This window comes from Nitrobacter vulgaris (assembly GCF_002028545.1).
Taxonomy (GTDB): domain Bacteria; phylum Pseudomonadota; class Alphaproteobacteria; order Rhizobiales; family Xanthobacteraceae; genus Nitrobacter; species Nitrobacter vulgaris.
This window is the reverse complement of the sequence record NZ_MWPQ01000051.1, coordinates 1-115343: the sequence shown is the minus strand read 5'-3', so window position 1 is coordinate 115343 and position 115343 is coordinate 1. Positions and strand designations below refer to the sequence as shown.

The following is a 115343-nucleotide window of genomic DNA, read 5'->3' as shown; positions in this document are numbered from 1 at the left end:
TATAAAATCGATCCGTTATTGTTGTAGCCGGTAGGGGGTCTGTAAAACCGCTGGTTTGGCTCCCGCTTCCGCGTAACAACGCAATGTTCACGAGGAAAATATTCTTCCCTCCCGCAAGCTGCTTGCGGAGACGACGGATGAAGAAAAGCGAAAGATCATTTTAAGATTGCTGGAGGAGGAGGAAGCAAAAGAGACTGCAGCCTCTCTCTGCCGAAAAAATAGGTTGTTCTTGATCGGCTTGCAGACCAGGCGGCGTTTTCGGCGGCACGTCGTTCACCCAATTGTCGACCTTGCCGTCCAGAATGACCTAGTGCGGGTCCACAGGATCGCGCAGCTCTTTCACCACACTCGATCCATTTACATTTCGAGAAGGATCTCGGTCAGGATGTCGAAGCATATATCGTGAGATGGTGCGCAGCGGTTCGCTTTGTCTCGCCACCTTACGTTAGCACAAGTCGAGTTGCGGCCCTATACATTGAGATTGATGCAAGAGCCGATTTCATTCAGTTCGTCCTCTTGATTGCATCGGAGCGCGGTCCGGCAGCGGTCGTGAGCGAATAATCAGTCCGATTCACAACCGAGAGCGATAGTGTAGCTACCCTTTTGTAATTTTTAGGAAGCAATCAACCCGTGGCCGCTAATTGTTTATCTTCCGGAGAAATCAAGCAGAGCCCAGACATGGTATCCACCCAACAAAGATGATCGTCCACTTCCTTCACGCCGGCGACATTCTCTGCCGCGACCACGGCAGCTTGCCGAGCACGTTCGTCGGTAATGATTCCGCTGAGATGAACGATTCCGCCGTGTACAATGACGCTAAGTCCAAATGGACACCAGTCGTTCTTCTCGATGGACGTAATGATGCGGTCGCGAATATGGTCATCATCCGCGGTCGGATCGGGAACCTCGCGGGCAAGCCCTGCGACAGCCTGCAGTAGATTGGATCGTGTGATGATTCCGACAATCTGGTCGCCTCGCATCACCGGTAAGCGCTTAACGCTGTTCTTTTCCATCGTTGTCACGATGTCTTCCAGCAACGTATCCTCTGAAACGGTGCATGGATCCGGTGTCATGATTTCACCGACCTTGCGGCCTTGCTCGCGAACGAAGTCCGATGCATCCCTGCCCGCACCGAGCAGGAATTTCAGCCATCGTGCCCTCCTTCGTTGCGTGCCGATTTCGGCGCGGCGAATGAAATCGCCTTCCGAAATGATGCCGACCAGCTTTCCTTCTGCGTCAACCACAGGAAGGCCGCTGACGTGTTGTCTGAGCATGGAGTTGGCGGCATCAACAATGGTGGTGTCAGGGTGGACCGTGATGATCCGCCTGGTCATGATCTGATGAGCGCGCATGCTGAAGCTCCTCGTGTTTGGATGAGCGTATTAAATGCTATCGCCAATGCGTTGAGACGGATTGACCTAGGTCAAACGGGCGCCATCATTGTTCGCAGCACGTCAGAATCATTTGTAAGTTCTTTGATCTGGATCATTTTCGCTTCAGGATCTTAGACCATGCATATTAGCGCGTGACACCATTTGAGATTGTTGATTTAGCCGCATCGGGAGTGACGAATGACTTACGTAACGATCATGGTTTGCCTTGCGTTCGAGCAGTCGAACGAGCGTTGTCTCGCTATTGCCGGCGAAATGGTCGAGCGATTTGATGCGCGGGTTGCTGGAGTTGCGGCCGCGGAGTTCAGTCCGCCGCTTTATTTCACCTCGGGTGAGCAAGCCGACAAAATGATTGAGCGAGGTCGGAACGCAATCAAAACGAGGTTGTCAGAACTAGAGTCCGAATTCCGAACAGCCATGAATAGGAGCACGAAAGACGTCGAATGGCGTTCCGACATGGAGATCCCCCTTCGGTTTGTTGCGCGGGAAGCGCGTGCCGCCGATATTATCGTGATCAGGCAAAGTGGAGGCGGGGTACTTACAGACCCATTTTCCGTGGTCAATCCGAGTGATCTGGTTATGCAGGCGGGCAGGCCATTGCTCGTTGTTCCGGACGAGGCTGGTTCGTTCGATTTGCGAAGTGTGCTGGTCGCTTGGAAAGATACCGCTGAGGCACGACGGGCGATCGTTGATTCGCTTCCATTGCTTCGCAAAGCCAAAGACGTCACGATCGCCGAGATCGCCGAAGATGGCAGCCGCGAGGCCGCATTGAACCGCACCGATGATGTTGTCGCATGGCTGTCGCGTCACAACATTGCAGCAAACGCACTTGTTCCAGAAGAGAATGCCCATGCCGGGGTTGCATTGGATAGAATTGCATCCAGTATCGGAGCAGACTTGGTTGTTGCGGGAGCCTATGGCCATTCGCGATTGAGCGAGTGGATACTCGGTGGCGTGACGCAACATCTTATGTTTGAATCGACGCGTTGCGTGCTGCTATCACGCTGATCCACATCGGATATTCTAGCTGTTACGGTCAATGTGAGATGACAGCCCTCATCGTGACGGCATCAAGTAAGTTCGCGGAGCCGACGTAAGATTGTCGAACTTCCGTCACGGTGGCTCCAGTGATGTTGGTAAAAGGTGGGGTTCAGCCATGCCAAGCGTCTCCTTGCAGCGTTGCAGGGTGTGCTCGGGTGTTCCGGAGGCGTCGATCACGTGCCAATCAAGCAGGCCAATGTTGTAGTCCTCCTGTTGTTTGACGAGATCGAGCGTGGCATCGGATGCGTCGCCCACGCGCTGTCTGACTCGTTTCATCCTGGTTGTTAGATCGCTCACGAGAAAGAATCCGAAAAATGGCAGGTTGAGATTGCGAGCGATCGCGGCAACCGCGTTTCGTTCGGTGGATTTGGCAAAGACCGCATCGACAATGACTGAGTGGCCTTGCGAGAGAATTTTTGCTGCTCGTTCAGTCAGGATTCGATAAATGGTCGCGGTAACCTGGGGCTGATACGATGTTGTAGGCAGCCGTTGGGTCTCATGGACCCGAAAATGTTCTTTGCGTGTGATGTCTGAACGCAAAATCACGGCTCCCGGTGGAGGTTCAATGGCGTCGGCGAGGGCGCGAGCTAATACGGTTTTCCCGGTGCCGGACAGGCCGCCGATCGCGACAAGTGTTGGCGGCGAGGGAAGAATCAACTGGTGAGCCAGATCGAAATAAGATCGAGCGGACAGTCGTATGGTCGCTTCATCGGTATTGGGTCTGTCGGCGCTGGGTCCGCCGAGGCGCGCCAATAGAACATTGGCGCGGATGGCGGCGCGTATCGACATGAATAGCGGGAGTGCCGCGATCCCGTCGAGGTTGTCTTCTAATGTTGTCGTCAGGTATCTGTTGAAAAGGATATTGGCCTCGAGACGGCGTCCGTAGCGCAGAATATCCATCACGGTGAATGACAGATCGTAAAGAATGTCGATTGAGGCGATCACGGGATCAAACTCGATCGCGTCGAACAGAACTGGCTTGTGCCCGATCAGCACGATGTTGGCGAGATGGAGGTCGCCGTGGCAGCGTCGAACGAGCCCGAGCCGGCCGCGCTCTCTCAAACACGCTCGGACTCGCGAGAGCTCGGTCCGGCTTCTCGCATCAAGCTTATCGATGGTGTTCGCAGGCAAGCAGCCTGAAGCGTGGAATGCGGAAGTATTGTCGGCGATAATTGAAGGAAGGGAACAGATCCATCTGTCGGCTGTGACAACGGATGCTGTTCGATGCGATGTTGCGATGGCGTCGGCAAGATCCACAATCAGAGCAAGATCCAATGCGCCGGCTTGCGCGAGATGATCTAGCGTCAGCCGCTCATCGAAGCGCTTCATCTCGACGGCATATTCGACCGGCTGCCCGTCACCGTCGATGCTGAGCGAACCGTCATGGCCTTGGGTGATTGCAACAACGCGGCGGTAAATTTGTGGCGCGGATTGGCGGTTGATCCTGATCTCTTCATCGCAGGACGCTTTCCGTTTTGCCAGTGTTGAATAGTCGAGAACTGGAAGCCGGATTGCACGTTTGACTTTCAGTGCCCGGTCGCCTGCGAGAAAGACCACAGCGGCATGGGTGTCAATGCGGCGAACGTCGGCACCGCCATGTGTCGCGGAGGCGGCCAGGAAGGCGAAAACTTCTCGTTGAATGGCTGTGTCCTGTGTAGCCGGGCTTGTCATATCTGGATTGGGTCAAGGTTGAAGAACGGCGGCTCCCAGCAGCTCTCCCGCTCTCAGCATGGCAATCGCGTCGTTGGCCTTGTCGAGGGGAAAGGTGGTCGTGCGGATGTGAATTCCGGCTTGAGGAGCGATCTTGAAGAAATCACTGCCGTCCTGCCTCGTCAGATTGGCAACGGACAGCAACTGTCTCTCCCCCCAAAGGAGACTGTATGGAAACGAGGGAATATCGCTCATATGAATTCCCGCACACACAACCCGGCCACCTCTGCGGACGGCGCGCAGGGCGAGCGGAACCAATTCACCAACCGGGGCATAAATGATGGCGGCATCCAGTTCCTCTGGCGGACGCCGGTCGGATGCACCGGCCCAGACGGCGCCAAGTTGCCTGGCGAAGTCTTGGGCCGCGATATCGCCGGTGCGAGTGAAGGCAAACACTGAGCGTCCCTGCCAGAGGGCGATTTGAGCGACGATATGACCCGCCGCACCAAATCCGTAGATGCCGAGCCGTTCGGCGTTGCCCGCCATGACCAGCGACCGCCAGCCTATCAGGCCGGCGCATAATAGGGGCGCGATTGATACGTCGTCGCCGGTTCTGCCGATCCCGAAAGTATAGCGCGCGTCGGCGATGGTGTGGGTTGCGAAGCCGCCATCGCGAGTGTAGCCGGTGAAAGATGGGCGGTCGCACAAATTTTCCATGCCGAGGCGGCAATAGCGGCACAGGCCGCAGGTGGACCCAAGCCAGGGAACCCCGACGCGGTCACCAATCTGATAGCCGGTTACGCCGGTACCCATCAGGTCGATGCGGCCAACGATTTCATGGCCAGGGATGACCGGATAGCGGATATCGGGGAGTTCCGAATCCACGATATGGAGGTCGGTGCGGCAAACCCCGCATGCACTGATTCTGATGCGGATCTCTCCGTCGCCAGGAATTGGATCGTCGCGCTCCTGCATCCGGAGCGGTGTGGCTGGAGCCGAGAGCACCATCGCGCGCATGGAATGCCTCCTTTTAACCGGCCCGTACGCCCGATCAGCTTGGAACGTAACGCGGATATTTATTGGTGCAATAGCCACCCCTGTTTGACCTTGATCAAAACAGTCCCGCTGGCGCGTGGTCAGATCACGCCGCTCAGAGATCGTTGTTTTGGAGGATCGATCATGATGAAGGCGCCAATCCCTGTAGGAAGGGATAGTTCCCTGACACGCTCCGAAGCAAATCCGTTGACGGTGTTGCAGCGAGAGATGGACCGGCTGTTCGATGGCTTCAGCAGGAGCTTTACCGGTCTGTCGTCACGGACGCTGATACCTAGCATGGATCTTGCCGAGACGGATAAGGAGATTGAATTAACCGCGGAACTGCCCGGCATGGAAGAGAAAGACGTGCAGCTGAATGTCGTTGGCAACCATTTGACGATTCGCGGCGAGAAAAAGAACCAACGAGAGGAAAAAGAAAAGGACTACCATCTTGTCGAGCGAAGCTACGGTTCTTTTGTGCGAACTGTCGACCTGCCGCCGGGCGTGAACATCGACAGCATCCAGGCAGTGATGTCAAAGGGTGTCCTGAAGGTCACGGTACCGAAGCCGACACCCGCGCAGGCCAAAACAATCGAAGTCAAAACGGCAGCCTGATTTGAAGGGCCGGACGCGCGTAGCATGGACCTGCGCGCGTCCGAGGTCGCTATAGCCAGACGCAACGAAATTGGGTGATATCTTGTATCAATTTCTCGAACAGACCGTCGACCATTACATGACACGAAAAGTCAAGACTGTATCGTGCGACGTCACGATGAACGAACTCAATGATCGGTTCGCTAGTGATGATTTCAATGCCTATCCGGTCGTCGACGACGAGGGGGAAGCCGTAGGCTTGGTGACAAAGTTCGACTTCCTCAAATGCTTTGCTCTTACGCTGAGCTCAATGGTTCCGCGCTATGACGAGCTTATGAAGCGAACCGTTTCCGATGTGATGATTCACGAATTTATCTATGTGAGCGCAACGACGAAGTTGGTGCGTGTGTTGCAGTTGATGGTCGAGCATCGACTTCGCAGCATTCCCGTTATGGGTACGGGACAGCATTTGGTCGGCATCATTTCGCGCGAGGATGTCATGCGAGCTTTGCGAGACTGCACGCGTGGCGAGCCGCGTGCCTTGTAACGTCTGTCTGAAAGTTTCGCATCAGCGCTCATACGCGCTAGACTTCCGGTGTGTGCATCCCAGAATAGTCAACTCGACCTGGGATTTCGATGATATCTTATCAAGCGCCGCATGAAACCCTCGAGATTGCAGCGCAGACATTTTTCCATATCCGGACATCTTCCGGTATGAAGGCTCCATGTCGACCTATCGATTGAATAGTCTGCTGGGTCCGAATTCGGTGGCGTTGATCGGTGCAAGCACGCGCAGCGGCTCGGTCGGGCGGGCGATTATAAGGAACGTTTGCGCAGCCCGTTTTGAAAATCCGTTCGGCGTCGTCAATTCACATTATCGGGAAATTGAAGGCATATCGACGGTCAAGCGTTTAGCTGAGCTGCCGTTTGTCCCAGAACTGGTCATTGTCACCACGCCGGCGGCAACGGTTCCTGAGATCGTCGCCGAAGCAGGAAGGATCGGCGCCGCTGGTGCGATTATCATCAGCTCTGGCCTCGGTCACGGAGCGGGCTCATTGGCAGAAGCCGCCGAGCGTGCGGCGCGCGCGTATCATATGAGGCTGATCGGTCCTAATTGCCTCGGCATCTTGATGCCAACGATAAATCTGAACGCGAGCTTCGCGGCTCATATGCCGTGCGCAGGTCATCTGGCCTTGATCTCCCAATCCGGTGCAATCGCAACCGGAATGGTGGATTGGGCGGCGCGTCGTAACGTCGGATTTTCTGGAATCGTATCGATCGGTGACCAGCTCGATGTCGACATCGCTGATCTGTTGGATTTTTTTGCGCTCGATACCGAGACCAAGGCGATCCTGATGTACATCGAGGCGGTCAAGGATGCCCGTAAATTCATGTCGGCGGCGCGGGCGGCGGCGCGGGTCAAACCGGTCGTCGTCGTCAAATCAGGACGGATGGCGCAAGGATCCAAGGCGGCGGCAACCCACACCGGTGCGCTGGCTGGTTCGGATGACGTTTATGATGCTGCGTTTCGCCGCGCAGGCATACTACGGGTTTTCGATCTCCGGGAGTTGTTCGATTGTGCGGAGACTTTGAGTCGAGTCAAATTCGCGTTTGGAAAGCGGTTGGCCATTCTCACCAACGGGGGCGGGGTTGGCATCCTCGCCGTGGACCGGCTTGTCGAATTGGGAGGTATTCTGGCGGCACTCAATCCTGTCGTCAAACAACAGCTCGACGTCGTTTTGCCGGCGACATGGTCGGGCTCCAATCCGGTCGATATCATTGGTGACGCAGATCCGGCGCGTTATGTCGCCGCGCTCGAGATTCTGCTGGCGGATGGCGATAGCGATGCCATCCTCGTCATGAATGTGCAAACGGCGATTGCCGATTCGGATGCCATCGCCACGGCAGTGACGCGCGTCGTTGACGCCCATCGGCGCAAGCACACTGTTTCCGCCAAACCCGTGCTGGCGGTATGGGTCGGCGCCGACGAAAAGATCTCGAAAACGTTTATCGATGCAGGCATTCCCGACTATGCAACGGAAGACGATGCTGTGCGTGGATTCATGCATCTCGTTCATCACCGCGAGGTGGTTGAATCGCTTGCGGCGGTGCCGCCGAGCCTGACACATGAATTCGTGCCGGATATCCCGGCGGCGCGGCGAATTGTCGAGTCGGCGGTCGCGCAGGGCAGGCGGTGGCTTGATCCGATTGAGGTCGTGGGCGTCTTGGATGCCTACGGGATTACCAGCGTTCCGACGCAGGCGGCTGCCAGTGCTGATGAGGCCGCTGCTCATGCGCAAGCCCTGCTCGCGCGCGGCGCGACCGTCGTTCTCAAGGTGCTTTCGCGCGACATCTCGCACAAATCTGATGTCGGAGGCGTGGTGCTCAATCTTGCCAACGCGGATTCGGTTCGAGCCGCGGCGCTCAGCATTCTTGCGAATGCAAAGGCGAAGCTGCCGGATGCAAGGATTGACGGTTTCATGGTGCAGCCGATGGTCCTGCGGCCGAAGGCTCGTGAACTCATCCTGGGAATCGCCAGCGATCCGACTTTCGGCTCCGTTATCGTCTTTGGCCACGGCGGAACCGCCGTGGAGGTGATCAACGACAAGGCGCTTGCTCTGCCGCCGCTCGATCTCAAGCTCGCCCGCGATCTTGTCGAACGCACCCGCGTTTCCCGGCTGTTGCGCGCCTATCGCGACGTGCCTGCTGTCAAACAGGACGAGATACCTTTGACGTTGGTGAAACTGGCGCAACTCGCGGCAGATATTCCCGAGATCAGAGAACTGGATCTCAATCCGCTGCTCGCCGATGAGACCGGGGTTCTTACGGTCGATGCTCGCGTCGCGGTGGGGTCTCCGGTACGAAAGTTTGTCGGCCCCGGCAACGCCAACTTTGCTGTTCGGCCTTATCCGTCGCAATGGCTGCGACATCTTGTGTTGAAGGATAATTGGCGGATTATGGTCCGGCCGATCCGGCCTGATGACGAACCTTTGATTTATGACTTTCTGCGCCACATCACCAAGCAGGATCTGAGATTCCGGTTCTTTGCTGCTGTGAATCCATTAAACCATGAATTCATTGCGCGGTTGACGCAACTCGATTACGCGCGTGCAATGGCTTTGGTGGCTTTCGACGAGGCAACCAACGAGATGGTGGGCGTCGTCCGAATTCACTCGGATTCGATTTATGAGACCGGCGAGTATGCAATACTAATTCGCTCGGACCTAAAAGGCAGGGGACTGGGTTGGATGCTGATGAAATTGATCATGGAGTATGCCAGATCTGAGGGGTTAAAGTACATTGCTGGAGATGTTCTAGCGGAGAACACCGTGATGCTGGCGATGTGCCGGGATCTCGGCTTCGAGATCGCCAACGATCCCGTCGAGCATGACGTTTACCATGTCAGGCTTATGCTTTAGCCCACGCGCATCCACCGATCGTTCATTGTGTCAAAGACGGGCAACCGACCTGACGCGATAGGTATGCATGGTGTCTCCTTCCTTGATTGAAACGTATTCACCAGCCACAAAACGCTCGTCCGCAAAGTGATAGCCGGCTTCGTCGGGCAGGTTGGTCGCGTCGTCGTAATGGAACGCCCAGGTGCCGCCGGGACGATGAATAAGATGGCCGATATCGCTATTCTCGTCCGGCCGTAGACGTGTCACGCGACATGCCTCGCGATGCTTCTTCCATGACTCATGGTCGATGCGGCCATCGGGGGCGAGCGGGGCTATAATGATGTAACCGAAATCACTGTCTCCTTCTGGGTGAGCCGGTTCGCGCGCCAGTTCGAGGCGGATTTGCCGGAATTGCTGCGGTAGAGACGTATTCAGGATCGGTTTGAGATGCATGATCATAGTCCTCGTGCCTGAGGGACTCGAATGATGAGCCAGCTCTCAGCTCTGCCTTTCTGAATCGAATGAAAATCTATACGGGTGGCGCTGCGTGCCGTTGACTTGGGTCAATGTCCATTTCCCGGTGCAATATATGGATGGCGTAAAGAGCTGGAGATTTGTATTTGGCGACAGCACCTCAATTGGCGGTTTCATCAAGAGGTGATGCGCTCGAACTGCGCCCGGATGGCTCCTGGATTGCGGCGAATGTGACCACGCTGGAATCGCTCACAGACGCCGTCACGCCGCAGCTTGAGCGGGCGAAATCCCTCAGATTGGATATGAGCGGCCTGAGCGAGCTCGATACGTTGGGAGCCTGGCTGCTCGAGAAGTTGTCGCGGCGAATAGCCGATCGTCCGGTCGAAGTCGTCGGGGTTTCTGAAAACTACGTTGGCCTGATCGAGGAGGTCAGGTATGTCAACCGGCACAATCCTCCGCCACCCAAAGCGCGCAATCCCGTGATCGCCACGGTGGAGAAGATTGGTCGCGCTGCCTGGGGCTCCCGCGAAGACGTGGTCGTGTTCTTGCAAATGCTCGGTTCGCTTTGCGTTGCAGTGCTCGGTATCATTCGCAGGCCGCGGTCGCTTCGGCTCACGTCGCTGATCTATCAATTGTATCGGGTCGGCTGGCAGGCAATTCCCATCATCCTGCTCATCACGCTTCTGATCGGCGCGATCATCGCTCAGCAGGGCTTTTTTCATTTTCGCAAGTTCGGCGCCGATTCCTACGTCGTCGATATGGTTGGAATTCTCGTGCTGCGCGAGCTTGGCGTGCTGATCGTTGCGATCATGGTCGCCGGCCGATCCGGCAGCGCTTATACCGCCGAGCTTGGCTCCATGAAGATGCGCGAGGAGATCGACGCACTCTCCACTATGGGTCTCGATCCCGTCGTCGTTTTGATCCTGCCGCGCGTCCTGGCACTGGTTTCTGCGCTGCCGATCCTGACGTTCATCGGATCGATGGCTGCGCTTTACGGTGGCGGTCTGGTCGCATGGTTTTACGGCGGCATGGGTCCGGCGATATTCATCGCGCGGCTGCACGACGCTGTGTCCGTGACGCATTTCGAGGTCGGCATGATCAAAGCGCCCTTCATGGCCTTGGTGATCGGCATCGTGGCTTGCAGCGAGGGTCTGCGCGTCAAGGGCAGTGCCGAATCGCTCGGCAAGCAGACGACGACCTCGGTGGTGAAGTCGATCTTCCTGGTGATCGTTCTGGATGGGTTGTTCGCGGTGTTCTTCGCGTCGATCGGAATGTAGCGATGGATACATCGGTTGCAGAGTTCGCAATTCGGGTCAACGATCTCGTCGTTGGTTTCGGGCGCCGCGTCGTCATCGATCATCTCTCGCTCGATGTACGCCGTGGCGAGATCCTCGGCCTCGTCGGTGCCTCGGGCGGAGGCAAGTCGGTGCTGATGCGCACCATCATCGGCCTGATCCCGCGACGGAGTGGTGAGATCAAGGTCATGGGCGCCAGGATCGGCTCGACCCATGACCTCGGAACGCAGAGGGTCGCTGGTAAATGGGGCATCCTGTTCCAGCAGGGAGCGCTGTTCTCCTCGCTGACCGTGCGGCAGAATATCCAGTTTCCGTTGCGCGAGAATCTTGTGTTGTCCAGCGCGTTGATGGACGAGATCGCCACCGCCAAGCTGGAAATGGTCGGCCTGACTCCGGAGGACGGCGATAAGTTTCCCGCCGAGCTGTCGGGCGGTATGACTAAGCGCGTGGCGCTGGCGCGGGCGCTGGCGCTCGACCCGGCGATCGTTTTTCTCGATGAGCCGACCTCCGGCCTCGATCCCATCGCGGCAGGCGACTTCGATACCCTGATCAAGACATTGCAGAAAACCCTGGGCCTGACGGTGTTCATGGTGACCCATGATCTCGCCAGCCTGAATACGGTCTGCGACCGCGTCGCGGCGCTGGCGGACGGCAAAATTGTCGCCATCGGGCCGATGCGTGAGTTGCTCCAATCCGACCATCCGTGGGTGAGAGCCTATTTCCATGGCAAGCGCTCGTTGATGCTGCAACCGAAAGCGAGTTGAGAGATGGAAACCCGTGCCCCATTTGTCGTCATCGGCGCTTTCGTGCTGGCGGCCCTCGCCGCGGTTTTCGGCTTCGTCTATTGGCTGCACAACACCGGGGGTCTGGGCCCGCGAACAACCTACCACGTGCAATTCGAGGGCTCTGTGCCCGGCCTGCTGGTTGGTGCGGCCGTTCTCTTCAATGGCATTCGCGTCGGCGAAGTGACGGAGCTCAGCCTCGCGCCGGACAATCCGCGCCGCGTTGACGCGGCGATTGCCGTGACATCGACGACGCCGGTGCGACCCGACACCAAAGTCGGCCTCGAATTCCAGGGTCTGACCGGCGTTCCAGTCATTGCGCTGGAAGGTGGTCAGCTACTCGGCGCCTCGGGTCCGGTCCCGACATTGATCGCCGAAGCCGGCGCGGGTCAGAGCATGACCCAGGCTGCACGCGATGCGTTGCGGCATGTCGATGCCGTGCTGGCGGAAAATTCGGAGCCGTTGAAAACCACGATCGCCAACCTGCAGGTGTTTTCCGAAGGCCTGGCCCGCAATACCGGCAAGCTCGACGGCATCGTGGCCGGCCTTGAACGCATGACAGCAGGAAGCGCTTCACCGGCGCGGAAAATCACTTACGACCTCCGTGCGGCGAGCGGCTTTCCCAGCCCGCCCGACCGGACTCTCAAGAACGGGCTCTTCATTCCGGAGCCGACTGCAGTGATTAAGCTCGATACGCAGCGTTTTCTGTTTTCGTCGGACAAAGAGTATCCGGATTTCGCCGAAGCGATGTGGGCAGACAGCATTCCGAAGCTGCTGCAGTCAAAACTGCTCGAAAGCTTCGAAAATTACGACATCGCCCATGCGCCCCTGCGCTCAATGGATGGAGTGCAGACAGATTATCAACTTCTGATCGACGTCCGGCGCTTTCAGATCACTGTCGATCCAGAACCAGTCGCAGATATCGGATTGTCGGCGCGTATCCTGAACAAGAATGGCAAGGTAGTCGCGGCGCGATTATTCCAGGACACGCAGAAGCTGGACAAAATCGAACCGGCGGCGGCCAGCACGGCATTCAACAATGCATTCGAACGAATCGCCAAGGACATGATCGCGTGGACCGTTAAGACGTTGTAGAGCGTGGTTCAAACGTTCCTGGATCAATAATGGTGGTACGCGCACGATTGGCGAAAGGTTCTGTTAGGAGGAGATCGAATGATTGTCCGTACCCTCTTGTTGTCGTGTTCTCTTCTCCTTGCGAGCAAGCTGCTGGCGGTCAGTTCCCCTTTTACGGATCATCCCTATAATCCCCGCCACATAGATCAACTGCCGCCCCAGATCCGTAACTATATAGCGACAATCTGCAAGGGACCGGCCAAGGCGCAGCATCATTTCGGAACCTATTCTCCAGCCGAGAGACGTTGGCGGATACACCTCGAATATCTTCGGTGCGATGGCCTCAGCGATTTCCGACGAGAACACCAATGCCTCGACGTTGATTTTATCCAGGTAGGCTCACGGTTCCGGCTTGCCTCAAAGCAATTCCGTGATTGCGACTTCTGAGGCAGATAGTGGCGAAGAGCTCGCGTTCATTATGATGACAGCGCGCTTCGCGAGCCCGGGTACGATTCGCTGGGCGCGTGAGCAGCGACGATATCATCTTCACGGATCTCTCGATCGAATAGGCGTTTTGCCGGCGACAAAATCATTGGCAGATGGAGGGGCGGGATGACATCTCGTACGTTGATTATTGTTTCATGCGCCGGCGCGATATTCGCATCTTTCGCTGCTGCGCAATCGACGGGCGGATTGCCAAATGGGAACTATATTCCTCACCTTGGCGACATCATGGGAACAATGCAGCTTCGCCACTTCAAGCTATCATTTGCGGGCAAGTTGCGGAACTGGGAGCTCGCCGCCTATGAGATGGACCGGATTAAGGAGAGTTTTCAGGATGCGGCGACGCTTTATCCGGGAATCCCGGTTTCCGATATGACAGTTATGGCGGAGCCAGTTCGACGGCTTGGCGAGGCTATTCAGAAGAAAGAACCCAACAAGTTCGCGTCCGCTTTCAGTGAGATGACAGCGGCATGTAACGGTTGTCACCAATCGATCGGTCGCGGATTTATCGTGATTAAGGTGCCAACGTCGTCCCCATTCAGCAATCAAGTCTTCGATCCGGCTGCCAGACCATGAGACGGTAGTCCTTCTTCGGAGGTTTTGCGGTTGACTCTATCGATCAATACTCTGCCATCCAGAGTCGTAGCCGATAAGTATGCGCTATCAACGTACGAACCGCCCCCCAACCGTTACGCAAACCGCGTTTTCGATGTCATTTGTGCTCAACGGTCTTCGAACTTGCCCGGTCTATGGGCAGACGCAAACATGCGTCATGCTAACTCGCAATGAGCGTTACAGATTACTCCAGGGATTTAAGAAACGCGATGAAATCATTGATCTGGTCGGCTTCGAATTGGAACTGTGGCATACTGGGGTGCCCGGTTATGATCCCTTCAGCCAAGGCTTCCTCAAGCGTCTCGACGGGATAGCGTTGGTGCAAGTTCCGAAATGGCGGTGCAATCCGAAGTGGGCTGGGACTCACCTTGTCAATCGCGTGACATCCTGCGCAATAAAGCAACGCCAAGCGTCGACCTTGCTCGACATTGGCGGCTTCTATGCGTTGTGATGATCCTAAGGTGAAGATCAGTGACAACGCAAAAAACAACAATGAGCTAGCAATCCGCATTGTTTTTCCTAAGCAAAGAGCTGAATTTAGTAGATACCATAACGCTGGTCCATCTTATTGATTTGTGTCAAGGCGTCGAGCCTAGAAACTTGCGGCTTTTCTCTTGAGCGGTTCTTTCAGTCTGACTGATCTCAATACAGCGATCGACGGTTGCTCGAGGAGCTGAATGCGCCATACCGAAAAATCATGCCGGTAGCTGTTCGACGAAATCGAATGCACCACGCTGGCCCCGCTGCCGAGCGAACCGTTCGAACACGCCGAGTGAAAACGACAAGGGTTCATCCCGATTATTCCGTCGAGGTCCGAGAAGAAGATCTTTTACTCGGTGCCGCACTGGTTGACCGTCAACCAGATCTACGTACAAGCCATCGACAACCGGGGCGCTCGAGTCCGTTCGGGCTAATTGTCGAGAACCTTCTGCCAGGAATGGCTCGATCTAGGGGCAGTATTGAGCGACGGCACAGAGCGAATGCGAACGGAATAGCATTGACCTATTGATCGTCCCAGTTGCATGGAATATCTATGACAGCTTCGGTAGGGATTGTATTTCTCGCGGCGTTGGTGACGGCAATCGCCACTGGACTAGGCGCATTACCGTTTCTGTTCATCAAGCAGATGAGTCGGCGGTGGCTGGGGGTATCCAATGGGATTGCCGCAGGCCTTATGCTCGGTGCGAGCCATGCACTAATTGCAGAGGGAAGCGCGATCCATGCATCCTGGACTGTTGCGGGCCTCGTGATCGGTGCTTTGCTCGTTGCCGTCAGCTCTTGTCTGCTACAGGTTCGCAGCGATCTCCACGTCGGTGAACTCAGAGGAGCTGGCGCCAGCAAAGCTGCATTGATCGTTGCAGTCATGACGCTGCACTCGATGGCCGAGGGAATCGGCGTTGGGGTGTCATTCGGCGGAGACGAAAAGCTTGCGACTTTTGTCACGGGAGCAATTGCTATCCACAACATAGCGGAAGGTCTTGCGATTAGCTTGGTGCTTATTCCACAGGGCGTGCGCGTGTGGAAGTCAGCAGCTTGGAGCATCTTCTCCAGCATGCCTCAACCCCTATTTGCTGTTCCTGCCTTTATGTTCGTTGCCGCTTTTGAGCCCGTCCTTCCTTTTGGCCTTGGCTTCGCTGCGGGCGCGATGATTTGGGTCGCCGTCGGAGAGCTTCTATCAGACGCCTTCAAGGACGCGCCGCACTCAAATGTTGCCACATCGGTCGTACTTGGTCTTGTAGCCATGATGACCTTTCAGATTCTCGTCAAAAGCTGATCGTACTCGGCTCCTGATCCCTGAGGCGGGACGCTTCAAGCTCTTCTCCCTAAGAGAAATTGTCCTGGCTGCAAGCGTGGGCAATAAACATTGTCAAACGGTGCGGTCGACAGAAAGCTAACGTCACTTTGGCGCGCCGCCTTGTCCGACGGCACTTGACCTCAACACGCCGAATACCAGAGAGTTTTCCTTCGCGAAAAGCCGAAACGTCTGGCGACGATTTGGCGTGTCCACGACGCAGAAGACAGCTCACCGAGAACTACAGCGCCCGTCATCATCAAAATCGTAAACTTCGAACTTGAAAACATACACGCGACAAGGGCAGGCGATTGCGATTCCAACGCTCGAATGAGCCGGTGACTTCATGTCATCGTATATCATTCTTCATTATATCGATTGGGAGCGATTCTATGATAAAAGACATTATCCTGCATTTGGAGAGCAACCCGTCCCGGGATATCGGTCGCGATTTTGCTGTTTCGACAGCTGAGATGTTTTCCGCCCATCTGACGGGTGTCTCCTTTGCTTTTGCAGCAAGCATTCCCAACTATATTGCTCCGACTTTGCCCGCAGATGCTCTCGCCAACCTACTTGCGGAAAGTGAAACAGCAGCGCGCGGCGCAATTGATCGTTTTAAGTCCGCCATGAAGCGCGGCGACCTTCTGGCTGAACCGCGGCTGTTGCTGCAAACTGAATTTGGACCGTCCAGAACTTTTTCGGAGATGGCGCGGTGTTTCGATCTGAGCGTCATCATGCAATCGGACGATGATAACGGCATCGATAACGACACTTTGATCGAGGCGACGCTGTTTGATTCTGGTCGGCCGCTCATTATTGTCCCTTACATCCAGCACGAGGGGTTGAAGCTGGACCGGGTTGTGTGCTGTTGGGATGGAGGCCGCGCCGCAGTGCGTGCGATCAATGATGCGTTACCTTTATTGAGGAAAGCCAACGCCGTCGAATTGTTTATTGTCGAGAATGAAAAGACCGCCAGCGAAAGTGGTGTTGGCGTTATTGACATCGGCAGGCACCTGGCCCGGCACGATATCAACATCGAAGTGAGAAGAACACCCGCCGCTGACATCGATGTGCCGAGCCTGATTCTGTCGCATGTTGTTGACTGTTCGGCGAGTCTACTTGTGATGGGTGGCTATGGACATTCTCGTCTGCGCGAATTTATCCTTGGCGGCGTCACACGCGGAATACTGGCGGCGATGACGGTTCCTGTTTTTATGTCGCATTAGGATCTTGTTGGCTGCGCTCGCCGGCGTGAGTAGTGTTTATCCCGTAGCGGCAGGGTCTTTGAAGCAGATCTGCATGCAGCCGTATCGAACGATACGTTCCACAAAATTCCTACATCTTAAAGAGGCCGTTTGCCTCGTTCCTTTCCCGAGCAGATAAGATTATCTATTGCGTTCATCGGGAATGATTGGCACGAAACAAGCCACTGCCAAAGGAGTCAGGCCGCGATGATCACTTTCAGCGCACCCGTGTCCGCAGCGCGGCTGAATGTGTCATACGCCCTAAGGATTTGGTCGAGGGAGAATCGATGCGTAATCAATTGGGCAGGATTGAGCTTGTTAGATTGCACCGTCTTGAGAAGCATAGGCGTCGTGACCGTATCGACCAGTCGGGTCGTAATTGAAATATTATGCGACCATAATCTCTCTAGGTGCAGATCCACTTTACTGCCGTGCACTCCAATGTTGGCGATGATGCCTCCGGGGGCGATGATGTCCTGGCAAAGCACAAAGGTAGCCGGAATGCCGACCGCCTCGATCGCCGTATCGACACCTTTACCATCGGTTAATGCTTTCACCTCGTTGGCAACCTTTCCGCTCGCGCTATTGATCGTCTGCGAAGCGCCGAATATCTTGGCGATTTTGAGACGCTTGTCATCAAGATCGATCATGATGAGTTTGGCGGGGGAATAGAACTTCGCTGTCAGCAATGCGGCAAGACCGATCGGCCCGGCTCCCACGATCGCGACGGTTGACCCCGGCACCACCTTGCCGTTCAGAACGCCGCATTCGAATCCGGTCGGCAAAATATCGCTCAACATGACGAGCGCTTCTTCATCGGCGTCAGTCGGAATGTGATAAAGACTTGTATCGGCGTGCGGGATCCGAACATATTCGGCTTGCGTCCCATCGATTTCGTTGCCGAGGATCCAGCCGCCGGTGGTGCAGTGGGAATAGAGACCTCGACGGCAGTATTCGCATTTGCCACAAGAGGAAATGCAGGAAATGAGGACATGGTCGCCTGGTTTGAAGGTCGTGACACCGGCGCCAATTGAATCGATGATACCCACACCCTCGTGTCCGAGAATACGACCCGGCGTACAGGTCGGCACGTCGCCTTTCAGAATATGGAGGTCCGTGCCGCAGATGGTCGTTTTCACGATCTTGACGATAGCATCTCCCGCAGACTGTATTTCCGGCTTGGGACGATCTTCGAGCGTCTTATGCCCGGGTCCATGGTAGACGAGCGCCTTCATGGAATGCTCCGATCCAATGCGTTGCTTGATGTTAATAAGATCTGGTTCGCAGCGTCGCATGTTGACTTTGATCAAGGTCGACCTTTCGGGGTGCCGAGAATCATCAGTTAGCCATGCTATTGTGGAACATCATTCGATATCGTGTTGAGATGGCGAGCGACCATCGACGCAAAGCACCAAAGCGCGCTCCGGTGGATCAAGGTAGAGGCCAACGATGTCGCGTACCTTCTCAACGAACTGTGATCGGTTGAGAGTTTGAAGGTCTCGCTTCGATGAGGTTACAGAGAGAATGCGCTCCAGATGCGATGCACCGTCGAAACTGACAGGCCGGACGCTTCATTGAAGTGACGAGTTGCACGCATAATCCAAGTCGACAGAAAGCTTCTCAACCGGCATGCGCAGGTCGAGAAAGAGCAGGTTGGCGTCGAACGTGAGATTTCAACGGAGGATAATGAGTTGGTCGAGCGGGGCGTGTCCCGCGATTGGTTGCGCTCGTCGCTGTTCAAAGACTGATCCGACTGTCGTCAACAACACCGCGCGTAATGCGAACGACCGTCATCGTTGGTCCGTGCCAACAGCAGCAAGCCGCTGCCGACAACCCAGGGACGATCGACGATGACGGATCTCCACGGCTACGAACCTGGCTTGATCGATCGCTTACGTCGCTTCGATGGGTGCGAACCCTCACGATTGCTTAAGCCGCATCGTCGCAAGTCCTACTGGCGACAAACATTTGCCTGCTGGTGCGAGGCGAATAGCCATTCGCTAGGTGCACCACCTTGACGGAGTCGATGTTCAGGCGCTCGCTGCCGATTTCCTGTTTTGCCAAGATCAGCGCCTGAGAGGGATCATCTGACACAACATCGATCTGACGCTGAAGGCACCTGAAATTATGGCCGTTTGAATTCAGCAGATCCTTGTAGAACGAGACGCGATAGTTTTTCATTGGAAGCTCCTCATTCATCATGATGCGCCGGGTGAACCGTGGGCCGGTAACCTCAAGCCTCCATGGCGGTCAGCCTCTGTCGGTTGCGCAGCGCGATTTGGCGAGCGCTCGAAAACATCAGGATGCCCTGATCGTTGAGTTGCGAAAGCGCCCGCGAGACAGTCTCAAGAGTCAAACCGAGGTAGTCGCCAATGTCGCGACGACACATCGGAAGCGCCATCATGCCGGTCTTGGCGAGCCGGCGATCCATTTCCAGGAGGAAAGTGGCAACGCGCTCAATCGCGGTCTTGCGGCCAAGAAGCAGCATATGATCTTCGGCATGGCGGAGGTCGCTTGCCGTCAACGTCCAGAGATTGCGGGCAACTTGGGCGTTCGATGCTGCGGCCTTCTCAAGGCTGCGACGAGGCACCAGGCGGACAGTGGTATCGACGATTGCTTCGGCGGTGAGCCGGTGCTCCAAGCCGGGGTCGAGGCCAAAAACATCGCCCGGCAGGTGGAATGCGCCGATCTGCCGTCGTCCGTCGCTCAGCAGTTTATAGGTACGGACTGCGCCGCCGATAGTCTGGTAGAGGTATTCGGAAGGCTCGCCTTCGCCGTAGATTTCTTCATCCTTTCTGTAGGAAAATTCGCTTGGAACCACTCCCGAGCCGCGGACGATCTCGCCGAATTGGTCGGCCGCCAGGACGTGCGGGATGTCGAGAACCTTAGCAGTGAGGCCGGTGATCGTCTCGGTATGCATGTCGCCATCTCCTCGATGCGGGATGGCTTGGTTTACCGGAGATGTCCGCGCCAGAATATTTCGGTCGATATCCTAAGGGGAGCCTCCTAAGGGGTGTTACGGAGGTGGATGTTCCAGGACGTGGCGCCGACGTACCGATGGTGCTCAAAGCGCATTTCTACGTGACAGCCTGGAAAGGTGGCGATGTTCCCCGTCGTATCGGGCGAACCAAAGGCGAGCTGAACTTGAAACTCCATATTGTCTGCCATGGCAGCTCAAAGACTGGCGGCGCATCGCAACACGATACGACCGATGCGCCCACACCTTCTCCGCAAACTGCATCGTCGCAACAGTCATCTTCTAGACATTATCGATGAATGCTGAACCTAGGTAGAGGTGGTCGTGAACCACCTTGACACCTGGGACGTTTTCAGCCGCCACGATCGCAGCTTGCCGGAAACGCGCGTCCGTAATGACGCCTGTAAGATGTACAATTCCATCATGAACCGTGACGCTCAATTGCGCCGGTCGCCAGTCATTCTTATCGATGGAGGCGATCACACGGTCACGAATATGATCATCATCTGCCGTCGGGTCCGGAACATCCTTTGCGAGGCTTGCGACGGCACGAAGAAGGTCGGTGCGGGTCACAATCCCAATTACCGTGCGTCCACGCACCACGGGCAGACGCTTGACACTACGGCGCTCCATCAAACGCACAAGCTCCGCAAGCGGCATATCTTCGGTTGCGGTGCAGAGGTCGTCTTGTGTCATAATCTCGCTGACCTTACGACCATGCTCTCGCACAAAGTCCTGGGCCACTTTTCCCGAAACCCCCATCAGAAATTCGAGCCATCTGATGCGCGGACGCTGCGTCCCGATCTCACTGCGTCGCACAAAATCTCCCTCCGAGACCACTCCAATCAGCCCGCTCCTCTTGTCAACAACGGGAAGGCCGCTGATGTGCTGTTGCAACATAAGGTTTGCAGCATCCAGAATGGACGTGTCGGCTGACACTGTGATCACCTTGCGGGTCATTATCTGATGTGCACGCATTCAACCCTCCATTTTTGAGAATATTCGTCCAGAAATGAAACCGGATGATTGACGCACCTCAAACAAGACCTTCATCCAAGCCTGACTTTCGATCGACCTGAGACGAATGTTCGAGCATCAACTACGAGGGATATGACCTGACTCGTGCAAGGAGCGCCCAACACCGATTTGGCGTCTGGAAGACAAGGATATAAGTCGATCCGTCCAGTGCGCGTCGAAGCTCATGGCTCCCAAGGCACTACAATTTCGCAGCTGGATGGTTGACTGACTGGTTTCTTCCGTAAGGCGTTGTCGCAAGAAATGCCTCGGGATTCATTCGACTACACGGAGTAGCCGCAGGTATCCAGGCGCGATCCATTGCGATGGATCAAAACACGGAGTTCCCTAGAGGCTAGGTTAAAAACCTCCAGAAGGGAGGGATTCATGGCCTTCAAGGATGTTCTTCTGACGCTGACGAGCTATCCGGAACCAACGCCCGTCTCGATAGTGAACGATGCAGTTTCGATAGCCGCCGCTCTCCGTGCTCATTTGGCGGCGATTTCTTGCGAAGTACACGTGGAAGTGCCGGGCAACTTCCTTGCCAAGGCGATCATCGACATACCCGGGATCGCGGCCCATGAAACGGCAAAGAGCCGAAAGAACGCCAAAGATCTGCTTGCCGCGTTTGAAGCGGCGGCTGCAAAATCCGGCGTTACGCATGAGACCATTTTCGAGAAATGCGCAACGCATCGGACGCCGACGCTGCTGGTCTACTATGCGCGGCTTCGCGATCTCACGATCATGCCGGTACCGGAATCATATGATCTGTGGTGCGCGGAGGAGATTATCTTCGAATCGGGCAGGCCGACGCTGATCCTGCCCACTGTCCCGCGATCACGCCCGTTCCAGCTCGATACCGTCGGCGTGGCTTGGGATTTCAGCCGCACCGCGACGCGTGCGGTTTCGGATGCGCTTCCCCTTTTTGACAAGGCGAAGAAGGTCCGCGTTGTTATCGTCACGAACGAAAAATCTTTTGATTCCAAACATTCCCCCGAAGAACTGGCAAAAAATCTTGCCCATCACGGTATCGATGTCGTTTTGGATGAGGTCGACGCCGAAGGCAGGCCGATCGGCGAGGTCCTTGAAGCATACGTACTTTCCCGTGGGATCGACCTGCTTGTCATGGGGGCTTATGGGCAGTCCAGATGGCGCGAGGTCGTACTTGGAGGTGCAACCAGGAGTCTGCTGTTAAAACCGCCTGTTCCGGTTTTCTTCTCGCGTTGACGAGGTGTCACGCAAGCGCACCTTGACGCCACGTCACCATATCAGGCGAAAATAGCGTGCGGCCTCGTTGAGGGACATCGATCTTTGCTGCAGGGTTCTGATAGGAAGATTTCGAACAAATTCTGAGCGGGGTTTTCTTGCAGCAGCAGTGGCAGCAACCAAGAGATCCGCATCGCCTCTCAGCGGATGAGGTATTCAAAACGCTCGGCACGACGGTGCAGTTCGGGTTGAGCGACGACGAGATAAGGCGACGCCTCGCGCGCTATGGCCGCAATGAACTGCAAGCGGAAGCGCCAAGGGCGGCCTGGCTGAAGTTCCTCGACCAGTTTGCCAACATCCTCGTGGCCCTTCTGATTGTCGCGGCGGTGATCTCCTCCGGCCTTTGGTTCTATGAATCTCGTTCCGCACTGCCTTATGAAGCCATTGCGATCTTCGCCATCGTTTTTATCAATGCGGTGCTGGGTTATGCCCAGGAAGCTCGAGCCCAGAAGGCCATGGCCGCGCTGCGCCAGATGGCGGCGACACGAGCCAATGTCATCCGAGAAGGCGTGCCGCAGAAGATCGCGGCAGCAGAGTTGGTTCCCGGCGACATCATTCTCATCGAGGAAGGCAACACGATCCCCGCTGATGCGCGGCTTGTTCAATCAACCGCGCTGCAGCTCCAGGAGGGGGCGCTGACGGGAGAAAGCCTGCCAGTCTCGAAGGATACGCTGCCCGTCACCACCGAGGCGGAATTAGGTGACTGGCACAACATGGTCTTCAGCGGAACGACCGTCGTTTATGGGCACGGTCGCGCCGTGATCACAGCCACCGGCATACAGACCCAGATAGGCCGCATCGCAGGTCTGCTCGAAAGAGCCCCGGAAGAGACGACCCCCCTTCAGAAGGAGCTTGATCGCGTCGGCAAGCTGCTGGCGATGATCGTCATAGTCATTGCGGTGGCGATGATCGGGATCATCCTGCTCATCAGCGAGATTCGCGATCTGTCAGACGTGTTCGATGCCTTGATCTTCGGCGTTGCGCTTGCCGTGGCAGCGATCCCGGAAGGCTTGCCAGCCATCGTGACGGCCGTGCTGGCACTCGGTGTGCAGCGGATGGCCAAGCGAAACGCCATCGTTCGTAAGCTCGCCGCGGTCGAGGCTCTGGGTTCGGCGAATGTCATTGCTTCCGATAAAACCGGAACGCTGACGAAGAACGAGATGACCGTCCGCCGAATCGTTACGGCCAGTGGATGCACCAATTTGAACGGCACCGGCTACGTCCCCGAGGGGGACCTGCAGTATCAGCCGTCGAATGACGATGCCCTTCAGTACGAGTTGAACCGCGCGCTGCGTGCGGCCGACAGGGCCAACAACGCAGTTCTCCAGGAGAACGATGGCCGATGGACCGTTCATGGCGATCCGACCGAGGGCGCGCTGATTGTCGCGGCGCGCAAGGCGGGGCTGACGGCAGAGGCGCTGGATAAGCGTTTTCCCCGCATAGCCGAGGTCCCGTTCTCGTCGGAGCGTAAGCTCATGAGCACGATTCACGCCGATGCCAAGAAGCGCGAGCGGCTTATCGCCCTGACGAAGGGCGCGCCCGACGTTTTGCTTACCCGCTGTTCGCACGAGCTTGTGGGCAAGGAGGCGAGGCCGCTGACCGATGCGCGCCGGGCTGAAATCCTGATGAGCAATGGAGCGCTGGCTGCGGACGCACTTCGGACGCTAGGAGTGGCATTCCGCTCACTGCCACCCGACCCGGAGGGCCGAGATGGCTTTGACGAAAGCGTGGAGCAGGATCTCGTCTTCCTGGGGTTGATCGGAATGATGGACCCGCCGCGCGAGGAAGCGAGAAAAGCCATCGCCAAGGCGAAAAAGGCGGGTATTCGCCTGATCATGATCACCGGCGATCATCCGAAGACCGCCGCCGTGATCGCTGCCGAACTTGGCATCGCGTCCGATGGCCGCATCCTTGCTGGCACCGAGTTGAAGGCAATGAGTGACGACGCGCTCGACCGGGCGGTCGCGGAGACTTCAGTCTACGCCCGGGTCAATCCGGAGCACAAGCTACGCATCGTCGAGGCGCTTCAGCGGAGCGGAATGATGGTGGCAATGACAGGCGACGGCGTCAACGACGCACCGGCCCTGAAGAGGGCGGATATCGGTATCGCCATGGGGATCACCGGCACCGATGTCTCCAAGGAAGCAGCCGACATGGTGCTCGCCGACGACAATTTCGCGACGATTGTGGCCGCAGTGGAGGAGGGACGGGCAATCTTCGCCAATATCCGAAGATTTTTGCGCTATCTGCTGTCGTCGAACATCGGCGAAGTCATGACGATGTTCCTTGGCGTGCTGCTCGCTGGCGTGATCGGTCTTTCAGCGCCCGGAAGGGAAGATGGCACGCTCATCCTTCCCCTGATGGCCACGCAGATCCTGTGGATCAATCTGGTGACGGATGGCGGTCCTGCGCTTGCCCTTGGGGTCGAACCGATCGACACTCGAACCATGACTCGTCTGCCGCGTCCTCGAGGCGAAGGCGTGATCACCCGCCGGATGTGGAGAGGCATCTTTTTTATCGGCACCGTGATGGCAGCCGGAACGCTCTTCGTGCTCGACGCTTCGCTTCCCGGCGGCCTGATCGAAGGCAAGGGATCGGTCGTCTATGCGCAGACCATGGCGTTCACCACGTTGACGATGTTTCAGCTATTCAATGTGTTCAATGCCCGCTCCGATGAGCAGAGCGCATTTGTTGGACTGTTCAGGAATAATTGGCTATCGGCGGCCGTCGTGTTTTCCCTGATCCTCCACATCGCTGTCGTCTATGTGCCGTTTCTTCAGGAGGCGTTCTCGACGACAGCTCTGGGTCTGGCCGACTGGTTGATCTGTACGGTGGTCGCGAGCTCGGTATTGTGGTTGCGTGAGCTTAGCAAGTTCGCGGCTTGGAGGAAGTGATCGGCACGGCGCGGAGCGTCATCATGGCGGTGCTGCCGCTCATGAACACTTTGCGGTCATGTGCATTATCGAGCCGAAGCACTGTCGAAGTTTAGGTTACGTTATTAGCACGGTAAGTTGTGTGGGCCTGAGACGGCGATTTAAAAGCGGAGCAAAGAACTTTTGCTTTTGGGTCGGAAATTATCACGGCCTTAACGACCTCCCTTGAGATCTCCTCCGCGTCGTCCCCTTACCAATCGGCATGGCAGCCGTGCCCACAACATTCCGGAAAGTGAAGTGGACGGCACCGTGGACAGGTACGATCTAATGCGGCGCCAAGTAGAACGCCTCTCAAGGCGAGGTCTTATTTTATGCGCTGGTTCATGTAAAACTTATTTATCGGATTTGACGCATAATTTGAATCTATGAACTAATTACGATATTGAAGAATTATCGGAATTAGGCCATAGTTGAGCTATGGCAGACTTGGCGCGCAGTCCAAAGCAGGTCGGTAACTTCATCCGCCGCGCACGCAAGCAGCGGAGATGGAGCCAGACGCAGCTCGGCGAGAGGGCGGGTCTCCGTCAGGAGACAGTCTCGTTAATCGAAAGCGGCAATCCCGCCACCAGGCTGGATACGATCCTTGCCGTGCTCGCCGCGCTCGACCTCGAAGTCCAGATAGGACCACGATCGAAGGGCAGGGCCGCCGCCATCGAGGATATTTTCTGATGGCGCGCCGTCGGCAGCACGCACCGCTGCACGTCTATCTCAACAACCGCCTGGTCGGTCATCTTCTCAAAGATCCGGGCGGCGCGGTCAGCTTTCAATATGATGAAAGCTGGCTCGGTTGGGAGAATGCCATCCCGGTCTCGCTTTCACTGCCGTTACGGGAGGACTCCTGGCGCGGTGCTCCGGTCATTGCGGTCTTCGAGAACCTGCTCCCCGACTCCGAACTGCTGCGCCGACGTGTCGCAGAAAGAGTCGGCGCCGAAGGGGCCGACGCCTATAGCCTGCTCGTAGCCATCGGACGGGATTGCATCGGTGCTCTCCAGTTTGTTGCCGATGGAGTCGATGAGCGCAGCAGTGGAATCGAAGGAGAGCCCATCGATGACGCGGCAATCGAAAAGCTGCTGCGGAACCTTGAGCAGGCTCCCCTTGGCCTCAGCAAAGACGACGATTTCCGGATTTCCGTTGCCGGCGCGCAGGAAAAGACCGCGCTGTTGTGGGACGGCAAGCGTTGGCGCAGGCCTCTCGGGACGACACCCACGACCCATATCCTGAAGCCCCAGATCAACGGCATCGATCTGTCGAACAGCGTCGAGAACGAGTTTTTTTGCCTGAGGCTGCTCGCAGTCTTTGGGCTTCCGGTCAACAACGCCACCATCGAGACGTTCGGGAGGACGAGAGCGCTGGTCATTGAACGCTTCGACCGGCGTTGGACTCGGGACGGGCGCCTACTGCGTTTGCCGCAGGAAGATTGCTGTCAGGCGCTGTCGGTGCCCCCGAGCAGGAAGTATCAGAGCGACGGCGGGCCCGGCCTCGTGCAGGTTCTCGACCTCCTCAAGGGCAGCGACACGCCCGACGAGGATCGCAAGACCGTCCTCAAGGCCCAGATCCTGTTCTGGCTTATCGGGGCCACCGACGGACACGCCAAGAACTTCAGCATCTTCCTCGGACCAGGCGGCACTTTCCGCCTGACGCCGCTTTACGACGCTCTGTCCGCCCAGCCGAGTCTCGACGCCCGCCAGATCGAACGCAAGCAGATGAAGCTCGCCATGGCCGTGGGAGCGAAGAACCACTACAGGATTGATGGAATTCAAGGCCGACACTTCTTCGAGACCGGACGGAAGGCGCGATTTTCGAAGACGACCGTTCAAACCGTGATCAACGAAATCGCTGCCACCGCAGGCGAGACGCTGGAGCGGTTAGCGGATGAATTGCCGCCCCGGTTTCCCAAAGCGATCCATGCTTCTGTCAGCAAAGCCTTCGCCGCACGTCTCGGGGTTCTTTCGGCTGGAACATGAGGTGCGCGTGAAGTCGACAGTCTCCGCGTGGACCAAACATCATCGCAACAAACGATATGAGACAGTGTCGAACTGTCAGCGATAGTTGCAGTGCTAATACAGGTGCCTTGTGATACTGGTGCTAACGGTCTTTTTCTTGTCTGTCTGCGGAGTGCCGTTCAAACTATCGTACGTCGATTTTCTGTGCTTGATCTGTCGATGATTCACTCGATCGTTGTCGATAGTGTCCGAAACGATGTTCAAAAGAAGATCGTGATTTTCTGCTGGGAAATCAGTAGCGAAAATTTTTTGACGGATCGCTTTTCGGATTCGGGAGATCACCGTCAATCTCCTGTCGAATCTTGACCACTTCGGTGCGAAAGTTTCAATCGAAGCGTTGCGTTCGACATGCGGCCGCTTGATGTGGCGGGCCGGGTCCATCAGTTCATGCTAGAGCCCGTCAAGAACGGCTGCCTCCAGTTCATCCTGGCGGAGGGCGGTGAGGTTTGCACGATTGCCCTCGCTTCGGCGGTCGCGCCGAAATGCTCCGCCGAGAAGTTTGACGAAGCTGGCTTCAACTCCTCACAGCCGCTGCAACATAGAACGTATTGGGCAGGGCGACTTCGAGAAGATTCAGATACCGCATCGATCTGATCTGGCGCATCCGATCTCGCGCATCGGGTGGACGCCGGCAGCATCTCTTCAACTATCGGTTCGTCCGCTCGATGACGGCCATCAACTCGGAGATCTTGCGCCGCTGATCGGCCTTGTTGCCGCTTGTGATCGCGTGCTCAACGCAATGCGCCACATGATCCTTCAGCACTTCCTCCTCGACGCGCCGGAGCGCGGCGCGCACGGCGGATATCTGCGTCACGATGTCGATACAATAGCGGTCTTCGTCCACCATTCGGGATAGGCCGCGTACCTGGCCCTCGATCCGGCTGAGGCGCTTTCGGCAGGATATCTTGATATTGTCGCGCATGACGGATATATACCCCTATGGGGTATAGACTGCAAGGGGACTTCGGAGATCCGGATGAACACAGCAGGGCAAGCAAAGTCCCAGGATGGAAATGACTGCGGCTGCGGTGCGGAGAAGCCGACCGCATCATCCCCCGCCGCATCGAGTGAGGCGAGTTGCTGCGGTGGGGAAGCTGCGACGGCACATGCCCATGATGCGCACGCACATCATCACGAGCAACACCATGGTCAGGCCGCCCATGCGGCCGACGTAAAAGTTCTGGATCCGGTCTGTGGCATGACGGTCGATCCGCAGACCAGCAAACATCGCTTCGACCATCATGGCTCGACCTATCATTTCTGCTCTGCCGGCTGCCGAACCAAATTCGCCGCGGCGCCGCAGTCGTATCTCGACAAGTCCAAGGCGCCGCCGGCGGATGTGCCGGAAGGCACCATCTACACCTGCCCAATGCACCCGGAAGTCCGCCAGGTTGGTCCCGGCGCCTGTCCTATCTGCGGCATGGCGCTGGAGCCTGAACTTGTGTCCCTGGACGACGCGCCTAATCCTGAACTCGCGGATATGTTGCGCCGGTTCTGGATCGGGTTGATCCTCGCGTTGCCTGTGATCGCGTTGGACATGGGTGCGCATATTGCCGGAGCGCATGGCTGGATCGGGCAAACATTATCGAACTGGATTCAGCTCGCGTTCGCGACGCCGGTGGTGATCTGGGCCGGCTGGCCGTTCTTCTTGCGTGGCTGGCAATCGCTGACGACGCGCAATCTCAACATGTTCACGCTGATCGCGATGGGCACTGGCGTCGCCTATGTCTATAGCCTTGCCGCCACCTTCGCGCCCGCGATATTCCCGCAGGCCTTTCGCGGGCATGACGGCGCGGTCGCGGTCTATTTCGAGGCGGCGGCGGTCATCACGGTTCTGGTGCTACTCGGGCAGGTGCTTGAGTTGCGCGCGCGCGAGGCAACGTCGGGAGCCATCAAGGCGCTGCTCGATCTTGCACCGAAGACCGCGCGCCGCATTGATGAGCTAGGCGCGGATCACGACGTGGCGCTTGACGACGTAGCCGTCGGTGACCGGCTTCGGGTTCGCCCCGGAGAAAAGGTGCCGGTGGACGGTGTTATCGTCGAGGGTCGCTCGTCGCTCGATGAATCTATGGTGACCGGTGAATCCATGCCGGTTGCCAGGGAAGCGGGCGCACGGGTGATCGCTGGCACCATCAACCGGTCTGGCAGCTTCGTCATGCGGACCGAGAAGGTCGGGCGCGACACGCTGTTGTCGCGGATCGTACAGATGGTAGCGCAGGCGCAGCGGTCCCGCGCTCCGATCCAGCGTTTGGCCGATCGGGTGGCCGGCTGGTTCGTGCCCGCCGTCATCGCTGCGGCCGCGGTCGCGTTCGCGGTCTGGGCCGTCGTTGGCCCCGAGCCGCGTCTGGCGTTCGGTCTGGTTGCTGCGGTGAGCGTGCTGATCATCGCCTGTCCATGTGCACTCGGGCTCGCCACGCCAATGTCGATCATGGTGGGCGTGGGACGCGGCGCGCAGGCCGGCGTCCTGATCAAGAACGCCGAAGCGCTCGAGCGCATGGAGAAGGTCGACACGCTGGTGGTCGACAAGACCGGCACCTTAACCGAGGGCAAGCCCAAGGTCGTCGCCATCGAGGTAGCGGAAGGTGTCGAGAAAGACGATCTGCTGCGTCTTGCTGCAAGCGTCGAGCGATCCAGCGAGCATCCGCTGGCGGACGCCATCGTAGCTGCGGCGAAGCACCGCAATCTGGTGCTGAACGACGTGCAGGAGTTTGACGCGCCGGCCGGAAAGGGCGTGACTGGAAAGATCGCGGGAAAAACTGTGCTGATCGGCTCAGCCGCGTTTCTCGAATCCCGGAATGTTGCCGTTCACGGCATGGCAGCATTGGCCGAAGATCTGCGCGCCGACGGCGCCACCGTCATCAATATCGCATGTGAGGGCAAGCTGGCGGGTCTGCTCGCGATTGCCGATCCTGTGAAAGCGTCAGCGCGCGCGGCTCTGAAAGCGCTGGCAGAAGACGGCATTAAGGTCATCATGCTGACCGGCGATAATCGCACCACCGCCCATGCGATCGCCAGGCAGCTTGGCATCGCCGATGTCGAGGCGGATGTTCTTCCCGAACAGAAGAGCGCGGTCGTCGCAAGACTTCGGGATGAGGGGCGTGTCGTGGCGATGGCCGGCGACGGCATCAACGATGCGCCGGCGCTTGCTACCGCCGATGTCGGCATCGCCATGGGCACCGGGACGGACATTGCAATGGAAAGCGCCGGCGTGACGCTGCTCGGGGGCGATCTCATGGGTATCGCTCGCGCCCGCCGTCTCTCTGAGACGACAATGCGCAATATTCGGCAGAACCTGTTCTTCGCCTTCATCTACAATGCGGCAGGCATTCCGATCGCAGCCGGGGTTCTCTATCCGCTTTTTGGCTTGCTGTTGTCCCCGATCGTGGCCGCCGCTGCCATGGCGCTGTCGTCAGTGAGCGTCGTCGGCAACGCGCTGCGGCTGCGCGCTGCGAGGCTTTGAAGGCGAGGGTAGGTCGGTCGTTTGTTCTTCAGCGGTGAGAGCGCGTCCAGACCTCTCCGCTGCACAACGCGCCGACGCAGCCTTCCACGCGCAGCGCGCCGGGACCCGCGACAGAGACGTTGCTGGCATAGGAGTTGCCGTCATCGGCATTGTAGATCGTGCCTGACCATTTGTTAGATTCGGTTTGCGACATGCCATGGAACAGCGGCAGTCCGATCATCGGTCGCTTGGACAGCGCGGGGTTGCGATTTTTGTCGTCGACGGCAGGTCTTCCGGTCGCGGGATCGATCGGGTTGCGTAGCCAGACAATGACGCCGCAAATTCCGCTGCGGCATTTGCTGACACGAACCTTGGCATCACCCGCCTGTGTTAACCAGATGCCGGTGGGGTCGGCCGGTGTCTGTGCGCCGGCGACAGATAACATAGCGGCAAGAATCGCAATGGCAAAGCCGGATCGCACGAGCATGACAACCACCTCCAGAGTCCCTTGGGGTGCATAACAAAAAAAACGAGTGATGCAACGTTATATGTGCAGCGAGCTATGGCCGGTCCTGGAGAAGGCAAAGGACGTAGTGACAGCGAGCTGCGCGTCTCGTGAATATGCGGCCTGCAAGACCGGCATACCCAGCGTTGACCACTCTCAAGTTATGGTATGTAACGGCTATTGTCGTACTGGCGAAGGAAACTCCTGATCAGGGGTTTTCTCTGGTCTCAATTTCAATCTCCCACCAATTCGGACAAATAACCCATGACCTTTACGCTTCCGAACCTGCCGTATTCCTATGACGCGCTTGCGCCTCATATGTCCAAAGAAACCTTGGAATATCATCATGATAAGCACCATCAGGCATATGTGACCAACGGAAATAACGCCATCAAGGGGACCGAATTCGAGGGCAAATCGCTCGAGGAGATCGTGAAAAGCTCATACGGCAAGAGTGCAGCCGTGGGCGTCTTCAACAACGCCGGTCAGCACTATAACCACCTGCATTTCTGGAACTGGATGAAGCCCAATGGCGGTGGCAATAAACTGCCCGGTCGTCTAGAGAAGAAAATCGTCGAGGATTTTGGCAGTCTGGACAAATTCAAGGCTGACTTCGCCGCGGCTGGCGCCGGACAGTTCGGTTCGGGATGGGCTTGGCTGCAAGTCAAGAATGGCAAGCTCGGAGTGTCCAAGACGCCGAACGCCGAGAATCCGCTGATTCACAACGCGACTCCCATTCTTGGCTGCGACGTTTGGGAGCACTCTTATTACATCGACTACCGCAATCGCCGTCCGGATTATCTCAAGGCGTTCCTCGATCATCTCGTGAATTGGGATTACGTCGACGAACTGTTCTCCAAGGCCGTCTGATCTATAGGCGGAGAATCTCATGAAAGGCGGCATGGCAGTGCCGCCTTTTTTTGTTGGTATGCCCGTTCGTTACATTTCTCATCAATGTTTCAGGTGGGATCGCAGCGGGTCTGCTGCGTCACCTTCTTGCATCATCGCTCGATACCGCTGTTGTACGAACACGGCGAGATCGGCTGGCCAGCCATCTACGTGCTCGGGATTGGTCGCTCGGCCTGTTTGCCGGCCTCGCGCTGCTCCGTCCACCTGACATAGGGCGACGACTGCTGGACGCCCCGTTCGCGAAGCCGCCGGCTTGCCTGCTGGCCAACCGTGATGTTATAATATAACGGTTATGGACCTCTCAATTTGGCTCCCTGGTCTCGTCCGGGGCCGGAAAGCGTATCAGGTGCTTCCTCCTCACACTCACGTCCATGGTCAAGCTCACGAGCATGGACACCCAAAGGGGCACGCCCATGGACCATCCTCGCCGCATCCGGCCCAGGCAGTGCCATGGTCGATCCTGCGGATGGCGCTGGTTGCTCGGCTGGGAACGGCGCTTGCGGTCAGCGTCGGACTTTGGGCGGCCGTACTGCTGACAACCGTGAGATGGTAGCGCAACTGCAATTTCGTGACGTCACGCTGGGGTATGAGCGGCATCCGGCCGTGCATCATCTGAGCGGTGAGATCGCGGCCGGCGCGCTGCTGGCGGTGGTCGGTCCAAACGGCGCGGGTAAATCCACGCTGTTTCGCGGCATCGTCGGCATCCTGAAGCCGCTGGCGGGATCGATCGCCTTCGGCGACCTCGACGTCCGCGACATTGCCTATTTGCCACAAAGCGCTGAGATCGATCGCAGCTTTCCGATTTCGGTGTTCGATTTCACCGGTTCTGGGTTGTGGCGAACCACCGGCGCGTTCGGCGGACTCGGCAGGCGCGAACGTCGGCGGATCGTTGAAGCTCTTGCGGTTGTCGGCCTGAACGGATTTGAAAATCGCCCCATCGGCACGCTGTCGGGTGGGCAGATGCAGCGCATGCTGTTCGCTCGGGTGCTGTTGCAAGATGCCGGCGTGATCGTCTTGGACGAGCCCTTCAATGCCATTGACGCCAAGACTTCGGCCGATTTGCTCGCTCTGGTGCGGCGTTGGCATGAGGAGAAGCGCACGGTGGTCGCGGCGCTGCACGACATGGATCTGGTGCACGCGAATTTTCCGGAGACCCTGCTGCTTGCGCGCGGCGCGGTGGCATGGGGACCGACGGCGCAGGCGTTGACGGCCGACAACCTGTCGCTGGCCCGGCAGATGTGTGAAGCTTTCGATGATGGCGCTGCTGCCTGCGCAGCGCACGTTCCGCCGCGCGCAGCTTGAGGCATCATGATCTACGACGCGCTGGTCGCTCCCTTCGCTGATTTCGAATTCATGCGCCGTGCGCTGGCGGCGGCGATCGCGCTTGCGCTAGGAGCGGCGCCAATCGGCGTGTTCCTGATGTTGAGGGGGATGAGTCTTGTCGGCGATGCGATGGCGCACGCGATCCTGCCGGGAGCGGCCATCGGTTTCCTGCTGTCGGGCCTCAATTTGTTCGCGATGACCGTCGGCGGATTAATTGCTGGGTTCGCAGTGGCGATTCTGGCGGGGGTGGTATCGCGCGTCACCGAATTGAAAGAGGATTCGTCGCTGGCAACCTTCTATCTCGCGTCGCTGGCGTTGGGTGTCACCATCGTGTCGGTCAAAGGCACCAACATCGATCTGCTTCATGTGCTCTTTGGCAATATCCTTGCGATGGACAACCAGACGCTCATGGTGATCGCGATTAATGCCACCGTGACACTTGTGGTGCTCGCGGTGATCTACCGCCCGCTGGTGATCGAATGCGTCGATCCCGTGTTTCTGCGTACGGTGAGCCGCGCCGGTGCGCCGGCGCACCTGGCGTTTCTCGGATTGGTCGTCGTTAACCTCGTCAACGGCTTCCATGCCATGGGCACCCTGCTGGCAGTCGGGTTGATGATTTTGCCGGCGGGCATCGCCCGGTTCTGGTCGCGCGACATCACCGGCATGATGATGATCGCTGTCGTTAGCGCACTGCTGTCCGGTTATGCCGGACTGGTGCTGTCGTTTCACAGCAAGGTGCCTTCGGGACCGGCAATCATCCTGGTGGCGTCGGCGTTTTATGTCGTGTCTGTGCTGTTCGGACGCGTCGGCGGGATTCTGCGACAGCTTTTTCCCGCGCCCCATCTCGAAGCGTGATGGTGGACGTCATGGCGCGGTCTCGTCTCGGAATATGGGTGATCGCGATCGTGTTGGCAGCGCTCGCGCCCGTCCGCGCCCAAGACCGCAGCGATGACCTCCACAGCGATGACCGGATTGCGGTGGTTGCGAGTTTTTCGATTCTCGGCGATTTCGCGCGGGCTGTTGGAGGCGCGCGGACCGGTGTCACAACCCTGGTCGGGACGAGCGGCGACGTGCATGTGTTTACCCCGACGCCGGCAGACGCCAAAAAGGTCGCGGCCGCGAGACTGGTCATTGTCAACGGCCTCGGCCTCGAAGGCTGGCTGCCGCGGCTGGTGCAGGCCTCTGGCGGCAACGCGGCGATCGTATTTGCGACCACAGGTGTCCCACTTCGCGCGGCCGATGCCGGTCAAACGGTGCACGGTGAGGGTTCGGCAGATCCTCATGCATGGCAGTCCGTTGCCAATGCCAAAATATACGTCGTTAATATTCGAGATGCACTGATTGCGGCCGACCCCGCGGGCGAAGCGGTCTATCGGGACAACGCCGCCGACTATCTCGCGAAATTGGATGCGCTGGATCAGGAGGTTCGCGAGGCAGTGGCCCGGATTCCGCCAGAGCGTCGCAAAGTGATCTCGGCCCACAATGCCTTCACCTATTTCGAGGCGGCCTATGGCATCGCTTTCATCGCTCCGCAGGGCGTATCGACCGACAGTGAGGCGAGCGCGCGCGATATCGCCGCCACGGTCACGCAGATCAGGACCGCTAAAATCCCGGCCGTGTTTCTGGAAAATCTCAGCGATCCGCGGCTGATCAGCCAAATCGCCACTGAGGCCGGGGCACGGGTCGGAGGGACGCTCTATTCTGACAGTTTGAGCGATGAAAAGGGCGACGCCCCCACTTACATTGCCATGGTCCGGCATAATATAAAGGCGTTGATGAGCGCGCTGGCGGAATAGTCGCGGGCTTGCCTTCCCCAGGAAGGATCGCGAAGCGGCTCGTGTGGTCGCCGAGTGCTGCGCGTGCTATTCAACCCCACCTCCCTCCGCAAGGTGAGCGGAACAGCCCCGAGTTCATTGATGTCTGACATAAACGCCTCCGCCTCGACAAAAATTCCCGTAACCGTGCTGACAGGCTATCTCGGCGCCGGCAAAACCACGCTTTTGAACCGTATCCTGTCTGAAAATCACGGCAAGAAATACGCCGTGATCGTCAACGAATTCGGCGAAATCGGCATCGACAACGATCTGATTATCGGCGCCGACGAGGAAGTGTTCGAAATGAACAATGGCTGCGTCTGCTGCACGGTGCGCGGCGACCTGGTGCGTATTCTCGAAGGCCTGATGAAACGCAAGGGCAAGTTTGACGCCATCATCGTCGAGACTACGGGTCTTGCCGATCCTGCGCCGGTAGCGCAGACTTTCTTCGTTGACGAAGACGTGCAGAACAATGCGCGCCTTGATGCCGTGGTGACGGTGGCCGACGCCAAGTGGCTGAGCGAGCGGCTGAAGGATGCGCCCGAGGCAAAAAACCAGATCGCCTTCGCCGACGTCATCGTTTTGAACAAGACCGATCTGGTGTCGGCACCGGAGCTGGCCGAGGTGGAAGCGCGGATTCGCGGCATCAATCCCTACGCCAAGCTGCATCGTACCGAGCGCTGCCAGGTGGCGTTGTCGGATGTTCTGGAACGCGGTGCGTTCGATCTCGACCGGATCCTCGAGCTCGAGCCGGATTTCCTCGAGAATGACGGTCACGACCATCATCACCACCACGATCATGACCATCACGACCACGACCATCATGGTCACGATCATCACGATCACGATCATGGCCACGGTTCGAAGCATTATCACGACGAGGAGATGCAGTCGCTGTCTCTGCGTTCGGACAAGCCGCTCGAGCAGGACAAGTTCATGCCTTGGCTGCAGGAGCTCCTGGCGGCGGAGGGACAAAAGATTCTGCGGTCGAAAGGTATTATGGCGTTTAGCGGTGACGACGATCGCTACGTCTTCCAGGGCGTCCACATGATGCTGGAGGGCAGCCGCCAGCGTGCATGGAAGCCTGACGAGAAGCGGGAGAGTCGTCTCGTCTTCATTGGCCGCGAATTGCCGGAAGCCTTGATCCGTGAAGGCTTTCAGAACTGCATCGCCGCGTGATGAAAGACACCGCTCAGCAGCAGCACGCGATGGCCTCAATTGGCGAGCGCGTGCGTCCCGTCACCATCGGTTCACCGGTGGCAGCCCTCTACTTCATCGGTGATCGCGCCGCGTTCGTCGGCGACGAGGAAACAATCACGCTCGTCTCCGGCGACGGCGAGAAGGTCGCGGTGACCGTTCATGGCGGCGCGATCCTGTCGTCGGTTTCGGATGGTAAACGGATCGTCACGGGTGGCGACGACGGCAAGGTTGTCGCACTCGACATGAATGGCGAGAGTTCGGTTCTCGTGACCGACGCAAAGCGCCGCTGGATCGACAACGTCGCGGTCCACCACGATGGCGCGCTTGCATGGTCCGCTGGCAAGACCGCTTTCTTGCGCGGCCTTAAGGGTGAGGAAAAGTCGATCGAAGCACCTTCGAGTGTTGGAGGACTTGCGTTCGCGCCGAAGGGCTTACGACTCGCGCTTGCGCACTACAACGGCGTGTCACTGTGGTTTCCGAACATGACGGCTGCGCCAGAGCGGCTGGAATGGGCCGGCTCGCATCTCGGCGTCACCTTCAGTCCCGACGGCAGGTTTATCGTCACCACCATGCACGAGCCGGCGCTGCATGGTTGGCGGCTGGCCGATGCGCAGCATATGCAAATGACTGGCTATCCCAGCCGCGTCAAATCCATGTCATGGGCCATGGCTGGAAAATTTCTGGCGACATCTGGCGCGGACCGGGTGGTGGTTTGGCCCTTTGCCAGCAAAGACGGACCGATGGACAAGGAGCCGGTTATGCTGGCTCCGTTGCAGACCCGCGTCACTGCGGTCGCTTGCCATCCGACCCAAGACTTTCTCGCCGCCGGATACGAGAACGGCATCATCTTGATGGTGCGGATCACAAACGGCGCCAAGGTTGTCGTCCGCCACGACGGTGATGCAGCTGTCACGGCGCTGGCATGGAATGCGAAGGGCTCGATGCTGGCCTTTGCCCTGCAGAACGGCGACGCGGGGCTGGTCGATCTCTAAGAACCTTCCCGCTTCTGATAGGATCAGAAGCGGGGCTATTCTACTGTGACGCGTTGTCTTGGCGCGAACCGGTAATCCACTTCGCTCGAAAACGCTTTACGCGATAGATTTGTTGAGGCCGGCTCTAAGGTTGGTTTCGAAAGGGAACTTTGCGCGCGACGAGTTGTTGGTCTCTGACCATAGCGGTGGGGAGCCTCATGATGGCGAGCAAACGCAACGGCGATACGAAAAAAGACAACGATGCGAAAGCTGGTCTGACGACCGTGCTCATCGCCGCTATCGGTTTGATGGTGTCCGGTATCTCCCTGTCGTTCGCGCAGGGAGAGAGAGTGATCGCGCAGACGTCGCCACCGCAAACCCAGCCTGTGCCCGCCGGTAAAGAGAATGGTCCGGCCGAATCAAAGCCGGGCGGTACCCGTCCGACGACGCCCGCGCCTGAACCTGCACGGCCCGATTCTGATGAGGCGGGGCATGCAAACCCTCAACCGGCGCTGCCTCCCGCGCCGGCAGAGAAGGTCGCTCCACCGATTAACGGACATTAAGAGCCGCAGGCCGGACGAAACCTCTCCTGCCTGCGCATGGGCTGTTTGTTCTCCCGTATCTCGCACGGATTACCGAACCAGAACGTTTCTGAACTGCCATGGATCCGCTGTATCGATGTCCTCCGGAAAGAGTCCGGGGCGATCGGTCAGCGGTGTCCAGTCGGTGTAATAGCCCTTTACAGGACCGAGATAGGGACGCTGGATTTCGAGGCAGCGGCGGAAGTCCATCTCGTCGGCCTCGACGATGCCGGCTTCCGGATTTTCCAGCGCCCAAACCATGCCGGCCAGCACCGCGGATGAGACCTGCATGCCGGTGGCGTTCTGATAAGGCGCAACGCGGCGGGTTTCTTCGATCGAGAGTTGCGAGCCGAACCAATAGGCGTTCTTGCTGTGGCCGTACACCAGCACGCCAAGCTCGTCTATGCCGTCAACGATCTCCGTTTCATCGAGGATGTGCCACTTCGGCTGCATCTTGCCTTCCGCACCGAACATCTCGTGCAACGACAGCACCGCGTCGTTCGCCGGGTGATAGGCATAGTGGCAGGTCGGGCGATAGATCACCTTCTGGCCGTCGCGCACCGTGAAGTAGTCGGCGATCGAGATCGCCTCGTTGTGCGTGACCAGAAAACCATACTGTGCTTCCGGCGTTGGGCACCATGAACGTACGCGCGTGTTGGCGCCGGGTTGCAGCAGATAGATCGCGGCCTGACATCCAGTGTCGTGCTTGCGGCCGTTTTCGGGCATCCACTTTTCATGTGTGCCCCAGCCAAGTTCGGCGGGTTGCATTCCTTCGGAGACGAATCCCTCCACCGACCAGGTATTGACGAACACATTCATCGGCCTCGGCGTCTTCGAACGCTGGGTGTCGCGCTCGGCGATGTGAATGCCCTTGACGCCGAGCTTGTGCGCGAGCTGGCCCCAGCCTTCGCGGCTCTTCGGTTCGTTGAACGCTGTGTTCGTATCGCGCGCGATGTCGAGCAGCGCCTGTTTGACGAACCACGACACCATGCCGGGGTTGGCGCCGCAGGTGGAAACCGCGGTGGTGCCGCCTTCGCTCTTGCGCTTGGCGGCGAGCAACGTTTCGCGCAGCGCGTAGTTGGAGCGCTTTTCGGGGCCAGCGCTCTTGTCGAAATAGAATCCGAGCCACGGCTCGACCACGGTGTCGATGTAGAGTGATCCGATCTCGCGACACATGGTCATGAGATCGACTGAGCCGGTATCGACCGACAGATTGACGCAGAAGCCCTGACCGCCGCCTTCCGTCAGCAGGGGAACCAGAACATCATGATAGTTGTCGCGGGTAATGGCCTGCCTGATGAATCTGACGCCGTGTTTTTTTGCCAGCGTATCGTCCGCATGCGGATCGACGATGACGAATCGCGACTTGTCGAACTCGAAATGCTTCTCGATCAGCGGCAGAGTGCCTTTTCCGATCGAACCGAATCCGATCATGACGATCGGCCCGGTGATGCGTGCATGCACGGACGAAGCATTGGACGACATCATATATCTCCAGATTGTCGGGAAATTGCGCGCCCGCAAAAGCGGCCGCTGAGCATCCCTGAAAACGATAAAACGCCGATGAAATCAAGGCCCCGCGCACGGTTCCGCGATGTCATGCCGCGGTCATATGATTATAGATGTCATAATCATACGACATGGTCGGGCGCGAGCGCGCATTCGACGTCGACGGATGTTTCGATTTGCAGCGTGGCATGGCCGATTCCAAATCGATGCTGCAACTCATGGCAGGTCTCGATCAAGAAGGCATCGCCTGGGTTTCCAGCCGGCATGACAAGGTGAGCGGTCAGCGCTGTTTCGGTGGTACTCATCGCCCAGATATGAAGGTCGTGAATCGAGGCAACGCCGGAATGTCCGGTGAGGAAGGCGCGCACCGCGGCCGGATCGATGCCCGAAGGTACGGCGGCCAGTGTCATCGCGGTACTTTCGCGCAGAAGGCTCCATGTGCCCGCGACGATGACCGCGACGATGACGAGACTCATCGCCGGATCGAGCCAAAGCCATCCCGTCGCCATGATCGCGGTGGCAGCCAGAACCACGCCGAACGAAACGGCGGCATCCGCCATCATATGCAGATAGGCGCCCCGAATATTGAGATCGGTGTTGCGGCCCGATGCGAACAGCCACGCGGTGATGCCGTTGATGATGATTCCGGTGGCGGCGACAACGATCACGGTCAGGCTCTCAATCGGCTCGGGATGGATCAGGCGCTGGATCGCCTCGAGCAGGATCGCTCCGCATGCGATCAGCAAAAGGATCGCATTCGCGAGCGCCGCCAGGATCGATGTTTTGCGAAGGCCATAGGTCAGACGCGGCGTCGGCGGGCGCTGCGATAGTACGGCTGCGATCCACGCCACCAGCAATCCAAGCACGTCGGATAGATTGTGTCCCGCATCGGCGAGCAGCGCGGTGGAGTTTGCAACGAAGCCGTAGCCGGCCTCAATCAGGACGAAGGCCGCATTCAGACCGATTCCGATCGCGAAGGCACGACCGAAATTTGCGATCTGACCATGGTCACCATGAGTATGCCCGCCATGACCATGACAAGCACGATGGGAATGGTCATTATGGTGGCCGCCCGTCATGCGCCAAGTCTATAGCGTTTTGAAGCGAACTGGACAACGCGGCGATCGGAAGCTGGATTCCGGTTTTAGTGCCATCAAAGCCGGAAATAACACGCTGCTGACGACTGCGCATGGTCACCGGGCCTGATTTTGATAACGTCGTGCGCCTGCCCCTAACAGGGTGGAGACAGGCGCATGACTGCTATTTACGGTCCGCCATTGGCCAGTGCGACCAGACAGCGATCACGGTCAGCGAACGCCATCCGCCGGAGGGGGTTTGAAATTCGATGCTCTGTCCCGTAGACAGGCCGATAAGGGCCGCGCCGACAGGTGTGAGAATCGAGATCTTGCCGGCATCGACGTCGGCGTCTTCCGGATAAACAAGAACGACTTTACGCTTTTCGCCGCTGATGTCGTCGACGAACGTCACTTCGGATTGCATCGTCACGAGATTGACCTTGCGCCTCAGGCCGCTGATGTCGTCGATGACGGAGCGATCGGCGGGAATGATTTCGGCGCGGTCGATTTCCCGGGCGAGAAATTCTGCCGTCGTGGGATGTTTCTCCATCGCAGCTTCGGCAAGGTGCCGCAAGCGGTCGATATCGTGTGTGCTAATGGCGATGGCGGGGAGGCGTATCTGCAGATTGTCGAGCATGTCTTTCACCGCGAGTTGGTCGTAGTGAATGATCGTCTGTTGATTAGACGATCACCGACGACGACGGCACAACATGCGATGCAAGGCATCGCTCGATGTGCCTAAGAAACAATGGTCAGGTGGGAATGCGGTCGAACTTGAATAATCCCGGACGGCACACGTCCGCCCGGGTCACCTTCCTGCGTGAAGGTGACCAGCGCGCAGCAACAAACGATTATTGCAAACGTTCGACATGATCATGCCAACGTAGGGTGATCCACGTGGAAGTCAATACTCCGGCTGGACCAGGGCATTATATCCCTCGGCGAGAGCACGGCGTTTGTCGAATTCCGTCCTCGGCGCGAGCGTTGCTTACACGCGCCCGCTCTTGAAACGAGCATCGTCCGTCGTGATGTGTTCATGCCGCGCACGGCATCGGCCGCGCAATTTCCCGGGCGTGAGCTCGCCGCATTTTCGAAACCCGAGCGCCTGTCGGTACGATCAGGCCAGAAGCGCCTTCAAGCGCAGCCTTGCGCAGTTCGACAGCGAGCAGCCGGTCGCGCTCGAACGGGCCGGGCAGGAGAAGGTTGCCAGTTTTGAATGCCGAGAAACCGAAGCGCGCGTAATACGGCGCATCGCCAAGCAGGATTACGGCGCCATGGCCGTGCGCCTGCGCAAGCTCGAGCGCGCGCTCCATCAATGCGGCTCCCACGCCAAGCTTGCGATGGGACGCAGCGACCGCGAGAGGACCGAGCGCCAGCGCGGCGACACCCTCGGCGCTGACGTGCCACAGCCGCACGGTTCCAATCAGCTTGCCGTTATTAACCGCCGCTAAAGCGAGGTCCTCGGCCGGTTTCCGTCCGTCACGCAGACGCTGGCAGGTCCGCGCATGGCGGCCGTCGCCGAAGCTTGCGTCGAGCAATGTTTCGCGCGCGGCGACGTCGGAAGGGCGCTCCGCGCGGATCGCGAAGGAAGAAATTTCGCTGTGGGCGACGATTTTCTTGAGAACAGCATTCATGGCGCGTCATCCCCACTCTGGCGACTCGAATAGCCGCGCGGAGTTTGTCAGCAATCATTGTGATGGGGGGAAGCCGGTGGACCGGCTTCCGGTTTCTCTTTCAGCTCTCCGCGAACGGAGAGGAAGAGCTTGCGCTCAGATGTGATAGGTCTTCAGCGGCGGAAAGCCGTTGAAGGCCACCGAAGAGTAGGTCGACGTATAAGCGCCGGTGCCTTCGATCAGCAGCTTGTCGCCGATCTCGAGCGTCACGGGCAATGGATACGGCTGCTTCTCGTAGAGCACGTCGGCGGAGTCGCAGGTCGGGCCTGCCAGCACGCATGGTGTCATCTCGGCGCCATCATGCGGCGTCCTGATTGCGTAGCGGATCGATTCGTCCATGGTCTCCGCGAGGCCGCCGAACTTACCGATGTCGAGATAGACCCAGCGGTTCTCGTCACCGACGCTCTTCTTTGAGATCAGAACAACCTCAGCCTCGATCACGCCGGCGTTGCCGACCATGCCGCGGCCCGGCTCGATGATGGTCTCAGGGATCTGATTGCCGAAGTGCTTGCGCAGTGCGCGGAAAATCGATCGGCCGTACTGCACGACCGGCGGAACTTCCTTCAGGTACCTCGTCGGGAAGCCCCCGCCCATGTTGACCATGGTCAGGTTGATGCCACGTTCGCCGCAGTCGCGGAACACTTGCGAGGCCATCGTCAGAGCACGATCCCAAGCTTTCACCTTGCGCTGCTGCGAACCGACATGGAACGAAATGCCGACCGGTTCGAGACTTAGGCGTTTAGCGAGATCAAGCACCTCGACCGCCATCTCCGGATCGCAGCCGAACTTGCGCGACAGCGGCCACTCGGCACCCGCACAATCATAGAGGATACGGCAGAACACCTTCGCCCCCGGAGCGGCGCGGGCGATCTTCTCGACCTCCGCATTGCAATCCACCGCGAACAAACGAATGCCGAGCGCATAGGCGCGCGCGATATCGCGCTCCTTCTTGATGGTGTTGCCGAAGGAGATACGATCCGGCGTCGCGCCGGCAGCAAGCGCCATTTCGATTTCGGCGACGGTCGCGGTGTCGAAGCACGACCCGAGCGAGGCAAGCAGGCTCAACACCTCGGGTGCAGGGTTTGCCTTCACGGCGTAGAACACGCGCGAGTCCGGCAACGCCTTCGCGAAGGTCTGGTAGTTGTCGCGCACGATGTCGAGATCGACCACGAGGCAGGGCTCGGTATCGTCTCCTTTGCTGCGACGGTCGCGCAGGAATTCCCGAATGCGTTCGGTCATAGCACCCTCCAAACGGTCCAGCGACGGACTCGTTCAAAATGACGTCGGCCTGAACGTTCTGGCGTCGTCGCACGATGGAGACGCGACAACGCCTTGAGCTCAGATCAACTGTGCTGCCGTGGATTGGTTGGGATGATCCCGCCCGCACACCTGGCAATGAAGGACAAGTCTTTTCAGTAGCCCGCGCCGGCGGTGGAAAGCCGGTAGAGACCAAAAAAGCCCGATCCGTCGTTGCTTTAAGTCGCGTCCCCCGTTGAGAGCGGGGTGCACCGGTTCGCCTCCGGCTGCCAGTCACGGTTGCAAGGAATAAAGCGCCTTCAATGGCATCCCTGGAGAGAGATGCTGGCCTCTCAGTCTCGATCGACTGAGCGACCCTCGGCCACTTCACCCTTGGCGGCTGTCCGGCCTCTTGTCCGGATACCCACCGACTGACACACGACCACAGGCACGTGCGAAATTGGGCAGGAACAGAGATAAGTCTTTTGATCAGGCTTCGCAACATTTTTCTTGGAACGAAGCTGTTTCTCCACGCCGTCGTCGATAGACGCGTTCGTGCGCCAATGATGAAGAGTTTAAAGTTGTTTAATGAAACGTCGGATGATGCGTACGAAGGATGCGGGTTGACCCTGTGCCGCAGCGGTTTGTCTCAGACTCGCCGTACGAAGGGCTCGACGCGTTGGGCGGCGCGGATGAAATTGATCATGACGAACACGCCGATCACGAACAGCACCGCTTGCAGGATATGGCCCTCCGTCTCGCTCAGTCCGAACAGAATCGCGAGCGCCCAGCCGCCGGCGAACGCTGCGCCGAACACTTCCGCGCCGATCAGTATCGCAGCCGAAATGACGGTGATGACGCTGGGCCAGATGATCTGGCGTGTGGCGGAAGGGGTTGGTTGTGAGCCCATGTCGGAGAATCCCGTTGCGACCGCAATGTCTCCGAAAATGCCTGCCGCGGCAAGCGCCAAAGGCCCCAAAGAGCCCCATCGCGTGTTATAGTTTTGGTGCCTTTGGATCGCGGCAAAAATGTGCAGCAACGGGCGAAAGCAGGACCGCCATGTCAGACACGCCTCAATCGTCGCCTATCGTTTCCGCCTCAGGCCCGGACAACCCGCTGCTGAAGGCGTGGCAGACGCCTTTCCAGACCGCGCCGTTCGGCGAGATCGGGCCTGAACACTTTTTGCCCGCCTTCGAACAGGCGTTCATCGACCATGCCGCCGAGGTCGCCGCTATCACCCACGATCCGTCGGCACCGGACTTCGCCAACACCATCATCGCGCTGGAACGCTCCGGCAGGCTGCTCGCGAAGGTCTCGGCAATATTTTACAATCTGGTGTCGGCGCACTCCAATCCGGAGCTGCTCGAGATCGACAAGGATGTCTCCTCGCGTTTGGCGCGGCATTGGAACCCGATCATGATGAACGCGGTGCTGTTCGGCCGCATCGCGCAACTCCACGAGAATCGCACCGCGCTCGGACTGACGGCCGAACAGTTACGACTGCTGGAACGCACCTACACGCGCTTCCACCGGGCTGGCGCCGGTCTCGACGAGGCCGCGAAGGCGCGGATGGCCGCGATCAACGAAAGGCAGGCTCATCTCGGCACCACCTTCAGCCACCATCTCCTCCGCGACGAACAGGAGTGGTTCCTCGAACTCGGCGAAGATGATCTAGACGGCCTGCCGGACAGCTTCATTGCAGCGGCGCGCGCCGCTGCGGAGGAACGCGTGCTGCCCGGCAAGGCCATCGTGACCACCTCGCGCTCCTCGGTGGAGACGTTTCTCAAGAGCTCGCGCCGCCGCGATCTGCGCGAAAAAGTCTACAAGGCATTCACCGCCCGCGGCGACAACGGCAACGCCAACGACAACAACGCAACCATCGTGGAGATCCTCGCGCTTCGCGAGGAAGCCGCACAACTCCTGGGCTACCCTAGCTTCGCCGTCTATCGGCTTGAGGATTCGATGGCCAAGACGCCGGAAGCCGCCCGTGGTCTTCTGGAGCGGGTCTGGAAGCCGGCCCGCGCGCGGGCGCTTGCCGACCGGGATGCCTTGCAGGGCTTGATCGCGGAGGAGGGCGGCAACTTCACCCTCGCGTCTTGGGACTGGCGTTACTACGCTGAAAAGCTGCGCCAGATCCGCGCTGATTTCGACGATGCCGCGATCAAGCCCTATCTGACACTGGAGGGCATGATCGCCGCGGCCTTCGATTGCGCGCATCGGCTGTTCGGGCTCTCTTTCTCAGAGCGCAAGGACATTCCGACCTGGCATCCGGACGTCCGGGTTTGGGAAGTGATGGACGCGGCCGGCAAGCATCAGGCGCTGTTCTATGGCGACTACTTCGCACGAGCCTCGAAGCGGTCCGGCGCCTGGATGACGACGCTGCGCGACCAGCAGACGCTCGACGGCGACATCGCGCCACTGGTGATCAACGTCTGCAATTTCGCCAAGGGTGCGGATGACCAGCCTGCGCTGCTGTCGCCGGACGATGCGCGCACGCTGTTCCATGAATTCGGACACGGCCTGCACGGCATGCTTTCAAATGTCACTTATCCCTCGCTGTCGGGCACCAGCGTGTTTACTGATTTCGTAGAGCTGCCCTCACAGCTCTACGAACACTGGCAGGAACAGCCGCAAGTGCTGCGACAGTTCGCAAAACACTACCAGACCGGAGAGCCACTTCCGGACGATCTGCTTGAGCGCTTCCTTGCGGCGCGACAGTTCAATCAGGGTTTTGCCACCATCGAATTCGTCGCTTCGGCGCTGATGGATCTGGAGTTTCACAGCCAGCCGGCCTCGACGATTTCCGATGTCGGAGCGTTCGAACGGGCCGGGCTGGAAAAGATCGGGATGCCGGCGGAAATCGCGATGCGGCACCGGCCGACCCAGTTCGGCCACATCTTCTCCGGAGATCACTACGCGGCTGGCTATTACAGCTATATGTGGTCGGAGGTGATGGACGCCGATGCGTTCGGAGCCTTCGAGGAGACCGGAGACATCTTCGATCAGCAGACGGCTAAGCGGCTGCACGATGATATTTATTCGTCGGGCGGTTCCCGCGATCCGGCAGAAGCCTACATCGCCTTCCGCGGCCGCAAACCGGAGCCGGAGGCGCTGTTGCGGCGACGTGGGTTGCTGGAAACGCCGCAGGCGGCTTAGAGGAGCTAACTTGCGCGCGTGTCATGAAGGCAGCCAGTGCCGGATCGCCGGCAGGAAGAAGATCGCGGTGTTGATGGCAAAGCCGATGCTCCAGAGGATCGACCGCAGCGTCGGTCGGTCGCCGATATAGGTCACAACGTAAGCGGCGCGGACGATCAGGAACAGGACCGCCAGTTCATCGACCAGATGCTGAGGCGCGGCGCGAAACTCCGAAAGCAGCACGGCTACCGCGAAAAACGGAAAGGTTTCGATGCCGTTGAGGTGTGCCCCGAGCGCTCGGGCACGCAGCGGATCGTCGTAAAATCCCGGATCGCGCGGGCGGCCGTTGTCGAAACCGGGAGAGCCCAGCGCCTTGAACGGTACGATCGTCAGCAGGTACAGAATGACCGCACCGAAGATGCACCATTCGGCAACCGTCATGGCAATCCCCTTCGCGGTCAATTTCGCAACAGTATCGGCAGATGCGCGGGCTTGACAAGAACGGGCAGGCGCGCGAATCCAGACGGTATGACGGTCGTTATTCCTATTGGTAAGGGTCGAACCGCGGCGGGTGCGCCGCGCGAGCGCGTCGGCGTTTTGCTCGTCAATCTCGGTACACCCGACACCGCCGATGCGCGCGGCTTGCGGGTCTATCTGAAGGAATTCCTGTCCGATCCGCGCGTGATCGAGAAGCAAGGCCTGATCTGGAAGCTGGCGCTGAACGGTGTCATTCTGAATACCCGTCCGCGCCGCAAGGCGCGCGACTACCTGAAGATCTGGAATACCGAGCGGAACGAGTCGCCGCTCAAGACCATTACGCGCGCGCAGTCCGACAAGCTGGGGGCTGCGATCACGGACCACGAGCACGTCGTCGTCGATTGGGCGATGCGTTATGGTAATCCGTCGATGCACTCGCGCATCGCAGCGCTGACGGCACAGGGCTGCGACAGGTTACTTGTGGTGCCGCTCTATCCACAGTATTCGGCCGCGACGACGGCCACCGTATGCGACGAGGCGTTTCGCGTGCTCGGCGAGATGCGCGCGCAGCCGACACTGCGGGTGACGCCGCCCTATTACGACGATCCCGACTATGTCGACGCGCTGGCGGTTTCAATCGAGAGGCATATCGCCTCGCTCTCGTTCACGCCCGAGATCATCATGGCGTCATTCCACGGAATGCCGCAGGCGTATGTCGACAAGGGCGATCCTTATCAGGCGCAATGCGTGGCGACCACGGAGGCCCTGCGTAAACGCATGGGGCTTGATGCGAAAAAGTTGATGCTGACGTTCCAGTCGCGCTTCGGCTTCGATCAATGGCTGCAGCCCTACACCGACAAGACCGTTGAGAAACTGGCGAAGGACGGCGTTAAGCGTATCGCCATTGTCACGCCTGGCTTCTCGGCGGACTGTCTGGAAACGCTGGAGGAAATCGCGCAGGAGAATGCGGAAATCTTCCGCCACAATGGCGGTGAGGAGTTTAGTGCGATTCCCTGCCTGAACGACAGCGATCCAGGCATGGATGTTATCCGGAAACTGGTGCTGCGCGAGCTTCAGGGCTGGATCTAGGCCACATCACTGCTCTTCATTCCGAAGACACAGAGCGCTGATCCTGACCACTGGTCTTTGCGGTTCTCGGCAGCCGGATTCGGGAACGACGGTGTTAAGTCTCTAGTCGTTCTAAAGCGTGCGTCCCTTTTTGCGCGCGAACCGAGAAACCATGATCGCCATGGTTTCTGTTGTCTCTCGATTTTGCTCAGTCGAACCTTACATCTATCGGTGGCGACTAACCGGGAGTTCACAGCTTTGCATTATGCGGGTGGCGCGGGCGCATTGCGTTCTTGAAGGACGGCGCCTCGCAGGGAGCATTTCATGACCGGCTTCGATATTTTCGCGATTGTTTTCGTGGCGCTCGTGATCCTGACGCTGTTGGCCGGCGTCAAGACCGTGCCGCAGGGCTACGACTGGACCATCGAACGGTTCGGCAAGTACACGCGGACGCTCGATCCCGGTCTCAATCTCATTGTTCCCTATATCGACCGGGTCGGGCGCAAAATGAACATGATGGAGCAGGTGATCGACATTCCCAAGCAGGAGGTCATCACCAAGGACAACGCGACCGTCAGCGTGGACGGCGTCGCCTTCTACCAGGTGTTCGATGCCGCCAAGGCGAGCTACGAGGTCGCGAACCTCAACCAGGCCATCGTGACGCTGACAATGACCAATATCCGCTCGGTGATGGGTTCGATGGACCTTGACCAGGTGCTGTCGCATCGTGATGAGATCAACGAGCGGCTGCTTCGCGTCGTGGATGCCGCGGTATCTCCGTGGGGTCTGAAGGTCAACCGCATCGAGATCAAGGACATCGTACCGCCTGCCGACCTCGTGCAGGCGATGGGCCGCCAGATGAAGGCCGAGCGGGAAAAACGCGCCGACATCCTTCAGGCTGAAGGCCAGCGCCAGTCGGCGATTCTCAAGGCCGAGGGGCAGAAGCAGTCGCAGATTCTCGAAGCCGAGGGCCGAAAGGAAGCCGCCTTCCGCGATGCTGAAGCACGCGAACGGTCGGCGGAAGCCGAGGCCAAGGCGACGCGCATGGTGAGCGAGGCGATCGCGAAGGGTGACGTAGCGTCACTCAACTATTTCATCGCTGATAAGTACATCAAGGCGTTCGGTCAGCTTGCAAACTCGCCCAACCAGAAAGTTGTGATGTTGCCGATGGAAGCCACCAGCATGCTGGCGTCCCTGGCCGGCATCGGCGAGATCGCCAGGGCCACCTTCGGCGAGAGTGCTGCGCCGGCTACGGCGACTGCACGGAGGGGGACGGTGCCCAATGCGGGTGCGCCGGCCTCGGTCCCTTCGCAGGGATAGGATAAACCGGGCGAAGGAGAGCGTTTATGGGTGACATGTTCACGTCGCTGGGAACCTGGAACTGGTTGATCTTTGGCGTCGTTCTGATGGGCCTCGAACTGCTCGTGCCGGGCGTGTTCCTGTTCTGGCTGGGACTGGCGGCATTTCTGGTTGGTGTGCTGTCGTTCCTGATTGATCCAACGTGGCAAACGCAGCTCTTGATGTTTGCCGTGTTCGCAGTCGCCGCGGTGCCGTTATGGCGTCGGGTAGCGCGCTCGGATTCGAGCGCCGGCGACAGCCCGTTCCTCAACAAGCGCGCTCATGCGCTGGTCGGGCGCGTGTTCACGCTGGAGAAGCCGATCGTAGATGGGACGGGCACGGTGCGGATCGACGATACGATCTGGCGGATCGAAGGACCGGACGCGCCGGCCGGTAGCCGGGTGAAAATTGTGAAGGCGAACGGCGCGAGCCTGACAGTGGCTGCGGCATCGTAGCGCGCATCTGGCCCCCGCAGAGTACTAGGAAGATCCCGCGGGGGGGGGCCTTCGCTTGATGATCAAGCCACGCCCGCGCGCAGTAGGTCGTGCAAATGCACGATGCCGACCGGCTTTTTCCCATCGGTTACGATCAGCGCCGTGATCTTTGACGAGTTGAGGATTTCGAGTGCCTCGCCCGCCAGGAGGTCGCGTCCGATCGTCTTCGGATGGGGCGTCATGACATCGTCGACGCGAGCAGTCATCAGGTCGGGTCCCATGTGACGGCGTAGGTCGCCGTCGGTGACGATCCCGACCAGGTGACTCTGGCCGTCAATAACGCCGACGCAGCCGAACCCCTTTGACGTCATCTCGACCAGAGCATCCGACATCTTTGTGCCGAGCGGTTTCAACGGCAGGGCGTCGCCACTGTGCATGAGGTCGCGGGTGTATTTCAACAGTGCGCCGAGCTTGCCGCCGGGATGCAGAACGCTGAAGTCGACCGAGGTGAAGCCCCGGCCCTCCAGTAACGCGATGGCGAGCCCATCGCCGAGCGCGAGTTGCATCAGCGAGGACGTCGTCGGCGCGAGGTTATGCGGACAGGCTTCGCGCGCCTTGGGCTGCACCAGCGCGACATCTGCGGCTTTGCCCAGTGTAGAGTCGCGCTCGGCGGTCATGGCAATCAGGGGAATGCGAAAACGTTTGGCATAGGTGATGAGATTCTTCATCTCCGGCTGCTCGCCCGACCAGGACAGCGCCATGATGACATCATCGGGAGTGATCATGCCAAGATCGCCATGACTGGCTTCCGCCGCATGGACGAAGAAGGCAGGCGTCCCGGTCGAGGCAAAAGTCGCAGCGATCTTGCGGCCAATGTGGCCGGACTTGCCGAGACCGGTGACGATCAGCCGTCCTTTGGCGTTGCGGATCAGGTCCGCTGCAGCAGCGAACGCGGGACCGAGATCGGATCTGAGCGCCGCGGCAAGCGCCGACACGCCGCCAGCCTCCGCCTCGAAGGTCCGCAATGCGGACTCGATTGCGGCGTTCGCCCGATCGGTCATGGCGGGTGTCACTGTGCGTGATTCAAATGAGGTCATGCTGGTTCCACGCTGAGACACGGAAGCAATGTTTGGTCCGATCGTTGTGCTTAGCACGCCTACTTGTGCGATGCGATGCAGCTTCGCATTCTCAACGGCCCGTTAACCATAATTGTTTTAACTCCATTAACGATAGCAAGCCCGCTTCAGGCGAGCTTTTTAAGTTTATGTTTTGTTTGGAGTTTTCGGGATCGTGTCTACCGGTCCAGCGACGGGCTTTTGCCAGCGCGCGCCGACCTGGCGTGCGGTTTTGGTTTGCCTCGCGCTCATCGTTCCGGGGTGCGCGACTGTTGAGGCCCAGACACTCACCGGCGATGCCGTTACTCCGCTTCGGGGCGGGCTTTTTCAAGCGCAGGAGCCTTCCTTGCGTCGGACCGGGGATGCCGGCGGCGATATGGCGTTGGCGCCGTCAACAATGGCTCCCTCCCGCATCGGCAGAATTCCCACCTACGACATCCCCGCCGCGGCGGGTGCGGACGACACGGGCTATGATTCGCTCAATCGCCGGCGCAAGAAGCTGAAACTTTATCCCGGCACGCCGAAACCGAAGCAACCGCCGGGGCCGGGCAACTTTGTTCCCGTTCCGCCACCACCGCCGTTATCGATCCCGCCGTCATCGACCGCCAATACGACTCCGCTTGCCCCGGCGATGGCCGGGAAGGTCGAGGGGCAGCCCACGCGCCGCCGCCTGAAGCGCGATGACGATCCGTTCGGCCCCGTGGGCAATTACGTCGGCAGCTTTCTCGTGAAGTCGGCAGTCGAGCTTTGGGGTGGCTACAACACCAATCCCGGTCGCTTCAATAGGCCGGAGGGCTCGGCGTTCTATATGCTGTCGCCCGAATTCGTGGCTGCATCAAATTGGTCGCGACACTCCCTCCTTGTCGATTTTCGCGGATCGTTCACCGGATTTGGCAGAACTTTCCCGCCGGGGGCCGATAATCCACAGTCGATCGTGTCGGTGCCAACGAACGTGGATCGGCCGGACTTCATCGGCAGGGTCGATGGACGTCTCGACGTCAGGTACGATACCCGCATAAATTCGGAAGTGCGATTGCGGGTTAGTACCGACAATCCCGGCAGTCCCAACGTCCAGGCCGGTCTGATAAGGTATCCGATCTTTGCGACGACCGGGGGAACGGCCGGCATCGAACACGACTTCAACCGGCTGCAGGTTTCGCTGAACGGAATGGCAGACCGCACCATGTATCAGTACTCGCAATTGACGGACGGTACATCGACGTCCAACGATGACCGCAACTTCAATCAATACGGTGCCGTGGCGCGCGCGAGCTATGATCTATTGCCCGGCTTAAAGCCGTTCGGCGAAGTCGAGGCGGACACGCGAATCCGCGACACGCAATTCGATCGCAATGGCTTCCAGCGCGACTCCCGCGGCGGCTATGCCAAGATCGGGTCCAGCTTTGAATTGACACGTTTACTGATTGGCGAAGCCTCTATCGGCTATACCGCCCGGAACTATGCGGACCCGAGTCTCAGTCAGTTGACCGGCCTGCTCACCAGCGGGTCGCTGGTTTGGTTAGCGACGCCGCTGACCACGGCGAGGTTCACCACAGTGACCTTCGTCGATGAATCCATGGTGGCGGGTGTCTCCGGCGTACTGACACGCACCTACACTTTCGAGCTCAATCACGATTTCCGCCGCTGGCTGACCGCGATCGGCAGGTTCACCTATGGGACGCAAGAATATCAGGGGTCGACCCGTTCCGACCAGGTTTACTCGGTTTCCGGGGAGCTCGTTTACAGGCTGAGCCGCGAGTACCAGATCAGGGCCCAGGTGCGCCGCGACCTGCTGGATTCGAATATTGTCGGCGCAAGTTCGGTGGCGACTGTGGTGATGCTCGGCGTCCGGTTGCAGCGCTAGAGCCTTTCACCGCTCAATGAGAAGCGGAAGGCTCCTGCATCTTGCTGCCCAATCACACGAACTGCGACAATGCCCGGCGATGCTCGTGCATCATTAAGAACGCGCGGTAGCGCCGGTCGAAGAAATCGCGCGCCGCAGGAGCTGGCTGCACGGTTCGACCGATCGGGGTCATTGCCGCTGCGGCCGCGGTAACCGATGGATAAAGTCCACAGCCGGCTGCCGCGGCACATGCGGTTCCCAACAGCACGCCGTCTGGTTGTTCGGGCAGGGAAACCGCGACACCTGCGGCATCGGCGTAGAGCTGGACCAGCAGCGAGCTCGCAGCATGGCCTCCCGTCAGTCGGATATGGGCGATGTTATAGCCGGCGTCGTTCAGGGCATCGATGATGTGCCGTGTTCCCAGCGCGATGCCGACAGCGGTCGCGAAATAAAGCCGCGTTAACGACGTGGGTGAGGCGTCAAGGCGCAGTCCGTGGATCACGCCGACTGACTCCGGGTCGGCGAGCGGCGAGCGGTTGCCATGAAAGTCCGGCAGCACATGCAGATCCTCGACAAACGTGAATCTGCTTTCCGTCAGCGCTGCTTCGATTTGTGCCGCCATCACCGCATGTCGGTCCGCTCCAAGCGATCTGCCTTCGGCATGGAGGTCGAGAATGTGATCGAGCAACGAACCGGTGGCGGATTGACCACCTTCGTTCAGCCAGTAGCCCGGCAGCATCGCATCGTAATACGGACCCCATACTCCGGGAACTTGCCTCGGGTCGGGAGAGGCCGCCATGTGGCATGAGGATGTGCCGGCGATCATGGCGAGAGTCTTGTTGAGGCCGGGTGCGTCGAGGTTGCCAAGCATGCCGATACCGCCGGCATGGGCATCGATTGCGCCGACGCCGACAACACAGCCGCGGGGCAGGCCAAGCTGGTCGGCGCTTTCGGCGGTCAGTGGACCGGCACTTGTTCCGATCGGCAGCGTCGAGGCGGGAAGCGACGCTCTATCCTGCAAGTCATCGAGCCCGACTTGCGACAGGAAATCGCTTTGCCAGCCATGCCGCTCGTGGGAAAGATAAGTCCATTTGCATGTTACGGTGCAGGTGGAGACAGCGACCCGGCCCGTCGCCTTCCAGGTCAAGTAGTCGGTGAGGTCAAGCATAAGCCCGTAGCGGCGCCAGGCATTGGGACAATGTCGTTTCAGCCAAAGCAGCTTCGGAATTTCCATTTCCGGCGACATCACATTGCCGACGTGGTCAAGCACGCGATGGCGAGTGGCGGTGATCTCATCCGCTTCTGCCGCGGCCCGATGGTCGCCCCACATGATCACGTTCCAGCGATCATCGCCGGTGATAGAGGCCGTAACCGGCCGACCGCCGCGGTCTAGGGTGACGAGCGAGCAGGTGGCGTCGAAGGCGATGCCTTTGACCTCTTCGGCAGCGATGTGTCCGGCCGCAACGGCACCGCGTACCGCGTGGCAGACCGCTGCCCAGATCTCATCCGAACTATGCTCGGCATGATCGGTTTTGGGATGTGCGGTCGCAAACGGAGCTTCGGCGCGCGCCAGCAGGAGGCCGCCTGCGTCGAATACGCCTGCGCGCGCGCTGCTCGATCCGACATCCACCGCGATTACAAGGTCAGGCATGCGGCACCTACAAAGGAAACGCTGCCGTCGTGTCAAGGAGTTATCGCGTCAAGGAAGTTAAGCGGACAAGCCTCAATTCGACTTTGCAAGCACGCACGCGATCATGCTTGCGGCTCTCAGAGACGAGCAGCCTATTTGATAACTTCACAGACCGTCAAATGGTCCGGTGGACGCAGGCTGCCAGTAGGGGCCGACACGAGTCTCCACCACGCATCCAGCGATTTCCGGTCGCAACGCAGTTTGACGGTCATGCCGCCGGCAAATGTGATCCAGTCCGCAAAATAGTGGCTCGGCACCGCGATTACGACCGGAATGTCGGCGTCGAGCGCGCGCTCGATCAGATGGGCAAGGCCTCCGCCTTTGCGCTCCTGCCGGCCGAATCGGTTGACGATGAGGATATCCCCGCCTTCGTCGAGAGTCCGTGCAATCCGTTCGCCCGCGTTTGTCAACCGTTCGATGTCCAGCCGGCACCTCGCCGGGTCATGCGCAAGATTCTGATGGAGCCGAAGCTGCTCGCCGGTCGGGATCAGCGTTGCTGACAGGTCGGCATCAATGCGGTGGCGACCAAGCTGAACAATGCCCACCGCGAGGTGGCCGCTCTCGTTCAGATCGGAGGCAAATTCATGGAGGACATCATCGGGGTTCTCTCCCTCCGTATAGACTAGAGCGGCGAGGTCGCATTGGGCATCGAACATGATCCGTCTCTTTCTTACGTCGCAGCAGAGCTCGTCAACGATTACCCGGCGGGTCCGAGAGGCCTGCGATCACCTCCCGGGCCGCCTGCTCTTCGTCGTTGTATTTTTTAATATATCACGTTAGGCGAAATCAGGCCAGAGCGCTGCAGGCGGGGAAGCAGGGGAATGAGCGCCGGATGCGGCCGGCCGGTGCGGCAAACGTGGGCCGCTCGGCGTTACGGCGCGGCCGGATCAACGAGCCTTGGCGTCCCTGTCTCGTTCCGTGCTTTTCTTCGGGTGCCGGATGTCGTTTCGCAGCGCCTCGAGTTCCTTGTGGACCGCGCTGGCGGCATCGCGTTCTATCTTGCGATAGCGAGCGACCAGGGCGACCCCGAAGGGGGTCAGGACCGCGCCGCCGCCGTTCTTGCCGCCGGTCTGCCGCGCGACCGCCGCCTGCCGGCAGATGCGATTTATTTCATCGACGAGATCCCAGGCGCGCTTGTAGGACATGTCCATGGCACGTCCGGCGGCTGAAATTGAGCCGCAAGTATGGATGCTTTCGAGCAGTTGGATCTTGCCTGGTCCGATGCGGCCCTTTGGATCCAGATCGATTCGCAAACTCAGTGAGGGTAGTGATCTGTTGGATAAAGCCTGCATTTCACGCTCGGTATTTCACGATCGAAGATACGGAAGCCGAACTATACATCATTCGATGGTGAACGTCAGCTTTCCAATGAACCTATCCGCCGTCCTGACGCCCCGGAGCGTCTGCCGTCAGCCAGGTCGCGCACGAAAGCTTCGATGCGATCGAGGTCGCCAATATACAGGTCCCGTTGAGCGTTCGGAAGCGCGATTCCCTCCTTTCGGAAGCGCTTGAGAATCTCGAGTCTGACCTCGTTGGCGGCTCCTGCATCGATGCCGATGTGCGCGACGTGAAAAAAGACCGCAAACTCCAGTGCGTCGGGACCGAATTTATTGAGAATTGCAAACGGTTCAGGCGACTTCAGGGCGCGGGGGTGGTGCGCGACGATGTCGAGCAGGATTTCGACAACCTTGTCCGGGTTCGCGTCACAGGAGGTGCTGACCGTTACGGACAGACGAGCCGAATAACTTCCATGCATCCAGTTGACGACCTGGCCGCTAATCAGTTCCGCGTTCGGCACGATCACCGAGACGTTATCATAGGTGGCGATTTCGGTGGCGCGCACGTTGATGCGTTTCACGACGCCCATGCGGGTACCGACTTCGATGCGATCTCCGACCTTGATCGGGCGCTCCACAAGCAGAATCAGGCCGGAGACGAAGTTGTTGATGATGGATTGCAGTCCGAAGCCGATGCCGACCGACAGCGCGCCGGCCACGATAGCGACGTTCTGCAAGTTAAGTCCGACATACGACAGCGCGATCAGGGTCGCGAGAATGACCCCCGCATAGCCCGCGCCGGTGCCGATCGAACTGCGAACGCCGACATCGAGATTTGTTTCAGGAAGGAAACGCTCCTCCAGCCATCGCTTGAGCGCGCGCGTGGCCACGACGCCGACGGTGAGCACCGCAAGCGCGCCGAGAATCTGGGACGGCGAAATGGTGATGTTGCCGATTTGAAAGCTGAAGAATGCCGACGACATTGACGTGACGACGTCGTCAGAACGAATTCCCCACGTGGTGAGGATAATAAAGGCTGTAAGTCCGATTAGGGACAGTTGGACGAGGCCACCGAGCACCGCAGCGATCTGACGGACCGCGCCGCTCCCGAGGCCGGCGGTTTGCCGCAGAAAACGGCCGACCGCGCCGCTAAAAGCGAATGTCGTATTGATAAGAACCGCCGAGAACCGGCTCAGGAGGATGAAACTCATGAGCGCGACGATCATCACGACCATTTCGATCGTGATGAACCGGCCTAATGCGACATATCCCGCGAGGGGCCCGATAATGGCGGCCATGGCCATCATCCAGCCGATCGGAATCAGCAGGCGCCACGCGGATCTTTGGGCGGAGGAGGGTGCGGCGGATTCCTCCTCGGCTTCGGTGGCGGCCGCAACGCGCAGCGCGCCCATGAAGAGAAGCGCTTTCGTGATTGCAAGTATCGCCTGGCTTGCGATCGTAAGCTCGATTGGCGATGCGATCGCCAGACTGAGCGCGTCGAGAACGATGCCGACCGCGGTGACCATGGCGAGCAGCACCGAGTAGGAAATCAGGCCGTCGGCCGCGGCATTGTCCAGTTCGATCAGGCGCCATGATGGGCGGCCAGGTGCGAGGACCGCGCTGGTCAGCCGGATAAAAAAGAACCCGAAGGTGATACCCAGAAACAGGGCCCGAACGATCGGCGTCACGTCGCCGGGGAGAACCTCGAGCGTCAGAAGCGCCTGGTACAGCACAAACAGTGCGATGGCCGTAAGCGCCGTATCGGTGAACACGATCGCGGCCGCGGAACCCGTCTTCCGCAGCGCGCTGGGATTGGCGATCTCGGGATCGCGCGTCGTCCATCTTGACCACCAGTGCCTGCCCGGTGACAGGAAGAATCCGAGCACGACGATGGCGGCGATAACAAAGCCGGATGCGGCGCGAAGCGGCTGTGACGATAGCACGCGCCCCCACTTGGAGAGCAGATCGACCAGGCGGCCGGCGGCAATCGGAGCTGCGTTCGCGGCCGTGAGCCAGAACTCGGGATTGACGAGGCTGGCGGAGCGCTGCAGCACGGATTCGTTGAATACCGCACGCCGCCGATCGGAGATCGCGTCGATCGTTTGCTGGGCTCGCACGTTGATGAGCTTGGCCTGTTGAATGACGCCTTGCCTTGCGGCGATCTCAGCCAATAGTTTGGCCCGTTCGAGCTTCACGTCGTCGGGCTGTGGAGCGGCGGCTTCAGGGCTTGGCGCGAGTTCGGCGGCGCGTGCGCTTGCCGCCTCGAGGCGAGGCGTAATTCTCGATATCAGCTCGCGTGCTTCGCGCTGCGCCGTCGCGGATCGATCCCGAAGATCGTTCAACACGGTGTCGTGAATGACTCTGGCGCGCAGCGTCGCCTCGACCTGATCGAGCGTCTGCTTCCACTCGTCGAGTTTCGACTGCGCTCGCGGAAACTCCGGCGCCGGGACGGACGGCAGATCCTCTGCGGGAGCGGGAGGTGCAGCAGCCGGGCTCGCCGGTTTGCCATTCCCCGGTGCCGGCGCCGGCGCAGGTGTCGCGGCATGCAGAGGCATCCACGATAAAAAGATGATGAAGAAAATTGCCACGCGGATTGTCTTCATGCTCTTTACCTATCGAAACTGCAGAGGATTGACGATGCAGCATTCCAGAAAGGAATGGCGGAGCCGACCATAACGGTTTTCCGCTTCTGGTCCGGCCGTGCAATGCGCGTGAAGGCGCGCAAGTTTGCTTAAGCTACAATAGGCGGAATTCCGCCTATTGTATGTACGACGGTTCAGCCGCCGTTCGCTTGAAATAACCTGGCCTTCAGCGACTCGTAATGCTGACGACGTTGTTCGATGAGAGGGTCTAAGGACAACTCTCGGGCCACAGGCCAATTTGTCCCAGTCCTTTAATGGCGGTCGCTGTCGGCGCGGGGCGTATCATGTGTATTCCGTTGATGTAACTTGCATATTTCTTGAGTCACTCACCTCACGGTCTATCCAAAGTCCATGGTTCAGGGGGCCGCCTCGACAACAGCCGCAGATTCAGGGCCGCTCAAAGGGCTTCAGATGACCGTCGTTCACACCGAAACCGTCTGTCAAATCGCCGCGATCCTGGCTGTCGCAACCTCCCTGACCGCGCTGGCGAACCCGAGCTGTGCATTCTCCGCTGAAACGACAGTCCACAGGCGACGCATTCCGGCGCTGCAACTCCGAATCCCGGACATCGGCCGGATCACCGCTTGCATGCTCAAAAACCGCTCCAGCCTTAGCTCGGGCTGTCGCGTCGAGCTCGACAAAGGGCTCGTTGCAAAATCCCACAGGGTCGCCGCGCAGTAAACTGCCGGATTCGGCGGACGCCATCTGTAGTTGATCCTCCTCTTGCTCGCTTGTAGTTAGAAGGAGTGGTCACGAAGCCCGTGCATGGGCGACGTCGCTCAGCCGAATTTCAGGGGATTGTCGAATGGCAGGTATCGATCCCGGCACGCCTGCAAATCCGGCAGGGTCTGATGCAGACTATGCGGCTGTGATGGCGCGGGCGCGAGCGCTGGCGCCGGATCTGCGTGACCGGGCTGCCAGGACCGAGGAGTTGCGGCGCTTGCCGCCGGAGACGGAGGAGGAATTCCACGAGGCCGGATTGTTCAGAATCCTGCAGCCGAAGCGGGTCGGCGGCTCTGAATTCGACTATGTAGCACTCGTCGACTGCGCCGAGGCGATTGCCATGGCTGACGCATCCGCGGCCTGGACGCTGGCCAACCTTGCGAGCCATCACTGGATGCTCGGCATGTTCGACAGCCGCGCGCAGGATGCCGTTTGGACCAAGGATGCGAGCGCGTTGATCGCGTCGTCCTTCGTGTTTCCTTCCGGCCGTGCCAGGAAAGTCGAGGGCGGCTACCGCCTGCAAGGCCACTGGCCGTTTTCATCCGGAGTGGATTGCTGTGCGTGGAACATGCTGGCGGGGATCGTTTTATCAGATGATGAAGCCGACGGCATTGAGTACAGGATTTTTCTGATTCCCCGTGAAGACTATCGGATCATCGACATGTGGAACGCCGCCGGCCTGAAGGGAACGGGCTCGAACGACGTTGCTGTCGACGATGTCTTCGTCGAAGGTTGGATGACGCTGTCGGTCGAGGACATCGCCGGTGGTCCGTCGCCCGGAAGTGCCGTCAATGCGAACCCGCTTTATGCCCTGCCGGTTTTTGCGCTGTTTCCGTTCGTGCTATCCGGGGTGGCGCTTGGTAACGCCCAGGGCTGCCTCGAAGACTACATCGAGGTCGCACGGCACCGCGCAACCACCTACAGTCGCGCCATGCTAGGCGATCTTCAGTCCACACAGATCAAGATTGCCGAAGCATCTGCGAAGATCGACGCCGCTCGTCTGATCATGCGTTCGGTCTGCATCCGAGCGATGTCTGATGCGCGGCGCGGGCTTGTCCCCGACATGGTGGTAAAAACCGGATGGCGGCGCGATGGCGCTTATGCTGTGACTCTGTGCACCGAGGCGGTTTCGTTGCTGTTTGCGTCGAGCGGCGCGCGCGGGTTGTTCGCCGGCGCTCCGCTGCAGCGCCAGTTCCGCGATGCGAACGCGATCAATTCCCATATCGCATTTAACTTCGATGCTGCGGGCACGGATTACGGCCGGGTCGCCCTCGGGCTGCCGTCGCAGAATCTGACGTTGTGAGGCGTCTGATGGCCGACGGTCCTGAACTTCCCGATACGCCGGATCCGGCCCGTGAGCTGGCGAGTGGGGAGTCAGCTCTTGATCCGCGCGACTTCCGCAACGCGCTCGGGACCTATGCAACGGGAGTCACCATCATCACGGCTGCCGACGAAGAAGGAAAACCGCACGGGTTGACGTGCAACTCGTTCGCGTCAGTCTCGCTGAATCCGCCGCTGGTGCTTTGGAGTCTGGTGATCTATTCACGGAACATGAGGGTATTCCAGAATGCGAGCCACTTCGCGGTCAATGTTCTCGGAACTTCCCAGCATGGGCTTGCGGATAAATTTGCGCAGCCGTCAAGCCGCAAGTTCGAGGGGACCGACTGGAAGCCAGGTCTCGGCGGCGCTCCGCTTCTGGCGGACAGCGTTGCGAACTTTGAATGCCGAACCGTCGATCGTTATTACGGGGGGGATCACGTCATCTTCCTCGGCGCCGTAGAAGCCTATAGCTACAACCGGGATGAAGCGCTGTTGTTTTCCCGCGGAAAGTATGGCCGCTTCGTCGGCGGATGATGGTTTGATTTATCCATCAACGTCTCAAGCCGGCATGGGATCACATGCCGCGACGTCAGAGGCGAAGACGATCGAAATTCGTTGCAGCAGCGATTCGGTTTCACTTCCCTCGTCCCTCGCGTGAATCCGCCGTGCGGATCTCACTTTGTCAATGCTGAAATATTTGAGAATGCGATGGCCGATTCGATTCTAGTCGTTGGAATACCCCTCGATTTCATTTTCTTTGCGTGTCTTCTTCTCGGCATTGCGGTGTTTCACCGTCATACGCTTCTTATAGCCTTGATCGGTCTTGCAGTGATCGTCGGTTACAAGATGGGTTTTACCGGATTCAAGTTTGGCACGGGAGTGGCCGGCCTTGTCAATCACATGACCCACGAGTGGGTCATGTTGGCCAACTTGTTCCTGTTGCTGATGGGATTTGCCATTCTGTCGCGGCACTTCGAGGAGAGCCGGATTCCCGATGAGATGCCAGCCGTGCTGCCCGATGACTGGAAAGGCGGCGTCGTCCTTCTCATCATAGTCTTCGTTCTGTCGAGCTTTCTCGACAACATCGCGGGTGCGCTGATCGGCGGCACGGTGGCGCGCCATGTCTTTCGGGAAAAGGTTCACATCAGCTATCTGGCCGCGATCGTCGCGGCCTCCAATGCCGGCGGCGCTGGGAGTGTGGTCGGCGACACGACAACGACGATGATGTGGATTGACGGCATCAGCCCGCTCAGTGTGCTGGAGGCATATATCGGGTCCATCGTGGCGCTCGCGATCTTTGCGATTCCGGCCGCAATGCGGCAACATCGCTTTTCGCCGGTGGTGAAAAATCCGCAGAGCGGCTTGCGCGTGGACGGCGCGAGAGTCGTCATCGTTGCAGTCATTCTCATCGCCGCGCTGGCGGCGAATGTGACCGCCAATCTGAAATTCCCGGCGTTGCTCGATACGCTTCCCGTGCTCGGGCTAGCTGTCTGGGCGGCGATTTTGCTGACAGCCTTCTTGCGCGCGCCGGATTGGAAGGTCATGCCCGAAATATTCAAGGGCACGATCTTTCTTCTGGCGCTGGTGACTGCCGCCTCCATGATGCCGGTCGAGAAGCTGCCGGCGGCGTCGTGGCAGACGGCGCTCGGTCTCGGCTTTGTTTCGTCGGTGTTCGACAACATCCCGCTTACCGCGCTTGCGCTCAAGCAGGGCGGCTATGATTGGGGGTTTCTCGCCTACGCTGTCGGCTTCGGCGGCTCGATGATCTGGTTTGGCTCCTCTGCAGGCGTGGCGCTGTCGAACATGTATCCCGAGGCGAAATCGGTTGGGCTATGGGTCAGGCACGGGTGGCCCATCGCGGTCGCGTATGTTGTCGGCTTTTTCGTGATGCTGGTCGTACTTGGCTGGAATCCCGACGCGCCCCATTGAAGATGCATCGGCTCACACCTGGTTAGGTTCGCGTCGCGATATCCATAGTCATCATGCCTCGAACTATACCGCGCGGCGGAAAGATTCGGCGAACAGGCGAGTTCCGCGTGGGGCAGGGATTTGACAGGACTGGCCCGCTTAACATCTGCTACCTTCCGGCTGTACGGCCGAGAGGTCGCGGGACGTTTCCCAATCTGTTGTCGGCAGGAGAGATATGATGCGAAGGCTTTTGACGGTGCTGGCGGCGCTCGCAACTCTGAGCCTGACCAATTGCGGCTACAATGCTATCCAGTCGCAGGACGAGCAGATCAAGTCCGATTGGTCCGAAGTGGTCAATCAATACCAGCGTCGTGCCGACCTGATTCCGAACCTCGTCAATTCCGTGAAGGGTTTTGCGCAACAGGAGAAAGATGTTCTGCTTGGCGTCACCAACGCGCGCGCCAAGGTGGGCAGCATCCAGGCGACGCCAGACGTGCTCAACGATCCGGCTGCGTTCCAGAAATTCCAGGCCGCCCAGGGCGAGCTTTCCAGCGCGTTGTCGCGCCTTTTGGTCGTCACCGAGAATTATCCGCAGCTCAAATCGGATGCGCTGTTTCGCGATCTGATGGGCCAGCTCGAGGGCACTGAGAACCGCATCACCGTGGCGCGCAATCGCTACATCAAGGCGGTGCAGGACTATAACGTGACCATTCGCTCGTTCCCCACCAACCTGACCGCCATGGCGTTAGGTTACAAAACGAAGCCGAATTTCACGGTCGATAACGAAAAGGACATCTCGACCGCGCCGAAGGTCGATTTCAATCCGGCGCCGGCCGCGCCGAAGTAGCCGGCGTAGCCGGTGGCGATGATGCGTACCCTGAAGGCAGCGCTGCTGACGCTGATGCTGTGTTGGGTCGGCGCAGCGTTCGCCGATGTGGCGGTGCCGCCTTTGACCGGCCGCGTGGTCGATCAGACCGCGACGCTGGGCAGCGATCAGAAGGCGTCGCTCGAACAAGATTTGAAAGCGTTCGAGGATCGCAAGGGTAGTCAGGTCGCGGTGCTGATCGTGCCGACGACCGAGCCGGAAACGATCGAGCAATATTCGATCCGCGTTGCCGAACAATGGAAGATCGGCCGCAAGAAAGTCGATGACGGCGCGATCCTCGTCGTCGCCAAGAACGACCGCAAGCTGCGGATCGAGGTGGGTTACGGCCTCGAAGGCGCGCTGACCGACCTTACCTCGAAGCGCATCATCGACGAAGAGATCGTGCCGAAGTTCCGGAACGGCGATTTTGCCGGCGGCATTTCGGCCGGCGTCGATCGCATGTTGCGCGTGATCGACGGCGAACCGCTGCCTGCGCCAAAGCCGCAGGGACAGTACGCGAACAATTTCAGCATCGAGGATATCTTCAATCCCTTTGTCATCGTCGGCGCTCTCGTCCTCGGTGGGATCTTTCGGAGCGTCTTCGGCCGGCTGTTCGGCTCGGTGGCGGTCGGGGGAATCGTCGGTTTCCTGGCCTGGCTGTTCATCGGATCGCTCGTTGTCTCCGGCATTGCCGGTGGGCTTGCTTTCATCTTCACGCTGTTCGGCGATGCGATTGTTTCGAGCGCGGGCCGGGGCGGCGGCACGTGGGTCGGAGGCGGCAGGGGAGGCGGATCGTTCTCGGGCGGCGGCGGCTTTAGCGGCGGTGGCGGCGGCTTTGGCGGCGGCGGCGCATCGGGGAGCTGGTAGGCATGGGCATTGGACGCATCGGCAAGCATCTGCTCGGGAGCCGCTGGCGGGTGCGAAAGTATTTCCCGCCGGACGTGATGGCGGTCATCGAGCGGGCTATCCGCGCCGGAGAGGCGACCCATTCGGGTCAGGTGGTGTTCGCCGTTGAAGGCGCGCTCGATGGCATCCCTTTGTTTCGCGATCAGCCGGCGACGGCGCGTGCGCTTGATGTGTTCGCGCATCTGCGGATTTGGGATACCGCGCACAACAACGGCATTCTGATCTATCTGCTGCTTGCCGACCGCGATGTCGAGATCGTTGCCGACCGCGGCATTCACGCCAGGGTCGGCGAAGCGGTGTGGAAGACCATCTGTGCCACGATGGAGGCTGAATTCAAGCAAGGTCGTTTCGAGGCGGGGGCCGTCACGGGCATCGAAGCCATCTCGCGACAACTTGCACACCATTTCCCAAAGCAGGGGACCGGCCCAAATGAGCTTCCTGACGTGCCGGTCGTGATGTGATTTGACGTCGCCATTGCTCTCGCCCCGACGGCGGCCGGGACATTTGCGGACCCAGTTAAGCCGCCTTGTCGGTCGGAAAAAATCCTAAAATTTCCGCAATGGTGCCGAAGGTAACGATTCCGCAAGCAATGAAGTTACCAGATGGTCAACCTGTCATGGAGGTTTTTAACGTGAGCGACCATTCGTCTGAGCGGACCACCGGTGAGCACGGTAACGAATTCAGCGGGACAGGGGACGAGTCATCGCGCGCCGAGCCTTCGAAGCTCGCGCCTGAGCAGGAATTGTCCGTACCGCCGCCCGACGACGCTAAGCCGATAGCACCTCGGATCGAACCCACGATTGAGACGGAAGCTCCGAGGACGGAAGTCTCTCGGGTCGAACGCGACGTTGAGATGGAAGCTCCGAAGGCCGACGCTCTGCGAGAAACCGGCAAGACAATGATCGTCGCGCCGTTCCACCGCGAGGCATGGGATCGCGCAGGCCACGATCAGAATTCAACGGCAGCCGGTGGCGCGCAGACATCGAGCCGGTTCGGCAAACGGCGTTTCAACGCCATTGCAGCGATAGCGGCATTGGCCGCGATTATTGGCGCGATCGGTGGTTCGCTCGTGACATCCGGCCTCGGGCACGGCACTGCGGATCAACAGTCGTCGGCGATTGCGGACCGTACCCAGGCATTGGAGGGCACCATCGAGCGGCTCGAATCCGAAATCGCCACGTTAAAAACAGGCATCGATCGTTCGACCAAGGGCGATGTCGGCCAGTTCGCCAAGGTCAACGATCGTCTGGGCAAGATCGAGAAGGCGCATGCTGACTCGGCGGCCAGATTGACGAAACTCCAGGAGGCGTTGGACAAGCAGCATTCGGCCGCAGCGCCGGCAGCACCGGCTGCGCCTGCAACCACCGCCGCAGCGAACGTGACAGGCTCGATTCCGGCTGCCGAGCCGGTGCCGCTACCGGCGCCCAAGCCGAGCATCGCGCGTTTGCCCGCAGTCCAGGGCTGGGTCTTGCACGACGTCATGGATGGCAATGCTTTGATAGAAGGCCGGAGCGGCGTCTACGAGGTTCACACCGGCGATCCGGTGCCGGGGCTCGGCCGTGTCGATGCGATTCGCAAGCAGGACGGTCGCTGGGTTGTCGTAACCAGCAGAGGTCTGATCGTAGCGCGCTGACGCGGTCTCCACGCCTAGGCCGTGTCCTCATAAAATCAGGAAACTTGGTTGCGGCGCGTTTGATGTCCGTTTGTCCCTCAACAACGGCACAAAAGCGGACATTGTGCGAGGTCCGGGAAGGGCCATAAGCTGCCATTGAAGATGAAGGCACGATGTTTTTACTCGATGCTGACCGGCTTTCTTCCCGTTGTCGCGGGCTCTGCGTTCACACTTGGATCGTCGCGACTTTCGCAATCATGATGGCCGCCGCTCCGCTACAGGCTTCAGCAGCACCAAAGGCGTCAGCGTGCGGATACCTCGCTGGTCTGATTGATAAGGCACCGCCGTCGGGGCCGTTGTTCCTGCCCAGCTATCCGACCGTCGAATCGGGGCCTCTGCATGGCGCCGCCTACCTCTATGACAATGCGGTAGCCGCCATCGCATTGGTCGGTTGCGGTGAGCAGGACAAAGCGTATCGGATTGGCTCGGCGGTTCTTTGGGCCATCGATAACGACCGCACCTGGCATGATGGACGGCTCAGGAATGCTTACGCCGCGGGTGTGGTGGCGAATGGCCCCGTCAAACTTCCAGGGTGGTGGGATAATACTCAGAACAAATGGTTAGAGGATCGATATCAGGTGGGCAGCGATGTTGGTAACATCGCATGGGCCATGTTGGCGTTGCTGTCGATTGACGATGCGAACACCGGCTCTCGGTTCCGCGATGGTGCAGCACGGCTTGGCGCCTGGGTCGCGCAATGGGCCGATACGCGCGGCACTGGCGGTTTCACGGGCGGTACGTTTGGGCATGAACCGACGCCGGAAGTGCGGGCGTGGAAATCGACCGAACATAATACTGACCTCGCCGCTGCGTTTGGCCTTCTTGCGATCCGTACAGGCGATTCGCGCTGGCGCGATAAGGCAACGGTTGCTGAGTACTTCGTAAATACGATGTGGAAACCGGCATGCGCCTGTTTCGCCGCAGGGACAGCTGAAGACGGCGTCACGCACAATCCGATTTTGGCTCTGGATGCTCAGATCTGGCCTTTAACAGCGCTTCACGGAGCGGCCGGGAAATTTGCATCGGCAATGACGACCGCCGAACAGCGAATGAGTGTCGGCGGAGGCTTTCTTACGGCGAAGACCGGGACGGTGTGTGGACCGAAGGGACGGGCCAAGTGGCTCTCTTGATGAAATTGCTCGGCAAGACTGAGAGGGCAGAGTCGTTGATCGCTGTCATCGAATCACAGAGGTCGCCCGATGGTGGGTTCTATGCCTCGACTGTCCGCGAGTTACCAACCGGGTTCGTGTTGGACACCGACCCGACCAAGCCGCGACTCTATTTCCGATTGTCACATCTTGGCGCAGCTTCGTGGGCTGCCCTCGCGGAACGTGGGTTCAATCCCTTTACGATGACAAAAGGACTTCCGTAATTGAGCCGCAGCGCTTCTCGTCTTGGCCTTTTCGGTCTTTTTTGATTTCGATATGTCCGCCGATATGAAATCGAGACAATGCTGGGGTCTAAGCGAACAGTGAGTGAGAACGTCGCGCTATCCGCTATCCAAAAATGTGTGCGGTAATACCCGTGCCACTATAGCGAGGCGGCCGCTGCCCGCGCCGGTTGAAACATCCGGCGCAAGAGTCGCTCAACTCAGTCGTTATATATGTGTCAATATGTCGCTGAGATTTTTACCTCCATCCTCGGTATCGATATTTTTTTATAAATATAGCGATTGCTTGGGGGTGACGATGATACGATCAGTGAATTTCCCTGGCAGGGGCGCGCTCCTGTCGTCCGTAGCGATTGTTGCGATGACGGTCGGCGCGGACGCGCAAGATCGTGGCCAAGATCGTGACGGAGTTTATCAACTCGGCGAGATCTACGTTTCAGGCGCAGCACGCGGAGGAAGCGGGAGCGGGGGTGCGGGCGGGGGCGGCGTCGGCGGTTCAACGGTGACGCGCGAGCAGATGTGGACCTTCGAAAAGCAGACCCTCGATCAGGCGGTGAACCTGGTGCCGGGTGTTAACGGCACGCTATCGTCCGCCGGTCAGCGTAACGAGACCGACATTTTCGTGCGCGGTTTTGGCCGCTGGCAGGTACCGTTGATGATTGACGGTGTGCGCCTCTATCTTCCAGCCGACAACCGGCTCGATTTTAGCCGTTTCCTCACCGGCGACATTTCCGAGATCCAAATTCAAAAAGGTTATGCTTCGGTGCTCGACGGGCCGGGCGGAATGGGCGGGGCCATCAACCTGGTGTCGCTTAAACCGGTCAAGCCGTTCGAGTCTGAAATCCGCGCTGGCACGATGTTCGACAATCGCGGAGCATTTCAGGGTTGGAACAGCTACGCGAGGATCGGCTCACGCCAGGAGAATTTCTACGTTCAGGGCAGCGTCAACCAACTCGACCAGAATTTCTGGTCGCTATCGCGCGGCTATTCGCCATATCCAGCGCAGGGTCCTTACCCCGGCTCGCTGGAAGATGGCGGACGGCGCAACGGATCGGACACGCAGGACTGGCGAGTCAACCTCAAGGCTGGTTACACGCCCAACGCCACCGACGAATACAGCATCAACTATACCAAGCAGTCCGGCGCCAAGGGTGCGCCCCTGAACGTCTACAACAACCCGCCATCGAGCCAGAACAGCTTTTGGCTCTGGCCCGCATGGAATGTCGAGAATCTGGCCTTCCTGTCGAACACGCAGATCGGCGACGCCTCCTATCTCAGGACCAAACTTTTCTACAACAAGTTTTACAACGCGCTCTCGGCGTATGACGACATCACCTATAGGTCGCAATCGAATCCCGGCCGTTTCAACAGCCAGTATAACGACAACGCGCGCGGCGGCTCGATCGAGGCCGGCACCGAGCTGATTCCGATGAACACGTTGAAGGCGGCATTCCACTATCGGCAGGATTTTCACACCGAGCAGAATGACAACCGTCCGACCAGTCCTGTTTTTAATACCACCGAGCCGTGGCAGCATCAGAACCAGACGACGTGGTCGGCGGCGCTGGAAGACACTTTCCACGTCACCCCGGACGTCGATTTGGTGGGGGGTGTCAGCTATGACAAATATCGGATCGATAAAGCTGAAGAGTATGACGACATAAGGGGACTATACGAGTATCCCAAAGGTGGCGCCGATGCCTTGAACTGGCAAACGGCAGCGATCTGGCGTTACAGCGAGGCCAAGCAGGTCTATTTCAGCGTATCTGACCGCGCGCGCTTTCCGACCATCTTCGAGCTTTACAGCCAGCGCTTTGGCAATGCGATTCCGAATCCCAACCTGGGCCCGGAGCGCGCCACCAATTACGAACTTGGCTGGAAGGGTCAGATTCTTTCTAACCTGAAGGGAACGGCTGCGATCTTCTACAGCGACGTGCGCGATCTGATTCAGGCGGTCCGTGTCAGCCCGACACAGTCGCAGACGCAGAACATCAACCAAGGCAACTTCTATGGTTTTGAGGCGTCGCTGGAAGCGCAGCTCTCCGCGCAGTTTATGATCGGCGGCAACTACACCTTTATCGAGCGAAACGTCAGCGACGTATCAATTCCCGGATTCAGGCCGGTCGGGGTGCCGACCCAGAAGGCGTTCGTCTATGCCACATGGCGGCCGATCGAGCCGCTCGCCATCACGCCGAATCTGGAGGTCGCGAGCGACCGCTGGAGCGATGTCCTCGTCGGCACCCAGGGACCGAACGCGCCGATCCGCGCCGCCTTTCCCGATCTCTATATCCGCACCGGGGCCTACACGCTCGCCAACATCAACGTCAACTACCAGGTCACCGAGAATGTCGAGTTGGCCGGCGGCGTGAGGAATCTGCTCGACCAGAACTACGAACTGGTGTGGGGACTGCCGCAGCCGGGACGCACCTTCTACGCGAAGGTGCGGGCCATATTTTAGCTTGGTGCGGCAGCGCGGCGAGAAGATGCACGCTGGCCCTCCGGCGTGCATCTTCAAAGGGCGCTGCGCTGATCGTGTATGCCTGTGGGGCCGCTTTGTCCGTTTGGCGAACGAACTTCGAAAGGTCTTAACACGGTCAGCCAGACTTTGGCCTCGATGTGCTTGGTATGCTTGTTGCGGAGTCTGCACGTTATATTCAGGTAATGGTGACGAGAGGTAAACATGCGCAGGAAGATTTCATGGGGTCTGGCGCTGAGCGCGCTTGGCCTTGCCGCCGTTGCAGCCGGGCCGATCGAGGCACAGGAATCTGCTCCGCCGCCGGCTTGTGCCGCTCCGGTCGCGCCGACAGGTGAACTGGCACCCTGGACCACACCGTTCCAACTAAAGGCGGCGGAGACCGAGACAAGTACGTCACGCGCGCGCCTGCCAATAGGCCAGGCCGCAAGCCTCACTTTGCTGCGGACACCTGATGTGCGTTACCCACTGCGCCCGGAGAAGCCGGGCGGCTCGGTCAGCTATGGCGGTCTTGTGCTGCTCGATGTGCATGAGGCCGGCACCTACCGGGTGGCGCTCGATTCGGCCGCCTGGATCGATCTCGTGCGAGACGAGCAGGCCGTGAAATCGACCGCGCATGGCCATGGGCCGAACTGCACCGGAATCCGCAAGATGGTAGATTACCCTCTCACCCCCGGCCCTTACATCTTGCAAATATCGGCCAATGGCCAGCCGCAGATGACAGTGCTGCTCGCGCGCTTGCCCTGATCCCGTGCAGACCCCGCCCTTCTCACTCCTGTTGCCGTCAGCCGGGCTCCTGCTGACAAGTTTGTTGTCAGCAGGATTTCTACCGCGAGAGACTTCAACATGGCGCTGGACGCTGCCTGCCGGCGTTTCGGCGCCGCCGATTCCAGCCGATAATCCCATGACCACTGTCAAGATCGAGCTTGGGCGGCGTCTATTCTACGACGCTGATCTCTCGGCTAACGGCACGATGTCCTGTGCTACTTGCCACGAGCAGAAGCACGCTTTCGCCGATGGCAATCGCACTCATCCTGGAGTGACCGACGAGTCCGGGCGACGCAATGTTCCCGGGCTGGCCAACGTCGCCTGGTTCACACCACTGAACTTCGCGGATCCAGCAGCCACAACGCTTGAGACGCAGGCGGCGACCCCGGTATTCGGCGCTCATCCGGTCGAGATGGGCATGGCAGGGCGCGAGGCGGAGATCGGCAAACGGCTCGGACGCGATAGCTGTTATCAGACGATGTTCGCACGCGCCTTTCCCGAGAACAGCGGTCGCATCGACTTTCCCAACGTGGCGCGTGCGCTGGCGAGCTTCGAACGTACGCTCATCTCTTATGGCAACGCCTGGGACCGGCAGCAGCTCGCTCCGAATGCACAAGCTGGTTCAGCGCTGTTCGCCCGCGATTGCGCGGCCTGTCATTCGGGAGCGAACTTCACGGATTTGTCCATGCACCGGCTTGGCCCGGCCGATCCCGCGCTCCCCGATCAGGGGCTGTTCGAGAAGACCGGGATCGACGCCGACCGTGGCAAATTCCGGACGCCATCGCTGCGCAACGTCGCGCTCACCGGCCCCTGGTGGCACGATGGATCGGCGCGGACGCTCGATGAGGCTGTCGCCAAGCACGGCCTGACGCACGACGCGGCCGAGGCGAAACAGTTGATCGCCTTCCTCACGGCTCTGTCCGACACCGAATTCACCCAGCGCCAGTCGCTTGCCATGCCTGAAGAGGCTTGCGGCAAGCGCCTCTAACACACAGACCGTGCGAAGCGCTTTTTGCCTCCATCGAGCAGGCAGTACAGTTAGCCGGTTCCTTACTGGACATAGTTATGAGCGAGCATTAGGTTTTGCGGCGAGGGGCGATCAGAGAACGAGACGAGTAGCATGGCTCCTCAGTTGCAGTATCAGGTCAGGTTCGACGTAAACGATTCGGTCATCGCGGAATCGATACGACGAAACGTACAAGAACCGGCGCTAACACGCCTTTTGGATATTCTCGCCAGACATCGCGCGGTGCCAAAATCCCAGTTCGATGCATTTTCCGAGTATGTCGCCGTAGCAGAAGAGCGCGGCATCGAAGGCTATCCGCTTTATGAATGGACCAAGGCAACGATTCAGAACCCGACAAAGAAGGAAAAATATCTGAAATCCTTCACGCTCTATGTGGAGGATCAAGAGGTCTATGCGAAGGAGATCGCTGATAGCTTGGAGTCAGATCTGCAACCGCTTGCTACGAGTGGGCTCATTACCCGGATATCCAAGTACGATACGAACCCCGAAAATAACCCTCAGCCACCGCAGCGTGGCACCGACCAAGGCTAATACGTCGCGGGGCGTGTCCGGGCGTTTTCCGATGCGGGCTGCCAGCGGCTAAAGCTTGGCGCGGCGCCCAGATCGTCCCAAAAGCTTTGCCGGGCGACTGGCGAGCAGTTCGGCCAGCCGCTGATCGTTGCCGTAGTCGAGTGGCCATTCCTGAACGCCGCCGAATTCATAAGCCACTGAGGCGGGCGCTGAGCTGATGTTCGTTAAGCGTTTTTTGAGCCAGTCAATCATCGTCATTTGGCGCCTCCATGATCGCGCTCTTCTAACTTTGCGGAGGAGAACATGCGTAGGCTTGAGTTTGTTCCCAAATTTTCGTTGCGAGAAGAGGTTTGCAAGAGAAGGACTTTTAAGCCGATTCTTGCTCTTGGCCCCAATGTGCTGGGTTTGAGACGTTGAGGCCGGAACGGGTGAACCTTGCTTTTTTAGGACGGAGGGACGACTCTTAGAATCATGAGATCGCTTGCAGAAAGTTCTACGTCCGCGGACGCGGCAGGGCCCATTCCGTTCGACAACAGCTATGCGCGGTTGCCGGAGGCGTTTTATCAACGCGTGAAACCGTTAGCGGTAGCAGCGCCGAGGCTCTTGCGCGTAAATGACGCGCTGGCTTGCCAACTGCGCATCGATCCAAGGTTTCTCGAGAGCCCGGAAGGCGTCGCTGTCCTCTCTGGCAATGAGATCGCGTCTGGATCCGAACCCATCGCGCAGGCCTACGCAGGGCACCAGTTCGGAGACTTCGTGCCCCAGCTCGGCGACGGGCGGGCCGTTCTGCTTGGCGAAGTCGTGGACGTTGCGGGTAAGCGATTCGACCTTCAGCTGAAGGGCTCTGGCCGAACCCGCTTCTCGCGGGGCGGTGATGGCCGCGCCGCGCTCGGTCCCGTCATCCGCGAATATATCGTCAGCGAGGCCATGGCTGCGCTTGGCATTCCTACAACACGCTCGCTCGCCGCGGTGTTGACAGGCGAAAACGTCATGCGCGAGCGGGCGCTGCCGGGCGGAATTCTGACCCGCGTTGCGTCGAGCCACCTGCGCGTCGGCACGTTTCAGTACTTTGCCGCACGGGGGGACATCGAAAACCTTCGCGCTCTGGCCGACTATGCGATCGCCCGGCACTACCCGGAAGCGCGCTTGGCTGAGGACCCCTATCGGGCTTTCTACGACGCGGTCGTCGCAGCGTTGGCCCGGTTGTCGGCAAGATGGATGCTTGTTGGATTCATCCATGGTGTTCTGAACACTGACAACACCGCGATTGGAGGCGAGACGATTGACTACGGGCCGTGCGCTTTCATCGACGCCTACCGGCCTGACAAGGTTTTCAGTTACATCGACCAGTTCGGACGCTACGCGTTTGCAAATCAGCCCGCCGCCGTGGCATGGAATTTGGCCCGGTTTGGCGAGACATTGCTACCGCTCATAGCGGATGGCGGTGACAAGGCGATTGAAGCTGCAAATGCCTCGATCGCCGGCTTCGATGATCACTTCAATGCCGCATACCTTGCAGGCATGCGTCAGAAGCTCGGCCTCGCGCGCGCGGTGGAAGGCGATCTCGAACTCGCGTCTGATCTCCTGAACCGGATGGCGGAGAATGATGCGGATTTCACGTTGACTTTCCGCGCCCTTTGCGAGGCAGCCGCCCATGCCAAAGGCGATGTGGACGTACGGGGGCTATTCACAGACCCTTCCGCTTTCGACGAATGGGCTGGACGATGGCGGGAACGCCTGTCGCTTGAAGAACGGTCGGCCGAAGCGAGGCGCACCGAGATGCTGTCCGTCAATCCGATGTTCATCCCGCGCAATCACCGCATCGAAGCGGTCATTCGGGACGCTGAAGCGGGCCGCTTTGAAAAGTTTCACGAACTCGTCGAGGTGCTGGCGCATCCCTTCGACGACCAGCCGAAGTTTGCTGACTATGCGAAGCCGCCCCAACCGGAGGAAGAAGTCCGGCAGACTTTCTGCGGGACATAACCGCTAGGATGCGTGCAGGGACTGCGCCTCCCGTTTCTTTCAGATGTGGGTAACTCTTGCCGGCGCAATTCGCCTAAGCACGACAGACAACTCGGGCTTTGCGTAGGGAACTCTTGCAACATCCAAAAGTTGAAAGAGGCTATCACCGACCGCATGGCAATTTCGTCGATCAGGTCAACGTACCGGCCCTCTTTTGAGACCCTAATTGGCGGCGGATATACCGGATGACTCTTGATCGACAGGGCCAGCCTGACCGCAAGCCGATCCCACGCGCCACCTACCGGCTGCAGCTCAACAAGGATTTCGGCTTCGATCAGGCGGCGGCGCTCGCGCCTTATCTCGCCAGGTTGGGAATAAGCCATGTCTACTGCTCACCCTATCTGCGGGCTCGCCCCGGCAGCACGCATGGCTACGACATCGTCAGCCACACCGAACTGAACCCTGAGCTCGGCAATACCTCAGCCTTTGAGCGGATGGTTGCCGCGTTCCGGGAGAACGGTCTCGGCCAGATCCTTGATTTCGTCCCGAACCATATGGGGGTGGGCGGTGCGGACAATCCGTGGTGGCTGGACGTGCTTGAATGGGGTCCGGATTCGCAATTCGCAGGCTGGTTCGACATCGATTGGGAGTCGGATCGCAGCTACCTGCAAGGCAAACTGCTGGTCCCCTTCCTGGGCGAGCAGTACGGTGCTGAACTCCAGTCGGGTGCGCTCCGACTCAGGTTCGATGCGGAAGCCGGCTCGCTGGCCGTGTGGGCATACGACAACCACAAGCTTCCGATCAGCCCGCTTCACTACGAGCGCGTCCTCGGCGATAACCATCCGGACCTGGAGCGCATCGGCGACGCGTTTGCGCACCTCTCGACATGGCGGCCGCATATCGTCCGCCGGGCTTCGGATCTCAAATTGGAGCTGGCCGAGTCAGTCAGGGAAAACCCCGATCTGGCGATCGCGATCCAGGCCGCGGTGGACCGTTTCAACGGCGAGATTGGCGAACTGCAAAGCTGGTCGCAACTTGACGCGTTGATTCGCGACCAGCACTGGCGCGCAGCCCACTTCCGCGTCGCGGCCGACGACATCAACTACCGCCGCTTCTTCAACATTAATGACCTGGCTGGGATCCGGATGGAGCTCCCTCAGCTTTTCGACCATGCGCACTCGCTGGTGTTCCGCTTGCTCGAACAAGGAGTGCTCGACGGAATCCGGCTGGATCACGTCGATGGTCTTCTCGATCCGAAAGGGTATTGTTTGCGCTTACGGGAAAAGGCGCCATGTCCGTTCTATCTCGTTGTCGAGAAGATCCTTGCGCCGCATGAAAACCTGCGTGATGACTGGGATGTCGAAGGGACGACTGGCTACGAGTTCGCTAACCTCGTCACCGGTCTGCTGAACGATCCGGCGGGTCAGGAGGATCTCACGCGCCTTTACGCCGACTTCACCGGTGAACGGGCCTCCTTCAGTGCCATCGTCCGCGATTCGAAGATGCGGATCATGGAGAACGAGATGGCGAGCGAACTGAACGTGCTGGCCAGGGAGGCAGCGCGGGTGGCGCGCTCGAATCCGCGGACCGCTGACTTTACCAACAACGTCCTGCAACGGGCGCTAAAAGAAATTATCGCCGTTTTTCCCGTCTACCGCACATATGTTGACGGACGGAGCCCGCCCACCCAAGCAGACCGCCGCGATATCGATTGGGCCATGGCTCAGGCCCGCCGCAATGGTGCTGCCTTGGACCCCAGCGTTTTCGATTTCCTCCACCAACTCCTGACTTGCGATCTCGTTGCCGAGCCGCGTAGCGGATTCAGCCGCGTGGAGGTGGTTCGCGTCGCAATGCGCGCACAGCAATATAGCGGCCCCGTAATGGCCAAGGGCCTCGAGGATACCGCCTTCTACCGCTACAACCGGATGCTGGCGCTGAATGAGGTCGGCGGCCACCCTGACCAGTTCAGTGTAAGCGTATCCGCCTTCCACCACGCCAATGCCCAGCGGGCGAAACGAACGCCGCATGCCATGCTGAGTACCGCCACGCATGACACCAAGCGCGGCGAGGATACGCGGGCGCGGCTGGCGGTGCTATCGGAGATGCCGGACGAATGGGCCCAACACGTTGCACTTTGGAGTCGGATGCTGCGGGCGCGCAGCGCAGGAAATCCGGACGCAGCGCCGCCAGATCGCAATGACGAGTATGCGTTCTATCAACTCCTGCTCGGAGCATGGCCGGCCCAACTTTCAGCGGGCCAGCTTGATCCGGAGGAAGTGGACGCCTTTCGCAAGCGGATTGAAGGCGCCATAACGAAAGCCATGCGTGAAGCCAAGGTCCATACGACCTGGGCTGCGCCGAACGCCGCATACGAAGACGCCGTTTTAGAGTTCATTCGCTACGCGCTGGACACGTCGCGAACCAATCCCTTTCTGGAATCTTTTTCCGCGTTTCAGCAGCGCGTGGCTACCTTTGGCGCTCTCAACAGCCTTATTCAGGTCGTGCTGAAATTCACGGCGCCCGGCGTGCCCGATCTCTATCAGGGCGCGGAACTCTGGGACTTCAGCATGGTCGATCCAGATAATCGTCGTCCCGTTGATTACGACATCCGGAAAGCATCACTGGCATCCGTGGAATCGGGCAGGGGTGATCTTCCAGAGCTTCTGGAAAACTGGCGTGACGGCCGTTTAAAGCTCCGCCTCATTGCCGAGACGTTGGCGTTGCGCCGTCGCGAACCGGAACTGTTCATGCACGGTTCGTACGAAGCGCTCCACGGCACAGGTCCGCAGGCAGATCGCCTCTGTGCCTTCATGCGCACCAGCGAAGATAGCGCGCTGGTGACCGCGGTGGCTTTGTACCCGTCCCGTGGGCATGGGGCAGATACATGGGGCGACTGCACTCTGACTCTATCGTCTGAGGTCGTTCCGCAGCGATGGTCAGAGCTGTTCAGCGGACGTGAGTTCATACTGTCGCAAGGGTCGTTTCTAGCACGTGAGCTGTTCGCCAGCTTGCCGGTCGCGCTGCTCACGCCTTCCCGGAATTTGCCGCCCGCCTGAGCCTGTGGGCGTTCGAATTTCGTGTACAGATTGATATGACCCATCGCCGTGAGCTGCCGCGTCGGGGAACTCAATTGCACGCCATTGTATCAGCCGCCCGCCTGTTTCTATTTACCGCAGGAAAGGCCAATTCTGATCAACTCCCTTGAGAAGTTCCCATCGGGCGCGTGGGCAGGGCGAAAACTCGGGGTAGTATCGCTGCCGCGATTCGGGAGAGTGCAAAAGTACTCGGCACAACGCGCAATTGATGAATCCCAATTGACACACTGTGCAATGTTAAGCTTGAGACTGGCGCAGGAAGCTGAGATCCAAAGCCGCAACGATGATAAGCTGGTTCAAGACTGCGACCAATCCGCGCTGGGAATGGCTTTATTTTCTGATTTTTGCCGCAGCGTACTCCGTACTCTGCATTTTCGGCTTTCGCACGGCAAACAACAATGTCTTGTCGCTGATCTGGCCTGCCAACGCATTCATGCTTGGTATGCTCGTGCGCTTTCCTTTATTGGCGCACCCCGTGGGATGGGTGGCCTGTCTTGTCGGATTTGTTATTGCGGTTCCAGTTACCGATTACGGCCCAATAACGAGTGCGGGACTGGCTGCATACAATTTCGGTATCGTGGCGGTCGGCCATGTCGTGCTCTCCAGGGCCGATCCGGCTGACCAACGTCTGGAGCGTCGGACCTCGGTTTTTTACCTTCTTTTTGCGGTGGGCGCCGCATCCATATTCGCCGGCATTGTTGGGTCGATCCTGGTCGGTCCTTTATTCTACGATCCGGCAGCGGTCAGCTCTTTTCGATACTGGTTTTCAGTTGAGCTTATAAACCAGCTCGCCTTTTTGCCGATGATCTTGTCCTACCCGGAGGGCCGTAAATGGGCGCGCCTTCAACTGCCGCATCCGACCTTTCACGATCAAGTGCCGATTATTGTGTTGGTCCTCTCGGCCGTTACCGGACTCTTTTTCGGAGGAATGGGGGCCCTCGCATTCCCTGTACCGGCCCTTCTCTGGTGCGCAATTTCCTATCGCGTGTTCCTGACGGCCTTGCTGACCTTTGTCTTTTGCATATGGGTGATCATAGCGACAACTCTGGGCTATATTGACGTTTCACATGTTGATCAATCGCTCGTGTTGTCGATCAGCATGGGGGCTGCACTTATTTCCCTGGCCCCTCTCGTCATCTCCACGACGACTGCGACACGAAATGAAATGCTGAACCAGCTTAGACACCTCGCGGCTGAGCGTGAGATCGTGGCCAATGAACTCGATCATCGGATCAAAAATCTGTTCACGCTGGTCAACGGGCTAATCAGTTTATCAGTTCGTGACAAACCCGAGATGAAACCGCTGGCAGGCATACTAAGAAGCCGGCTCACGGCATTGCATCATGCGCATGGTCTCGTCCGCACCGCGCACGCAACGTCGGTTGCACGGGGAGGATCGGTTTCATTAAAGGAACTTATTGGCGCTCTGCTTCGGCCTTATGAGAGTGCGGGAGATAAACATTTCACGGTCGACGGTGATGACGTCCTCGTCAATGGTGGAACCGTTACACCGCTGGCTCTCGTTTTCCACGAACTGGCGACTAACTCCACCAAATATGGTGCGTTGAAGCATGCCGACGGCATTTTGGGAGTCCATATCAGTCGCGATATCGACGGCCTGCGTATCAAGTGGACGGAAAAGGCTCCAGTGCAAACCGGCTATTCTGATGCGGCCGAAAGCGGCTTCGGATCGAAGCTTCTGGATCTAGCGATCAACCAACAATTGCATGGAAACTACGTCCGCGCTCGTACAGAAGACGGTTTGGATATCGAGATCATTCTGCCGAGCAAACTTTTCAGCGAAGTCCCATCCAGTCTCCCGGCCTTGTAGACCAATTGGACCAATCTGAGTTTCCTTGCTTGCCTTTGCGTGAATGTGCTCTCGCCAGAACCGCTCCGCACAAAACATCAGGATATAACGCTGGGAATGTGCAAAGATCGGCCGCCAGGAAGGCGGCCGATCCCGAGCATTGAATGAAATCGCGGAAACCGGCTTAGAATCCGGATTTCGTTTTTTAATCGGCAACTCCGACCCGGTGGCGAAAAACCATTTCGCCGCCCTTCCAGCCGGAAAACGCCAGGCCGAGCACGACAAGGCCCGAGAGAACTACGCCGGTTGGAACGATGACAGAGCTGCCGTGATCGAACCGCCAGTACCAATTAAAAGCCGCGATCAACAGAGCGAGGGCATTGCCAATCGCGTGAAGCCGCGTATCCGACAGGTTGCGCACACGATCATCCCCTAGAACTTCGACAAGGCCTGTCACAGCAGCCAACGCCGCGGTAACGAGGCCTATGCCGAGTAACCACAGCGAAGCCGTTGCCCAAAATCCGTTCGAAGTCGCGGCGAAAGCAAGATCGGAAACGAACGCCAACACAAAGCAAGCAATGGGAAAAGCTATTACCATTGGATGGATGGGGTGGCCGGCTATCTGCGCGGTAGAACGTGGGTTGTCTGTTGCCATAGGAAGCTCCCTTGTTGGGCGGGCAACAATTTTCCTCGCGGTCCGTTCCTTTTCGAGGGTGTAAATTGCGGCGCCGATGGCAGCGACGCATGATTGCGTGTCACAAGGTTTGCCTTTTTGTCGCCGACAGATTGCAGATGATGAACGCCAAAGGCCCGTTCGTTCCGTTCCGGCCGAATTACTCGTCCCGGGGATGGTCAGGACGCAGGCGAGGGACGCAAGAGCGCATGTCGGGAAACGAGGGCGTTTTCGTTTGTTCTCGCTCTTTGGCCTTGACTGATGTCGCCGGTCGAAGCTTATAAAATATGCCCATCCGTAGTGAGGATGGCCGATGCAATCCGGCTGGCGGTGGAGCTCGTGATGGTCTAAGAAACGATCAATAACAAAAGCAACAGCCGGTCCCCACGAACGGACATCAACTCATCAGCCTTAAGAAATCAAACGCCTTTTAGCGGGCTTCGTTGCTTGTCCTTGTGAACTCATCCCTCCTTTAACAACAACGAACCCAGGCGGTATTCGCTCATCATGCCGATTTTCAGTTACATCATCACAGACCTGGCCGAGCGTAAATCAAAACCCATCAAGGTCCCCTTGCAGACCCATGAGGAGGCCGTCATGTACGGAACACTCTTGGCTCGAGAGATGCTGGGTGACACGCCCGACCTGACCGATAACGGGATGTGCATTACTATTCTTGACGATGTCGGTAAAACCGTCTCCATCCTGCCTTTTGGTTCTGTTAACTGACCGCAAAAGTGCTGAGATTGGTTTGACGAGTCGAGAGATTCTTTGTGTCACTACAAGGAATCTTTTCTTGAGTTCCGTAAAGGAACCGCCACGACGTATGCACGTTCATCTTGGCTATGGACACCACTACCCTTGTCGGGTTCTTCGCAGCCTTTTGCACCTCGATCTCGTACTTTCCTCAACTGAAGAAGTGCTGGCAAACCGGCAAGGCGGGGGATCTGTCCCTCCTGATGTTCAGCATTCTTACCACCGGCGTGGGGGCGTGGGTGCTTTACGGCGTTCTCAAGCACGACGTCGTTATCGTCATCGCGAACGCCGTGAGCTTCTGCTGCCTGTCCGGCATATTGTGGTTCAAGCTCAGAGAGAAGTTGGATCCGGCTTGAACAGCTAGGTGCGGAAGGCTTCCCTGCTGGTTGCGAACCAAAACTGCCCGGCGTGTCGAAACTGCTGACGGTCGGGGTGAAGCTCTCTTTGGCTGCATCCGTCATGTGCCTGGCCTTCGGTGATTGTAAGGACGGCGATCGGCAGCCCGCAGGCGCTCCACCATTGCATGGATTTGGTCGTCAGCCGCCGCGCGAGCGACCAGTCCGAACAAATGCCGCAATCTCGTTTTGGAGATGGCCGTAAACCAAGTAGGCTTCGCCAGCCCCACCATGTCTATGAGGCAAGGGATCATTCCGGATTTCGTGCTGTTCCAACAGAGGGAACTTGAAGTCCCCCGCACTGTTCCTTAAGCAACGTTTGTGACTTTGTTCCTGACACGTGGAAGAAAAGGCTCATCAATGTGCAGGTGGATCGCTTATCGAGGAGAGACTCGGGCATTCGAACAATACGTCACAGAGCCCGTTCATTCTCTCATCGCTCAAAGTCTGCGCTCGCTTGAGGCCACCGCTCGAACGAACGGAGATGGATTCGGTCTCGGCTGGTACGGTATTCATCCGGAACCCGGTCTCTATCGGGAGACGCGGCCGGCGTGGTCGGACGAAAATCTGCGCTATCTCTGTCGCCATCTGGAGTCTCACATGTTTTTCGCTCATGTCAGGGCGGCGACCTGTACGGCGGTGACGCGGCAGAACTGCCACCCGTTCGTGTGCGGCCAATGGATGTTCATGCACAATGGCTTCATCGGTAGCTGGAACCGGCTCCGGCGGAGGGTAGAAAGTATGATTTCCGACGAGTTCTATCCTTCGCGGCTCGGTACGACCGACTCCGAGGCAGTATTCCTTGCCATGATGGGCGCGGGGCTTGTCGAAGATCCCGTGGGTGCAACGCGCCGGGTAATGTCCGAACTATGCAAGTTGGTGAACGAAGAGGATTACCGCGAGCCTGTGCGCTTTACGTCGGCACTGACCAATGGCCATGACCTGTTCGCATTCAGGTTTGCAGAGAATGATAGTGCCAACTCGTTGTATTACCGGACCGCCGGCGATGGACTTGTTGTCGCTTCCGAGCCGCTCGATAGGGAATCCGGATGGGAGGAGGTTCCCACCAATCATGTGTTGATCGGAGCCGCGTCAGGCTCAATCGATATCGTTCCATTTCTCCCATCTGAACTCAGGCAGCTCGGAGAGGAACGCTGGTCGGCTCAAACAGTTGTCGCAGGCGCCGGTAAAGGTAAATAGGGCGCGAGGAGTTCCGACGAAAACAAATGTGCGGATATTCTGATCTCGTCGCGCAACGGTTCGGGACCAAGCACGAGCAAATACGGATCGATGCAAATAAAGCGCTGGACACGCTCCCGGCCGCGATCAGGTCCATGTCGGAGCCAATGGTCAGCCACGACGCGGTTGCGTTCTATCTACTTGCCTCTGAAGTGTCCAAACGAGTCAAGGTGGTGCAAAGCGGTCAGGGCGCGGACGAGTTGTTCGGTGGCTACAGCTGGTATCCATCCTTCCTCTTCGCCAATGATGCCACCCAGCAGTATCAAACGTCCTATTTCGACTGGAAGCATTCAGATCTGACGGAGCTATTATCGGAGGAGTTCATTTCGGACGATTTCAGCAGAGACTTCGTCGACACGTTCTTCACTCAGGCCGAAGCCGTCTCTCCTGTCGACAAGGTGTTGCAGATCGATGGTGAGATCATGCTCGCCGACGATCCCGTTAAGCGCGTCGATAACATGACCATGGCTTTTGGCCTCGAAGCGCGGGTTCCTTACCTCGACCATGAAGTGGTGGAGCTTGCGTCGCGCCTCCCTGCGGCACTGAAAGTCAGCGGTGGCGGCAAGCACATCCTCAAAAAGATGGCTCGGCGCTATGTGCCGAACGAGGTCATCGACCGATCGAAGGGGTACTTTCCACTGCCTTCCCTGCGTTACCTGAATGGTCCATTCCTCGACTTCGTCCGCGATATGATGACATCCGCCAAAGCGAGAGAAAGAAGTTTGTATCGGTACGGTTTTATCGATCACATGTTGCAACACCCCGAAGCTGAAATGAGCCCAAAGGGCCACTCGCGCTTATGGCAGGCCGCTGTTCTCGAAGCGTGGTTGCAGGCACATGCAGTGTGATCCGAAAATACTCAAAACGCTGCGTCTCAACCTCAGTCGCGACGGTGGCCACCTCATTATCCGATCGGCCGCTGGGCGTGAGGAAGTCAGCGAGTATTCGTTCGGTATCGAGGAGGAATACTTCCTGGCAGACAGAGAAACCTTCGAAGTCGCAATGCAGACGCCCAATGAGCTGTTCGAGGCTGCAAATTGGTCCACAGGCGGCCTGGCCACGCGGGAGATGTTGCAGGCTCAGCTCGAAGTCGCCACGAACATCCATGGTGATATCAATGACGCCCGCGAGGAATTGAAGTTTTTGCGCCGCGAGGTTGCGGCCGTTGCATCTCAATATGGGTTCGTCATCATGGCCTCGGCTACGCACCCGACAGCCTCCTGGCGGCTTTCGCAGCCCAGTCCGAAGGTGCGTTATGAAGAGATGATCGAAGATTTCAAAGCGGTTGGACATCGGAACATGGTGTGCGGGATGCACGTTCACGTGCAATTGCCCGATGCGGACCGGCGGTTCGCGGTGATGCGCGCGATGATCCCCTACCTCCCGATTTTCATTGCACTCTCGACCTCCTCTCCCTTCTGGAATTCGGCCGACACGGGCCTGAAGGGCTATCGACTCGCCGCTTACGACGAGTTACCCCGCAGCGGCCTTCCTGAACTATTCGAGAACAAGCAGGAATTCGAAGAGTACGTAGCTGCCCTCGTCAAATCGGGCGTTATGCCGGACGAAAGCTATGTCTGGTGGGGGCTGCGTCCATCTTCACGACACCCGACGCTGGAGCTGCGTGCTCCTGACGTGTGCACTTACGTTGACGACGCTGTGGCAATCGCGGCGCTATATCGCTCCCTTGCGCGTTACCTCTACGAGCGGCCCGAGCTGTCAAAACGAGTGACGGGCGTCGATCGTGCGATCGCGGTCGAGAACAAGTGGCGAGCCCAACGTTATGGAATAAGCTGCATATTCGTGGGAAAAGACGGTCCGGTCGAAATTCACGACGTGCTATCGACGCTGATTGAACAAATTTCCGAAGATGCGGCGAAGCTCACGTGTCAACGGGAGTTGGAGGACTGCAAGAGAATACTCGAGCGGGGCGGCTCCGCCGATGCCCAGCTACGGATATACCGAGACAACGCACTCAATTTGACTGAGGTTAATCGCTGGATCGCCGAAACGACGGCGGCCGGCCAGATGGGAGCGGCGTGCTCGGCGACCGAGAAGGCGGTCATTTAAGGAGCTCGGCATCAAACAGGATCGAAGATGAGCAAACCCTTGCCGCTTCTTGTTTTCGACCGGCGATCAGTGAGTTATTCGACAAACTCATGGACGACAGCGCATCAAGCGTCGAGAAAAAGCGTGCGGTGCGGATCACCTGTCTCTTCTCTTTTACACCAGAGTTTTAGTGTACTGGAGTGACTTAAATTGCTCTGCCTTCCCGAACGCCAAATTCCAGGTAGTGGCAACCCGCACCTATGTCACTCAAATGCGCCAGATCAGCATACCTCTTCTTGTAAGATTTTGCATCGAACCTGTCCGGTAACGCGCCAAGTGAATATGAACTGAAAAAATTGACTCCTGCATCCAGCAGTTCTTTCTCACGACACAGAGAGATGTCCTGGCCGTGGAAGTATACGTCGGCCAAACCTGTCAAGCGCGTCATACCCTCACGGTGAAGATTTTCGACTTGCTTGCCAGGAATTTTCCATCTGACACTTATTCCGAGCGCGTCCAACTCTGATGCGGCATTGCGAGCGAAGTCATAGGCCTCGTCTGAGTAGGGATCCGAGTCGTAGTGCTTCCACAAAGCTATCACGGCCTTTCGGATTCCGAACGGGCGACAAAAATCAACCCATTCACGTCGATAGACCTGATAGTATAGCCGGTCCAGAAGAGATCCGTGGCGGTTTGTCAAAAATTGCAAAAAATCGGGAAACTGAAAATCCGGAAACTTCGCGTCGATGATTATCTTTGTGTCTGGTAGAATCTCTAACAGTCGTTCGACCATATCGAACGTAACAGGATTGAATCTTTCGAACACCCGCAGGCGCTGAAATTCATCCTGAGTTATTGAGGCGAACTTCTTTTCAACCCCGTAGAATCTCCTTTCAGCTTCGTCGTGAGCCAATGCGAAGCCGTCAGCCAACTTGACGCAATCGAGCTCGATCTGCCTCTCACCAGATGCGAGCGAAGCAAGGACTGCTTCGATCGAATTGGTTTGTATATATCCGTCTATCTGGCCTCCGCCGTGGATGATCGTCTTTCCTGCCATCGCCGACCGCCTTTGATTACGCCAACGTTTGATTGATCATGTGCGCGCGAGAAGCTTTCATTTAGGGCCACGAAGCTGGCTGGCATAGTATAGAGCCAGACTCGTGAGGCTATCCGGATCCGTCTCCGGCAAAGCATGTGTTGGACGCGAGGCCCACGATTGAATGATCGCCTGTTGGGGGCGAAGCTTATGGTCGTCCTCGAAAAATTTGATATGGCTCTTCGCGTTGTCGATCCACTCTCTGTTGGTGCGGTCAGTCGGTAGTCCGTTATAAATTATGCCGACAGCTCCTACCAAGTTCTCTGCACGCAAGGCCTCCAGCAGATCATAAAAACGTAGCGCAGCGGCTACCTGTTGTGAGCCGGCGGAAAACGGTACGTCTAATTGCATGAACGAGATGCGTGATCCCAGACGCTCGCGAAGCCCGCGAAGCCATCGTCGCGTCTCAGTTTCCCATTCCGGCTGATATGCGACGCCGCTCGGTTCGATGTCTCCGATCGTCACCGTCGGGAATTCGTCGCGATAGATCCGAAGCACGGGCATCACGAGATCGATGACCCCCTCTATCGAGAGCCGGCATCCGGGCTTCTTACCGGGAAGCCCTTTGTAATAGCGCCCGAACCAGAGTGGTTCGTCTATTGCGATGTAGGCGATCGAGCCTCCTGCCTTCTTGATTTTTTCTGAAATCAACTTCGCACGGGAGATCGTCGAATAGCCTTCTACCCCAGGTCCCCCACATGCCGGTTTCGCCACCGGGGTGTTCATCACTCCCGCTTCAACCGCGATCGAAATATGACGACTATTGAGATTCTCCACGATCAGGTTCACTTGATCCTGAGGGGCATGTTCGAGATACGAGCCGTAGAGTTTGAAAACGCTTATGACCTGAGCCGCATTCCGCCAAGGAGCGTCAGATTTGAACATATCCAGAAAATCGACTGCGCGATTCAGGGGAGAAGGAGGGACGGAAGCTTGAGGCGCGATCCAGATCTCGGTTGCTGATAGGATGCCAAAGGCTCCTGAGACCAGCAGTAAGAGAATTGAAATTGTTGAGCGAACGAAAAGCCGCTGCTTTCTCATTTCCGCATCCGACGATCGGGACGGGTCCAAGCACTCGGCCCTGGGTTTGAACGCTTAATACTTCTCCAGTTGCGCACGCAGATGATCGATCTTGTTCTTCATCGACGCGATCGTATCGCTATCAATCTTTCGCAGATAGCCCTTAATATCGGTCGTAGAAATATTCGATGTTCGGCTCACATAGGTCACGATGCAGCCGGTTTCCGCAGACAGATGATCGAATTTTCCAACCCAATCGTCGCCCATAGCGAATATTCTGACGTCGTGCTTTTGGATATCGCTGCATTTTTGCTCCCATGTCGTTTCGGGTATCACCAGATCGACATACTTGCAGCTTGAAAGGATCTCGGCGCGTTCGTTGTAGCGGATTACAGATTTCTTCCCTTTGATATCGTTGAATTCGTCGGTGGAACACCCAACGATCAGGCGGTCTCCGAGGCTTCGCAGGCGCTGTAGCAGGCGAACGTGGCCCACGTGAAACAAATCAAAGGTTCCGTAGGTGATTACGTTGTTCATGTCGAATCACCCCTCTTTGAGTTGAAAGTGGCATCGGTGGCGAGCAGACAATCCTCGTAGATCTTACGAACTGCCGGATCGGAACATTTTACACTATCGATGAATCGCCGCAGGTGAACCGCCCGTTTCGCTTCCTTCTCAGTACTGATCAAAACATCCAATTTTACGCTTGGGAATAAACGTTTCAAATCCAGGACCCAGAAGCTTTGGTCGGCCCCGGTCAGGGTGACTTCGCTAAACCCACCTTCGCAGATCATCTTCGCAATGGTGTCAAAGTTTGCGTCAGCTGACGCTTCAATCTGCTGGCCCGCACCCGGTACAAATTCAGCAAGCCGCGTTCGGCTCAAACTCGGTGGTATGCCTCTTACATTCGTGGACAGTAAAGCATCATAGTCAAACTCGAACTTCTCCCAGTCGGACCCCATCAACTTGAGCGCGACTTTATCGTGAGAATGAACAACGATATTTTTGGCCACGTTCCCGTACTCGTGCCAGATATCATCCTCGTAGTGGCTGAAGACACGAGCGCGAAAGGAATCCAAGTGGACAAAGGTGCCCGGCCTCACCCATGCTTCGGGAACTTCCTTTGTATGGTACATGCCCCAGTTTGACAGGTTTCTTATAAAGCCCGCTTCATCAACGCTTGTGTAGAATACGTCTATCTGGGCCCATGGCACTACGACCTGTATTCCGTCTGCGAGTTCGATGGAGGCATGACGGGAGTTTGCGTCCTGCTGTAATGCCAGGATGTGGTACCCTCCGCCGGCATAGGGCGCTGCCACCGGCCAGCAAGCGTAGCCGCATTCTCGCAGTAGCGGCAGGATCCTGTCTTCGAAGATCTTAATCTGATCTTCGAAAATGATAACATCCAGATCATCATTCCACGGGGGCATACGACCATTTCGGACGTATCCGACGATTGCGCCAGCGAACAAGAAGTATTCGAGCTTATGGCGTTCGAAGATGCGCAGGACCTGTTTGTAGATCTCCTTGGAACCGTCGGTCAGCTGTTCGTATTTCGCATTGGATATCCCAGCGATCGAAGTTCGGATTGCTGGAAGCGAACTATTGAATAGAGGTGCGGCTAGATTCACGTGTGAACTCGCTTACTCATACTCGCCAGGACGATCTTATGCTTTAGGTGTTGCTGAGAGTCGCAAAGGCCGATGGCTGCGGACATGAACCGGATGCCTCGCTTTCGGTTTGAAACTTGCTCATGGAAAGAAATGATCCGTCCCTCCGTGCGTTAGACCGCCACCGCCTGAGAGTGCCGGCGATCGTAAACAGTAGGTGAGAACTCCTTCCAAAGGCTCAGGTGAGCGTCCAGCATTTCGTCTTCGCTCCAGGGTTGTTCAATGGATCGGTTTGTTGCGATCCATTGCTGCTCGTTTCCGACCAGATTCGACATGAGACCTGCCAGCGACCGGCCGTCCCGTGGCAAGAAAGTAAACCCGTTCTTTTGCGGGATCACTCGTTCCTTCAGACCTGCGATTGCAGAAGCGATGACCGGCCGGCCGAACATCCAAGCTTCAGAAACAACAAGACCAAAAATCTCCCACCACGTCGACGGAACGATCACCCAGTCAACCGATGCCATCCGTTCGGCCAACTGATCACGGCCGTAGGCTCCATTCTCACGCACGGTGATCCTGCCGAACTGGGACTTGCGGAGTTCTTCGACCTGCTGATTGATCCGATCCAGATAGGCATCGGATGCGTAGTGCTTGTTGCCGCCATTTATTTCGACAACGATGCCTTGTGCCGGAAGCCGCTGCTCTCTACCAAGCAACAGAAGGGCATCAAATATGACGTCTACGCCTTTGTTGTCGATGAATTGTCCGAAAAAGCCAAAGCGGTTGACCTGCCGCGAATGCTGACTGCGGTCGAATGTCGTACCAAGGTTTGTCTGGCCATTTGGTATGACGACGCACTTCTCCTGAGGTAGCCCCCACTCAACATATCGTTCGGCGATGAACTCGGATGGAAAAACAAAAACGTCACATTCCCCGAGAGCGGCCTTCAGACGAGCGGCTCGCAGGGTCACAAACTCGGGGCGAAGGTCCGGGAAACATTTGTTGCACGAAACAGGAGAGGCCGATCGACAGAGATCGCGCGAGCCTTTCTTCACCATCTGGCCATCCGCCATGCATATCGCCATCATCTCGTGGAACGTAAAACAGATGACTGCGTCAGGCGCTGCAATCCTGGCCGCACGAATCGATTCCACGCCGACGCGGTGGTAGTGATGGAAGTGGATGACGTCTGGTTTGATCCGCTCGATCAATTCACGAAAGAACTGGATCGAGCGCCAATCTCCAACGGAAAGGTGGAGGAAATCGTAGTACTGCGGGAAATAAAAGTACTGCCGTTCTTCGCCCTGGACAGGGACGATGGGGGCGCCGGGTTTGCCGTAGATCTGATCGTGATTGGCTTCGAGCGCTGCGATAAAATAGGCATCGTGTCCTCGCTTCAGGCTAGCCTGAAACATTTCGTATGCCACCTGTTGAGCGCCACCCGGCGCTATTGAAGGATGAAGATAGCTAACGTAGACAATTTTCATGGCGTACGCCTGCTTGTCTTGGCGAGATGCTTGTCGAAGTAAGCGCCATGTTCGGCGGTGAAGAAGTAGCGGTTCGCCATGGAGGCGCCGCGATATTCTTCACCGCGAGCGCGCGAACCCTGTCCCTCCAGATGCACAAGGCGAATTTGCGGGTGTACGCAAACAGGCCCGTTCGATGCGTTCCAACGCAGTGATAAGTCGGCGTCTTCGTAGTGGCCATAAATGTAGCGCGTAGAAAATCCTCCGAGCTTTTCAAACATTGGCTTTTCAAAGGACATTACCGCGCCGGTTATCGCGGGCACAGCCCTGGGCTTCTGCCATTCTGGTTCGGAAAATGGCACGCCCTTGTCAAAATGTTCGACTCGTAACAGACGTCCGTATGGTGCCAGCACCGAGTCGTCGGTGCGGTTCAGAGAATTGCGTCGGACGAATTCATCTTTATCGATGAACATGCCTGAATGCATGAGATTGTGATCATCATAGAATAACAATCCGCCCCAGAGCGTCTTTCCCAGCTTGGTATCTGCCAGAACCTGCTTCATCTGGCGTGCATAAGCGGGGATTGCATATACATCGGGATTGATAATGAAGATGCGGTTGCTAGCGGCGTGATCGATGGCTGCATTGTTTGCGGCGCCAAAGCCTGCGTTATCTCCCAAAGCAATGACAGTGATCATCACGTCATAAAGGTCCGACATGAGGCGCGCGTACCGCAACACCTCGTCCGCGTCCTCGGGCGAGTTGCAGACGTAGATCCATTCTCCGAAATCGATCCCCGCTTCCCGGAATAACATCGGCTGAAGCTTAATCGGCTCAGTTGAGCCAAAGAGCACCGTCACAAATGAGCTTGATACCTTGCGCGGTCTGAAGCGCTCAACGTAAGAGTTAGACACTGCGGATGCGACATGAGAGCGAAACAGCTGAATGAGAGCTGTTCCCGAAGCTCCGCATAGAAAGCTATTCAAAGACGCTTGTTTGCCAGAATGAGATTCACAGGTAGCGATGATCTGCAATAACGTATTTAGAAGACGCTTGTCTGACACGATCTCTGGAGTAATTTTTGTCTGGAACGTGCCAGTCAGGGAGGCCACTTGAAACAGAAGTGGCTGCTTCAAAAGAGACTTCGAGGGAGATTGACCGAACCCAACAAACCCATAGTCGTAGGCGCCCTCGCGGATGTGTTGCTCGACGTCTTTCCGGGCCTGCCTAAAACATGCGGTTCGCGGTAACTCGACAGTGAAATCGCCCCCGATCAGCTTCATTCGCGGAGTTTCACAGCCTTCATCCGCGAGCCAGCCGATGATTAGGCAGAACCCTGACTCCGAAACCAAGTATCGTTCGACCGAGCATGCCACAGCGCCCGGCTCGCGGCGGATGGTAGAGTGCTTGTTCTCATCGATGCCGAATCGCAGATAGTGATCGAGCGCGCTGGCGGCTTCACCTGAAGTTAACGCATGGCGCGCGTGCGGATTGGATTCCAGATATCGAGATTCGTCAAAATTGCGAAGAGCTACAGGAAGCAGCGGCGCTTCTAACATGTTCATCCCTCAAAAATCTCAGCGGGGCGAAGCGGGTAGCGCCAACCCGCGGTACCCACGCCTGACAAAATCTTCGTGCGCGTGTTTTTCCTCTTCACTTGGTTTGCGAACGTGCATATAGCGGCGGGCGTACCACCTTGCGTCTACGCCAGGGTTGGACGGCAGTCTGCCTTCTGCGTATCCGAAGTTTTCGAAGTGCTCCGCAGCGCTGGCTATCTTGCCTTCCAGCATTGCTTGAGCGACGTCGGGATACGTCTCAAGATACCATTCGCTGTCTACGATCGTCGGAGAGCCGAGACGCCCCTCAAGGTATCCCACCGATCTGAAGTGTGCCCATCCTGATGCAAACCGGGCGCTGCTGACGGCGGCCGCGATGTCAGGGTAAGTTGTGAGATACCAATCTTCGTCGAAATCCCAGGAGGAGATGTACAAATCAAGAAGACCGGCCAGCGTCTTCCGAGGGAGCCTAACCTCGTCTGCGTCGGCATTGAACTGATCAGGTAAATCACCAAAGGCGACCCGGGGATGCGGGATATTCACCATTCGAATTCGTCCCGATTGCAATTCCTCAACATGTGCGCCGCGGTGTCCGCGCAGATCACGAAAGCAAATCTCAAGGCACGACTCCTGATGCGTGTTCTTAATGTTGGTGATGATGAAATTTGGTGTGTTGTTAAACTGCTGTCATCGATAGTTCACACAAGCTGCGTTTCCGTTCACAAAATAGAAGTGCTTTGATTCACAAAATAGAAGTGCTTTGATTACAATCCGAATCTCGATGAACCTCTCACTGCTACTCATGACGTTTCGCCATCAAAGGTCTCAGGCCATTAGCCGCAGCAAAGGGGATAAGTTGGAGTGCGTGGATATAAAGACGCCATCCGTGTCGATCGGCGCGGTCCTCGTTCATGTCATGCCGCCGGCGAGCGATTTATCTTCGTAGCCGGTAAATTTGGATCGCGAAGGCAAGGCCAGCGGGTGCACACCAGCTTTTCCGTGGTATGTGCGATCGTCAGATGTGCTCAGCCTTGCGCTGTGCTGTCGCTGGACTCCAGCAGACGAAATTGACCTTCGCTGGAGCTTCCGAATGTGGCGATGACGATTGATCTGATCGAAGCCTCGGCCTTCAAGAGCATTTCCTCAAATTCTCCCTCGGGGGTGGATTCCGCAACTACTCCGCCTCCCGCACCGATAGAGAACCGTCCATCGGTCAGCACGATGGATCGGATCACGATACTCAGATCAGCGGCGCCATCATCACCCAGCCAGCCGAGTGATCCAGAATAGATACCTCGGGCGCGCTGCTCCAACTGATCGATAAGCTCAAGAGTACGGGATTTGGGCGCTCCGGTCATCGATCCGCCCGGAAATGCGCCGCTGCGCAGCACGTCAATGAGCGTATACTCCGGTTTCAAAACGCCGCGTATCGTACTGACCAGTTGGTGGACGGTCTGATATGTTTCGACGTCAAACAAGCTTGGCACCGATACGGTCCCGGTCTCACAGCAGCGGGACAGATCGTGACGCAAGAGATCGACGATCATTCCGTTCTCTGCCCGGTTTTTCCGATCGGTCCGCAGCATTTCGACCAGCTTCTGGTCTTCAAGCGGATCGGCGGCGCGCCGGATCGTCCCTTTGATCGGCTTTGCTTCGATGTTGCCGTCTGCGTCGACGGCAAGAAATCGCTCAGGCGAGGCGCTCAGGACTGCTCCGCCGGGCCATTTGAGAAACGCAGCAAACGGCGCGGGATTGACGCCTCGCATTGCGCGATAAACTCGCAGTGGCTCAACTGTGGCGGTGCAGGAAAGCTCGCTGGTCAAACAGACCTGATAAGTCTCTCCTTGCGCGATCAAATCGAGACAGCGGGCGACCTTGGAGAGATAGCTCGCTCTTCCATCCTTCATGGCGAACGCGAGCGGACTCCGGTCGATCACGTCAGGGAAATTCAGGGGCGGGCGGTTCGCCGATTCGATCCGCTTAAGTGCGGAACGAATCCAATGCTGCGCGCGGTCGGCTTCCCCGGGGCTATCGATCGCACATATATAGGTTTTTTCGTCGAGATGATTTACGGCGATGAACCTGTCGGAACGGATCCACAAGGCGTCGGGTGTTGCAGCCCGCCGCGTGGTCGGCGAGCCGCAATCATGTCGCAGCTCGTAACCAAACCACCCGACATGACCGCCGACGAAAGGACATGGCGGCGGCGATTGCGGCCGGCTCGGATGCTCCCTTTGAAGATACTCGAATATATCGACGTTCTCGATTCGGCGCCCGCGAGCATCGTCGATAAGGATCGTTCGGTCGATGCTGTTATACTGCACCGTTTCCGCATGTGGCCCGGATGCATCTCCCATATACGACCATTGTGACAGCGGCGACCCCGCAAGATTGCTGTCGAGCCAAAAGGCGAAGGGCTGATCGGCAAAGAGCGAACAGAACACCGCTTCGGTGTCAATCGCGCGCGGGATTTCGAGCCAGAATGCTTTACGAGACGTGGCAGTAGGCACCGTCGTGCGCCGCTTGTCCGGCCTTGCGAGCGGTGGCGTTGAGGTTCTTCCCATGAAAAGAAAGGAAAGGTCGCGAAAATTTCGTAGCAAGACCCGGCCGTCTTCTGTGAGAAACGATTCCGGATGAAACTGCACGCCCCATTGCGGCCGCCCGCGACGAGCGATGCTCATGACGAGGCCATCTTCGGTCCAAGCAATTTCCTCAAGAGTGGGCGGGAGAGGACGCTGGACCACAAAAGAATGATAGCGGGCCGCATTGAACAATGGCGGCATGTTGGCGAAGAGGCCGGACCCCCGGTGCACGATTCTGGATGTGCGTCCGTGGACGAGAGATGGAGCCCGCGCCAACGATGCGCCTGACCCGACGGCAATGCCCTGATGTCCCAAACATACGCCAAGCAAGGGAACGGCGGCCGCTTCGATCGCAGCCTTGGATAAGCCGAAATCCGCCGCCCGGTCCGGTCGCCCCGGGCCTGGCGAGATAATGATATTATCGAATCGTCTTTGGGAGAGTTCGTACCATGTCACCGCATCGTTGCGGACGACCAGGGGCTCTTCCTGGTTTATCTCTGCGATCAAGTGCACCAGGTTGTAGGTAAATGAATCGTAGTTGTCGATTATCAGCGTCCTCACCACATGACCTCGGCATGCACTGGTTCCCGCACGGAGAGCCGGCGAGCATTGATCGATCCAAAATGATCGCAGGAAGGTTAGAAACGATACATTTATTTTCCGCGAAGTCTCGCCGCTACTGGCGGTGTGCCATACGAACCTCTTATATGCTTATTTTGCTTCCGTCGGGACGATGAACCATATTTCGTCTCGGGAAGATCGATCATGCTTTCGAAAGGGCGCCAGGTATCGCGCAAAAACCTTCGAAGGTTTGAAGCTTTGACCTTGCTTTGATGCTCGATATCATAATTCTGCGGGGGATGGTTCAGATTGGAGAGCGAATCGCATGCCTAAAGACATTATTCTTCATCTGGAGCGCGACCCCTCGCGGGATATCGCCCGTGATTTTGCTGCTTCGATAGCCGAACTTTTCTCCGCCCATTTGACGGCCGTTATATCTAACTTCGAAGCGAACATTCCCGCGGATGCTCTTGGCGATCTATTTGCCGAGAGTGAAGCAGAGGCGCGCGGTGCAATAGAGCGTTTTGAACTGGCTATGAAACGCGGCGAACTCTCAGCTGAATCGCGTCTCGTTTTAGGAACACCTCAGACGTTTTCAGAAGTGGCGCGGTGTTTTGATTTAAGTATCGTCATGCAATCCGATGATCACAAGGGCATCAATAACAGCATTCTAATTGAAACGACGCTCTTTGATTCCGGCCGGCCGCTTATTATCGTTCCCAGCAACCAGCGGGAAGTTCTGAAGCTTGAGAAGATCGTGTGCTGCTGGGATGGAAGTCGCACCGCGGCGCGTGCCATCAATGATGCATTGCCGTTTCTGAAAAAAGCCAATGCTGTTGAGCTGCTTATTGTTGAAGATGAAAAGACCGCGAATGAACAGGTTCTTCGAGGAACTGAAATCGGCCAGCATCTCGCTCGACACGATATCAAGGTCAACGTGAAAACGATACCGGCAGCCGATAGGGACGTCGCGAATGCCATTTTGTCGTATGTTGCTGGCGGTTCGACGAGCTTGCTCGTGATGGGCGGCTATGGACACTCTCGCCTGCGTGAATTTGTGTTCGGTGGCGTGACGCGCGGAATGCTCTCGGCGATGACCGTTCCCGTTTTCATGTCGCACTAAAGTGGGATCGGATACCTTGAGACTTGCTGTTGGCCTTCAATCACCACTCCGCTAAACTGGCTTTAATCCTGCGGCGCGAAGGCTTGCCTGTAGGAGGTGATTGAGGACCTCCCGTTAACAAGCTTATGCAAAAAGGGGCACCCCGCGGGGTGCCCCTTCCATTTGCGATGGTCCATTTGCGAATGGTCATTCAATCCGCCCAATTCTCGTCCTGCGCTCGTACGCTGAAGTGACTTCTCGTCTGCGGTCGCAATCTAAAATGCGTCAGTTGTGTCGAGCAGGAGCAATTCCGAACCGTGAGTCTGCACGCGTACCAAAGTGGAAGTAGTAGAAGGCTCCTCACAACTTTAGATAGTTTCTAGTTCCCGATCCTTTCGTCAGAATCGCTTCTTATGTTACGAGCCGCTGGGGTTTGGATTGCTTAGATAATTGGGGGACGGGGACCATGCGAGAACTTTCAGCCAAGACGATCGTGAGCATAGCGTCGCTGGGAGCGGTGAGCTATTTCGTCGTCTCGGTGGATTCATTCGGCGTCATTCAAGCCGCGCGCGCGCAGCAATCCAACTTGCCGCCTGTGACGATTGTCGCACCCAAGCCGAAAGCACAACAGTCGGCCAAGCGGTCACGAACCCGAACAGCCAGTCCCGTTCAGAGACGGGTGGCCGCACCCGCGCCACGCGAGACGGCGCCCGTCCCTTATGTGGTGCCTTCAACCGGTACGGTCGGCACCGTGCCGCCCGTCTATGCCGGTGGCCAAGTTGCGACTGGGGCAAGCCTAGGAATGCTCGGCAATCGCAGCGTGATGGATACGCCGTTCAATCAGACGAGCTATACTGCTGAACTCATTGAGAATCAGCAAGCGCGGACGATTCGCGACGTGCTTGCCAACGATCCTTCGGTCAGGGCTGTTCAACCAGCCGGTGGCGGCGCCGATGGTCTTTTTATCCGCGGTTTTTTCTATGACAGCGGCGATTACGGCCTGAACGGACTCTACGGAATCGCACCATACTATTCCACGAGGGCTAACTTCGTCGAGCGCGTCGAAGTCCTCAAGGGACCGAGCGCGCTGCTCAACGGCATGACCGTCGGCGGTACCGGCGTCGCGAGCGGCGGGGCGGTCGGCGGCGCCATCAATCTGATCAGCAAACATGCGACCGACGCTGACATCACGCGAATAACGGGAACTTATGTTTCCCAATCGCAGTTTGGAGCAAATGTCGATCTCGGCCGGCGATACGGCGAACACAAGGAGTGGGGCGTCAGGCTGAACAGCACTTACTCGAACGGAAATACGCCGTGGAATCGGCAGACGGACGAGTTTGGAAACGTGGTCCTCGGCGTTGATTATCGGGGCGAAAGGGTGCGCGCGGCTTTCGATGTCGGCTATCAGGCGGATAATCTGAGGCCGCCTCTGCGATTCTTCGGGATTGGTGCGGGAGTGACGTCCATTCCTAAGCCGCCGACACCTGGCCTCAACTTCCAGGTGCCATGGGCCTACTACGCGCCCACGGACTTCTTCACGACAGCACAGGGAGAGGTCGACCTAACCGACTGGATGACCGCCTATGCCGTGTTCGGTTATCACGACAGCAACATCAACTATCTCTATCCGTCACCCAACATCCAAAATAATGCAGGGAATCTCCTCGGGCTACCGGGTCGTGGCAAGGAGACGTTCGAGACCTTCGCGGGCACGACTGGTATCCGGGCGAACGTCGATACCGGACCTATTCATCACTTGATGAATATCAATTACTCGGTCAACGACCGGGGCTACGACCAGAACCTTCGCGCAGCGGGCCTAATTGCCTGGAACCTCTACACCGAACCGACCAACATACCACAGCCCACCAACTTCAATGGATTGGCTATCACTCAGAGGACCGGCGTGAGGCTATCGAGCATCGGCCTATCCGATACCATGTCGATGCTGAACGATCGGGTACAGTTCACGGTCGGCGCTCGTCACCAGACTGCCAGCACGGAGGTGACAAATTTCCTGGCGCCCGCTTCGAGTCGGCCGGAGACTAGCTCGTCAGTGTGGAGTCCGGCCTATGCAATTGTTGTCAAGCCGGTCGAGCACATCTCGCTCTATGCGAACTATATCCAAGGTCTGCAGACACCCGTCGTGGTGGCCGGTATTTTTACGAATGCCGGGACCGTGTTCCCGCCAACTCCAACCCAGCAAGCCGAGGGCGGTATTAAGTTCGATGCCGGCCGACTCACGGCAACGCTGAGTTATTTCGATATCAGCCAGCGGAGCATCATCACTCTCGGCGCAGTCGGAAATCAGACTCAGGAACTTAACGGCATGCAGCGTAACCGCGGCATGGAACTCAATGTATTCGGAGAGGTCACTCCCGCCATCCGCGTGCTCGGCGGCGCCGCGTTGATCGATGGTGTGCAGGAAAAGACTCAAGGCGGAATCAACGACGGCAAGAAAGCGATCGGTGTTCCTGTGGTCACCGCGAATATCGGAGCGGAATGGGATACGCCCTTCGTGCGCGGTCTCACCGTGACCGGCAGGGTCATCTATACGGGTGCGCAATACGTCAACGTCACAAATACGTTGACCATCCCCGACTGGACGCGGGTCGATCTGGGAGCGCGATACACCTTTATCTCGCCCTGGAACGGAAAACCGATTATTGTCCGGGGTATGGTCGAAAACGTCGCAAACCAGGCTTACTGGGCGTCGGCGTTTAGCGGGGTTATCACGCTTGCCGCTCCCCGGACCTACCTGGTGTCGACGACCTTCAATTTCTAGCGTCTTTACAGCTCACCACCGGGGTCTCAGCGTTTGATGCGCTGAGACGAAGGTCGAGCATGTGCGCGGCGTGGTGGCTACGTCGCCTTTACGGTGCATTCAATGCACGATCGGCTTCAGCCTTATTGATACCAGCTTGTTCTTCTTGGCGTTATCGGTTTGCCATCCGCCTAGATTGGATTCGTCTTCATGTACTGAAGACCTGATGTGCTGAAGACCTGATGTGTTGAAGACTTGGCGGTGAAGAATCGTCCGGCTGAATCAATTCGATTGCAGCGCGGTGATCCGCTTATCGTTGTGCGCCCTGTTCTGTGCAACGAACGATAACCAGCTCGAAAAATCTGAACTGGCCCCGGATGAAGAGGTGCGTGCGTCGGAGTCAGCGCGCGTCAGAAAAAGAAAACATTTCCGATAGCGCGCTTACGCGTCTCAAGCGGCTGAATATCGACAAGGTGCACCGCGTGAGTGGGCCGCCGTTTGATGCCGCTCGGTAGGCTTGAACGAAACACCGCTGTGCATCGAGCATGACCGCTCGACGATCTTTGCGACTCACGTTGCGAAGATCTGATTTAGGCTCCCGCTCTCTGCTTTGCCGTCTCAGTCTGCACGGTGATCGTCCGTGGCTCCATTTCTTAGTAGCTCTGTTTCTTAGTAGCTCTGTTCCTTGAATCCATCGGCGCTCAGATCGAAGATGATCGCTTTTCAAGTTAGATTTCGATCTCACGTTTGAAATCTCAGAACGACTACGTGAATGTGTAGATGTGACGATAGTGTGATAGGAACCATTTGCGATGCGCGTAATCATAATGTCAAAAGGTCGCTGCAGTTAGATTAAACTTCGCCTCATTGTTATCTTTTTCGCCACGATGTGATGGCGAAACCGAGTTCAGTGTGATGTTCGCTCATTAGTTTTGAGACATTAAAAAATGCTCTGGTAGATATTGCTTTGACCATCATCTGCTTCTGACTTAGTCAAACATTGTCGCTTTCGTTTTCTGAAAAAGGAGACTGGGCCATGATGGTGTTTGATAGAGACGATGTGACATTTGCAGTGGTCATCAATGATGAAGAGCAATATTCGATCTGGCCGATGTTCAAAGATGTTCCCAACGGCTGGAAAGAGGTAGGCAAGACCGGCAGCAAGAAGGAGTGCCTCGACTACATCGAAGAGGTGTGGATCGATATGCGCCCCTTGAGCTTGCGAAAATTCATGGACGAAGCACCGTCGCAATCAGCGTAGTGGCGGAGCCAAATCATCCTATGCGGCTTCTGTGTCTGCCTTACTCCGGCGGAAGCGCGATGTGCTATGCGCGCTGGCGCAGGCTTCTACCGTCATGGATCGATGTCTGGCCGGTCGAATGGCCTGGACGCGGCGCACGGATGGATGAAGCGCTGGCAACCAATCCTCACGAGCTAGCGTCACAACTCGCTAGCGAGCTAAGCGCGAACCTTGATGTTCCTTATGCAGTGTTCGGCCATAGCCTCGGCGCGATCATCGCATTTGAGCTGGTTCACAATCTGCTCGACCGCGGCGTTAGGGCGCCGGCCGTTCTCTTTGCGTCGGGTGCGGAGGCGCCGGCGGTTCGGGATGACAGCAAGTGGCGTCTTCCTTTGAATGACGAGGCGCTGCTGCAGGAGTTGCGCCAACTTCGGGGAACTCCTGACGAGGTGCTGTCGAATACCGAATTCATGAAATCGGCGCTGCCGGTGGTGCGCGCCGATTTCATGATGTGTGGTGCCTATGCTTACAGAATGCGGCCCCGCTTGCCTTGCTCCGTGCACGTTTTCGGCGGGACTGATGACGAGACAAGCAACGAGAACCTGCGGGCTTGGGAACAGGAAACTTCGGCGTCCTTCGGGCTCGATGTTTTGCCGGGGCATCACTTTTTTATTCACACGCGGCAGGCCGAGTTGATCGATTTGATCGAAGCGGTACTGGCGGAGCAATCAAAGCGATCGGTCGGTTTACAGCGGAGTGACGATGATGAGCGCATTCTCCATTCAGCCACTCATTGATGGTCGGAGTCTCCCTTTATTACTCAAGGCGGGAGACGTGGGACGACCACTGGATGAAGCGCTTCCTCTGTTGCGAGCTGTCATCGACAGACACCTGACTGATTGCGGCGGCATCGTGTTTCGCGATTTTTCCCTGGATGGTCCTGATGCGTTTCGCGTCTTCGCCGCTGGTTTCGGGCACCCTCTGCTCACATACGAGTTCGGTTCAACGCCGCGGTCGCAGGTTACTTCCGGCGTCTACACTTCTACTGAATACCCGCCTCACCAGCACATTCCGTTACATAACGAACAGGCCTACACGCGCGATTGGCCGATGAAGATATGGTTCTATTGCGTGCAGCCTGCACTGGAAGGCGGCGAGACGCCGATTGCTGATAGCCGCGCTATCTATAGCGACATGCCGACGGCCATTCGTGAGCGCTTTGCCGATAAGGGAGTGATGTATGTGCGCAATTACGGCAATGGTCTCGACGTCGATTGGCAAGATGTGTTCGGGACCGACTCCAGATCGGAAGTTGAAGCCTACTGCGCCGGTCATGATATCGAATGCGAATGGAAGGATGACGGCGAGCTTCGCACGCGCCAAGTCTGCCAGGGTACTGCGCGCCACCCGGTAACGGGAGAATGGGTCTGGTTCAATCAAGCGCATTTGTTTCACGTTTCAAATCTTGATTCGGAAGTGCGCGAAAGTCTGCTCGACGTGGTCGGCGACGAGATGCATCTGCCGCGTAACGCTTTTTACGGTGACGGTTCCAGGATTGAAGATGAAACGTTGTCGGTCGTTCGGGCCACGCTGGACAGGCACAAGATCAGCTTTCCATGGCAAGCAGGCGACGTCGTGATGCTCGACAACATGCTCACGGCTCATGCCCGGGCGCCATTCAAAGGGCCGCGCAAGGTCATTGTCGCGATGGCGGAAGCCAATCGGCAAAGCTGATTGTTTCCATTCGTTGCCACGAATGGTGGATTTTCGGACCGCAACCGACAGGGATTCGAGAAGATGTATAACGACAATCTTGTCGAACGATTGCGAGAACACGTCGCGCGCCGACCGGATAAGGCCGCGCTACGTTTTTTGGAACAGGATGACCTCGTCGAGGAGCTGACATTTGCAGAGCTCGACGTACGTATAAGGTCCGTTGCAGCGCGGTTGCAGCAGTTAGGCGGTGCCGGCGAGCGGGCGTTGATACTGCTGCCGAGCGGAATCAACTATGTCGTCGCTTTTTACGCCTGTCTGTATTCGGGTGTGGTCGCTGTTCCGGCGTATCCGCCTGAAGGAAGCTCGGAGCGCTATGCGGGACGCCTCAGTGGCATTTTGCGGGATGCGGCGCCTCGTTTCATTTTGTTGGAATCCGATCTCCGTTCTCTTGTTGAGACAGCATTTCCAGAACTAACAGATGTTCAGGTCATCGCAGTGGATTCAGTTTTGACTGAACCTGCCGATGAATGGCGCGAGACCAGGCTTGCTGCGGATGCCATCGCTTTCTTGCAGTATACGTCGGGATCGACATCGCAGCCCAAAGGCGTTTGCGTTTCGCATGCGAATCTTGCGGCCAACGAACGCGCCATGGAATCCGCCACAGGCGGAACGCTTGATGATGTCTTTGTAAGCTGGCTGCCACTATATCACGACATGGGGTTGATCGGCGGACTCTTGAGTCCATTGTTCACGGGCTTTACCTGCGTTCTGATGTCGCCGCGTAACTTTCTTGAACGGCCGCGGCGCTGGTTGGAAGCCATCGATCGTCACGGCGGGACAATTAGCGGCGGGCCTGATTTTGCTTACGCGCTGTGTACCGATCGCGTTTCTGATGAAACCATTGATCGTTTGAACCTGAGCCGATGGAAATTCGCATTCTCCGGATCGGAATTTGTTCGTCACACCACGCTGCAGAGGTTTGGTGACCGATTCGCGCGGGCTGGGTTCGATCGGCGTGCGTTAAACGCTTGTTATGGTCTGGCCGAGGCGACGCTGCTGGTAACAGCGAGTGACATCACGGCGGAGACTATCAGTTACACGCTTGACACCGCGAAGCTCGCCGCTGGCCTCGTTGCTTGCGCAGATAAAGGAACCGACCTCGTGGCATGCGGTCGACCGGCCGCCGATCACGCAACGCGCATCATGCGCGTGGACGGATCGGTCGCGGCTGGGGCGGACGAAGTCGGCGAAATTTGGGTGAGCGGCCCCAGCGTCACGCTCGGATACTGGAATAACCCGGATGCCACGCGTCAGGTTTTCGTGGAGCGAGACGGATTCCGTTGGCTGCGCACCGGCGATCTGGGTTTTATTCGTGATGGCGCATTGGTTGTGGCGGGCCGGCTCAAGGACGTCCTGATCGTGCGAGGACAGAACGTCTACCCGACAGATGTCGAGCAGGCGGTCGAGGCCGATGTGAATTCGGTTCGTAGAGGAAGGGTTGCTGCTTTCGCAGTGGAAGCGGAAGGACGGGAAGGTATCGGGGTGGCGGCCGAATTCAGCCGTGCCGTTCTCAAGAGCGAAAATCCTGAAGCGCTCGCGGACGCGATCGGGCAGGCTGTGCTTCGGCAGGCGCAGGAATATCCGGCCGTAATCGTTCTGTTGAATCCGCGGGCCATGCCGCTGACGACCAGCGGCAAGTTGCAGCGTTCAGCCTGCGCGGCGCGGCTGGCCAACGACACGCTTGATAGCTTTATGGTGTTCGAGAAGGGACGCCGCCGCGATAGCACGACGTTGACGCCGCCCGTGACTGACACCGAGCGCGCCGTGTCCTTAATCTGGTGCGATGCGCTCGGCCTAAGGGCTGTGCATTGCGAAGATGATTTCTTCTTCCTGGGTGGAAACTCCATTACGGCTGGTCAGGTTGCTTCTGCGATCCGAGAACGTTTCGGCTTGGAATTGGAGCTGCGCAGTTTCTTTGACGCGCCGACGCTTGCTGCTTTCGCAAGTCATATCGACAGTCTGGCGCGGACCGGCGTCCGGCCTCCGCTGCCGTCGATTCCCAAGGCTGCTGCGGCGGATCGTGCGACGTTGTCGCATGCGCAGGAGCGATTGTGGTTCCTGTGGAATATGGATCCGGTTGGGACGGCGTATACGGTTGCAAGCGCGATCAGACTGAAGGGAGGCCTCGATCATGCTGCCCTGACGGGCGCGATCGATCAGATCGTTTGTCGCCACGAGGCGCTGCGCACCACCTTTGTCGCGATTGAGGGTCGGGCAACGCAAGTCGTTCACGATTCAATGGGCGTTGATATCAGGCATGAGGATCTCCGCGCCTACCCGGCGAACGCTCGCGACGCACATGCAGCGGAGATAAGACGATCCGAACTCGCCAAGCCGTTCGATCTCGCGAACGGACCGCTATTGCGGACCGTGTTGCTTCAACTCGCGGATGACGCACACGAACTTCTGCTGCTTTCTCATCATATTATCGTCGACGGCTGGTCGCTGGATGTCTTGCTTCAAGAGCTGTCCAGTCTCTATCGCGGTGCTCTCGGGCAGAAGGCGGACCTGCCGCCGGTGCCGGCGGTACAGTATGCCGATTTTGCTATCTGGCAACGAAACTGGCTAGCGGAAGGTGAGGGCGATCGGCAACTCAGATATTGGCGTACGAAACTGGGTGACGAGCATCCGGTGTTGGCCTTGCCGCACGACCGCCCGCGACCGGTAACGCAAAGTCATGGCGGGGACACGGTCGGCTTTGCGATCGACGGTGTGCTGGCGGCGCGGCTTCAAAAGGTTGCCGCAGAGCATCGCGTAAGCGTCTTCATGCTGATTCTCGCCGCCTATCAAGCGCTGCTCTATCGCTATTGCGGACAGAGCGATTTACGGATCGGCGTGCCGATCGCTGGACGGCAGCAAGCGCAACTCGAACGCCTGATTGGATGCTTCGTCAACACGCTGGTGCTGCGTGCGAAGATTGTCGATGACGCAAGCTTCACGAGCTTTCTCCAACAGGTCAAAGAAACGGTAATTGAGGCGCTGTCGCACCAGGATCTGCCCTTTGAAATGCTGGTCGATGGCCTGCGTCCTGAACGTAACGGCAGCCACAACCCGCTGTTTCAGGCTAAGTTCAATTATATGACGGCCTCGCGCGGATTCGACGGCGTTGATGGACTCACGGCCGATATCGACATCATGGACCTCGCAGGCTCTCATTTCGATCTTGCGCTCGATGTGGTCGATAGCCTGTCCGGCATGAAGGCAACGTTCAACTACGCGACCGATCTTTTCGATCGACCGACGATCGAGCGATTTGCAGCGCAGTTTTGTTTGATGCTGCGTCAGATCGTTGATGACGCAGAGCGGCGGATATCGGACTTCGTCATTGACGATGCGGGTCGGCAGGTGGTGGCGACACAGTCCGCGACGTTTGAATTTAACGATGTGGTGAGCCTCCATCGTGCCTCGACGCTCGGAAAAAGGGCCGTAGTTGCGGTTCGATACGGCGACGAGACGCTGACGTTCGCCGATCTTGAGCAAAGATCGAACCGGATTGCGAATATGCTGATCGCTCGCGGCGTGACACGCGAAGTGGCGGTCGCGCTGTGGATGGAACGCACGCCGTCCTTCGTTGTCGCGCTGCTGGGCGTGCTGAAGGCTGGCGCCGCTTACGTGCCGCTTGATCCCAAGTGGCCGCTGGAACGCATCAAGCGCATTCTGGATGATGGGCGTATCGAAATTCTGCTTGCGACCACGGAGAATCTGACAAATTCGCACGCGCTCGACTGTGTTGTGATCGATGCAAATGCTGAGGCGACGAACGAAGAAATATCGGACGGTCCGCCGGAAACGGTGATCCATCCGGCACAAACCGCCTATGTCATCTATACGTCCGGGTCGACTGGAACGCCGAAGGGCGTCGCGGTCTCGCATGGCGCGCTTGCCAACTATGTGCAGGCTCTTTTGCAAAGGTTGCAGCCGCAATCGTCAGCCAGCATGGCGATGGTCTCGACCGTGGCAGCCGATCTCGGACATACGGTGCTGTTCGGCGCGCTTGCGTCCGGCACGACGCTAAATCTCCTGTCTTCTGAGGCCGTGCTCGATGCGGACGCATTCGCGCGAGCCATGGAAGAGGGGAAGGTTGGAGTCCTTAAGATCGTGCCAAGCCATCTGCGCGGTTTGCTGCAGGCACGGCGCTCAGCCGATCTGCTGCCGTGTGAAACACTCATTCTGGGCGGAGAAGCCTGCGACGCGGCGCTGCTCGATGAGGTCCGCCGCTTGCGGCCGCATTGCCGAATTATCAATCACTACGGGCCGACCGAGGCGACCGTCGGCGCAGCGATTCATGAATGCGGGTCGGAGCATAAAAACGGGTCGGTTCCGATTGGCTTGCCGCTCGCCAATCTGCGCGTTCATGTTCTTGATAATGCACTCAATGAAGTTCCGATTGGGGTGGCGGGCGAACTCTATATCGGAGGTGCGGGCGTGGCGCGAGGTTATCGCGGTTCCGCTGGCTTGACCGCAGAACGATTTGTGCCGGACCCGTTCGGTGCGGCCGGAGACCGGCTTTATCGGACGGGTGATCGCGTCCGCTGTGACCAGGCGGGCCGGCTGATCTTTATCGGCCGCAACGATGATCAGATCAAGCTGCGCGGTTACCGCATCGAGCCTGACGAAGTCGGACGCGCCATCAAGGCCCTGCCGGGAATCAATGACGCCGTTGTTATCGCCCGCAGCATCGATGCGAAGGTGGGCCGGCAGGAGCTCGTTGCTTATTGCGTGCCCGGCGACGGCATGACTCTGGAAGCGGAGGCGATCAAACGCCAGCTTTCGGCGTTCGTGCCCGACTATATGGTGCCGTCCCATATAGTGGTGTTGGAGCGGCTGCCGCTGACGCCCAACGGCAAAATCGACCGCAAGGCCTTGCCGGAGTCGGCTGGAGGTGTCGCCGCCTCGAACTATGTCGCGCCTGCGGGAGATACCGAGACGACGATCGCGGCAGTCTGGTGTGAAGTCATCGGGCGCGAGCGCGTCGGTCGCAATGACAATTTCTTTGAGCTTGGTGGCGATTCCATTCTAAGCCTGCAGATCGTTGCCCGTTTGCGCAAGCGGGGCATCCGCCTGACGCCCAAGCAAATCTTCAGTCAGCAAACGATAGCCGGCCTCGCCGCGGTCGCGATTCTCACAACGGCATCTGCTCCCGAGAAGGAGAGGTCCGGCTCGCGGACTGGCAGCGATCCGGCACCTTGCATGTCTCATCTGTTGCCGATCCAAACTCGTTTTTTCACCGAGGAGATTGAAAACCGGAATCATTGGAATCAGGCTGTGCTGTTGATTCCGCAGGGGCGGATGGATTGGGAGATGTTGCGGCGGGCCTTGATCACGGTCGTGGAGCACCACGACGCGTTGCGCTTGCGGTTCAAGCAGGTGGATGGCGCGTGGCGGGCGCAGAAGGACGTCTCACCGACGCCGTCGGACTTATTATGGACACATGCCGGTGTCGGCGACGCCATACAGGTGACCGCGCTTGCTTCCGCCGCGCAAAGGAGCCTGTCGTTGTCGTCAGGTCCTCTATTGCGCGCAGTCGGCATGGATCTTGCCGATGGCAGCCAGCGGCTTCTGCTCGCGATCCATCATCTGGTGGTCGACGGTGTATCCTGGCGAATCCTTCTGGAAGACTTGGCTTCAGCTTATGAGCAGATGGAGAAGGGCGGTGCTCTCGAACTCGCGCCGAAGAGCGACTCTTATGCATCTTGGGGTGAACGTCTGCACACCTACGCGGCCAGCGCGGAAATAGCTTCCGAATTGCCCGTGTGGCTCGACTGTGAGGCGAACTCAAATCTTCCTTGCGATGACAATCATGGTGGTGTCGATCTTGTCGGGGACAGCGCGGAAGTATCTCTGGTTCTCGATCCCGAATTGACATCGAGGTTGTTAGAGGAAGCGCCCGCCGCCTATCGGACGCAGGTCAACGATCTGATGCTGGCGGGCCTGGCCAGAGCTGTCTCGCGCTGGAGCGGATGTGACGATGTGACGGTCGAGCTTGAAGGCCACGGTCGCGAAGACATCTTCCCCGGCGCAGATATTTCGCGCACGGTGGGATGGTTCACCACGGCATTTCCGGTGCGGCTGCAAGGTGGAGATGATGACGCTTCGCTAATCAAAGCGGTTAAGGAGAAGCTTCGCGCTATCCCAAACCATGGACTTGGCTATGGCGTGTTGCGCTATCTCGGCTCTGAGGAGCAGCGCCGCGCCTTGAAGCGAATGGCGGAGCCGCAGATCGTTTTCAACTATCTCGGCCGCTTCGATGCCAGCGTGGGCGAATCCTCGCGCTTTTTGTTTGCTCCCGAGATAGCGGGTTCGTCTCGCTGCGCTTCAGGTCCCATGCGCGGTTGGCTGGTTATCAACGGGCTGGTGCGTGATGGCCGGCTACGATTGTCCCTTGAATATGGCAGAAAGCGCTTTCAGCGCGCGACGATCGAACGATTGGCGGAGCTCTACGAGACAGCGCTGCGGGAATTGGTAACCCATTGCTGCAGCGGCGCGTTCGGTCTCACCCCGTCGGATGTCGCGTTGTCCGGACTGCGCCAGTCCGATCTCGACCGGTTTGCGCTGGATGCACGCAACATCCAAGACATCTATCCGCTCTCGCCGATGCAGCAGGGCATGCTGTTCCACGCTCTCCGCGATGGCGGCAATGATGCCTACGTGAACCAGATAGGGATTGAACTGCTCGGCTTTGATGCCGGCAAGCTCCGGATGGCGTGGCAAGCGGTGAGCGACCGGCACGCCGCGTTACGAACTGGCTTTGTGTGGCAGGATCTTTCGGGCGCTACGCAGCAGGTGGTGTATCGTCATGTAGCGGTACCTTTCGTTGAAGAGGACTGGCGACAGCGAGCAGCGGTGCTCGAACGCGACGACAAGCGTGCGGAGCTTGAAACCGCGCTCGCCGAAATATCCCGACGGGAATACGAGAAGGGGTTCGACCTCGCGCAAGTTCCGTTGCAGCGCGTGCGGTTGATTCACCTGGACGAAAAGCGTCATTGGCTCATCTGGACTCATCACCACATTCTTGCCGATGGTTGGAGTTCGGCGCGTTTGGTGGCCGAGGTCCTGCAGCATGTGAGAGAAGGCGTTCTGCCGACGGCGCAGGGTAGCTATCGCGATTACATCGCGTGGCTTCAGAATCGTGATTCCGCGAGCGCCGAGAAGTTCTGGCGCGACACGTTGGCCGAGCTCGAAACGCCCACTCTGCTGGCGAATACGATGGTCACCAACAAGGCATCGGAAGCTCGGGGACACGCGAGCATTGTGCTTGCTGTGAATGCCGAATTGACCTGGTCACTGAAGTCGCTTGCGAAGCGCGAGCGAGTGACTCTCAATACGGTCATTCAGGCTGCATGGGCGCAGTTGTTGCGGCGTCTTTCTGGACAGTTCGCGGTCTGTTTTGGCGTGACCGTATCCGGCCGTCCGGAAGAACTGCACGGATCCGAAGAGACGGTTGGCCTGTTTATCAACACGCTGCCGATCGTCGATGCACCGAGCCCGCAAACAAAGGTGGGTGATTGGTTGCGTCGGCTGCAGGAGCAGAACCTCGTCTTGCGCGAGCATGGCTGGACGCCACTCTATGAGATCCAGCGCTTCGCGGGTCACGGCGGGCAAACACTGTTCGACAACATCCTGGTGTTCGAGAACTACCCGATCGATGAGGGCTTGCAGCAGGCCGGAGGGAGTGGCCCGCGCCTGGGGCGGGTGGATCATGTCACCCCCACTAACTTTGCGCTGGCGGTTGCCGTGTTCGCAGGGAACGACCGGCTCAATCTCGAATTCAACTACGATCTGGCCCGATTCGATGAGGCATCCATCCAGCGTCTTCGTGACATGCTGCGTGGATTACTCGAGCAAATCGCGTTCGATGCAGGCAGTCCCCTCGGAAGGCTTGGATCGGCGGTTTCCGATGAAGCGCGGGTGTTCAACTGGAGCAATGCAGCGCAGTTGGCGTCGCCCGCTTCCTCTATCGGCGTCGTCGCGCATATAGAGGCGCAGGCGGCACGGGCGCGCTCTTCCGTCGCCGTCATCTGGCGCGATCGGCGCCTCAGCTATGGTGAGTTGAACACCAGAGCTAACCAGCTTGCCAGGCAACTTCGTGGGCAGGGTATCGGGCCGGATTGCCTCGTTGGTATCGCCTTGGCGCGCAGCCCGGAGATGATGGTCGCGCTGCTTGCAGTCCTGAAGGCAGGGGCTGCCTATCTGCCGCTCGATCCGGATTATCCGGCCGAGCGACTCGTCCACATGCTGCGCGACAGCGGGACGCGGCTCATACTGACAGAAAGCGAACAGCTTAAGTCGCTTTCGTCGGTGCTGGACCAGATCGCTGTCGAGACTTTCTGCATCGATAGGCCATCGCTCTTTGCCGGGGAGGATGCTGGGAATCTGAATATCGAAATTCATCCGGATAGTTTGGCCTATGTGATCTACACATCAGGATCGACGGGTACGCCGAAGGGGGTGGCTGTCGCGCATGGGCCGCTCGCCATGCATTGCGAAGCGATTAGCCGACTCTACCGCATGACGTCGCGGGATCGGGAATTTCAGACGGCGTCTATCAATTTCGACATCGCCCACGAGCGGTGGCTGGTGCCATTGATGTCGGGTGGGTCGCTGGTTCTGCCGTCCCGGCCGGGCTTGCTGGTCGACGATCTCGTTCACGAGATCGAGCGAAGCTCGGTCACGACGATATTTTTGCCGCCCGCCTATGCGGATCAGTTGAGCGCGGCATTGCGGCAGAGTGGGCGGAAGCTATCGATCAGGGCCTGCATCGTCGGTGGCGAAGCTTGGTTGGACACCGGGATCAAGGCGGTTCGTGAAGTCATCGACACCGATCTTCTGATCAATGCTTATGGTCCGACTGAGACAGTGATCGCGCCGACTGCTTGGGTCGTCGACGACGCAAAGTTAAAGCCCAGGCAGGCTGCCCCGATCGGACGGCCTGTCGGTACCAGAACCGCCTACATTCTTGATGCCGACCTGAACGTCGTTCCAGCCGGAGTTACGGGCGAGCTGTTCATCGGCGGTGCCGGACTGGCTCGTGGCTATTTGAACCGTAGCGCGATGACTGCGGAACGGTTTATTCCAGATCCCTTCTGCGCGAACGGCGACCGCCTCTACCGGACCGGCGATCTTGCGCGATGGCGCGACGACGGGGTGATCGACTATGTCGGTCGAGCCGACCTGCAGGTTAAAATCCGCGGCTTCCGTATCGAATTGGGGGAGATCGAGGCGCGCCTGATCGAGCAGCGCGGTGTGCGCGCGGCGGCCGTGGTAGCGCGCGAGAGCAAGACGGGACGCCATTTGGTCGCCTATGTGAGTGGCGATGCGGCGCTGGACGGTGCAGCATTACGCGACGCGTTGGCCGCCGTGCTACCTGACTACATGGTGCCGGCGACGATCGTCGTGCTCGAGAAATTGCCGCTCACGCTCAATGGCAAGATCGATCGGCAGGCATTGCCCGCGCCGCACGAGGACATGCTGGCGTGCCGTCGCTATGAGGCCCCCGAGGACGACGTCGAAATCGCGCTGGCGAGGATTTGGTCCGAAATACTTGGCGTCGAGAGGGTCGGGCGTAACGACCACTTCTTCGAGCTCGGCGGACATTCGCTGCTTGCCGTGCGGGTGCTGAGTCTGGTGTCGCAAGAGATCGGCGTCTCTATACCGATCTCGGATCTTTTCGCGCATCCTGATCTCGCCTCGTTCGCGCGCGTCGTGTCGATCAGTTTGATCGAGCAGGAGTTCGATGCCGAAGAACTTCGGGAGCTGATCGCGGCGGAGCAGTGAGCATGGTTGATATGGCAAAACCGGATTTACGCGATTTAAATCTTGCGCAGGTGAGGAAGCTTGTATCGCGGGCCAGGGAGCGCGGTCGTAATGTTGGTGAGAATTCAACGACGATTCCGGCGGCGCCGCGGAACCGGCCGCTCGAACTTTCCTTTGCACAGCAGAGACTTTGGTTGCTGGCGCAGCTCGATGGCGCCAATTCCAACTATCACATTCGCGGCGCAGTAAGTCTTTCCGGCGAGCTCGACGCCGACGCGTGGCGTCAAAGCCTCGATCGACTGTTTGCGCGCCACGAAGCGCTGCGCAGCGTCTTTCGCGTGGTTGATGAGCAGCCGTGCGTCGAACTGTTGCCGTCTGACGTACATGTTCCGTTGCTCGAACATGATCTGTGCGGCTGCGACAACGTCGAACAGGAACTCGCGCGCTTGTGCCGCGAGGAGTCTGCTACGCCCTTCGATCTTGCGGCTGGGCCGCTGATCCGCTGCCGTTTGATCCGAACAGCGGAAAGAACGCATCTCTTCCTGCTCACGCAGCATCACATCATATCCGACGGCTGGTCGATGAGTATATTCGTGCGTGAGCTCTGCACTCTTTACCGGGCGTTGACAGCCGGTACAGCCGATCCACTACCTCCCCTTGAAATTCAGTATTCAGACTACGCTGCATGGCAGCGGCAGTGGTTGACGGGAGATCGATTGGACGGGCAGGTCAACTACTGGCGGCAGGCGCTTGCTGGCGCGCCTGCGGCGATCGAGCTGCCAACCGATCGACCGCGATCTCTGGAAAAGTCTTTCGCTGGCGCCACGCTGCCAGTCGAGTTCGATCGTGATCTCACGCTAGCTATCAGACGACTCGGCCAGCGGCACGGCACAACTGCATTCATGATCGTGCTCGCGGCGTGGGCAGCCGTATTGTCAAGGCTTTCCGGCAAGACCGATCTCGTGATCGGAACGCCGATAGCCAATCGCAACAGGCGCGAGATCGAGGGTCTGATCGGTTTTTTCGTCAATATGCTTGCGATCCGCGTGGATCTTTCAGGAGAACCCGACGTCGCCGAGTTACTGGGGCGTGTGCGCGCGGCAGCGCTCGCGGCTCAGGACCACCAGGACCTTCCCTTCGAGCAGCTCGTCGAGATCATTCAGCCTCCCCGGCGGCTGGAGCATCCGCCGGTGTTCCAGGTGGTGTTGGCTTGGCAGAACAACGCAGCGCCAGTTCTCGAACTGCCCGGCCTCAAGGCAGAGATCGTCGATATCCCGCTGCAGCAGATCAAGTTCGATCTTGAGCTCGATCTTGGCGAGACGGAGGACCGCATCGCCGGAACCCTAAATTATGCAACGGCGCTGTTTAACGAAGCGACGATCAGGCGACACCGGGATTATCTGTTGGCCTTGCTACGTGTCATGGTCAAAGACGCCGATCGAATTGTAGACCGTATCGATATCATCGGCGACGAGGAACGGAAGCTTGTTCTGGAAACATGGAACAGGACGGCCGCGCCATTCCCGTCCGAACGCTGCATCCACGAACTGTTCACGGATCAGGTTCGCTGCGCGCCCGAAGCGATGGCGATGGTTCACGATGGTATTCAGCTAAGTTATGGCGAACTTGATGCGAGAGCCAATCAGCTTGCAAGGCATTTGATTGCGTCCGGCGTCGGTCCGGATCAACTGGTCGCAATCTGTTTGCCACGCGGTATCGGGATGATTGTGAGCCTGCTTGGGGTCCTCAAGGCAGGGGGCGCTTATCTACCGCTCGACCCGGTCTATCCGGCGGAGCGATTGCGACAGATCGTGCAGGATGCAAAGCCGAAACTGTTGATCGCCGATCACGGTGGATGTGCGATCTTTGTGGATGCTGCGTGTGAGATTCTGGATCTGGAGGCGAGCGCTTCGACTATTGCAGGACTGGCGTCGTCCGCTCCGGACGTCACAGGGCTCACGTCAAGGCATCTCGCCTATATCATCTACACCTCCGGCTCGACCGGAAAGCCAAAGGGTGTGATGGTCGAGCACCGCGGCGTGGTGAATCTGGCGTTGACGCAGCAGGAGATGTACGCGGTCACCCCGCGCAGCCGCATTGCGCAATTTGCCTCATTCAGCTTCGACGCTAGTGTCTGGGAAATCGTCATGGCGCTGTGCTCGGGAGCCGCGCTGTTTCTTGTTGGCCAGCGCGAATATCAGAACACGTCCGACCTGATTGACTACCTCGTCGACAATGCGATTACGCATGCCGGCTTGCCGCCGGCAATGCTGCAAGGACGCACCGATCTTGACCGGCTGGCGACGCTGAAGGTGCTGGTACTCGCGGGTGAATCACCAAAGGCCGAACTGATCAAGAACCTGCCTTCAAACGTTGCTGTCTTCAACGGCTACGGGCCGACGGAAGTAACGGTTTGCGCGACCACCTGGCTGCGGCCAGCGGACTTTGACGATGATGCGATTCCCATCGGCCGTCCCATTCCAAATCAGCGTGTATATCTGCTGGACAGGTTCGGTGCGCCCGTTCCGCTCGGGGCGACCGGCGAGATCTATGTCGGTGGGGCAGGAATCGCCCGCGGTTACCTCAATCGCACTGAGTTGACAGAGGAGCGCTTCAAGCGCGATCCGTTCGCCGGCGACGCAAACGCGCGGATGTACCGCACCGGCGATCTCGGACGTTATCTGCCGGATGGCAATCTCGAGTTCCTCGGCCGCAACGATCATCAGGTCAAGATTCGCGGCTTCCGCATCGAACTGGGCGAGATCGAGTTTCGCCTGAACGAGCACCCGTCCGTATCCGACTCAGTGGTGCTTGTGCGTCACGATCATAGTGGTGATCCACGGCTGATCGCTTACGTTGCGCTGGGCGAGCACGCCGGTACGATACCCGATGCGGGTGAATTTGCGGCTGCGATGCGCAGCCATCTCCGCGCGCTCTTGCCGGACTATATGGTGCCGTCGGCCTTCGTGCGCCTGGACGCCTTGCCGCTCACCCCGAATGGCAAGGTCGACCGCAAGGTATTGCCGGCTCCGGAAGACGATGCCTTTGCAAGGCGCAGCTTCGAGCCGCCACGAGGGGAAACTGAGGAGGTCGTCGCCGGGATCTGGACAGAGTTGTTGGGCGTCGACCGGATTGGACGAAACGATCATTTCTTTGAACTGGGCGGTCACTCGCTCCTTGCAGTCCGCTTGCTGGAGCGGTTGCGGCGTCATTCGCTCGTTGCCGATGTGCGTATGCTATTCGCTAAGCCCGTGCTGGCTGAATTCGCCGCCGGCCTCAAAGTCGCTGCAGACGCAAATATTCCGGCCAATCGGATCACGCCTCAGACAACGAGGATCACACGCGAATTGCTGCCGCTGATCGCGTTGACGGAATCGGACATTGACCGCATCGTTGCGGGGGTGCCCGGCGGCATTGCAAATATTCAGGACATCTATGCGCTGTCGCCGCTCCAGGACGGCATCCTATTTCACCATCTGCTGGCGAAGGAAGGCGATCCCTATCTGCTGGTCGGCCAAATGGCGTTCGAAAGCCGCGATTTGCTCGGCCGCTATCTCGCCGCCGTTCAGCAGGTTATCGATCGTCACGATATTCTACGTACATCCATTGTATGGGACGGATTGTCCGCGCCTGCGCAAGTGGTCTGGCGAAAGGCTGCCGTGGCTGTCAGAGAGGTCGTCCTCGATGGCGAAGACCCTGCGCAAGAGCAGCTCGCGCGACGCTTCGATCCGCGCCGCCATAGGATCGAACTTGGTCAGGCACCGCTGCTAAGATTTGCGATCGCGCGCGATCCCGCCACCGGACGCTGGCTACTTTTGGCGCTGCTGCATCATCTGATCGGCGATCACTCAACGCTGGAGGTGATGCACGATGAAGTCCGTAAGATATTATCCGGACGCGGCTATGAGCTTTCAGCGCCGCATCCGTTCCGAAACCTGGTAGCGCAGTCACGCAAGTCCTTGGCGACCGCAGAGCACGAGCGCTTTTTCCGGAGCATGCTGGCCGACATCGATGAGCCGACCACGCCGTTCTGCCTGGACCGGGTGCACGGTGATGGCGGCGGCATAAAGGAAGTCAGACGGATGCTGCCCGCGTCACTTAACGCGGAGCTTCGCGCATTGGCGCGGCGCATGGGTGTGAGCCTTGCCAGCCTGTGTCACCTGGCGTGGGGACAAGTGGTGGCACGGAGCAGCGGGCGCGAACAGATCGTATTCGGCACCGTTCTGTCCGGGCGCCTGCACGGTGGTGACGCTAGTGATCGCAGCATGGGTTTGTTCATCAATACCTTGCCGTTGCGGCTCAATCTCGATGGCACGCCAGTCGAGGATAGCGTTCGCCAGACCCATGACCGGCTGACCGAACTGATGGCGCATGAACATGCTTCGCTGAGACTGGCGCAACGATGCAGTGGTGTCGCCGCGCCGGCGCCGCTGTTCAGCTCGATTCTGAACTATCGGCACAATGCGATGGCGGAGGCTTCATCCTCAGATCAGGGTGGCACCGGAATACAGGGCATCGAGTGGCTCGGCGGTGAGGAGCGGACAAACTATCCCTTGATGATCGCGGTCGAGGATTATGGTCGGGCGCTTGGTGTGACCGTTCAGGTGGTTCGCCCGCTCTCGGCCGATCGCATCTGCGGTTTGATGCAGCATGCGCTCGATCAGCTGGCTAGAACATTAGAGCATTCACCTCGCTCGCCAGTTCGACAATTGGATATTCTTCCTTCCGAAGAACGTCAGCGGTTGCTGCAGACATGGAATCGGACGCAGGCGCGGTATCCACGAGATCGCTCAGTCGTCCATCAATTTGAATTTTATGTTTCGCGGTCGCCGGGTTCGATCGCGCTGGTGTTTGGGGACGAGGCGCTGAGCTATGGAGAGCTGAACGCGCGGGCGAACCGGTTGGCGTGGCGGCTGCGGGATCGCGGGGTTGGAAC

The 115343-nt window shown here is 58.2% G+C and carries 89 protein-coding genes and 3 pseudogenes; 56 read left to right on the top strand and 36 right to left on the bottom strand.

Annotated features, from left to right (window positions below; all coding sequences use genetic code 11):
• Positions 1-623 precede the first annotated feature (623 nt).
• Positions 624-1352 (bottom strand): CBS domain-containing protein, encoded by a 729-nt coding sequence (locus B2M20_RS14740; RefSeq protein WP_079447795.1) that lies wholly within the window; start codon positions 1350-1352, stop codon positions 624-626.
• Between the two features lie 219 nt (positions 1353-1571).
• Between B2M20_RS14740 and B2M20_RS14735 the strand changes: the two genes are divergently transcribed.
• Positions 1572-2399 carry a universal stress protein gene (locus B2M20_RS14735; RefSeq protein WP_079447794.1) on the top strand — a complete coding sequence of 276 codons (828 nt, stop codon included), beginning with the start codon at positions 1572-1574 and terminating at the stop codon, positions 2397-2399.
• Positions 2400-2504: 105 nt separating this feature from the next.
• On the opposite strand, the gene B2M20_RS14730 is transcribed toward B2M20_RS14735, so the two are convergent.
• Both B2M20_RS14730 and B2M20_RS14725 read right to left on the bottom strand, forming a co-directional pair.
• Positions 2505-4103 (bottom strand): bifunctional aminoglycoside phosphotransferase/ATP-binding protein, encoded by a 1599-nt coding sequence (locus B2M20_RS14730; RefSeq protein ID WP_079447793.1) that lies wholly within the window; start codon positions 4101-4103, stop codon positions 2505-2507.
• Positions 4104-4115: 12 nt separating this feature from the next.
• Positions 4116-5099: a zinc-dependent alcohol dehydrogenase family protein gene (locus B2M20_RS14725; protein ID WP_079447792.1), complete on the bottom strand. Its 984-nt coding sequence runs from the start codon at positions 5097-5099 to the stop codon at positions 4116-4118.
• 162 nt (positions 5100-5261) lie between these two features.
• Here B2M20_RS14725 and B2M20_RS14720 point away from each other — a divergent pair, with 162 nt between their 5' ends.
• The 3 genes from B2M20_RS14720 (at position 5262) to B2M20_RS14710 (ending at position 9130) form a co-directional block, all read left to right on the top strand.
• Positions 5262-5732, top strand: coding sequence for an Hsp20/alpha crystallin family protein (locus tag B2M20_RS14720; protein ID WP_173816027.1), 471 nt, complete (start codon positions 5262-5264; stop codon positions 5730-5732).
• A gap of 82 nt (positions 5733-5814) precedes the next feature.
• Entirely contained in the window at positions 5815-6258 is a 444-nt protein-coding gene (locus B2M20_RS14715; protein ID WP_079447791.1) for a CBS domain-containing protein, read from the top strand.
• Between the two features lie 178 nt (positions 6259-6436).
• Complete coding sequence (locus tag B2M20_RS14710) at positions 6437-9130, top strand: bifunctional acetate--CoA ligase family protein/GNAT family N-acetyltransferase (RefSeq protein ID WP_079447790.1); 2694 nt, start codon at positions 6437-6439, stop codon at positions 9128-9130.
• Between the two features lie 30 nt (positions 9131-9160).
• Here B2M20_RS14710 and B2M20_RS14705 read toward each other — a convergent pair whose 3' ends face one another.
• On the bottom strand, positions 9161-9568 hold the full coding sequence (locus B2M20_RS14705) for a hypothetical protein (RefSeq protein WP_087881199.1): 408 nt from the start codon (positions 9566-9568) through the stop codon (positions 9161-9163).
• 161 nt (positions 9569-9729) lie between these two features.
• Between B2M20_RS14705 and B2M20_RS14700 the strand changes: the two genes are divergently transcribed.
• From B2M20_RS14700 to B2M20_RS14680, 4 genes are all read left to right on the top strand, one after another.
• Positions 9730-10860 (top strand): ABC transporter permease, encoded by a 1131-nt coding sequence (locus tag B2M20_RS14700; RefSeq protein WP_079447789.1) that lies wholly within the window; start codon positions 9730-9732, stop codon positions 10858-10860.
• 2 nt (positions 10861-10862) lie between these two features.
• Positions 10863-11642: an ABC transporter ATP-binding protein gene (locus B2M20_RS14695; protein ID WP_079447788.1), complete on the top strand. Its 780-nt coding sequence runs from the start codon at positions 10863-10865 to the stop codon at positions 11640-11642.
• A gap of 3 nt (positions 11643-11645) precedes the next feature.
• Positions 11646-12755 (top strand): ABC-type transport auxiliary lipoprotein family protein, encoded by a 1110-nt coding sequence (locus B2M20_RS14690; protein ID WP_079447787.1) that lies wholly within the window; start codon positions 11646-11648, stop codon positions 12753-12755.
• 591 nt (positions 12756-13346) lie between these two features.
• Positions 13347-13814, top strand: a complete 468-nt coding sequence (locus tag B2M20_RS14680) for a hypothetical protein (RefSeq protein ID WP_079447785.1) — start codon at positions 13347-13349, stop codon at positions 13812-13814.
• 223 nt (positions 13815-14037) lie between these two features.
• On the opposite strand, the gene B2M20_RS14675 is transcribed toward B2M20_RS14680, so the two are convergent.
• Positions 14038-14364, bottom strand: coding sequence for a c-type cytochrome (locus B2M20_RS14675; RefSeq protein ID WP_079447784.1), 327 nt, complete (start codon positions 14362-14364; stop codon positions 14038-14040).
• Positions 14365-14886: 522 nt separating this feature from the next.
• Between B2M20_RS14675 and B2M20_RS14670 the strand changes: the two genes are divergently transcribed.
• Positions 14887-15627 carry a ZIP family metal transporter gene (locus tag B2M20_RS14670; RefSeq protein ID WP_079447783.1) on the top strand — a complete coding sequence of 247 codons (741 nt, stop codon included), beginning with the start codon at positions 14887-14889 and terminating at the stop codon, positions 15625-15627.
• A gap of 410 nt (positions 15628-16037) precedes the next feature.
• Positions 16038-16871: a universal stress protein gene (locus tag B2M20_RS14665; protein WP_079447782.1), complete on the top strand. Its 834-nt coding sequence runs from the start codon at positions 16038-16040 to the stop codon at positions 16869-16871.
• A 215-nt stretch (positions 16872-17086) separates the two neighbouring features.
• Here B2M20_RS14665 and B2M20_RS14660 read toward each other — a convergent pair whose 3' ends face one another.
• The 4 genes and pseudogenes from B2M20_RS14660 to B2M20_RS14650 form a co-directional block, all read right to left on the bottom strand.
• On the bottom strand, positions 17087-18124 hold the full coding sequence (locus B2M20_RS14660) for a zinc-dependent alcohol dehydrogenase family protein (RefSeq protein ID WP_079447837.1): 1038 nt from the start codon (positions 18122-18124) through the stop codon (positions 17087-17089).
• Between the two features lie 144 nt (positions 18125-18268).
• A pseudogene (locus B2M20_RS20335) lies at positions 18269-18438 on the bottom strand (IS630 family transposase); the annotation flags it as partial.
• 380 nt (positions 18439-18818) lie between these two features.
• The gene (locus B2M20_RS14655) at positions 18819-19070 is read right to left on the bottom strand and encodes a hypothetical protein (protein ID WP_139372921.1); all 252 of its coding nucleotides are present in this window, start codon (positions 19068-19070) and stop codon (positions 18819-18821) included.
• Positions 19071-19122: 52 nt separating this feature from the next.
• Positions 19123-19809, bottom strand: a complete 687-nt coding sequence (locus tag B2M20_RS14650) for a helix-turn-helix domain-containing protein (protein ID WP_079447780.1) — start codon at positions 19807-19809, stop codon at positions 19123-19125.
• Positions 19810-20059: 250 nt separating this feature from the next.
• Between B2M20_RS14650 and B2M20_RS19175 the strand changes: the two are divergent.
• A pseudogene (locus tag B2M20_RS19175) lies at positions 20060-20152 on the top strand (IS5/IS1182 family transposase); the annotation flags it as partial.
• Here B2M20_RS19175 and B2M20_RS14645 read toward each other — a convergent pair.
• Entirely contained in the window at positions 20149-20844 is a 696-nt protein-coding gene (locus B2M20_RS14645) for a CBS domain-containing protein (protein ID WP_079447779.1), read from the bottom strand. The pseudogene B2M20_RS19175 and the gene B2M20_RS14645 sit on opposite strands and share 4 nt — an antisense overlap.
• Before the next feature lie 423 nt (positions 20845-21267).
• Between B2M20_RS14645 and B2M20_RS14640 the strand changes: the two genes are divergently transcribed.
• The 4 genes from B2M20_RS14640 (at position 21268) to B2M20_RS14625 (ending at position 27043) form a co-directional block, all read left to right on the top strand.
• Complete coding sequence (locus tag B2M20_RS14640; protein WP_079447778.1) at positions 21268-22107, top strand: universal stress protein; 840 nt, start codon at positions 21268-21270, stop codon at positions 22105-22107.
• A gap of 137 nt (positions 22108-22244) precedes the next feature.
• A complete protein-coding gene (locus tag B2M20_RS14635; protein ID WP_079447777.1) occupies positions 22245-25040 on the top strand; it encodes a cation-translocating P-type ATPase in 2796 nt (931 codons plus the stop codon).
• A gap of 456 nt (positions 25041-25496) precedes the next feature.
• Complete coding sequence (locus tag B2M20_RS14630) at positions 25497-25748, top strand: helix-turn-helix transcriptional regulator (protein WP_079447776.1); 252 nt, start codon at positions 25497-25499, stop codon at positions 25746-25748.
• Positions 25748-27043, top strand: coding sequence for a type II toxin-antitoxin system HipA family toxin (locus B2M20_RS14625; protein ID WP_079447775.1), 1296 nt, complete (start codon positions 25748-25750; stop codon positions 27041-27043). The genes B2M20_RS14630 and B2M20_RS14625 overlap by 1 nt, the downstream gene beginning before the upstream one ends.
• 685 nt (positions 27044-27728) lie before the next feature.
• On the opposite strand, the gene B2M20_RS14615 is transcribed toward B2M20_RS14625, so the two are convergent.
• Positions 27729-28004 (bottom strand): metal-sensitive transcriptional regulator, encoded by a 276-nt coding sequence (locus tag B2M20_RS14615; protein WP_079447773.1) that lies wholly within the window; start codon positions 28002-28004, stop codon positions 27729-27731.
• 54 nt (positions 28005-28058) lie between these two features.
• On the opposite strand from B2M20_RS14615, the gene B2M20_RS14610 reads away from it, so the two are divergent.
• Positions 28059-30542, top strand: a complete 2484-nt coding sequence (locus tag B2M20_RS14610) for a heavy metal translocating P-type ATPase (protein ID WP_079447772.1) — start codon at positions 28059-28061, stop codon at positions 30540-30542.
• A 28-nt stretch (positions 30543-30570) separates the two neighbouring features.
• On the opposite strand, the gene B2M20_RS14605 is transcribed toward B2M20_RS14610, so the two are convergent.
• Entirely contained in the window at positions 30571-31008 is a 438-nt protein-coding gene (locus tag B2M20_RS14605) for a DUF2147 domain-containing protein (RefSeq protein ID WP_079447771.1), read from the bottom strand.
• Positions 31009-31290: 282 nt separating this feature from the next.
• Between B2M20_RS14605 and B2M20_RS14600 the strand changes: the two genes are divergently transcribed.
• The 8 genes from B2M20_RS14600 to B2M20_RS19800 all read left to right on the top strand — a co-directional run bounded on the left by B2M20_RS14600 (position 31291) and on the right by B2M20_RS19800 (position 37806).
• A complete protein-coding gene (locus tag B2M20_RS14600) occupies positions 31291-31896 on the top strand; it encodes a superoxide dismutase (RefSeq protein WP_079447770.1) in 606 nt (201 codons plus the stop codon).
• Positions 31897-32281: 385 nt separating this feature from the next.
• Entirely contained in the window at positions 32282-32488 is a 207-nt protein-coding gene (locus tag B2M20_RS14595; protein ID WP_079447836.1) for a hypothetical protein, read from the top strand.
• The gene (locus tag B2M20_RS14590; RefSeq protein ID WP_079447769.1) at positions 32482-33237 is read left to right on the top strand and encodes a metal ABC transporter ATP-binding protein; all 756 of its coding nucleotides are present in this window, start codon (positions 32482-32484) and stop codon (positions 33235-33237) included. The genes B2M20_RS14595 and B2M20_RS14590 overlap by 7 nt, the downstream gene beginning before the upstream one ends.
• Positions 33238-33243: 6 nt before the next feature.
• The gene (locus tag B2M20_RS14585; protein WP_079447768.1) at positions 33244-34113 is read left to right on the top strand and encodes a metal ABC transporter permease; all 870 of its coding nucleotides are present in this window, start codon (positions 33244-33246) and stop codon (positions 34111-34113) included.
• 11 nt (positions 34114-34124) lie between these two features.
• Positions 34125-35054: a metal ABC transporter solute-binding protein, Zn/Mn family gene (locus B2M20_RS14580; protein WP_244553528.1), complete on the top strand. Its 930-nt coding sequence runs from the start codon at positions 34125-34127 to the stop codon at positions 35052-35054.
• Positions 35055-35174: 120 nt separating this feature from the next.
• Entirely contained in the window at positions 35175-36251 is a 1077-nt protein-coding gene (locus tag B2M20_RS14575; RefSeq protein ID WP_079447835.1) for a CobW family GTP-binding protein, read from the top strand.
• Positions 36251-37264 (top strand): WD40 repeat domain-containing protein, encoded by a 1014-nt coding sequence (locus B2M20_RS14570; RefSeq protein ID WP_079447766.1) that lies wholly within the window; start codon positions 36251-36253, stop codon positions 37262-37264. Before B2M20_RS14575 ends, B2M20_RS14570 begins: the two co-directional genes overlap by 1 nt.
• Before the next feature lie 200 nt (positions 37265-37464).
• The gene (locus B2M20_RS19800) at positions 37465-37806 is read left to right on the top strand and encodes a single stranded DNA-binding domain-containing protein (RefSeq protein ID WP_079447834.1); all 342 of its coding nucleotides are present in this window, start codon (positions 37465-37467) and stop codon (positions 37804-37806) included.
• Positions 37807-37875: 69 nt separating this feature from the next.
• Here the strand turns inward: B2M20_RS19800 and B2M20_RS14560 are convergent, their stop codons facing one another.
• The 6 genes from B2M20_RS14560 to B2M20_RS14535 form a co-directional block, all read right to left on the bottom strand.
• The gene (locus tag B2M20_RS14560) at positions 37876-39312 is read right to left on the bottom strand and encodes a homospermidine synthase (RefSeq protein WP_173816025.1); all 1437 of its coding nucleotides are present in this window, start codon (positions 39310-39312) and stop codon (positions 37876-37878) included.
• A 143-nt stretch (positions 39313-39455) separates the two neighbouring features.
• Positions 39456-40412, bottom strand: a complete 957-nt coding sequence (locus B2M20_RS14555; protein WP_079447765.1) for a cation diffusion facilitator family transporter — start codon at positions 40410-40412, stop codon at positions 39456-39458.
• A gap of 181 nt (positions 40413-40593) precedes the next feature.
• A complete protein-coding gene (rnk, locus tag B2M20_RS14550) occupies positions 40594-41046 on the bottom strand; it encodes a nucleoside diphosphate kinase regulator (protein WP_079447764.1) in 453 nt (150 codons plus the stop codon).
• A 397-nt stretch (positions 41047-41443) separates the two neighbouring features.
• Positions 41444-42043, bottom strand: coding sequence for a GNAT family N-acetyltransferase (locus tag B2M20_RS14545; protein WP_079447763.1), 600 nt, complete (start codon positions 42041-42043; stop codon positions 41444-41446).
• Positions 42044-42178: 135 nt separating this feature from the next.
• A complete protein-coding gene (locus tag B2M20_RS14540) occupies positions 42179-43321 on the bottom strand; it encodes a type III PLP-dependent enzyme (protein WP_079447762.1) in 1143 nt (380 codons plus the stop codon).
• 646 nt (positions 43322-43967) lie between these two features.
• Positions 43968-44228, bottom strand: coding sequence for a hypothetical protein (locus tag B2M20_RS14535; RefSeq protein WP_079447832.1), 261 nt, complete (start codon positions 44226-44228; stop codon positions 43968-43970).
• 149 nt (positions 44229-44377) lie between these two features.
• Between B2M20_RS14535 and B2M20_RS14530 the strand changes: the two genes are divergently transcribed.
• Positions 44378-46474 carry a M3 family metallopeptidase gene (locus tag B2M20_RS14530; protein WP_079447761.1) on the top strand — a complete coding sequence of 699 codons (2097 nt, stop codon included), beginning with the start codon at positions 44378-44380 and terminating at the stop codon, positions 46472-46474.
• Between the two features lie 21 nt (positions 46475-46495).
• Here B2M20_RS14530 and B2M20_RS14525 read toward each other — a convergent pair whose 3' ends face one another.
• On the bottom strand, positions 46496-46894 hold the full coding sequence (locus B2M20_RS14525; RefSeq protein WP_079447760.1) for an MAPEG family protein: 399 nt from the start codon (positions 46892-46894) through the stop codon (positions 46496-46498).
• Between the two features lie 87 nt (positions 46895-46981).
• Between B2M20_RS14525 and hemH the strand changes: the two genes are divergently transcribed.
• The 3 genes from hemH (at position 46982) to B2M20_RS14510 (ending at position 49791) form a co-directional block, all read left to right on the top strand.
• Positions 46982-48019: a ferrochelatase gene (gene hemH, locus B2M20_RS14520; protein ID WP_079447759.1), complete on the top strand. Its 1038-nt coding sequence runs from the start codon at positions 46982-46984 to the stop codon at positions 48017-48019.
• Between the two features lie 303 nt (positions 48020-48322).
• Positions 48323-49318, top strand: coding sequence for an SPFH domain-containing protein (locus B2M20_RS14515; protein WP_079447758.1), 996 nt, complete (start codon positions 48323-48325; stop codon positions 49316-49318).
• A gap of 26 nt (positions 49319-49344) precedes the next feature.
• On the top strand, positions 49345-49791 hold the full coding sequence (locus B2M20_RS14510; protein ID WP_079447757.1) for an NfeD family protein: 447 nt from the start codon (positions 49345-49347) through the stop codon (positions 49789-49791).
• A gap of 62 nt (positions 49792-49853) precedes the next feature.
• Here B2M20_RS14510 and B2M20_RS14505 read toward each other — a convergent pair whose 3' ends face one another.
• Complete coding sequence (locus B2M20_RS14505; RefSeq protein WP_079447756.1) at positions 49854-50867, bottom strand: KpsF/GutQ family sugar-phosphate isomerase; 1014 nt, start codon at positions 50865-50867, stop codon at positions 49854-49856.
• Positions 50868-51060: 193 nt separating this feature from the next.
• Here B2M20_RS14505 and B2M20_RS14500 point away from each other — a divergent pair, with 193 nt between their 5' ends.
• Positions 51061-52749 carry an outer membrane beta-barrel protein gene (locus B2M20_RS14500; protein ID WP_079447831.1) on the top strand — a complete coding sequence of 563 codons (1689 nt, stop codon included), beginning with the start codon at positions 51061-51063 and terminating at the stop codon, positions 52747-52749.
• Between the two features lie 52 nt (positions 52750-52801).
• On the opposite strand, the gene B2M20_RS14495 is transcribed toward B2M20_RS14500, so the two are convergent.
• The 4 genes from B2M20_RS14495 to B2M20_RS14480 form a co-directional block, all read right to left on the bottom strand.
• Positions 52802-54379: an FGGY-family carbohydrate kinase gene (locus B2M20_RS14495; protein ID WP_079447755.1), complete on the bottom strand. Its 1578-nt coding sequence runs from the start codon at positions 54377-54379 to the stop codon at positions 52802-52804.
• A 131-nt stretch (positions 54380-54510) separates the two neighbouring features.
• Positions 54511-55074: a DUF2478 domain-containing protein gene (locus B2M20_RS14490; RefSeq protein ID WP_079447754.1), complete on the bottom strand. Its 564-nt coding sequence runs from the start codon at positions 55072-55074 to the stop codon at positions 54511-54513.
• A 231-nt stretch (positions 55075-55305) separates the two neighbouring features.
• Positions 55306-55710, bottom strand: coding sequence for a winged helix-turn-helix domain-containing protein (locus B2M20_RS14485; protein ID WP_079447753.1), 405 nt, complete (start codon positions 55708-55710; stop codon positions 55306-55308).
• A gap of 65 nt (positions 55711-55775) precedes the next feature.
• Positions 55776-58298: a DUF3772 domain-containing protein gene (locus tag B2M20_RS14480; protein ID WP_079447752.1), complete on the bottom strand. Its 2523-nt coding sequence runs from the start codon at positions 58296-58298 to the stop codon at positions 55776-55778.
• Positions 58299-58748: 450 nt separating this feature from the next.
• On the opposite strand from B2M20_RS14480, the gene B2M20_RS14475 reads away from it, so the two are divergent.
• The 13 genes from B2M20_RS14475 (at position 58749) to B2M20_RS14415 (ending at position 71920) form a co-directional block, all read left to right on the top strand.
• Positions 58749-59018, top strand: a complete 270-nt coding sequence (locus tag B2M20_RS14475; RefSeq protein ID WP_338013171.1) for a hypothetical protein — start codon at positions 58749-58751, stop codon at positions 59016-59018.
• A gap of 124 nt (positions 59019-59142) precedes the next feature.
• Positions 59143-60363, top strand: a complete 1221-nt coding sequence (locus B2M20_RS14470; RefSeq protein WP_079447751.1) for an acyl-CoA dehydrogenase family protein — start codon at positions 59143-59145, stop codon at positions 60361-60363.
• A gap of 8 nt (positions 60364-60371) precedes the next feature.
• Positions 60372-60914 (top strand): flavin reductase family protein, encoded by a 543-nt coding sequence (locus B2M20_RS14465; RefSeq protein ID WP_079447750.1) that lies wholly within the window; start codon positions 60372-60374, stop codon positions 60912-60914.
• Between the two features lie 174 nt (positions 60915-61088).
• A complete protein-coding gene (locus B2M20_RS14460) occupies positions 61089-62309 on the top strand; it encodes a citrate transporter (protein WP_079447749.1) in 1221 nt (406 codons plus the stop codon).
• 217 nt (positions 62310-62526) lie between these two features.
• Positions 62527-63135 carry a LemA family protein gene (locus B2M20_RS14455; RefSeq protein WP_079447830.1) on the top strand — a complete coding sequence of 203 codons (609 nt, stop codon included), beginning with the start codon at positions 62527-62529 and terminating at the stop codon, positions 63133-63135.
• Positions 63136-63156: 21 nt separating this feature from the next.
• A complete protein-coding gene (locus tag B2M20_RS14450; RefSeq protein ID WP_079447829.1) occupies positions 63157-64020 on the top strand; it encodes a TPM domain-containing protein in 864 nt (287 codons plus the stop codon).
• 2 nt (positions 64021-64022) lie between these two features.
• Positions 64023-64520: a TPM domain-containing protein gene (locus tag B2M20_RS14445; RefSeq protein ID WP_079447748.1), complete on the top strand. Its 498-nt coding sequence runs from the start codon at positions 64023-64025 to the stop codon at positions 64518-64520.
• A gap of 170 nt (positions 64521-64690) precedes the next feature.
• Positions 64691-65692, top strand: coding sequence for a hypothetical protein (locus B2M20_RS14440; RefSeq protein WP_079447828.1), 1002 nt, complete (start codon positions 64691-64693; stop codon positions 65690-65692).
• A gap of 239 nt (positions 65693-65931) precedes the next feature.
• Positions 65932-66861 carry a hypothetical protein gene (locus B2M20_RS14435; protein WP_244553527.1) on the top strand — a complete coding sequence of 310 codons (930 nt, stop codon included), beginning with the start codon at positions 65932-65934 and terminating at the stop codon, positions 66859-66861.
• A gap of 558 nt (positions 66862-67419) precedes the next feature.
• Positions 67420-69579 (top strand): TonB-dependent receptor plug domain-containing protein, encoded by a 2160-nt coding sequence (locus B2M20_RS14430; protein WP_079447747.1) that lies wholly within the window; start codon positions 67420-67422, stop codon positions 69577-69579.
• A gap of 222 nt (positions 69580-69801) precedes the next feature.
• The gene (locus tag B2M20_RS14425) at positions 69802-70341 is read left to right on the top strand and encodes a hypothetical protein (protein WP_079447746.1); all 540 of its coding nucleotides are present in this window, start codon (positions 69802-69804) and stop codon (positions 70339-70341) included.
• Positions 70342-70498: 157 nt separating this feature from the next.
• Entirely contained in the window at positions 70499-71350 is an 852-nt protein-coding gene (locus B2M20_RS14420; protein ID WP_244553526.1) for a cytochrome-c peroxidase, read from the top strand.
• Between the two features lie 132 nt (positions 71351-71482).
• Positions 71483-71920, top strand: a complete 438-nt coding sequence (locus tag B2M20_RS14415) for a hypothetical protein (protein ID WP_079447745.1) — start codon at positions 71483-71485, stop codon at positions 71918-71920.
• A gap of 48 nt (positions 71921-71968) precedes the next feature.
• On the opposite strand, the gene B2M20_RS14410 is transcribed toward B2M20_RS14415, so the two are convergent.
• On the bottom strand, positions 71969-72157 hold the full coding sequence (locus B2M20_RS14410) for a hypothetical protein (protein ID WP_139372919.1): 189 nt from the start codon (positions 72155-72157) through the stop codon (positions 71969-71971).
• A gap of 213 nt (positions 72158-72370) precedes the next feature.
• Here B2M20_RS14410 and B2M20_RS14405 point away from each other — a divergent pair, with 213 nt between their 5' ends.
• From B2M20_RS14405 to B2M20_RS14395, 3 genes are all read left to right on the top strand, one after another.
• Entirely contained in the window at positions 72371-73882 is a 1512-nt protein-coding gene (locus tag B2M20_RS14405; protein ID WP_079447743.1) for a protein adenylyltransferase SelO, read from the top strand.
• A gap of 224 nt (positions 73883-74106) precedes the next feature.
• The gene (gene treY / locus B2M20_RS14400) at positions 74107-76917 is read left to right on the top strand and encodes a malto-oligosyltrehalose synthase (RefSeq protein ID WP_079447742.1); all 2811 of its coding nucleotides are present in this window, start codon (positions 74107-74109) and stop codon (positions 76915-76917) included.
• Positions 76918-77239: 322 nt separating this feature from the next.
• Complete coding sequence (locus B2M20_RS14395) at positions 77240-78787, top strand: sensor histidine kinase (RefSeq protein ID WP_079447741.1); 1548 nt, start codon at positions 77240-77242, stop codon at positions 78785-78787.
• Positions 78788-78971: 184 nt separating this feature from the next.
• Here the strand turns inward: B2M20_RS14395 and B2M20_RS14390 are convergent, their stop codons facing one another.
• Positions 78972-79421, bottom strand: a complete 450-nt coding sequence (locus B2M20_RS14390) for a DUF2231 domain-containing protein (RefSeq protein WP_173816023.1) — start codon at positions 79419-79421, stop codon at positions 78972-78974.
• 525 nt (positions 79422-79946) lie between these two features.
• Here B2M20_RS14390 and B2M20_RS14385 point away from each other — a divergent pair.
• A complete protein-coding gene (locus tag B2M20_RS14385; RefSeq protein WP_079447739.1) occupies positions 79947-80168 on the top strand; it encodes a hypothetical protein in 222 nt (73 codons plus the stop codon).
• 50 nt (positions 80169-80218) lie between these two features.
• On the opposite strand, the gene B2M20_RS20855 is transcribed toward B2M20_RS14385, so the two are convergent.
• Entirely contained in the window at positions 80219-80656 is a 438-nt protein-coding gene (locus tag B2M20_RS20855) for a hypothetical protein (protein ID WP_244553525.1), read from the bottom strand.
• A gap of 294 nt (positions 80657-80950) precedes the next feature.
• Between B2M20_RS20855 and B2M20_RS14375 the strand changes: the two genes are divergently transcribed.
• The 3 genes and pseudogenes from B2M20_RS14375 to B2M20_RS14365 all read left to right on the top strand — a co-directional run bounded on the left by B2M20_RS14375 (position 80951) and on the right by B2M20_RS14365 (position 83899).
• Complete coding sequence (locus tag B2M20_RS14375) at positions 80951-81790, top strand: class II glutamine amidotransferase (protein ID WP_079447737.1); 840 nt, start codon at positions 80951-80953, stop codon at positions 81788-81790.
• A 5-nt stretch (positions 81791-81795) separates the two neighbouring features.
• Positions 81796-82677: pseudogene (locus tag B2M20_RS14370) on the top strand (asparagine synthase-related protein); the annotation flags it as partial.
• Positions 82667-83899, top strand: coding sequence for a carboxylate-amine ligase (locus B2M20_RS14365; protein ID WP_079447735.1), 1233 nt, complete (start codon positions 82667-82669; stop codon positions 83897-83899). The pseudogene B2M20_RS14370 and the gene B2M20_RS14365, both read left to right, overlap by 11 nt.
• Here B2M20_RS14365 and B2M20_RS19595 read toward each other — a convergent pair.
• The 9 genes from B2M20_RS19595 to pabB form a co-directional block, all read right to left on the bottom strand.
• On the bottom strand, positions 83892-84038 hold the full coding sequence (locus B2M20_RS19595) for a hypothetical protein (RefSeq protein ID WP_158081544.1): 147 nt from the start codon (positions 84036-84038) through the stop codon (positions 83892-83894). The two genes, B2M20_RS14365 and B2M20_RS19595, sit on opposite strands and share 8 nt — an antisense overlap.
• Before the next feature lie 45 nt (positions 84039-84083).
• Positions 84084-84935 carry a PI-PLC domain-containing protein gene (locus B2M20_RS14360; RefSeq protein WP_079447734.1) on the bottom strand — a complete coding sequence of 284 codons (852 nt, stop codon included), beginning with the start codon at positions 84933-84935 and terminating at the stop codon, positions 84084-84086.
• Between the two features lie 57 nt (positions 84936-84992).
• Positions 84993-86015 (bottom strand): hypothetical protein, encoded by a 1023-nt coding sequence (locus tag B2M20_RS14355; protein WP_079447733.1) that lies wholly within the window; start codon positions 86013-86015, stop codon positions 84993-84995.
• A 54-nt stretch (positions 86016-86069) separates the two neighbouring features.
• A complete protein-coding gene (locus tag B2M20_RS14350) occupies positions 86070-86531 on the bottom strand; it encodes an adenylyltransferase/cytidyltransferase family protein (RefSeq protein WP_079447732.1) in 462 nt (153 codons plus the stop codon).
• Positions 86528-87625, bottom strand: a complete 1098-nt coding sequence (locus B2M20_RS14345; RefSeq protein ID WP_079447731.1) for a LicD family protein — start codon at positions 87623-87625, stop codon at positions 86528-86530. The genes B2M20_RS14350 and B2M20_RS14345 overlap by 4 nt, the downstream gene beginning before the upstream one ends.
• A 152-nt stretch (positions 87626-87777) precedes the next feature.
• Positions 87778-89091 (bottom strand): glycosyltransferase, encoded by a 1314-nt coding sequence (locus tag B2M20_RS14340; RefSeq protein WP_079447730.1) that lies wholly within the window; start codon positions 89089-89091, stop codon positions 87778-87780.
• Positions 89088-90635 (bottom strand): glycosyltransferase family 2 protein, encoded by a 1548-nt coding sequence (locus tag B2M20_RS14335; RefSeq protein ID WP_079447729.1) that lies wholly within the window; start codon positions 90633-90635, stop codon positions 89088-89090. The genes B2M20_RS14340 and B2M20_RS14335 overlap by 4 nt, the downstream gene beginning before the upstream one ends.
• 12 nt (positions 90636-90647) lie before the next feature.
• Entirely contained in the window at positions 90648-91172 is a 525-nt protein-coding gene (locus tag B2M20_RS14330; RefSeq protein ID WP_079447728.1) for a hypothetical protein, read from the bottom strand.
• A 479-nt stretch (positions 91173-91651) separates the two neighbouring features.
• The gene (gene pabB, locus B2M20_RS14325; protein ID WP_079447826.1) at positions 91652-93769 is read right to left on the bottom strand and encodes an aminodeoxychorismate synthase component I; all 2118 of its coding nucleotides are present in this window, start codon (positions 93767-93769) and stop codon (positions 91652-91654) included.
• Positions 93770-94094: 325 nt separating this feature from the next.
• Here pabB and B2M20_RS14320 point away from each other — a divergent pair, with 325 nt between their 5' ends.
• From B2M20_RS14320 to B2M20_RS14290, 7 genes are all read left to right on the top strand, one after another.
• Positions 94095-94892, top strand: coding sequence for a universal stress protein (locus B2M20_RS14320; RefSeq protein WP_079447727.1), 798 nt, complete (start codon positions 94095-94097; stop codon positions 94890-94892).
• 445 nt (positions 94893-95337) lie between these two features.
• The gene (locus B2M20_RS14315; protein WP_079447726.1) at positions 95338-97659 is read left to right on the top strand and encodes a TonB-dependent receptor; all 2322 of its coding nucleotides are present in this window, start codon (positions 95338-95340) and stop codon (positions 97657-97659) included.
• A gap of 1015 nt (positions 97660-98674) precedes the next feature.
• Positions 98675-98899: an MbtH family protein gene (locus B2M20_RS14310; RefSeq protein ID WP_079447725.1), complete on the top strand. Its 225-nt coding sequence runs from the start codon at positions 98675-98677 to the stop codon at positions 98897-98899.
• A 20-nt stretch (positions 98900-98919) separates the two neighbouring features.
• A complete protein-coding gene (locus tag B2M20_RS14305; RefSeq protein ID WP_079447825.1) occupies positions 98920-99675 on the top strand; it encodes a thioesterase II family protein in 756 nt (251 codons plus the stop codon).
• Positions 99644-100612 (top strand): TauD/TfdA family dioxygenase, encoded by a 969-nt coding sequence (locus tag B2M20_RS14300; RefSeq protein WP_079447724.1) that lies wholly within the window; start codon positions 99644-99646, stop codon positions 100610-100612. The genes B2M20_RS14305 and B2M20_RS14300 overlap by 32 nt, the downstream gene beginning before the upstream one ends.
• Before the next feature lie 63 nt (positions 100613-100675).
• Positions 100676-110428 carry a non-ribosomal peptide synthetase gene (locus tag B2M20_RS14295; protein WP_079447824.1) on the top strand — a complete coding sequence of 3251 codons (9753 nt, stop codon included), beginning with the start codon at positions 100676-100678 and terminating at the stop codon, positions 110426-110428.
• Between the two features lie 2 nt (positions 110429-110430).
• Positions 110431-115343: non-ribosomal peptide synthetase (locus tag B2M20_RS14290; protein WP_079447723.1), on the top strand; the 4913-nt coding region annotated here is incomplete at its 3' end.

Bases quoted from the DNA above. Each gene is read 5' to 3' on its own strand.
- B2M20_RS14740 (WP_079447795.1), bottom strand. From the start codon at position 1,352: ATGCGCGCTCATCAGATCATGACCAGGCGGATCATCACGGTCCACCCT.
- B2M20_RS14735 (WP_079447794.1), top strand. From the start codon at position 1,572: ATGACTTACGTAACGATCATGGTTTGCCTTGCGTTCGAGCAGTCGAAC.
- B2M20_RS14730 (WP_079447793.1), bottom strand. From the start codon at position 4,103: ATGACAAGCCCGGCTACACAGGACACAGCCATTCAACGAGAAGTTTTC.
- B2M20_RS14725 (WP_079447792.1), bottom strand. From the start codon at position 5,099: ATGCGCGCGATGGTGCTCTCGGCTCCAGCCACACCGCTCCGGATGCAG.
- B2M20_RS14720 (WP_173816027.1), top strand. From the start codon at position 5,262: ATGATGAAGGCGCCAATCCCTGTAGGAAGGGATAGTTCCCTGACACGC.
- B2M20_RS14710 (WP_079447790.1), top strand. From the start codon at position 6,437: ATGTCGACCTATCGATTGAATAGTCTGCTGGGTCCGAATTCGGTGGCG.
- B2M20_RS14705 (WP_087881199.1), bottom strand. From the start codon at position 9,568: ATGATCATGCATCTCAAACCGATCCTGAATACGTCTCTACCGCAGCAA.
- B2M20_RS14695 (WP_079447788.1), top strand. From the start codon at position 10,863: ATGGATACATCGGTTGCAGAGTTCGCAATTCGGGTCAACGATCTCGTC.
- B2M20_RS14690 (WP_079447787.1), top strand. From the start codon at position 11,646: ATGGAAACCCGTGCCCCATTTGTCGTCATCGGCGCTTTCGTGCTGGCG.
- B2M20_RS14680 (WP_079447785.1), top strand. From the start codon at position 13,347: ATGACATCTCGTACGTTGATTATTGTTTCATGCGCCGGCGCGATATTC.
- B2M20_RS14675 (WP_079447784.1), bottom strand. From the start codon at position 14,364: ATGCGGATTGCTAGCTCATTGTTGTTTTTTGCGTTGTCACTGATCTTC.
- B2M20_RS14670 (WP_079447783.1), top strand. From the start codon at position 14,887: ATGACAGCTTCGGTAGGGATTGTATTTCTCGCGGCGTTGGTGACGGCA.
- B2M20_RS14665 (WP_079447782.1), top strand. From the start codon at position 16,038: ATGATAAAAGACATTATCCTGCATTTGGAGAGCAACCCGTCCCGGGAT.
- B2M20_RS14660 (WP_079447837.1), bottom strand. From the start codon at position 18,124: ATGAAGGCGCTCGTCTACCATGGACCCGGGCATAAGACGCTCGAAGAT.
- B2M20_RS14655 (WP_139372921.1), bottom strand. From the start codon at position 19,070: ATGAAAAACTATCGCGTCTCGTTCTACAAGGATCTGCTGAATTCAAAC.
- B2M20_RS14650 (WP_079447780.1), bottom strand. From the start codon at position 19,809: ATGCATACCGAGACGATCACCGGCCTCACTGCTAAGGTTCTCGACATC.
- B2M20_RS14645 (WP_079447779.1), bottom strand. From the start codon at position 20,844: ATGCGTGCACATCAGATAATGACCCGCAAGGTGATCACAGTGTCAGCC.
- B2M20_RS14640 (WP_079447778.1), top strand. From the start codon at position 21,268: ATGGCCTTCAAGGATGTTCTTCTGACGCTGACGAGCTATCCGGAACCA.
- B2M20_RS14630 (WP_079447776.1), top strand. From the start codon at position 25,497: ATGGCAGACTTGGCGCGCAGTCCAAAGCAGGTCGGTAACTTCATCCGC.
- B2M20_RS14625 (WP_079447775.1), top strand. From the start codon at position 25,748: ATGGCGCGCCGTCGGCAGCACGCACCGCTGCACGTCTATCTCAACAAC.
- B2M20_RS14615 (WP_079447773.1), bottom strand. From the start codon at position 28,004: ATGCGCGACAATATCAAGATATCCTGCCGAAAGCGCCTCAGCCGGATC.
- B2M20_RS14610 (WP_079447772.1), top strand. From the start codon at position 28,059: ATGAACACAGCAGGGCAAGCAAAGTCCCAGGATGGAAATGACTGCGGC.
- B2M20_RS14605 (WP_079447771.1), bottom strand. From the start codon at position 31,008: ATGCTCGTGCGATCCGGCTTTGCCATTGCGATTCTTGCCGCTATGTTA.
- B2M20_RS14600 (WP_079447770.1), top strand. From the start codon at position 31,291: ATGACCTTTACGCTTCCGAACCTGCCGTATTCCTATGACGCGCTTGCG.
- B2M20_RS14590 (WP_079447769.1), top strand. From the start codon at position 32,482: ATGGTAGCGCAACTGCAATTTCGTGACGTCACGCTGGGGTATGAGCGG.
- B2M20_RS14585 (WP_079447768.1), top strand. From the start codon at position 33,244: ATGATCTACGACGCGCTGGTCGCTCCCTTCGCTGATTTCGAATTCATG.
- B2M20_RS14580 (WP_244553528.1), top strand. From the start codon at position 34,125: ATGGCGCGGTCTCGTCTCGGAATATGGGTGATCGCGATCGTGTTGGCA.
- B2M20_RS14575 (WP_079447835.1), top strand. From the start codon at position 35,175: ATGTCTGACATAAACGCCTCCGCCTCGACAAAAATTCCCGTAACCGTG.
- B2M20_RS14570 (WP_079447766.1), top strand. From the start codon at position 36,251: ATGAAAGACACCGCTCAGCAGCAGCACGCGATGGCCTCAATTGGCGAG.
- B2M20_RS19800 (WP_079447834.1), top strand. From the start codon at position 37,465: ATGGCGAGCAAACGCAACGGCGATACGAAAAAAGACAACGATGCGAAA.
- B2M20_RS14560 (WP_173816025.1), bottom strand. From the start codon at position 39,312: ATGATGTCGTCCAATGCTTCGTCCGTGCATGCACGCATCACCGGGCCG.
- B2M20_RS14555 (WP_079447765.1), bottom strand. From the start codon at position 40,412: ATGACGGGCGGCCACCATAATGACCATTCCCATCGTGCTTGTCATGGT.
- rnk (WP_079447764.1), bottom strand. From the start codon at position 41,046: ATGCTCGACAATCTGCAGATACGCCTCCCCGCCATCGCCATTAGCACA.
- B2M20_RS14545 (WP_079447763.1), bottom strand. From the start codon at position 42,043: ATGAATGCTGTTCTCAAGAAAATCGTCGCCCACAGCGAAATTTCTTCC.
- B2M20_RS14540 (WP_079447762.1), bottom strand. From the start codon at position 43,321: ATGACCGAACGCATTCGGGAATTCCTGCGCGACCGTCGCAGCAAAGGA.
- B2M20_RS14535 (WP_079447832.1), bottom strand. From the start codon at position 44,228: ATGGGCTCACAACCAACCCCTTCCGCCACACGCCAGATCATCTGGCCC.
- B2M20_RS14530 (WP_079447761.1), top strand. From the start codon at position 44,378: ATGTCAGACACGCCTCAATCGTCGCCTATCGTTTCCGCCTCAGGCCCG.
- B2M20_RS14525 (WP_079447760.1), bottom strand. From the start codon at position 46,894: ATGACGGTTGCCGAATGGTGCATCTTCGGTGCGGTCATTCTGTACCTG.
- hemH (WP_079447759.1), top strand. From the start codon at position 46,982: ATGACGGTCGTTATTCCTATTGGTAAGGGTCGAACCGCGGCGGGTGCG.
- B2M20_RS14515 (WP_079447758.1), top strand. From the start codon at position 48,323: ATGACCGGCTTCGATATTTTCGCGATTGTTTTCGTGGCGCTCGTGATC.
- B2M20_RS14510 (WP_079447757.1), top strand. From the start codon at position 49,345: ATGGGTGACATGTTCACGTCGCTGGGAACCTGGAACTGGTTGATCTTT.
- B2M20_RS14505 (WP_079447756.1), bottom strand. From the start codon at position 50,867: ATGACCTCATTTGAATCACGCACAGTGACACCCGCCATGACCGATCGG.
- B2M20_RS14495 (WP_079447755.1), bottom strand. From the start codon at position 54,379: ATGCCTGACCTTGTAATCGCGGTGGATGTCGGATCGAGCAGCGCGCGC.
- B2M20_RS14490 (WP_079447754.1), bottom strand. From the start codon at position 55,074: ATGTTCGATGCCCAATGCGACCTCGCCGCTCTAGTCTATACGGAGGGA.
- B2M20_RS14485 (WP_079447753.1), bottom strand. From the start codon at position 55,710: ATGCAGGCTTTATCCAACAGATCACTACCCTCACTGAGTTTGCGAATC.
- B2M20_RS14480 (WP_079447752.1), bottom strand. From the start codon at position 58,298: ATGAAGACAATCCGCGTGGCAATTTTCTTCATCATCTTTTTATCGTGG.
- B2M20_RS14475 (WP_338013171.1), top strand. From the start codon at position 58,749: ATGACCGTCGTTCACACCGAAACCGTCTGTCAAATCGCCGCGATCCTG.
- B2M20_RS14470 (WP_079447751.1), top strand. From the start codon at position 59,143: ATGGCAGGTATCGATCCCGGCACGCCTGCAAATCCGGCAGGGTCTGAT.
- B2M20_RS14465 (WP_079447750.1), top strand. From the start codon at position 60,372: ATGGCCGACGGTCCTGAACTTCCCGATACGCCGGATCCGGCCCGTGAG.
- B2M20_RS14460 (WP_079447749.1), top strand. From the start codon at position 61,089: ATGGCCGATTCGATTCTAGTCGTTGGAATACCCCTCGATTTCATTTTC.
- B2M20_RS14455 (WP_079447830.1), top strand. From the start codon at position 62,527: ATGCGAAGGCTTTTGACGGTGCTGGCGGCGCTCGCAACTCTGAGCCTG.
- B2M20_RS14450 (WP_079447829.1), top strand. From the start codon at position 63,157: ATGCGTACCCTGAAGGCAGCGCTGCTGACGCTGATGCTGTGTTGGGTC.
- B2M20_RS14445 (WP_079447748.1), top strand. From the start codon at position 64,023: ATGGGCATTGGACGCATCGGCAAGCATCTGCTCGGGAGCCGCTGGCGG.
- B2M20_RS14435 (WP_244553527.1), top strand. From the start codon at position 65,932: ATGGCCGCCGCTCCGCTACAGGCTTCAGCAGCACCAAAGGCGTCAGCG.
- B2M20_RS14430 (WP_079447747.1), top strand. From the start codon at position 67,420: ATGATACGATCAGTGAATTTCCCTGGCAGGGGCGCGCTCCTGTCGTCC.
- B2M20_RS14425 (WP_079447746.1), top strand. From the start codon at position 69,802: ATGCGCAGGAAGATTTCATGGGGTCTGGCGCTGAGCGCGCTTGGCCTT.
- B2M20_RS14420 (WP_244553526.1), top strand. From the start codon at position 70,499: ATGACCACTGTCAAGATCGAGCTTGGGCGGCGTCTATTCTACGACGCT.
- B2M20_RS14415 (WP_079447745.1), top strand. From the start codon at position 71,483: ATGGCTCCTCAGTTGCAGTATCAGGTCAGGTTCGACGTAAACGATTCG.
- B2M20_RS14410 (WP_139372919.1), bottom strand. From the start codon at position 72,157: ATGACGATGATTGACTGGCTCAAAAAACGCTTAACGAACATCAGCTCA.
- B2M20_RS14405 (WP_079447743.1), top strand. From the start codon at position 72,371: ATGAGATCGCTTGCAGAAAGTTCTACGTCCGCGGACGCGGCAGGGCCC.
- treY (WP_079447742.1), top strand. From the start codon at position 74,107: ATGACTCTTGATCGACAGGGCCAGCCTGACCGCAAGCCGATCCCACGC.
- B2M20_RS14395 (WP_079447741.1), top strand. From the start codon at position 77,240: ATGATAAGCTGGTTCAAGACTGCGACCAATCCGCGCTGGGAATGGCTT.
- B2M20_RS14390 (WP_173816023.1), bottom strand. From the start codon at position 79,421: ATGGCAACAGACAACCCACGTTCTACCGCGCAGATAGCCGGCCACCCC.
- B2M20_RS14385 (WP_079447739.1), top strand. From the start codon at position 79,947: ATGCCGATTTTCAGTTACATCATCACAGACCTGGCCGAGCGTAAATCA.
- B2M20_RS20855 (WP_244553525.1), bottom strand. From the start codon at position 80,656: ATGACGGATGCAGCCAAAGAGAGCTTCACCCCGACCGTCAGCAGTTTC.
- B2M20_RS14375 (WP_079447737.1), top strand. From the start codon at position 80,951: ATGTGCAGGTGGATCGCTTATCGAGGAGAGACTCGGGCATTCGAACAA.
- B2M20_RS14365 (WP_079447735.1), top strand. From the start codon at position 82,667: ATGCAGTGTGATCCGAAAATACTCAAAACGCTGCGTCTCAACCTCAGT.
- B2M20_RS14360 (WP_079447734.1), bottom strand. From the start codon at position 84,935: ATGGCAGGAAAGACGATCATCCACGGCGGAGGCCAGATAGACGGATAT.
- B2M20_RS14355 (WP_079447733.1), bottom strand. From the start codon at position 86,015: ATGAGAAAGCAGCGGCTTTTCGTTCGCTCAACAATTTCAATTCTCTTA.
- B2M20_RS14350 (WP_079447732.1), bottom strand. From the start codon at position 86,531: ATGAACAACGTAATCACCTACGGAACCTTTGATTTGTTTCACGTGGGC.
- B2M20_RS14340 (WP_079447730.1), bottom strand. From the start codon at position 89,091: ATGAAAATTGTCTACGTTAGCTATCTTCATCCTTCAATAGCGCCGGGT.
- B2M20_RS14335 (WP_079447729.1), bottom strand. From the start codon at position 90,635: ATGAACATGTTAGAAGCGCCGCTGCTTCCTGTAGCTCTTCGCAATTTT.
- B2M20_RS14330 (WP_079447728.1), bottom strand. From the start codon at position 91,172: ATGGTGAATATCCCGCATCCCCGGGTCGCCTTTGGTGATTTACCTGAT.
- B2M20_RS14320 (WP_079447727.1), top strand. From the start codon at position 94,095: ATGCCTAAAGACATTATTCTTCATCTGGAGCGCGACCCCTCGCGGGAT.
- B2M20_RS14315 (WP_079447726.1), top strand. From the start codon at position 95,338: ATGCGAGAACTTTCAGCCAAGACGATCGTGAGCATAGCGTCGCTGGGA.
- B2M20_RS14310 (WP_079447725.1), top strand. From the start codon at position 98,675: ATGATGGTGTTTGATAGAGACGATGTGACATTTGCAGTGGTCATCAAT.
- B2M20_RS14305 (WP_079447825.1), top strand. From the start codon at position 98,920: ATGCGGCTTCTGTGTCTGCCTTACTCCGGCGGAAGCGCGATGTGCTAT.
- B2M20_RS14300 (WP_079447724.1), top strand. From the start codon at position 99,644: ATGAGCGCATTCTCCATTCAGCCACTCATTGATGGTCGGAGTCTCCCT.
- B2M20_RS14295 (WP_079447824.1), top strand. From the start codon at position 100,676: ATGTATAACGACAATCTTGTCGAACGATTGCGAGAACACGTCGCGCGC.